At 60.7% G+C, this 115343-nt stretch carries 99 protein-coding genes, 3 tRNA genes and 1 riboswitch (2 of these 103 cut by a window edge); of the genes, 55 read left to right on the top strand and 47 right to left on the bottom strand.

Annotation, left to right across the window (positions count from 1 at the left end):
- The 4 genes from G6K99_RS01725 to G6K99_RS01740 all read left to right on the top strand — a co-directional run.
- A protein-coding gene (locus G6K99_RS01725) for a HAMP domain-containing sensor histidine kinase (protein WP_113109678.1) crosses the window boundary here: on the top strand, positions 1–521 show its end. It extends 988 nt beyond the left edge of the window; the window shows 521 of its 1509 coding nt (coding positions 989–1509); its start codon lies beyond the left edge, outside the window; its stop codon occupies positions 519–521.
- 136 nt (positions 522–657) lie between these two features.
- Positions 658–734: transfer RNA gene (locus G6K99_RS01730), tRNA-Arg, on the top strand.
- A gap of 113 nt (positions 735–847) precedes the next feature.
- On the top strand, positions 848–2377 hold the full coding sequence (locus G6K99_RS01735) for a glycosyltransferase family 39 protein (RefSeq protein ID WP_244631338.1): 1530 nt from the start codon (positions 848–850) through the stop codon (positions 2375–2377).
- 66 nt (positions 2378–2443) lie between these two features.
- On the top strand, positions 2444–3481 hold the full coding sequence (locus G6K99_RS01740; protein ID WP_113109420.1) for a 4-hydroxyproline epimerase: 1038 nt from the start codon (positions 2444–2446) through the stop codon (positions 3479–3481).
- 39 nt (positions 3482–3520) lie between these two features.
- Here G6K99_RS01740 and G6K99_RS01745 read toward each other — a convergent pair whose 3' ends face one another.
- Positions 3521–4447 (bottom strand): tetratricopeptide repeat protein, encoded by a 927-nt coding sequence (locus G6K99_RS01745; RefSeq protein ID WP_082471820.1) that lies wholly within the window; start codon positions 4445–4447, stop codon positions 3521–3523.
- Between the two features lie 253 nt (positions 4448–4700).
- Here G6K99_RS01745 and pyrC point away from each other — a divergent pair, with 253 nt between their 5' ends.
- From pyrC to G6K99_RS01765, 4 genes are all read left to right on the top strand, one after another.
- Positions 4701–5744, top strand: a complete 1044-nt coding sequence (gene pyrC, locus G6K99_RS01750) for a dihydroorotase (protein WP_174195537.1) — start codon at positions 4701–4703, stop codon at positions 5742–5744.
- A 113-nt stretch (positions 5745–5857) separates the two neighbouring features.
- Positions 5858–7033: a diguanylate cyclase gene (locus G6K99_RS01755; RefSeq protein WP_174195538.1), complete on the top strand. Its 1176-nt coding sequence runs from the start codon at positions 5858–5860 to the stop codon at positions 7031–7033.
- Positions 7034–7193: 160 nt separating this feature from the next.
- Positions 7194–7889, top strand: coding sequence for an orotate phosphoribosyltransferase (locus G6K99_RS01760; protein ID WP_062453965.1), 696 nt, complete (start codon positions 7194–7196; stop codon positions 7887–7889).
- A 91-nt stretch (positions 7890–7980) separates the two neighbouring features.
- Positions 7981–8907, top strand: a complete 927-nt coding sequence (locus G6K99_RS01765; protein WP_174195539.1) for a carbohydrate kinase — start codon at positions 7981–7983, stop codon at positions 8905–8907.
- Positions 8908–8970: 63 nt separating this feature from the next.
- Here the strand turns inward: G6K99_RS01765 and G6K99_RS01770 are convergent, their stop codons facing one another.
- From G6K99_RS01770 to G6K99_RS01785, 4 genes are all read right to left on the bottom strand, one after another.
- Complete coding sequence (locus G6K99_RS01770) at positions 8971–9135, bottom strand: DUF3096 domain-containing protein (protein ID WP_082471821.1); 165 nt, start codon at positions 9133–9135, stop codon at positions 8971–8973.
- Positions 9136–9311: 176 nt separating this feature from the next.
- Positions 9312–10928, bottom strand: coding sequence for a glucose-6-phosphate isomerase (gene pgi, locus G6K99_RS01775; protein WP_174195540.1), 1617 nt, complete (start codon positions 10926–10928; stop codon positions 9312–9314).
- A 101-nt stretch (positions 10929–11029) separates the two neighbouring features.
- The gene (locus tag G6K99_RS01780) at positions 11030–12283 is read right to left on the bottom strand and encodes an alpha/beta hydrolase (RefSeq protein ID WP_062578927.1); all 1254 of its coding nucleotides are present in this window, start codon (positions 12281–12283) and stop codon (positions 11030–11032) included.
- Positions 12284–12418: 135 nt separating this feature from the next.
- Entirely contained in the window at positions 12419–14116 is a 1698-nt protein-coding gene (locus G6K99_RS01785; RefSeq protein WP_174195541.1) for a long-chain-fatty-acid--CoA ligase, read from the bottom strand.
- Positions 14117–14378: 262 nt separating this feature from the next.
- Here G6K99_RS01785 and G6K99_RS01790 point away from each other — a divergent pair, with 262 nt between their 5' ends.
- Entirely contained in the window at positions 14379–14771 is a 393-nt protein-coding gene (locus tag G6K99_RS01790; protein WP_062453961.1) for a PRC-barrel domain-containing protein, read from the top strand.
- 63 nt (positions 14772–14834) lie between these two features.
- Here G6K99_RS01790 and G6K99_RS01795 read toward each other — a convergent pair whose 3' ends face one another.
- On the bottom strand, positions 14835–15632 hold the full coding sequence (locus G6K99_RS01795; protein ID WP_174195542.1) for a GNAT family N-acetyltransferase: 798 nt from the start codon (positions 15630–15632) through the stop codon (positions 14835–14837).
- A gap of 77 nt (positions 15633–15709) precedes the next feature.
- Positions 15710–16660 carry a D-2-hydroxyacid dehydrogenase gene (locus G6K99_RS01800; protein WP_062454905.1) on the bottom strand — a complete coding sequence of 317 codons (951 nt, stop codon included), beginning with the start codon at positions 16658–16660 and terminating at the stop codon, positions 15710–15712.
- 85 nt (positions 16661–16745) lie between these two features.
- Here G6K99_RS01800 and G6K99_RS01805 point away from each other — a divergent pair, with 85 nt between their 5' ends.
- Together G6K99_RS01805 and G6K99_RS01810 are read left to right on the top strand one after the other, a co-directional pair.
- The gene (locus G6K99_RS01805; RefSeq protein ID WP_180215414.1) at positions 16746–17858 is read left to right on the top strand and encodes an NAD(P)/FAD-dependent oxidoreductase; all 1113 of its coding nucleotides are present in this window, start codon (positions 16746–16748) and stop codon (positions 17856–17858) included.
- Between the two features lie 115 nt (positions 17859–17973).
- Positions 17974–18228: a DUF6074 family protein gene (locus G6K99_RS01810; RefSeq protein ID WP_062453958.1), complete on the top strand. Its 255-nt coding sequence runs from the start codon at positions 17974–17976 to the stop codon at positions 18226–18228.
- A 172-nt stretch (positions 18229–18400) separates the two neighbouring features.
- On the opposite strand, the gene G6K99_RS01815 is transcribed toward G6K99_RS01810, so the two are convergent.
- From G6K99_RS01815 to G6K99_RS01835, 5 genes are all read right to left on the bottom strand, one after another.
- On the bottom strand, positions 18401–19318 hold the full coding sequence (locus tag G6K99_RS01815; RefSeq protein ID WP_174195544.1) for an SMP-30/gluconolactonase/LRE family protein: 918 nt from the start codon (positions 19316–19318) through the stop codon (positions 18401–18403).
- A 40-nt stretch (positions 19319–19358) separates the two neighbouring features.
- Entirely contained in the window at positions 19359–20306 is a 948-nt protein-coding gene (locus tag G6K99_RS01820; protein WP_174195545.1) for an ABC transporter permease, read from the bottom strand.
- Positions 20303–21244 carry an ABC transporter permease gene (locus tag G6K99_RS01825; RefSeq protein ID WP_174195546.1) on the bottom strand — a complete coding sequence of 314 codons (942 nt, stop codon included), beginning with the start codon at positions 21242–21244 and terminating at the stop codon, positions 20303–20305. The genes G6K99_RS01820 and G6K99_RS01825 overlap by 4 nt, the downstream gene beginning before the upstream one ends.
- Positions 21241–22719 (bottom strand): ATP-binding cassette domain-containing protein, encoded by a 1479-nt coding sequence (locus G6K99_RS01830; RefSeq protein ID WP_174195547.1) that lies wholly within the window; start codon positions 22717–22719, stop codon positions 21241–21243. The genes G6K99_RS01825 and G6K99_RS01830 overlap by 4 nt, the downstream gene beginning before the upstream one ends.
- Positions 22720–22806: 87 nt before the next feature.
- On the bottom strand, positions 22807–23814 hold the full coding sequence (locus tag G6K99_RS01835; RefSeq protein ID WP_174195548.1) for a substrate-binding domain-containing protein: 1008 nt from the start codon (positions 23812–23814) through the stop codon (positions 22807–22809).
- Between the two features lie 239 nt (positions 23815–24053).
- On the opposite strand from G6K99_RS01835, the gene G6K99_RS01840 reads away from it, so the two are divergent.
- Together G6K99_RS01840 and G6K99_RS01845 are read left to right on the top strand one after the other, a co-directional pair.
- On the top strand, positions 24054–25286 hold the full coding sequence (locus tag G6K99_RS01840) for a sensor histidine kinase (protein WP_174195549.1): 1233 nt from the start codon (positions 24054–24056) through the stop codon (positions 25284–25286).
- Between the two features lie 2 nt (positions 25287–25288).
- Entirely contained in the window at positions 25289–26014 is a 726-nt protein-coding gene (locus tag G6K99_RS01845) for a response regulator transcription factor (protein ID WP_174196020.1), read from the top strand.
- 30 nt (positions 26015–26044) lie between these two features.
- Here the strand turns inward: G6K99_RS01845 and G6K99_RS01850 are convergent.
- Together G6K99_RS01850 and G6K99_RS01855 are read right to left on the bottom strand one after the other, a co-directional pair.
- Positions 26045–26120, bottom strand: a tRNA-Thr gene (locus G6K99_RS01850).
- Positions 26121–26236: 116 nt separating this feature from the next.
- A complete protein-coding gene (locus G6K99_RS01855) occupies positions 26237–27193 on the bottom strand; it encodes a nitronate monooxygenase family protein (RefSeq protein ID WP_174195550.1) in 957 nt (318 codons plus the stop codon).
- 295 nt (positions 27194–27488) lie between these two features.
- On the opposite strand from G6K99_RS01855, the gene G6K99_RS01860 reads away from it, so the two are divergent.
- Positions 27489–28760, top strand: coding sequence for a hypothetical protein (locus G6K99_RS01860; RefSeq protein ID WP_139283895.1), 1272 nt, complete (start codon positions 27489–27491; stop codon positions 28758–28760).
- A gap of 50 nt (positions 28761–28810) precedes the next feature.
- Here the strand turns inward: G6K99_RS01860 and ppk2 are convergent, their stop codons facing one another.
- On the bottom strand, positions 28811–29689 hold the full coding sequence (gene ppk2 / locus G6K99_RS01865; RefSeq protein ID WP_062453936.1) for a polyphosphate kinase 2: 879 nt from the start codon (positions 29687–29689) through the stop codon (positions 28811–28813).
- A gap of 97 nt (positions 29690–29786) precedes the next feature.
- Between ppk2 and phoR the strand changes: the two genes are divergently transcribed.
- From phoR to phoB, 7 genes are all read left to right on the top strand, one after another.
- Entirely contained in the window at positions 29787–31103 is a 1317-nt protein-coding gene (gene phoR / locus G6K99_RS01870; RefSeq protein WP_174195551.1) for a phosphate regulon sensor histidine kinase PhoR, read from the top strand.
- A 195-nt stretch (positions 31104–31298) separates the two neighbouring features.
- The gene (locus G6K99_RS01875; RefSeq protein ID WP_062453935.1) at positions 31299–32333 is read left to right on the top strand and encodes a substrate-binding domain-containing protein; all 1035 of its coding nucleotides are present in this window, start codon (positions 31299–31301) and stop codon (positions 32331–32333) included.
- A gap of 187 nt (positions 32334–32520) precedes the next feature.
- Positions 32521–34005 carry a phosphate ABC transporter permease subunit PstC gene (gene pstC / locus G6K99_RS01880; protein WP_062453934.1) on the top strand — a complete coding sequence of 495 codons (1485 nt, stop codon included), beginning with the start codon at positions 32521–32523 and terminating at the stop codon, positions 34003–34005.
- Positions 34002–35318 carry a phosphate ABC transporter permease PstA gene (gene pstA, locus G6K99_RS01885; RefSeq protein ID WP_113109437.1) on the top strand — a complete coding sequence of 439 codons (1317 nt, stop codon included), beginning with the start codon at positions 34002–34004 and terminating at the stop codon, positions 35316–35318. The genes pstC and pstA overlap by 4 nt, the downstream gene beginning before the upstream one ends.
- 17 nt (positions 35319–35335) lie before the next feature.
- Entirely contained in the window at positions 35336–36151 is an 816-nt protein-coding gene (pstB, locus tag G6K99_RS01890; protein ID WP_174195552.1) for a phosphate ABC transporter ATP-binding protein PstB, read from the top strand.
- Positions 36152–36201: 50 nt separating this feature from the next.
- Complete coding sequence (gene phoU / locus G6K99_RS01895) at positions 36202–36915, top strand: phosphate signaling complex protein PhoU (RefSeq protein ID WP_062453931.1); 714 nt, start codon at positions 36202–36204, stop codon at positions 36913–36915.
- A gap of 125 nt (positions 36916–37040) precedes the next feature.
- Positions 37041–37724, top strand: coding sequence for a phosphate regulon transcriptional regulator PhoB (phoB, locus tag G6K99_RS01900; protein WP_062453930.1), 684 nt, complete (start codon positions 37041–37043; stop codon positions 37722–37724).
- Here phoB and G6K99_RS01905 read toward each other — a convergent pair.
- The gene (locus G6K99_RS01905) at positions 37706–38620 is read right to left on the bottom strand and encodes a DMT family transporter (RefSeq protein ID WP_174195553.1); all 915 of its coding nucleotides are present in this window, start codon (positions 38618–38620) and stop codon (positions 37706–37708) included. The genes phoB and G6K99_RS01905 overlap by 19 nt on opposite strands.
- Before the next feature lie 124 nt (positions 38621–38744).
- Here G6K99_RS01905 and G6K99_RS01910 point away from each other — a divergent pair, with 124 nt between their 5' ends.
- Positions 38745–39533 carry a helix-turn-helix transcriptional regulator gene (locus G6K99_RS01910; RefSeq protein WP_174195554.1) on the top strand — a complete coding sequence of 263 codons (789 nt, stop codon included), beginning with the start codon at positions 38745–38747 and terminating at the stop codon, positions 39531–39533.
- On the opposite strand, the gene G6K99_RS01915 is transcribed toward G6K99_RS01910, so the two are convergent.
- On the bottom strand, positions 39472–39906 hold the full coding sequence (locus G6K99_RS01915; protein WP_062453928.1) for a PACE efflux transporter: 435 nt from the start codon (positions 39904–39906) through the stop codon (positions 39472–39474). The genes G6K99_RS01910 and G6K99_RS01915 overlap by 62 nt on opposite strands.
- A gap of 196 nt (positions 39907–40102) precedes the next feature.
- Positions 40103–40642: a GcrA family cell cycle regulator gene (locus tag G6K99_RS01920; protein ID WP_062453927.1), complete on the bottom strand. Its 540-nt coding sequence runs from the start codon at positions 40640–40642 to the stop codon at positions 40103–40105.
- Positions 40643–41093: 451 nt separating this feature from the next.
- Here G6K99_RS01920 and G6K99_RS01925 point away from each other — a divergent pair, with 451 nt between their 5' ends.
- The 3 genes from G6K99_RS01925 to G6K99_RS01935 all read left to right on the top strand — a co-directional run bounded on the left by G6K99_RS01925 (position 41094) and on the right by G6K99_RS01935 (position 44446).
- On the top strand, positions 41094–42290 hold the full coding sequence (locus G6K99_RS01925; protein ID WP_062578952.1) for an aspartate aminotransferase family protein: 1197 nt from the start codon (positions 41094–41096) through the stop codon (positions 42288–42290).
- A 49-nt stretch (positions 42291–42339) separates the two neighbouring features.
- A complete protein-coding gene (argF, locus tag G6K99_RS01930; RefSeq protein ID WP_174195555.1) occupies positions 42340–43257 on the top strand; it encodes an ornithine carbamoyltransferase in 918 nt (305 codons plus the stop codon).
- A gap of 199 nt (positions 43258–43456) precedes the next feature.
- Positions 43457–44446 carry an Hsp33 family molecular chaperone gene (locus G6K99_RS01935; RefSeq protein WP_092663650.1) on the top strand — a complete coding sequence of 330 codons (990 nt, stop codon included), beginning with the start codon at positions 43457–43459 and terminating at the stop codon, positions 44444–44446.
- A 13-nt stretch (positions 44447–44459) separates the two neighbouring features.
- Here G6K99_RS01935 and apaG read toward each other — a convergent pair whose 3' ends face one another.
- Together apaG and G6K99_RS01945 are read right to left on the bottom strand one after the other, a co-directional pair.
- Positions 44460–44852 (bottom strand): Co2+/Mg2+ efflux protein ApaG, encoded by a 393-nt coding sequence (gene apaG / locus G6K99_RS01940; RefSeq protein ID WP_062453923.1) that lies wholly within the window; start codon positions 44850–44852, stop codon positions 44460–44462.
- A 166-nt stretch (positions 44853–45018) separates the two neighbouring features.
- Positions 45019–46209 (bottom strand): O-succinylhomoserine sulfhydrylase, encoded by a 1191-nt coding sequence (locus G6K99_RS01945; protein WP_174195556.1) that lies wholly within the window; start codon positions 46207–46209, stop codon positions 45019–45021.
- Between the two features lie 46 nt (positions 46210–46255).
- Positions 46256–46334, bottom strand: a riboswitch (SAM riboswitch).
- A gap of 73 nt (positions 46335–46407) precedes the next feature.
- On the opposite strand from G6K99_RS01945, the gene G6K99_RS01950 reads away from it, so the two are divergent.
- Positions 46408–47502: a 2'-deoxycytidine 5'-triphosphate deaminase gene (locus tag G6K99_RS01950; protein ID WP_062453921.1), complete on the top strand. Its 1095-nt coding sequence runs from the start codon at positions 46408–46410 to the stop codon at positions 47500–47502.
- A 71-nt stretch (positions 47503–47573) separates the two neighbouring features.
- Positions 47574–47647 (top strand) — tRNA-Gly (locus G6K99_RS01955).
- 14 nt (positions 47648–47661) lie between these two features.
- On the opposite strand, the gene G6K99_RS01960 is transcribed toward G6K99_RS01955, so the two are convergent.
- Positions 47662–49584 (bottom strand): glycosyltransferase family 2 protein, encoded by a 1923-nt coding sequence (locus G6K99_RS01960; protein WP_174195557.1) that lies wholly within the window; start codon positions 49582–49584, stop codon positions 47662–47664.
- Between the two features lie 103 nt (positions 49585–49687).
- Between G6K99_RS01960 and G6K99_RS01965 the strand changes: the two genes are divergently transcribed.
- Entirely contained in the window at positions 49688–50542 is an 855-nt protein-coding gene (locus G6K99_RS01965; RefSeq protein ID WP_174195558.1) for a transporter substrate-binding domain-containing protein, read from the top strand.
- A gap of 43 nt (positions 50543–50585) precedes the next feature.
- On the opposite strand, the gene G6K99_RS01970 is transcribed toward G6K99_RS01965, so the two are convergent.
- The 3 genes from G6K99_RS01970 to G6K99_RS01980 form a co-directional block, all read right to left on the bottom strand.
- Entirely contained in the window at positions 50586–51251 is a 666-nt protein-coding gene (locus G6K99_RS01970) for a helix-turn-helix transcriptional regulator (protein WP_062453904.1), read from the bottom strand.
- Positions 51252–51462: 211 nt separating this feature from the next.
- The gene (locus G6K99_RS01975) at positions 51463–52110 is read right to left on the bottom strand and encodes a response regulator transcription factor (RefSeq protein WP_062453903.1); all 648 of its coding nucleotides are present in this window, start codon (positions 52108–52110) and stop codon (positions 51463–51465) included.
- 98 nt (positions 52111–52208) lie between these two features.
- The gene (locus G6K99_RS01980) at positions 52209–52613 is read right to left on the bottom strand and encodes a hypothetical protein (RefSeq protein WP_092663642.1); all 405 of its coding nucleotides are present in this window, start codon (positions 52611–52613) and stop codon (positions 52209–52211) included.
- 92 nt (positions 52614–52705) lie between these two features.
- Between G6K99_RS01980 and G6K99_RS01985 the strand changes: the two genes are divergently transcribed.
- Both G6K99_RS01985 and G6K99_RS01990 read left to right on the top strand, forming a co-directional pair.
- On the top strand, positions 52706–53053 hold the full coding sequence (locus tag G6K99_RS01985; RefSeq protein ID WP_174195559.1) for a DUF952 domain-containing protein: 348 nt from the start codon (positions 52706–52708) through the stop codon (positions 53051–53053).
- Positions 53054–53064: 11 nt separating this feature from the next.
- On the top strand, positions 53065–54153 hold the full coding sequence (locus G6K99_RS01990; RefSeq protein WP_174196021.1) for a quinone-dependent dihydroorotate dehydrogenase: 1089 nt from the start codon (positions 53065–53067) through the stop codon (positions 54151–54153).
- Between the two features lie 13 nt (positions 54154–54166).
- Here G6K99_RS01990 and G6K99_RS01995 read toward each other — a convergent pair whose 3' ends face one another.
- Complete coding sequence (locus G6K99_RS01995; RefSeq protein ID WP_174195560.1) at positions 54167–54652, bottom strand: CAP domain-containing protein; 486 nt, start codon at positions 54650–54652, stop codon at positions 54167–54169.
- Entirely contained in the window at positions 54653–54919 is a 267-nt protein-coding gene (locus G6K99_RS02000) for a DUF6460 domain-containing protein (RefSeq protein WP_062453898.1), read from the bottom strand.
- 219 nt (positions 54920–55138) lie between these two features.
- Here G6K99_RS02000 and G6K99_RS02005 point away from each other — a divergent pair, with 219 nt between their 5' ends.
- The 5 genes from G6K99_RS02005 (at position 55139) to pdeM (ending at position 60861) form a co-directional block, all read left to right on the top strand.
- Positions 55139–56065, top strand: a complete 927-nt coding sequence (locus tag G6K99_RS02005) for a class I SAM-dependent methyltransferase (RefSeq protein ID WP_174196022.1) — start codon at positions 55139–55141, stop codon at positions 56063–56065.
- 138 nt (positions 56066–56203) lie between these two features.
- On the top strand, positions 56204–56821 hold the full coding sequence (locus G6K99_RS02010) for a YitT family protein (protein WP_062453896.1): 618 nt from the start codon (positions 56204–56206) through the stop codon (positions 56819–56821).
- Complete coding sequence (locus tag G6K99_RS02015) at positions 56821–57465, top strand: YitT family protein (protein ID WP_113165332.1); 645 nt, start codon at positions 56821–56823, stop codon at positions 57463–57465. The genes G6K99_RS02010 and G6K99_RS02015 overlap by 1 nt, the downstream gene beginning before the upstream one ends.
- A 39-nt stretch (positions 57466–57504) precedes the next feature.
- Complete coding sequence (locus G6K99_RS02020) at positions 57505–60027, top strand: ligase-associated DNA damage response DEXH box helicase (protein WP_174195561.1); 2523 nt, start codon at positions 57505–57507, stop codon at positions 60025–60027.
- 87 nt (positions 60028–60114) lie between these two features.
- Positions 60115–60861, top strand: coding sequence for a ligase-associated DNA damage response endonuclease PdeM (gene pdeM / locus G6K99_RS02025; protein ID WP_371816112.1), 747 nt, complete (start codon positions 60115–60117; stop codon positions 60859–60861).
- On the opposite strand, the gene G6K99_RS02030 is transcribed toward pdeM, so the two are convergent.
- The 3 genes from G6K99_RS02030 to G6K99_RS02040 all read right to left on the bottom strand — a co-directional run bounded on the left by G6K99_RS02030 (position 60840) and on the right by G6K99_RS02040 (position 63089).
- Positions 60840–61760, bottom strand: a complete 921-nt coding sequence (locus G6K99_RS02030) for an alpha/beta fold hydrolase (protein WP_174195562.1) — start codon at positions 61758–61760, stop codon at positions 60840–60842. The two genes, pdeM and G6K99_RS02030, sit on opposite strands and share 22 nt — an antisense overlap.
- 82 nt (positions 61761–61842) lie before the next feature.
- Positions 61843–62568, bottom strand: a complete 726-nt coding sequence (locus G6K99_RS02035) for an anti-sigma factor domain-containing protein (protein WP_174195563.1) — start codon at positions 62566–62568, stop codon at positions 61843–61845.
- Positions 62565–63089: a sigma-70 family RNA polymerase sigma factor gene (locus tag G6K99_RS02040; RefSeq protein ID WP_174196023.1), complete on the bottom strand. Its 525-nt coding sequence runs from the start codon at positions 63087–63089 to the stop codon at positions 62565–62567. Before G6K99_RS02040 ends, G6K99_RS02035 begins: the two co-directional genes overlap by 4 nt.
- A 311-nt stretch (positions 63090–63400) precedes the next feature.
- Between G6K99_RS02040 and G6K99_RS02045 the strand changes: the two genes are divergently transcribed.
- Positions 63401–64201, top strand: coding sequence for a DUF4394 domain-containing protein (locus tag G6K99_RS02045; protein WP_174195564.1), 801 nt, complete (start codon positions 63401–63403; stop codon positions 64199–64201).
- Positions 64202–64261: 60 nt separating this feature from the next.
- Here the strand turns inward: G6K99_RS02045 and G6K99_RS02050 are convergent, their stop codons facing one another.
- The 4 genes from G6K99_RS02050 to G6K99_RS02065 form a co-directional block, all read right to left on the bottom strand.
- Positions 64262–66064, bottom strand: coding sequence for a chloride channel protein (locus G6K99_RS02050; protein WP_174196024.1), 1803 nt, complete (start codon positions 66062–66064; stop codon positions 64262–64264).
- A gap of 89 nt (positions 66065–66153) precedes the next feature.
- Positions 66154–66966 carry a TIGR02186 family protein gene (locus G6K99_RS02055; RefSeq protein ID WP_062453889.1) on the bottom strand — a complete coding sequence of 271 codons (813 nt, stop codon included), beginning with the start codon at positions 66964–66966 and terminating at the stop codon, positions 66154–66156.
- On the bottom strand, positions 66966–67892 hold the full coding sequence (locus G6K99_RS02060) for a TSUP family transporter (protein WP_174195565.1): 927 nt from the start codon (positions 67890–67892) through the stop codon (positions 66966–66968). Before G6K99_RS02060 ends, G6K99_RS02055 begins: the two co-directional genes overlap by 1 nt.
- A gap of 252 nt (positions 67893–68144) precedes the next feature.
- On the bottom strand, positions 68145–72059 hold the full coding sequence (locus tag G6K99_RS02065; RefSeq protein ID WP_174195566.1) for a peptidoglycan-binding protein: 3915 nt from the start codon (positions 72057–72059) through the stop codon (positions 68145–68147).
- Between the two features lie 485 nt (positions 72060–72544).
- Between G6K99_RS02065 and G6K99_RS02070 the strand changes: the two genes are divergently transcribed.
- The 3 genes from G6K99_RS02070 (at position 72545) to G6K99_RS02080 (ending at position 78067) form a co-directional block, all read left to right on the top strand.
- On the top strand, positions 72545–74338 hold the full coding sequence (locus G6K99_RS02070; protein WP_174195567.1) for an acyl-CoA dehydrogenase C-terminal domain-containing protein: 1794 nt from the start codon (positions 72545–72547) through the stop codon (positions 74336–74338).
- Between the two features lie 197 nt (positions 74339–74535).
- Positions 74536–75744 carry an acetyl-CoA C-acetyltransferase gene (locus G6K99_RS02075; protein ID WP_174195568.1) on the top strand — a complete coding sequence of 403 codons (1209 nt, stop codon included), beginning with the start codon at positions 74536–74538 and terminating at the stop codon, positions 75742–75744.
- A gap of 106 nt (positions 75745–75850) precedes the next feature.
- The gene (locus G6K99_RS02080) at positions 75851–78067 is read left to right on the top strand and encodes a 3-hydroxyacyl-CoA dehydrogenase NAD-binding domain-containing protein (protein WP_174195569.1); all 2217 of its coding nucleotides are present in this window, start codon (positions 75851–75853) and stop codon (positions 78065–78067) included.
- 72 nt (positions 78068–78139) lie between these two features.
- Here G6K99_RS02080 and G6K99_RS02085 read toward each other — a convergent pair whose 3' ends face one another.
- Together G6K99_RS02085 and G6K99_RS02090 are read right to left on the bottom strand one after the other, a co-directional pair.
- Positions 78140–79384, bottom strand: coding sequence for an OpgC family protein (locus tag G6K99_RS02085; protein ID WP_174195570.1), 1245 nt, complete (start codon positions 79382–79384; stop codon positions 78140–78142).
- A 206-nt stretch (positions 79385–79590) separates the two neighbouring features.
- Positions 79591–83112, bottom strand: a complete 3522-nt coding sequence (locus G6K99_RS02090; protein WP_174195571.1) for a PAS domain-containing hybrid sensor histidine kinase/response regulator — start codon at positions 83110–83112, stop codon at positions 79591–79593.
- Between the two features lie 187 nt (positions 83113–83299).
- Between G6K99_RS02090 and mscL the strand changes: the two genes are divergently transcribed.
- The 7 genes from mscL to G6K99_RS02125 all read left to right on the top strand — a co-directional run bounded on the left by mscL (position 83300) and on the right by G6K99_RS02125 (position 89950).
- Positions 83300–83743, top strand: a complete 444-nt coding sequence (mscL, locus tag G6K99_RS02095) for a large conductance mechanosensitive channel protein MscL (protein WP_062578996.1) — start codon at positions 83300–83302, stop codon at positions 83741–83743.
- 124 nt (positions 83744–83867) lie between these two features.
- Positions 83868–85043, top strand: a complete 1176-nt coding sequence (locus G6K99_RS02100) for a pyridoxal phosphate-dependent aminotransferase (RefSeq protein WP_174195572.1) — start codon at positions 83868–83870, stop codon at positions 85041–85043.
- A gap of 165 nt (positions 85044–85208) precedes the next feature.
- Positions 85209–86243, top strand: a complete 1035-nt coding sequence (gene galE / locus G6K99_RS02105; protein ID WP_062453878.1) for a UDP-glucose 4-epimerase GalE — start codon at positions 85209–85211, stop codon at positions 86241–86243.
- A gap of 120 nt (positions 86244–86363) precedes the next feature.
- Positions 86364–87131, top strand: a complete 768-nt coding sequence (locus G6K99_RS02110) for a polysaccharide deacetylase family protein (RefSeq protein ID WP_113109457.1) — start codon at positions 86364–86366, stop codon at positions 87129–87131.
- Between the two features lie 170 nt (positions 87132–87301).
- Positions 87302–87505 (top strand): KTSC domain-containing protein, encoded by a 204-nt coding sequence (locus tag G6K99_RS02115; RefSeq protein WP_062579001.1) that lies wholly within the window; start codon positions 87302–87304, stop codon positions 87503–87505.
- Positions 87506–87676: 171 nt separating this feature from the next.
- Positions 87677–89437, top strand: coding sequence for a bifunctional diguanylate cyclase/phosphodiesterase (locus G6K99_RS02120; RefSeq protein ID WP_162237961.1), 1761 nt, complete (start codon positions 87677–87679; stop codon positions 89435–89437).
- Between the two features lie 117 nt (positions 89438–89554).
- Positions 89555–89950 carry a Rid family hydrolase gene (locus G6K99_RS02125; protein WP_174195573.1) on the top strand — a complete coding sequence of 132 codons (396 nt, stop codon included), beginning with the start codon at positions 89555–89557 and terminating at the stop codon, positions 89948–89950.
- Positions 89951–89968: 18 nt separating this feature from the next.
- On the opposite strand, the gene G6K99_RS02130 is transcribed toward G6K99_RS02125, so the two are convergent.
- The gene (locus tag G6K99_RS02130) at positions 89969–90832 is read right to left on the bottom strand and encodes a MurR/RpiR family transcriptional regulator (RefSeq protein ID WP_174195574.1); all 864 of its coding nucleotides are present in this window, start codon (positions 90830–90832) and stop codon (positions 89969–89971) included.
- Between the two features lie 136 nt (positions 90833–90968).
- Here G6K99_RS02130 and G6K99_RS02135 point away from each other — a divergent pair, with 136 nt between their 5' ends.
- The 6 genes from G6K99_RS02135 to G6K99_RS02160 all read left to right on the top strand — a co-directional run bounded on the left by G6K99_RS02135 (position 90969) and on the right by G6K99_RS02160 (position 99137).
- On the top strand, positions 90969–92057 hold the full coding sequence (locus G6K99_RS02135; protein WP_174196025.1) for a D-TA family PLP-dependent enzyme: 1089 nt from the start codon (positions 90969–90971) through the stop codon (positions 92055–92057).
- Between the two features lie 365 nt (positions 92058–92422).
- Positions 92423–93904: a M81 family metallopeptidase gene (locus G6K99_RS02140; RefSeq protein WP_174195575.1), complete on the top strand. Its 1482-nt coding sequence runs from the start codon at positions 92423–92425 to the stop codon at positions 93902–93904.
- Positions 93905–93966: 62 nt separating this feature from the next.
- On the top strand, positions 93967–95496 hold the full coding sequence (locus G6K99_RS02145; protein ID WP_174195576.1) for an ABC transporter substrate-binding protein: 1530 nt from the start codon (positions 93967–93969) through the stop codon (positions 95494–95496).
- A gap of 31 nt (positions 95497–95527) precedes the next feature.
- Positions 95528–96469 carry an ABC transporter permease gene (locus G6K99_RS02150; protein ID WP_162759435.1) on the top strand — a complete coding sequence of 314 codons (942 nt, stop codon included), beginning with the start codon at positions 95528–95530 and terminating at the stop codon, positions 96467–96469.
- A 5-nt stretch (positions 96470–96474) separates the two neighbouring features.
- Positions 96475–97329, top strand: coding sequence for an ABC transporter permease (locus G6K99_RS02155; protein WP_371816133.1), 855 nt, complete (start codon positions 96475–96477; stop codon positions 97327–97329).
- Between the two features lie 2 nt (positions 97330–97331).
- Entirely contained in the window at positions 97332–99137 is a 1806-nt protein-coding gene (locus tag G6K99_RS02160; protein ID WP_174195577.1) for an ABC transporter ATP-binding protein, read from the top strand.
- A gap of 22 nt (positions 99138–99159) precedes the next feature.
- Here the strand turns inward: G6K99_RS02160 and G6K99_RS02165 are convergent, their stop codons facing one another.
- On the bottom strand, positions 99160–100248 hold the full coding sequence (locus G6K99_RS02165; RefSeq protein ID WP_174195578.1) for a calcium-binding protein: 1089 nt from the start codon (positions 100246–100248) through the stop codon (positions 99160–99162).
- A 197-nt stretch (positions 100249–100445) separates the two neighbouring features.
- Here G6K99_RS02165 and G6K99_RS02170 point away from each other — a divergent pair, with 197 nt between their 5' ends.
- Positions 100446–100880 (top strand): BA14K family protein, encoded by a 435-nt coding sequence (locus G6K99_RS02170; protein WP_062453869.1) that lies wholly within the window; start codon positions 100446–100448, stop codon positions 100878–100880.
- 370 nt (positions 100881–101250) lie between these two features.
- On the top strand, positions 101251–101871 hold the full coding sequence (locus G6K99_RS02175; RefSeq protein WP_244631340.1) for a transglutaminase-like cysteine peptidase: 621 nt from the start codon (positions 101251–101253) through the stop codon (positions 101869–101871).
- Positions 101872–102018: 147 nt separating this feature from the next.
- Here the strand turns inward: G6K99_RS02175 and G6K99_RS02180 are convergent, their stop codons facing one another.
- The 5 genes from G6K99_RS02180 to G6K99_RS02200 are packed head-to-tail and all read right to left on the bottom strand — an operon-like array spanning position 102019 to position 107400.
- A complete protein-coding gene (locus G6K99_RS02180; protein ID WP_174195579.1) occupies positions 102019–103476 on the bottom strand; it encodes an oligosaccharide flippase family protein in 1458 nt (485 codons plus the stop codon).
- Between the two features lie 43 nt (positions 103477–103519).
- Positions 103520–104443 (bottom strand): glycosyltransferase, encoded by a 924-nt coding sequence (locus G6K99_RS02185; protein WP_174195580.1) that lies wholly within the window; start codon positions 104441–104443, stop codon positions 103520–103522.
- A gap of 8 nt (positions 104444–104451) precedes the next feature.
- Positions 104452–105231: a WecB/TagA/CpsF family glycosyltransferase gene (locus tag G6K99_RS02190; protein ID WP_174195581.1), complete on the bottom strand. Its 780-nt coding sequence runs from the start codon at positions 105229–105231 to the stop codon at positions 104452–104454.
- Between the two features lie 5 nt (positions 105232–105236).
- Entirely contained in the window at positions 105237–106340 is a 1104-nt protein-coding gene (locus tag G6K99_RS02195) for a glycosyltransferase family 4 protein (RefSeq protein ID WP_174195582.1), read from the bottom strand.
- The gene (locus tag G6K99_RS02200) at positions 106333–107400 is read right to left on the bottom strand and encodes a glycosyltransferase (RefSeq protein ID WP_174195583.1); all 1068 of its coding nucleotides are present in this window, start codon (positions 107398–107400) and stop codon (positions 106333–106335) included. The genes G6K99_RS02195 and G6K99_RS02200 overlap by 8 nt, the downstream gene beginning before the upstream one ends.
- Before the next feature lie 303 nt (positions 107401–107703).
- Here G6K99_RS02200 and G6K99_RS02205 point away from each other — a divergent pair, with 303 nt between their 5' ends.
- Positions 107704–108702 carry a glycoside hydrolase family 5 protein gene (locus tag G6K99_RS02205; protein ID WP_174195584.1) on the top strand — a complete coding sequence of 333 codons (999 nt, stop codon included), beginning with the start codon at positions 107704–107706 and terminating at the stop codon, positions 108700–108702.
- A gap of 326 nt (positions 108703–109028) precedes the next feature.
- Here G6K99_RS02205 and G6K99_RS02210 read toward each other — a convergent pair whose 3' ends face one another.
- The 5 genes in view from G6K99_RS02210 to G6K99_RS02230 are tightly spaced (at most 58 nt apart) and all read right to left on the bottom strand, a layout consistent with a single transcriptional unit that may run on beyond the window.
- The gene (locus tag G6K99_RS02210; RefSeq protein ID WP_174195585.1) at positions 109029–110873 is read right to left on the bottom strand and encodes a TniQ family protein; all 1845 of its coding nucleotides are present in this window, start codon (positions 110871–110873) and stop codon (positions 109029–109031) included.
- Positions 110870–111844, bottom strand: a complete 975-nt coding sequence (locus G6K99_RS02215) for an ATP-binding protein (RefSeq protein ID WP_174195586.1) — start codon at positions 111842–111844, stop codon at positions 110870–110872. Before G6K99_RS02215 ends, G6K99_RS02210 begins: the two co-directional genes overlap by 4 nt.
- A gap of 1 nt (position 111845) precedes the next feature.
- Positions 111846–114032 (bottom strand): DDE-type integrase/transposase/recombinase, encoded by a 2187-nt coding sequence (locus G6K99_RS02220; protein WP_174195587.1) that lies wholly within the window; start codon positions 114030–114032, stop codon positions 111846–111848.
- 5 nt (positions 114033–114037) lie between these two features.
- Positions 114038–114901, bottom strand: coding sequence for a hypothetical protein (locus G6K99_RS02225; protein WP_174195588.1), 864 nt, complete (start codon positions 114899–114901; stop codon positions 114038–114040).
- Positions 114902–114959: 58 nt separating this feature from the next.
- A protein-coding gene (locus tag G6K99_RS02230; protein ID WP_174195589.1) for a hypothetical protein crosses the window boundary here: on the bottom strand, positions 114960–115343 show its 3' portion. It continues 54 nt past the right edge of the window; only the last 384 of its 438 coding nucleotides appear in the window; its start codon lies off the right edge, out of view; it ends in the stop codon at positions 114960–114962.

Consider the following 115343-nt stretch of genomic DNA (forward strand, 5'->3'; position numbering starts at 1 on the left):
GGCAGGCCTCGGAAGCCGCGCCGAAGCGACGCAGGATTCTTCTCGCCGAACTTTTCCAGGAAGTCCGCGACATCCTGGCCATCGATCCTGATGCCGGCATCGAATTTCACGATCAGATCGCCGTCGATCTCGAGGTCGATTGCGACAGCGAACAGATCTTCCGGGTGATCCACAACCTCTGCCGCAACGCGCTGCAGGCGCTGGTGACGTTCGAGCCGGACGACAAGTCGATTGCGCGCCGCATCACGGTGTCAGCCCACAGGGTCGGCAGCGTCGTCAGCATCATGATTGACGACACCGGACCCGGCATGCCCCGTAAGGCCCGCGAGAACCTGTTCTCGGCCTTCCGCGGTTCGGCCCGGTCCGGCGGCACCGGTCTTGGCTTGGTGATCGCACGCGAGCTTGTCCTTGCCCATGGCGGCACGATTGCGCTGGTGGAAAAGCCGACCGAGGGTACTCAGTTCCGCATCGAAATTCCCGACCGTCCCGTATCGCTGGACGACTACCGCGCCCGCGCCTGATCGCAAAATCACGCAAATTCAGGGGCTTGCGAACTATTTGACATGAAAATGACAGTCGCTGACCGAAAATCGCTTGCAATCCTTTGCCGCAGCATTTAGAGGATCGCCACGCAAGCAAAACACACTGCTTGCAGACGCACCCGTAGCTCAGCTGGATAGAGCACCAGACTACGAATCTGGGGGTCAGGAGTTCGAATCTCTTCGGGTGCGCCATTCTCTTCTTCCCAAAAATGTTCTCTCAACTCTCGGTCCGCCGGCAATCATTTTTGTTGATTTGTCGATAGGGGATATGCGACCTGCTGTTCCGTCAATTCGGAGCGAGAACCATGCAGAAGGCAAACATGCTGTCATCGAGAGACGGTGGCTCCGGCGCTAGTGGGGGCATCTCCGGCTTTCTTTCCGGTGGTGTGAAGCCGGTCGCGGTGTTGTTCGGCATCTACTTCATACTCAGCATCGCCATTCGCGTGTCGCTTCCCAATTCGTTGACGCTCGACGAGGCTGAGCAGTCGCTCAACTCGCAGTTCTGGCTGCTCGGCTACGGACCGCAGCCGCCTTTCTACAACTGGGTACAGAACCTGTTCGTTGGCGCGCTCGACATCTCGCTGCTGTCGCTGGCGCTGCCCCGGTTTGGAATGCTGTTCCTGGTCTATCTGTTCATGGGCCTTGCCGCGCGGGAACTGCAGGTCAGCCGCAGCTTTGCCGGCCTTGCCATGCTCAGCCTGACGCTGCTGCCGCAGGTTTCCTTCATGCCGCAGCAGGATCTTACCCACACGATCGCGCTCCTGATGGCGACCTCCCTGTTTTTCTACGGTCTTTGCCGCACGCTGGTGCGTCCTGACTGGCAGGGATATGCGATCATCGGCATTGCGATCGGGATCGGTACGATCTCGAAGTACAATTTCGTCATCCTTCCGGCCGCGACCATTGTGGCGGTTGCGCTCGATCGGGACTGGCGCGCGCGTCTTCTTGATCCGCGCATGCTGCTCGCCGCCGTCATCTGCATTGCCATCGTCCTGCCGCACGCGGTCTGGCTTCTCGGCAATCTCGATCTCGCAACGCGTGGCACGCTCGGCAAAATGGTTGAGTCGGATGCGCCGCAGGGTATTTTCCGCGTCACCAAGGCGCTCGGATCGCTCCTCGTCGCCTGCCTCGCCTTCGGCGCACTGGCTGTCGTCGTGCTGGCACTTGCATTCAAGTCGTCGGTCAAACGGGCGGTCAGGGCAGGGGATCGCTGGACCACGCTGTTTGGCCGCATCATGCTGTTCTCGCTGGTCGGCGTGGTTGCGGTCGTCCTCGTGGCTGGAACGACACGGATCACCGAGCGCTGGCTCGACCCTTATCTGCTGGCGTTGCCGTTGTATCTGCTGCTGAAATTCGATCGCGCCGGGGCCGACCTTGGTTTGGGTTTCAAACGGCTGGTCCCCGTGTTTCTGGTGATCATGGTGGTCGTGCTGGTACCGGGGCCGGCAAAGGTTCTGACGGCAGGCCTGCTTGGACCTCCGGGCCGTATCAATATGCCGTTTGCTGACCTGGCAAAGCAGATCCGCACCGAGGATCGCCCGGCAACCATTCTGGCGCTCGGGATGCATCTTTCCGGCAATATCCGCATGCAGTTTCCCGATGTACCGGTGTTCGACATCGACAGCGCATCAGTCAAGCGCGCGATGCGGGATCTCGCGCCGCCGGTCCTGGTGATCGAGGCGGATGGAGACGGTGCCGTTGTCGAGCCGAAACTCGATGCGGCAATGCTGGAAAGCGCGACTGGTCTTTCCGCCACCGATTTCCGGACAAGGCTCGTTCCGTATCATCGCGCGCCGGACCGAAACATGGGCTTCCGGTACCTCTGGCTTCGCTGAGGCCGGTTTCAAAGAGATCAGGCCGGTGAGATCCGGCAACAGGTTCAAGCGCGTCAGGGGCGAAACATGAGATGGAAACGTACGATCCAGTTGCTGGATGTCCATGCCGAAGGTGAGATCGGACGGGTCGCAATCGGTGGCGTCCCGAAGATCCCGGGCGATACGGTCGCAGCCCAGCTTGCCTGGTTGAATTCCGATCCCAAGGGCCACGAACTGCGCCGCTTCCTCTGCCTGGAACCGCGTGGCGCCCCGATCGGTTCCGTCAACCTGCTGCTGCCGGCGAAGCATCCGGATGCGGATGCAGCCTTTGTGATTCTCCAGCCGGATCAGGCGCATGCCAGTTCCGGGTCCAACTCTATCTGCGCCACCACCGCGCTTCTGGAAGCTGGTATCGTCGAGATGAAGGAGCCCGAGACGGTTGTGACGCTGGAAACGGCTGCAGGCCTCGTCAGGGCCATTGCTACCTGTCGGGACGGACGGTGCGAGAAGGTGAAGCTCACCATGGTGCCGTCCTTCGTCCATCAGCTTGATGTGACGATCAGCACACCGCAATGGGGAGATATCACGCTCGACCTGTCCTACGGCGGCATCTTCTATGCATTGGTTGACGTCCATCAGATCGGCTTGAAGATCGAGAAGGGCAATGCCGCGGAACTGGTCAAGGCCGGCATGATCCTGAAGGATCTGGTCAACCGGCAGGTCGAGGTCGTGCACCCTGAAATTCCCGAAATTTCCGGGGTTGCTTATGTGATGTTTCGCGATACGGAGGCGGATGGCACGGTCAGAACCTGCACGACCATGTGGCCGGGCCGGGCAGATAGGTCGCCCTGCGGCACCGGCAACTCGGCCAATCTCGCAACGCTTCACGCGCGCGGCAGGGCAAAGGTCGGAGACAGCTTCATCTCGCGCTCCATCATCGGCACTCAGTTCGAAGTGGGATTGGCTGCCGAAACGACGGTTGCCGGTAAACCTGCGATCATTCCGACGATAGCGGGACGCGGGTTCACATTTGGTCTGCACCAGATCGCGCTTGATCCGTTCGACCCACTGGCCGATGGTTTCGCGATGACGGATGTCTGGGGTCCGTCAGCCGGAGAGATCTAAGCGGAGGCCGTTGGCGAGCCTTGCGTCGTCTCGACGGTCTTAGATATCTCTGCCGTTCTTGGCAGGAGTCTCAATGTCGCCCTGCTTCAGAACCAGCGTGTTCATACCCTCGTTCATGTCCTGCTTCGGCTGAGCGGGGATCATGCCGAGTTCCTGGAATTCCATGACCTTCTGTGCGCCGAACAGGTCGCCCTTCTCGGCAGCCTTGCGATAGAGGTCGACCGCCTTCTGCGCGTCGGCCGTAATGCCCTCGCCGCTTTCGTACATCAGGCCGAGGTTGATCATCGCATCGGTATTGCCGCGCTGTGCAGCCAGATCGTACCAGGCGATCGCCGTCTGATCGTCGGCCGGCAACATCGTGCCTTCGTCATAAATCGCGCCGATGTTGAACGCAGCGGTATCGTCGCCTTCAGCAGCTGCCTTTTCAAACCAGGTGAGCGCCTTGGTGACGTCGACCTGAGTTCCCAGGCCATCGCGATAGGCGACGCCAAGATTGTAGGCTGCGAGCCGGTTACCGCCGTTTGCGGCTTCGGTATAGAGACGGAACTCCTGCTGCTCGTCACCCAAGCGGCCCATCAGCATGCCGAAGTTAACCTTGGCTGCAGGGTAGTTCGCTTCGGCAGCTACATTATAAGCCGTCATCGCCTGATCGGCCTGTTCGGAATTGTTGAGCGCGCGGCCCAGCTGATAGGCGAAACGCGGGTTGCCGGTCGCCTCGTAAGCGGTGCGGCACGCATCAACGGCCTTCACGTCGATGTTTGCGATATCGACCGGAGCAAATGAACCATTGCGCTGCTCGTCGAACGGGCTGCCGGCAAGCTGGTCGCACTCGGTCTGAAGAGCTACAGTCACGAGGAGGTTGGAACGCTCCTGGGCACTCAGGGAAACCGTCAATGCACAGAAAGCTGCGGCAGCGCCTGCTGCAATTGCCAATCCCCTGTTGACTTTCGAATTAAGGGATTTCATCTTCTCGCTCCGGCTGGTAGAACTGTTCGATTGGTGGACGAACGCCGGAAATGCGGACTGGTTCCTGCCGATCTTAAGCTTTCATTGATAAATGGTATCCAGCCTGTGCACATTTGCGTGTAATCGGGGCGTGTAGTGATGGGGTTCCACACTATCGTCCGCGTCAGTTTGTTGTCGCGGTGATTGTTTTGAGCGGAATGTTGATGCTAAGGGGGATGAACTCTTCCAGCGCCAACAACCGCCCAGAGGCCCCATGAATACCATCAGTATCCGCCGCCCCGACGACTGGCATCTGCATTTGCGCGACGGCGCGGTTCTCGAAGGGGTGATCGGCGATACCAGCCGGCATTTCGCGCGCGCGATCATTATGCCCAATCTGGTCCCGCCGGTCGTAACGACCGCAGACGCAAGAGCGTACCGCGAACGGATCATGGCGGCATTGCCCAAGGGCGACCGGTTCGAACCGCTGATGACGCTGTACCTGACGGAACAGACCGATCCCAATGATCTCGAAGACGGCAAGAACAGCGGCCTGATCACCGCAGTCAAACTCTACCCCGCCGGTGCCACCACCAACTCGCATGGTGGCGTGCGCGATTTCGACAAGGCGATGCCGGCGCTGGAGCGCATGGCAAAGATCGGCCTGCCGCTTTGCGTACACGGCGAAGTCACGACGCCGGACGTCGATATCTTCGACCGCGAAGCCGTCTTCATCGAGACCGTTCTCGATCCGCTGCGCAAGCGCCTGCCGGAACTGAAGGTGACGATGGAGCATGTGACCACGGCCGACGGCATCGACTATATCAAGTCGGCCGATTCCAATCTGGCTGGAACGATCACCACGCATCACCTGATCATCAACCGCAACGCGCTTCTGGTGGGCGGTATCCGCCCGCATTATTACTGCCTGCCGGTCGCCAAGCGCGAAAACCATCGGCTGGCGCTGAGAGCCGCTGCGACTTCCGGCGATGCCCGCTTCTTCCTCGGCACCGATTCGGCGCCGCATGTGGATCCGCTGAAGGAATGCGGTTGCGGTTGCGCCGGCATCTATACCTCGCTCAACACCATGAGCTGCCTTGCCCATGTGTTCGAACAGGATAACGCGCTCGACAAGCTCGAAGCCTTCACCTCGCTGAACGGCCCTGCTTGGTATGGTCTGGCGCCCAACGAAGAAAGCATCTCGATGGTTCGCCAGGCTGATCCGGTTGCTTTCCCCGACAAGCGGGACACGGGGGCTGGCCTCATCACCGTGTTTGATCCGATGTTTCCGCTGCACTGGGAAGTCGTTGAAACCTAAGCGGCATTTGGCAGGAAATTTAAGCTTGACGGTTGCTTGGTAATAATTTGGAGACAAACGGGAGATAGTTTTCCGCCCGTTACCTGACTTCGATCACCGAAGAGTTTGCCGGCATGACGCTAGACTATAAATCTCTTCTGCTTGCGCTCGGCGTTTCTGCCGCGTGCCTGATGGTGACCTTGTTCGGCACCTGGTTTTCAAGGCGGACCGATTCTTTCCTGCTGACGCTGGTCATCGCATTGAGCATGACGGTAACCGGCATCTTCGCCTATGGCTTCTACACGGCCGAAGCCGGTACCCTGACCGCATCCGTCGCATACGTGTTCATGATCTCCGGCCTCAGCGTGATATACGGTGCTTCCGTGCAGTTCCGCACCGGTGCAAGGCCCTGGCGGCTTGCCGCACTTTTGGCGCTTGCGGCGATCGCCCCGGGTCTGCCGCTGATGATCGGCGGTCTCGACGGGCTGGGCTTCATCCTGATGAACATTGCAGCAGCGCTGCTTCTTGGCGGTACGGCATGGCAATACTGGCTGGCGCGCAGCGAAGCGCCCGGTCCGCTGACCGGCATGGCCATCCTTTATGCGATGAGCGGATTTTCCTTCGTTCTGTGTGCATCCGTCCTCATTGCCAACCAGCAGTGGGTGCTGGGTCACGCCCCGAACAACTGGGCCGAGACGCTCAATATCGGCATCTGCATCGCCGGCATGACAGGCATCGGCGCGCTCTCGCTGGCGCTTCACCAGTGGCGCATGGCAGCGCTGCATCGGCGCGAGGCAATGACCGATGCGCTGACCGGACTGATGAACCGCCGCGCCATGTTCGAGCGCAACGGCGGTCGGATGCTGGGCACCTCCAGCGCAGTCATCGTGTTCGACATCGACCGTTTCAAGACAATCAACGACCAGTACGGTCATGCGGTCGGCGATGAAGTGCTGAAGATCTTTGCCGAGGATCTGCTGGTGGAAACGCCGGGCCCCAACACCGCGCGACTGGGCGGCGAGGAATTCGCCGTCCTTCTCGACAATGTTCTGCCGGGGCGCGCCGAGCGGATCGCCAACGATATCCGCAATCGTTTCGGTGCCCGTGACATCACGGTCGGGGTTGACCGCGTGCGCTGCACGGTCAGCGCCGGAATCGCGGTGGGTTCCCAATCGGGCGTGCTTTTCGAAACTGTGCTCAGTCTCGCCGATGCGGCACTTTACGAAGCAAAGCGGGCCGGGCGTGACCGCGTCCAGGTCTCAGGCTACCTGCGGTCAGTGTCGTCGGGCGAAAATCGCACCAGCGCCTGAAAACGCCTGAATTCAGTAAATCGTACCCGCCTTGCGCTGGCGCGGTCTCCCGCTTGCTGATATTGCGGCGCGTGGTTTCTAGATGCAGTTCCGACGAGAATGTCATGCGGCCTTTCCGCAGGGACTTGCGACACGATGAATCGAGCAAAGGAGCGGGCGCATGATTCAGACCACATTTCCGGACCGTAGCGTTATGGCCGAACTCATGGCCAAGATGCTGTGGGAAATCGGTGCGGTGCATTTCAATGCCGAAAAGCACTACAAGTTTGCCTCAGGCATGATGAGCCCGGTCTATATCGATTGCCGCAAGCTGCTGTCCTACCCGCGCATCCGCTCCACCATCATGGATTTCGCCGTGTCGACGCTTCTGCGTGACGCCGGCTTTGAAAAGTTCGATTGCATCGCAGGCGGCGAGACAGCCGGTATTCCATTCGCAGCCCTCCTGGCAGATCGCCTGGCGCTGCCGATGATCTATGTGCGCAAGCAGCCCAAGGGCCATGGCCGCAACGCCCAGATCGAGGGTAACCTGCCCGAAGGTTCACGCGTCCTCGTGATCGAGGATCTGACCACGGCCGGCGGTTCGATGTTCAAGTTCATCGATGCCATCCGGGCTGCAGGCGGCGTCGTCGATCATGGCATGGCCCTGTTCTACTACGGTATCTTCGACGAGGGCGCGCTGCGTTTTGCCGATGGCAAGGTGCAGTTCCACCACATTGCCACATGGCGCAACGTGCTTTCGGTCGCCCGCGACCAGAAGCTGTTCGACGAGAACACGCTGTCGGAAGTCGAGGCATTTCTGGATGCCCCGCTGGCATGGTCGGCCCGCAACGGCGGCATCAGCGAACTGCCCCGCTAAGCATTCGCGGAACGCGAGCTTTTGCTCTGGTCAACGGACAAAAGCTCGCTTATTCCTGTCGAAAACAGGCAAATTCCTTGGGAGGAAATCCATGATCCTGTGCTGCGGCGAAGCTCTTATCGACATGCTTCCGCGTGAAACCACGCTTGGCGAAAAGGGCTTTGCGCCCTATGCCGGTGGCGCCATTTTCAATACGGCCATCGCGCTCGGGCGCCTCGGCGTGGACACGGGCTTCTTCACAGGCCTTGCCGACGACATGATGGGCGATGTGCTGCGCGAGACGCTGCGCGGCAGCAATGTCGATTTCAGCTACTGTGCCATCACCGCCCGCCCGTCCACCATTGCCTTCGTCAAGCTGGTGGATGGCCATGCCACCTACGCCTTCTATGACGAGGGCACGGCCGGCCGCATGATCACCGAGGCCGACCTGCCAGCGATCGGCGACGATTGCGAAGCCCTGCATTTCGGCGCGATCAGCCTCATCCCGGAACCCTGTGGCTCGACCTACGAAGCGCTGATGGCCCGCGAGCAGGGCAAGCGCGTCATCTCTCTCGATCCGAACATCCGTCCCGGCTTTATCAAGGACAAGGCCTCGCATCTCGCCCGCATCAACCGCATGGCGGCGATGTCTGATATCGTCAAGTTCTCCGACGAGGACCTCGCTTGGTTCGGCCTTGAAGGCGATGAGGACACGCTTGCCCGCCACTGGCTGCATCACGGCGCAAAGCTCGTCGTCGTGACCCGCGGCGCCGATGGTGCAGTCGGCTACACCGCCAATCACAAGGTGACCGTGCCGAGCGAGAAGGTGACGGTGGTCGATACGGTCGGTGCCGGTGATACGTTCGACGCCGGTGTGCTGGCATCCCTGAAAATGCAGAACCTCCTTACCAAGCCGCAGATCGCAAGCCTGTCGGAGGATCAGATCGCGGCCCTTCTGGCACTCGGCGCCAAGGCTGCGGCAGTCACCGTCTCGCGGGCAGGGGCAAACCCGCCGTTCGCGAAAGAGATCGGGCTCTGAGAAGGACCTTGTCGCCTGCCGACTGTCCTCGTTGATGAACGAAGCAGCGGCAGGACTTCAGGCTTAATTTGGCATCGGGATGTTTTGCATCACATTGGGCCAAAGGCCAGTAACGCCGATGAAGATCAGATAGAGCGCCACCACGTAATTCAGAATGCGCGGCATCAGAAGGATGACAATCCCCGCGATGAGCGCGACGAGCGGCTGTATGAAGACGATCGATTGCATTGTCTTGGCTCCTGGTCAGACTTTGGGCGTTTCGCCTGCAACGGCAAAAATGTCCGCGCCTTCACAAACTCGGTGAGGAGCTATTGGTTGCTCGGATCGCCAATCACGACGAGTCCGGCATGCGCTTCCGTGGTATCAAGGATGAGCCGGGCGAACCCGGCTCATCCTAAGGCGTCTCAGCCAATCAATGCCTTCACGAGACCTTGCGTCGAGCCGTCCTGATCGTCAGCGGCGGCCTTGCCCTGCACGACGGGCAAAAGACCTGTCGCCAGTTCCTTACCTAGCTCCACGCCCCACTGGTCGAAGGAATTGATGCGGAACAGCACGCCTTCGACAAAGACCCGGTGCTCGTAGAGCGCAATCAGCCGGCCGAGCGCAAACGGCGTCAGCTTCTCGTACACGAAGGTGATCGACGGGCGGTTGCCGGTGAACACCCGATGCGGCGCAATGTGGCTGGCCTTCGCCTCGTCCATGCCGGCCTTTGCCAGCTGCGCCTTGGCCTCATCCAGTGTCCGGCCTTTCATCAGGGCCGCCGACTGCGCCAGGCAATTGGCGATCAATAGATCGTGCTGATGGCGAAGCTCCGGCTCGAAGCCTGTCTTTGCGATCATGAACTCGGTCGGGATGACGCTCGTGCCCTGGTGGATCAGCTGGTAGAAGGCATGCTGGCCGTTGGTGCCGGGCTCGCCCCAGACGACCGGGCCGGAATTGCCCTCAACCGGCGTGCCGTCGATCGTCACGCCCTTGCCGTTTGATTCCATGTCGAGCTGCTGCAGATAGGCCGGAAAGCGCATGAGCCGCTGGTCATAAGGCAGGATCGCGCGGGTCGGGTAATCCAGCACGTTGCGGTGATAAAAGCCGATCAGGCCAAGCAGCATCGGCAGGTTCTGCGCAGTCGGCGCCGTGCGGAAATGGGTATCCATCGCATGGGCGCCATCGAGAAAGTTGCCGAAGTTTTCAGGACCGACGGCAAGCATCAGCGGCAGGCCGATCGCCGACCAGATCGAATAGCGACCGCCGACCCAGTCCCAGAAGCCGAACACCCGGTCCTGGTCGATGCCGAAGGCCGCGACCTTGTCGAGCGCCGTCGACACCGCGCAGAAGTGGTGCTTCACCGCATCGTCGCCCAGCTTGTCGGCGATAAACTTGCGGGCCGTGGCGGCATTGGTCATCGTCTCGATCGTCGTGAAGGTTTTCGACGCGACGATAAACAGTGTCGTTTCGGCCTCGAGATGCTTCAGCGTGTCGGCGATATGGGCGCCATCGACATTGGAAACGAAATGCGCGCGCGGGCCGTCGTGGAAAGGCGCAAGTGCCAGCGTTGCCATGACCGGGCCGAGATCGGAGCCACCGATACCGATATTGACGACGTCGGTGATCGCCTTGCCCGTTGCACCCTTCAGGCTGCCGGAGCGGATGCCGTCGGCGAATTTGCCCATCGCCGCAAGCACGGCGTTGACATCAGGCATCACGTCCTTGCCATCGACCATCACCGGAGCGTTGGAACGGTTGCGCAAGGCAGTGTGAAGAACGGCACGGTCTTCCGTGAAGTTGATGGCGACGCCCGAAAACATCTCGTCGCGCTTTTTCGCAACACCGGCAGCTTCGGCCAGCGTCTCGAACAAAGCCAGGATGTCGTCGTTCACCGCGGTCTTGGAATAATCCATGGTGAGGTCGTCGAAGCTGACGCTGAATTTCCCGAACCGGCCGGGATCAGCAGCAAAAGCCGCGCGGATATCCGTGGCATTTGTCTTCTCGGCAGTGGATTTCAGCTCGTTGACGATGGTCTGCATGGACGTTCCTCGCATTCGGATGGATGCGTGGGAACCTATTCGCTTTCGCGTTCAAATCAAGCGCTGCGCGCGATGTTCGCTGCGTGCCTGGACTTCTGGCCTTACGGAACGATGGCACTTTCGGCCGTGTTGCCGATGGCGCGGCCGAAGCGATCCACCTGTTCGGCGTAGTTGCGCCGCGTGCGCGGGTCGAAGATCGATATCGGTGTTGAGACGGCAACGCTTGCCGCACTGCCGACCGTCTGCGCCGTGCCGAGTGCTACGGCACCCAGACGCTCGCCAAGTCCGACATCGCTGTCGGTCACTTCCTGGCCGGCGATCAGCCGGTTGCCGATCAGCTTCACGACATCTGGGCTTGAGGCGAACTTGCCGTGGTTGAGCGGATCGTTCCCCTTCAGCGCCGTCAGATCGAGCACGGTAATACCGGCCTTCTCGAATTCGGTACGATAGGGTTCGACGGTCGGATCCACCTGCCCGAGCCGATCGATATTGCCCGAAATCCGTCGCGACAGATTGAGCGCACGGTCATCGCGCGAAACGAACAACGTGAATTTCGGATGCTTGGGACCAAGCGCCGAGAACTGGTTGGTGAACACGTCGACATCGAGATCCGGCGAGGCAAGGATGACGTTGGTGATCTTCGGTGCCACGCGACCGTCGCGGATCGCCATCTGGCGCAGCGCCTCGACTGTCAGCCATGAACCCATCGAATGCGCCATGATCGTCACTTCGCTGACTTGGGAATCCTTGGAAAGCCGGCTCAGCATGTCTTCCAGCGCGTCGCGGGAATAGTTGGTGCTTTCCTTGTCGTAGTTATAGGCAAAGATGCTGCCGCGCGAAGGCCATGTGAAGAGGACCGGTGCCACATCGGTTCCGCTGTCGTGGACGATCTGGGCGAACCGGTAGACGGCGTCGTCGTAGCGGTTGTTGAACCCGTGCACGAACACCATTACCCGTCGGCTTTTCGGCAGGTTGCCGCGCAGCCACTCACTGGCGCGCTGCGGCGAGAGCGGCGTGACCGAAAGCGTCGCAAATTCCTTGGTCGGATCCGCCACGATCTTTTTCGGCCACTGGACCTCGCCGATCTTGCGGACGGAATCGGGGGGTATCGAGACGCTGATTTCGGTCACGCTCGGGGTCTTGTCGCGCTCTCCGGAAAACAGCACGCCCGGCGTCTCGGAGGGTCGGCGGGTGGTGGCGACGAGAACGTCTACCTTGGATATGCCCTTGGTTTCCGCAGCCCCTGCCGCGGCTGGAACGAGCACGCCTTCAGGCCGCCCGGCGCAGCCCGAAAGAGCGGCTGCCAAGAGCGCAGCAATGACGATGCAACGAAAGGGTCCAGCGCTTTTATCCAAGCGAACTCCACATGCCAAAAAGTTAATTATCCTTAACGGCTAACGGAGCAGGCGTCCAAGGTCCACCTCAAACGGGTGATCTCTCGTCGGACGGGGGCAGTTGGGCAGCGCTTGTCGCAGCAGCGCAACGAATGGCTATTGCCGAAGCTCGCGCCGCAGAATTTTTCCGACATTCGTTTTCGGCAGCGCGTCGCGGAACTCGATAAAGCGAGGGCGCTTGTAGTTTGTCAGGTTGGCAATGCAGTGCGCCTTGATATTGGCCTCGGTCAGTTCCGGATCCCGGCGCACGACGAACACCTTGACCGCCTCGCCGGAATGCTCGTCCTTGACACCGACTGCCGCGCATTCCAGCACGCCCGGATGGCTCGCCACGACTTCCTCAACCTCGTTCGGATAGACGTTGAAGCCGGAGACAAGGATCATGTCCTTCTTGCGATCGACGATCTTGATATAGCCGGCAGCGTCCATGTAGCCCATGTCGCCGGTTCGGAAAAAGCCGTCCGGGGTCATCGCCTTCTCCGTCTCGTCCGGCCGGTTCCAGTATCCGGCCATCACCTGCGGGCCGTGGATGCAGATTTCGCCGACGCCGCCGAGTTCGACCTCCAGCCCGTCATCGTCGCGGATCGAGATGTCGGTAGACGAGATCGGCAAGCCGATCATGCCGGTGAATCCCTGGACATCCATCCGGTTGGCGGTGGCGACCGGCGACGTCTCGGACAGGCCGTAGCCTTCGGTGATCGGGCAACCGGTCATCTCAAGCCAGCGCTCGGCGACCGGCCGCTGCACCGACATTCCGCCGCCGAAGACGAGAAGCAGCGCCGAAAAGTCCAGCTTCTGGAAATCGGCATTGTTCATCAGCGCATTAAACAGCGTGTTGAGCCCGGGGAAGACGTGGATCTTGTATTTCTGCAAATCCTTGACGAAGGCCGGGATATCGCGCGGATTGGCAATCAGGATATTGTGGCTGCCGGTCGCAACCCCCATCAGCGAATTCACCGTCAGCGCGAAAATGTGGTAGAGGGGTAGCGCGCACAGGAACTGCAATTGCGGCGGACGCGGCTTTGTCAGGAAGGCGGTGTCCAGCCACAAGCCCATCTGCGATGCGTTGGACAGAAGATTGGCGTGAGTCAGGATCGCGCCCTTGGAAACACCCGTCGTGCCGCCGGTATATTGCAGAAACGCGATGTCCTGAGGTCCCACATCCTGCGGCGTCAGGGTTTGGCCCGATCCTTCGGAGAGCACCTGCTTGAAGCTTGTGGCCGAGGGTAACGACCAGTTTGGAACGAGCTTCTTGACCTTTCGCACGACGAGATTGACGATATGGCCCTTGAGGCCCAGCATGTCGCCCATCGTTGCTACGACCACATGCTTCACATCGGTGCCAGCAAGCGACTGTTCTACCGTATGGGCGAAGTTTTCCAGTACGAAGAGCGCCTTGGCACCCGAATCCTCCAGCTGGTATTGCAGCTCGCGCGGTGTGTAGAGCGGGTTGACGTTGACGACCGTATAGCCTGCCCGAAGGATGCCGTAGACAACGACAGGGTTCTGCAGGATGTTCGGCAGCATCACCGCCACCCGGTCTCCCTTTTGCAAGCCCGTCGATTGCAGCCAAGCGCCGATCTTGCGGCTCTCGGCTTCAAGCTCGCGAAAGGTGATGGCCTTACCCATGCTCGAAAAGGCCGGGCGATCGGCATAACGGGCGCAGCTATTTTCGAAGAGAGCGCCGAGCGAAGCATGTGCCAGGGGTGGGATTTCGGGGGGAACGCCGGGCGGGTAGCTGGCAAGCCAGATCTTTTCCCTCGCTGTGGCGGGCTGCTTGGACAATTCGCTCATCTGCGTCTCCTCCCATATCGATCTGCGCGCATCAGGCGCAGCTGGCTGGCGGCTTCCTCCTCCGCCGGCCATTGTCGATGATTATGCCATGCGTCAGCCCCAACAGACCAGCGCAACCTATCGTGAATTGCTATCTAACTTTGACGTAAGCGTCAACGTGCCGAGACTTGATACTCGACAAGCTTTTGGCCGCAAAGTGCGGAACCTCCGCGGCCGCAAGCCGTTTTTCAACCATAGCGACACGACAAAAAGGAGTTGCGTTATGATGCATCATGAACCGCGTGCGGGGCAGGACCCCTATGTCAAGGATACCGTTTCGCTGATTGCCAGCGACAAGGTCGAAGGCACCGCAGTTTACGGCGCCGATGGCAAGCGGATCGGCTCGATTGCGCGAATTCTGCTGGAGAAAAAGGGTGGCCGCGTTGCCTACGCCGTCCTGAGCTTCGGTGGCTTCCTTGGCATTGGTGACGATTACTATCCGCTGCCGTGGGAAAAGCTTCACTACGACGAGGAGCTGGACGGTTACCGGATCGATCTCACCAAGGATCAGATCTCCGGCGCGCCGCGCTACAAGGATATTGACGACGACAGCTTCTACAGCGCCAAGGACAAGTCGGTCTACGACTACTACGGCGTCCCGCCCTACTGGATGTAGTCGCTTCAACATTGATTTTGATCGGAAGGCCTCGCCGTGTGCGGGGCCTTTTTGCGTTTCCGATCAATCCAGTTTCAAGACCATCTCGGACTGCGTCAGCCGGCTGCGTCGCCATCCGATGCGGCGCATGAAGGGATCAAGCAACCCGGCTGCAATATTTTCCGCCGTATATAGCCTGCGAGCGAGATAGCGCGCCGCGAGGCCGTCGGCCAACGCGCGGCCGAGACCCTTGCGCCGTTCCGCCGGATCGACCGCGAAACCATAGATCCGCACGTCATCCTTCGTATCATCAAGCAAAGCGACAGCCTTCGTCCCGATCGAAAAACTTCTCAGCGGTGACCCGGGATGGCGAAAACAGTTCGGATCGGTCTGCCACGTCGGGTTTGCATCCGCAAACCGGGACAGCATCGCGGCCGCTTCCATATATTCGCATTCGGCCGCGGGCGGAACCTCCGGCACCGGTCGTGTCCGGCTGCGGCTGAAGCCGACCTGCTTGCGGGACATCTCGAAGCCGAGAGACCGATAGAGATCGCGAGCACGGATATTGGAATCGATGACTTCGAGGATAAGCTCCGCATCGCCCCGTGCCCTTGCAGCGGCAATCGCATCCGTCATGACGCGGGTCCCGAGGCCCTGACCGCGGATCGTCGGGCCGATGCCGAGCGCACTGACGCGCGACCGTTTCCCCCGTCGCGCAATCAGCAGGGTCCCGGCGGGCTTGTCACCGTCGAAAAACACTTCGCTTGCTTCAGGGTCGACATCTTCACGCGCCATGCGCAAAGAGAACGCCTCAGGCGAAATCGTGAATTTCACCACATAGCCGCGAAATCCTTCGGTGAAGGCGGCGGCTGCATCCTCCATCGTTGTTTCCGCAAGGCTCCGACGCGTGACGGCTTCCGTTCGCTGCATTGATCAAGACCTCCACCCACCGACACTGTCTACAGAACGTTGGAGGGTGCGCCTTTCTCGAAATTCTCCACATGGTCGATGACCTGTGCCCAGAGCGATTGCATCGCCTCGTCGCTTGCCCAGGCGACATGCGGCGTGACGATCACGTTCGGCCGGTCGAGAACGGCAAGCAGCGGATTGTCCGGTGCCGGAGGCTCCTTCGTCAGCACGTCGAAGCCCGCCCCGCCGATCAAGCCCTCGTTCAGTGCCGTCACCAGGTCGGCCTCGTTCACCAGCCCGCCGCGCGCCGTGTTGATGACCAGCGGCTTGCGCTTCATCCGCCGGAATTCCGCGATGCCGATCATATCGCGGGTCTCGGGCGTCAGCGGCATATGAAACGTGATGATATCGGCGCGCTCGAGCACCTCGTTGAACGCCGTATAGCCCGGCGCAACCTCCGTCGATCCCTTGCGAGCGGCAAAGAGCGGGGTCATGCCCAGCGCTTCGCCGATCCGTGCCACGGATTTGCCCAGCGTCCCGCCGCCGAAAATGCCGAGCGTCGAGCCGGCAAGATCCTTGATCGGATGGTTGAAGAAACAGAACTGGTTCGCCCTCTGCCATTCGCCATCGATCACGTCCTGCCGGAAGCCGATGATCGAGCGGCGCAGCGCAAAGATCAGCGCGAATGTATGCTCCGGAACCGTGTTGACCGCATAACCGCGCACGTTCGAAACGACGATGTCGCGCTCCTTTGCCGCTGCCAGATCGATCACGTCATAACCTGTGGCGGCGACCGCAATCATCTTCAGCCGCGATGCCTGCGCGATCGAGGCGGCACGCACCGGCGCCTTGTTGGTGATGACGATATCGGCATCGGCGATGCGCGCTGCGACCTGATCTTCCGGCGTCTTACCGTATTCGATCCACTCATGCGCAAACCCCGGCCTTGTGATCGTTACCGAAGGGCCGATCGTGTCGCGATCCAGGAATACGATCTTCAGCACTGGCTTTCCTCCTCTGGCCTCACCGGATTTCTCGTATAACATCCGTCATGCCGCGTGGAAGGCGGAAACTGCGAGAGTGGGCATGGCGGAAATACTGGAGCTCGATTGCGTCGTCATCGGCGGCGGTGTGGTGGGGCTGGCAATCGCGCGGCGCCTCGCAATGTCTGGCCGCGAGGTGATCGTGCTGGAGGCCGAATCACTGACCGGCAGCATTACCTCCGCCCGCAACAGCGAAGTCATCCATGCCGGACTCTATTACGCGACAGGCAGTCTCAAGGCATCACTTTCAGTCGCCGGCAAACACAGTCTCTACCAATACTGCGAGGAGCGCGGCATTCTCCACCGTCGCTGCGGCAAGCTCGTCGTTGCTTCCAACGAGACAGAGGTCGCCTATCTCGACAAGCTGCTGAAGCAGGCGTGGGCGAATGGCGTCGAGGATTGCCGGCTGATCGACGGTGCGGAACTGGCCGCCATGGAGCCTGATATCCGCGGCTTCAAGGCGCTGCTTTCTCCCTCGACCGGCATCATCGACAGCCACCGGCTGATGGAAGCCTATATCGCCGATATCGAGAACAACGGCGGCAGCATCGTCCTCAGCTCTCCGGTTCTGAGCGGCGCGCTGCTCGACGGCGCAATACGCCTGTCGGTCGGTGGAGCCGATCCGGTTGATGTCGAAGCAAAGCTGGTCGTCAATGCTGCAGGCCTCGGCGCGTGGGGCATTTCCGCCGGTCTCGAAGGTCTCGACCCCGCGACCATTCCCGAACGCCATTATGCCAAGGGATCCTATTTCTCGCTGTCCGCACGCGCGCCGGCGCAACGGCTGATCTATCCGGTGCCGGAACCCGGCGGGCTCGGCGTGCATCTGACGCTGGACATGGCCGGTCAGGCACGGTTCGGCCCTGACGTCGAATGGGTGGAGAGGGTCGACTATGACGTCGATCCCGATCGATCGCAGAAGTTCTATTCTGCCATCCGCCGTTACTGGCCGGGCCTTGCCGATGGCACGCTTGTTCCCGCCTATTCCGGCATCCGCCCCAAGGTCGTCGGTCCCAAGGGAGGCGGCGGGGGAGATTTCTTCATTCAGGGACCGAAGCAGACGGGTCACCCGGGGTATGCGGCGCTCTACGGAATAGAGTCGCCAGGGCTGACATCGTCGATGGCAATCGCCGAATATCTAGAAAAACTAATATATTAACGATTTCGCGAGGTTTGGGAACGCATCTCTGCGAGCCTCGTTCAGCTTTTGTGAAGGAGTAAAGCTCATTGTTTCGCTCAGTACGGGCGATTCGCCCGGTATTTACGGAGTTGAAATGACGCTCTTACAGTTCCCGGCCGATCGACGCACTGGTGATGTCAGACGATGTGCTGAAACCCTGAGTGATCTTCATGGCCACGCCGCCAACCAGTTCTGGAGAACGGAAATGGCGGAATTTGCACGGTCCATGCGCCAGCGCGGCGCTGACGACCAGGAAATCTCAAGGCAGGCCGCACTGTTCATGCATGCCGTCCAGATGGAACTGCAGATGATGTTTGCAGAACAGGATGCGGACGTATCGGCTGGCTGATTTTTCGCGGAGCGCGTGACTGGTATCGCGTGACGCGTGAATGACGGGAGGACCGCCTACGGCGGGTAGCCAATCCTCCCGAATGACGCTCCTTGGCGGTGAGCGACGGGTTGTTGAATAATAACCGAAGCTTGCCTCACCATGGATTGCGTTTTGCTAATTTTACACTTGCTCAGCTAACGCCGGCGCCCGTTGTTGCAAGGAAGATCGCATAGAGCGATTTCGTTGCCGTGATGAATAACTGGTTGCGCCGCGGGCCGCCGAAGGTGAGGTTCGCCGCCGTCTGCGGCAGCAGGATTTTTCCCAAAAGCTTGCCGTCCGAACCGAAGCAATGCACCCCGTCTCCGGCGCTCGTCCAGACATTTCCGTCGACATCGACGCGGAACCCGTCCGCCAGACCGTTGTCGATATCGCAAAATACCCGGCTGTTTTTGAGCTGCCTGCCGTCCACGACATCGAAGGCGCGGATATGACGCGGCGCGGACGGGTCATGGCTCGACGATGAGTCGGCCACATAGAGGATCTTTTCGTCCGGCGAGAAGGCGAGCCCGTTGGGCTGGCCGAAATCGGTCACCACGGCATCGATCTCGCCGGTTTGCGGATCCAGCCGATAGACGTTGCGGGTCGCCTGTTCAGGCTCGGCGCGAAAACCCTCGTAATCCGATTTGATGCCATAGGTCGGGTCGGTGAACCAGACGCTGCCATCCGAGCGTACCACCACGTCGTTGGGCGAATTCAGCCGCTTGCCCTCGTAGCTGTCGGCAAGCACGGTGATCGAGCCGTCGATCTCGGTGCGGGTGACGCGTCGACCACCATGCTCGCAGGAGACAAGCCGCCCCTGCCGGTCGCGTGTATTGCCGTTGGCGAAATTGGAGGGCGTGCGAAACACCGAAACGCCGCCGTCCTTCACCCAGCGCAGCATCCGCTGGTTGGGAATGTCGCTCCAGATCAGGCATTGCAGATCGGAAAACCACACAGGCCCCTCCGCCCAGCGGCAGTCCGAATAGAGTTCCTCCAGGCCTGAACTCGGGACGATCAGGTGCCGGAAGCGGTCGTCGTGGATTTCGTAAGGTGAAGATGTCTGCGACATGGCATTGCGTCCGGTTGAAACTGTCTGAAGTGTTTGAAGATTATCGGCCGGATTGCCGACCGCCGGCGAGAAGAATGACGGCGATGATGATCGTACCGGTGAGGATCAGGCGCACACCGGCGCCGAAGCCGTAGGTGTTGAGCATCGACACGACCAGGAACATGAACAGCGAGGCGCCCCAGATGCCCGGTATGTTCGAATTTCCTCCCGCCACCGCCGTGCCGCCGATGACCACGACGGCAATCGACATCAGCAGGTATTCCGAGCCCATGTTGAGCGCAGCACCGCCGGAAAAGCTCGCCAGCAGATAACCGCAGACGGAGGCGAGAACCGCGCACAGCATATAGGTGACAAGCCGCGTGCCATCGACGGGAATACCGGTCATCCGGGCCGCAAACGTGCTCTGGCCGATCGCCGAGATCCAGCGCCCGTAGATCGACTTTTCGAGAAGCACCCATGCGACTGCTGAGAGGACCAACGCCACGAGCGCCACGTTGGGAATGCCGAACAGACCGGATGTGGCAAATTCCGCCAGCGTTTCCGGCGGCTTGATGCGCAGGCCGCGATTGCTCCAGATCGCCACCGACTGCACGATGAAACTCATCGACAGCGTCGCGATGATCGGCGGAATGCGCAAGAGCTTGATCAGGATGTAATTGCCCAGCCCGACGACGAGACCGATGCCAACAGAGGCGAGCAGTCCAACGACGATCATGCCGTCCTGTACGTCCATCAGCTTCAGGGCAAGCGTGCCTGATAGCGTCATCGTCGCCGGCACGGACAGATCGATATTGCCCGGCCCAAGCGTAATCACGAACATCTGGCCGATGCCGACGATGACGGAAAAGGCGGCAAAGGTCAGCGCTGCCTGCGACAGGCCGAACGAGCTTGCCCCGCCGGTAAAGAGAACGGTGATGATCCAGACGACGGCAGTCGCTGCAAACGACCAGATCCACGGCTTGGCGACGAGAAGACGTTGCATGGTCATTGGCTCTTCTCCCGCTTTTCGAGACGGTTGAGGGCAAGGCGAAGGGCAAGCACGACGATCAGGATCGCCCCTTGCGCGCCGATCTGCCAGTCCGGCGAAATCCGCATGAAGGACAGGAAAGACCCGGCAAGCGTCAGCGTCAGCGCCCCGATGACGGCCCCGATCGGCGACACCTTGCCGCCGACGAACTCGCCGCCACCAAGGATGACGCCCGCGATCGACAACAGCGTGTAGCGCAGCGCGATATTGGCATCGGCAGAGGTGGTAAGCCCCACCAGCGCAATGCCGGCAAGCACGGCAAACAGCCCGGCCAGCGCGTAGGTTCCGGCACGGATGCCGATCACGGACCAGCCGGCCCGTTCGACCGAACGGTCGTTGCCGCCGACGCCGCGCATCAGAACCCCGAACGACGAGCGCATCACGAAATAATGGGTGACGGCGGCGATGAGGATGCTGGCAACGATCGCCATCGGCACGAGCGGCGGCTTGGCGGTCATGATCCATCGCGCAAAACCCGGTGCCGTACCGCCAGGCGAGGGGAGGATCAGCACCGCAAGCCCGCCCCAGACAAAACTCATCCCGAGCGTAACGACGATCGACGGCAGTTCGCGCAGATGGATGACGACGCCGATGACGGCATAGGTCGCGATCGCTCCGAGCAGGATCAGGATGCCGAGTGCCGGCGAGGTCTGCAAAAGCGTTGCGGCGACACAGGCGCAGAAGCTCACAAACGTGCCCATCGACAGGTCGAGGTCGTTGACGGACATGATCAGCATCTGGGCGATGGTCGCAAGCGCGATCGGCACCGCCAGATTGAACAGCAGGTTGAGGCCGTTATAGCTCATGGCGCGCGGCTGCATGTAGAAGACGGCCGCCAGCAGCAGCACCAGCGATGCGGCGGGAATGATCAGGCGAATGGTCCCGGATGAGATCTTCATGCCGCTTCTCCCTGCGCAAACGAGGCAGACAGCACGCTCTTCTCGCTGATCTCCTCTCCGACAAGTTCGGCGACTATCGCGCCCTCGCGAAACACATAGACCCGGTCGCAGAGGCGGATTTCGTCCATCTCGGTCGAGTACCAGATGAATGTCCGGCCGTTGGCGGCCTCCGATCTCAGGATCTCGTAGACTTCCTGCTTGGTGCCGATATCGACGCCGCGCATCGGATCGTCCATCAGTACGATGTCGGCGGTGGTGGCGAGAGCCCGCGCAAACAGAACCTTCTGCTGGTTGCCGCCGGAAAGCGACAGGATGCGATTGCCCATGTCAGGGGTGCGGATCTCGATCCGCTTCTTCCAGCCTTCGCCGAGCGCAGTCTCGCGGTCGCCATCGATCATCCGCTTCGATGACAGCTGGTCGAGCGAGGCGATCGAGAGGTTCTTGAGAATGCTCCAGAGCGGGAAAGTGCCGTTCAGGCTGCGGTCGCCGGCGACAAAGGCAATGTCGCGCTTTTTCGTCGGAAACCAGTTGCTGTTGCGCGCAAGGTAAAGATCGAGCAGCGCCTGCGTCTGGCCATGGCCGCCGAGCCCCGCAAGCCCGATCATCTCGCCGCGATAGGCTTCGAACGGCAGGGCTTTTCCCTGTCCATGCCCGCGCCCACGTCGCGCCGGCATCGAAAGCACCGGTGCGCCCGACTTCGCAACTGCTTTGCGCGACAGCTCCTGTTCACGCACCACATTGCCCATCGCCTCGACAAGGCTGCGGTTATTGAATTTTGAAGCGGCGCGGTCTGCCACCACGCGTCCATCCTTCATCACGACGATGCGGTTGGACGTGGTGAGGATTTCGCCGAGAATATGCGAGATCAACAGCACCGACCCGCCGCCGGACACGAACTTGCGGATATAGGCCATCAGCTGTGCGGCAAGTCCGGCATCGAGCGATGACGTCGGCTCATCCAGAATGACCAGTTTCGGCGGGGCCGAGATACCGGCAAAGCTGATGGCAATTTCCACCATCTGCCGTTCGGCGATCGAGAGGTCGTCGACCGTGCTGTCGCAATCGATCGCATGGCCGGGAAAGATGTCCTTCAGCTGGGCTTCGACCAGCGCAAGCGCCCGGCCGCGCCAGTTCCAGCCCTTCAGCTCTGCATGCATGATGCGGGCATTTTCGCCGACTGTCAGGTTCGGGCAGAGCGACAGTTCCTGAAACACGCAGCGCACGCCGTTGGCACGCGCAGCCGATATGCCGCGCACATCGTTGCCACTGTAGCTCAGTGTGCCTTCATGGGGAGACAAGCCGCCATTGATGACGTTGACGATGGTGGATTTGCCGGCACCGTTATGGCCGACCAGCCCGACGCATTCGCCCGCGTGGATCACGAGGTCGGCGCCATCAAGCGCCTTCACGGCTCCGAAGGTCACACGGATGCCGCGCGCGGCCACAACCTCTTGTCGGTTCAAGGTTTCGCTCATGCAGATCGCAGTCTGTTTGTCTGATGGGAAATCATGCCGGGTCGCGAGAGGTCGAAGCCCTCGCGGCCCGGCACGCGGGAGGCGACGCTACTTGGCGTCGATCACCTTTTGGGCGTCTGCCAGCGAATATTCGACATTCGCCACGCCACCCTTCTGGGTGGTCTTCAGGCTCTCTTCCAGACCGGCCTGGTCGATGCTGAGGAACGGCACGACGAGGTCTTTCTTGACCTCCTTGCCGTCGAGGATCTGCTGGGCGACCCAGAAGGCGAGCGTCGAAACGCCAGGCGCGATCGAGACCGACATGGTCTCGTAACCGTCCTTGTCCTTCTGCTGCTTCCACCAGACGAGTTCGTCTTCGCGGTTGCCCATCACGATCGTCGGCGTCGGGCGCTTGGCGGCGGCAAATGCCTGTGCCGCACCATACCCGTCGCCGCCCTGCGTCACCACGCCCACCACGTCCGGAAGGCTCGGCAGGATGCCGGCAACCGCACGCTGGGCCACGTCCTGTGCCCAGTCGCCGTTGACGGAGCCGACCACCTTGAACTGGCTGTGCTTGGCAACGCCTGCCTGGATGCCGGCATGGATCTGGTCATCGACGGAAACGCCGGCAAGGCCGCGGATTTCGAGAAGATTGCCGCCCTTCGGCAGCTTCTTCGCGAGAAAGTCGACCTGGCTCTCGCCCATCTTCTTGAAGTCAACCGCGATGCGCCATGCGCAGGGTTCGGTCACGATACCGTCGAAGGACACGACGGTGATGCCGGCGTCGCAGGCTTCCTTGACGGCGCCGTTGAGTGCGGTCGGCGACGCGGCATTGATGACGATCGCATCATAACCCTGCAGGATCATGTTCTGGATCTGGGCGGCCTGTTCGGTCGCCTGGTTTTCGGCCGTGGTAAACGGATCAGCAGCTGCGACCACGCCATTGGAAACGGCTTCCTTGGTGATTTTGTCCCAGCTCGTCAGCATCGCCTGTCGCCAGGAATTGCCGGCATAATTGTTGGAAAGCGCGATCTTCTTGGATGAGGTATCGGCAAGCGCCGGACCACACAGGCACGCGACGGCAACGGATGCCGCAAGCATCGTTCTGATATTCATGATTTCCTCCCAAAAGCTCCCTCTATATCCCCGGGCCGCTCCTCAACGGGTGTCCGGAGATAATGATTGCCCTGAGCCCCTTTTGCTCAGTAAATCGAGAATGGAGGAGTTTTCTAATGTTGTACAGGCGCATCCAAGCACGCTTTCTGCGGGCTTTCGCGCAAAGTCTGCGGGTTCCCGCAGGACGCAACCGAAAAGCTGGCGCTTAATGTCGCCAAGGACTGGGAGGAGGCCTGATCATGCTCAATCCGGCGCGCAACTCGCTGTTCGACCGCTATCTCGGCATTTCGAGATTGCTGGCCGGCCAGCTCGATTTCGATGCGATCATCAAGGCCGTGGGCGAGGAGATCAGCCATATCATCCCGCATGACCATCTCGATGTCTGCATCAAGATGCTGGATGGCAAATACCATATTGCCTATGAGAGCGGCCTTGATACCGCCTGGAGCAAGGAGCCGCCGGCACTTCTGACCGGCAGCCCCATCCGCACGCTGCTCGCCGGCGAGGTGGACTATCTTCTCTCGGGCAATGCCCTGACCGATCCGCGCTTTCATTTCGAGGGCGCCTTCGCGAGCCCCATCATCGAGCTGTCGCTCAAAAGCCGTCTCCATGTTCCGCTGAAAGCCCAGGGCGACGTGATCGGCGCGCTCAGCTGTTCAAGCCGGCAATACGACTGCTACACGATGGAGGATGTCGAGAACGCCCGCGCGGTGGCAGACCTGCTCGCCCCCTATTTCTTCGCGCTGCGGGCGGCCGAACAGGCCAAGCGCTCGGCCGTGATCCAGACCGAAGCCAGCGCCCGCGAGGAGGGCTTGCGGCTGGGCGCCCTGAAACTCACCGAGGCCCTGGAGGCGGAACGCCAGCGGATCGGCATGGATCTGCACGACCAGACGCTCGCCGATCTGACCCGGCTGACCCGCCGCATGGAGAAGCTGACCGGGGTTGCGAGCGTGCCGGGCGATGCGCTGGAACCGCTCTGCCGCGCCATGCAGCAATGCATGCATGATCTTCGCGAGATCATCGAGGAAGCCAAGCCAACCGTGCTGCAACTGTTCGGCGTCGCCGAGGCGATCGAGAACCATCTGGAGCGGTCGGTGCGCGAAAGCGGCCAGACGATCGCCTGGGAGATGACCGACGAGACCTGCGGCACGCTTCGCGATCTCGATCCGACGGTGGCGATCGCCCTGTTCCGGATCGTCCAGGAAGCGGTCAACAATGCCATCCGCCATGGCCAGGCGGAGCGGATCGACGTGGCACTGACCCAGTCGGGCAGGGCGCTTTCGATCGAGGTCAAGGACGACGGCTCCGGCATCGGCGCGCCTGAAAACCGCGCCGGCCACGGCATCGACAATATGAAAACCCGCGCGCGGCTGATCTCCGCAAGGTTCGAGATCACCAGCGCCAAAGATCGCGGCACGCTTGTGCGGCTGACCCTTCCGATACAGCCGAAGACGGGGGTGGAGATAGGATGATGATGGATGTCCTGATCATCGAGGACGACGCGCTTCACCGCTCCTATCTCCATGAGGCGGTGCGCGCAGCCCTTCCCGAGTGCCGCAGCGTTCTGGAGGCGGAAAACGGCCTCATCGGCGAAGCACAGGCGCGCTCCTCGCGCATCGAGCATGTGGTGATGGACCTGCAGATGAGCGAGCGCAACGGCATCGAAGCGGCGCGCACCATCTGGCGCGAACGTCCCGATACGAAAATCCTGTTCTGGTCGAACTATTCCGACGAGGCCTATGTGCGGGGCGTCTCGCGCATCGTGCCCGAGGGCGCGACCTACGGCTATGTCCTCAAATCCGCATCCGAAGACCGGTTGAAGCTGGCGCTGCGCAGCGTCTTCATGGAATCCCAATGCGTGATTGACCGCGAAGTGCGCGGCATCCAGCAGAAAAGCCTCGGCAATTCGCTCGGCCTCAGCGATGTCGAATACGAAATCCTCATCGACGTCGCGCTCGGCCTCACCGACAAGGCGATCGCCCACCGCAAGCACCTGTCGCTCCGCAGCGTCCAGAACCGTCTGCAGCAGCTCTACGAAAAACTCGATGTCTACGAATCATGCGGCCGCAACCACGAAGGCAGCGAAGGCTGGTTCAACCTCCGCATGCGCGCCGTCGCGGTCGCTCTCCAGCGCAAGGTCCTCAACACGAGCGCACTGGAACGCGCCGAACGGGATTTGCAGGCGATGGGGCGGATGTGATTGGGGGTATTCGAGGGGAGTTGGGAAAAATGGTGCCGCTTAGAGGACTCGAACCTCTGACCCCATCATTACGAATGATGTGCTCTACCACCTGAGCTAAAGCGGCCTACGCAGCGCAAGGTGTTGCCTGCTGCGAGTGAAGGCGCTGATACAGGCAATGGGGCGTGATTTCAAGCCGGTTTTCGATTGGCGTGAAATTTTCTCCATGCGGTCCATGGGCTGTCAGAGCGCTAGCCTTGTGCGGGCGTCTGCATATTCACGCTCCAGCCGTCCGACCAGATCTGCGACTGAGGTCACCGATTTGACGGCGCCGACGCCCTGGCCGGCGCCCCAGATGTCCTTCCAGGCCTTGGGGCCGCTCACAGCCGCGTCGAAATCCATCTTGGTCGGATCGGCGCTCGGAAGCGCATCCGGGTCGAGCCCCATCGCCGTCACCGAGCCCTTCAGGTAGTTGCCGTGGATGCCGGTGAAATAGTTGGAATAGACGATATCGGAAGCGGAGGATTCGACGATCATCTGCTTGTAGCCGTCGACCGCGCGTGCCTCGTGCGTGGCGATGAAGGGTGAGCCGATATAGGCCATGTCGGCCCCCATCGCCTGTGCCGCCAGAATGCCGCCGCCGGTGGCGATCGAGCCGGCGAGCAGGAGCGGGCCGTCGAACCACTCGCGGATCTCCTGAATAAGCGCGAAGGGAGAAAGCGTCCCCGCATGACCGCCGGCACCGGTTGCGACAGCAATCAGCCCATCGGCACCCTTGCGGATCGCGGACTTCGCATGCCGGTTGTTGATGACGTCATGCAGCACGATGCCGCCATAGGAATGCACTGCGGCATTCGCTTCCGGCACTGCGCCGAGCGAGGAGATGACGATCGGCACCTTGTATTTCACGCACATCGTCAGGTCGTGTTCCAGCCGCCTGTTGGACGTATGGACGATCTGGTTGACGGCGAACGGTGCGGCCGGCCTGTCGGGATTGGCCGTATTATAGGTGGCAAGATCCTCGGTCATCATGGCAAGCCATTCGTCCAGCTGGCTTTCCGGGCGAGCATTGAGGGCAGGGAAGGCGCCGATCACGCCGGCCTTGCACTGCGCCAAGGTCAGTGCCGGATGCGAGATGATGAACAGCGGCGACGCCACGACGGGAATTCGCAGTCCTTGTCTCAGCACGTCCGGAAGCATCGGCAATCTCCTTTTGGTTTACGTTTACGCACACGTAATATCGGTTTTAGCAGATGCACTCGGCTCGGGAAAGATGGCTCCGTCTGGCGAAGGTATGCGTGCCATGCGCACTGGCGGCTCGATAAGCGTCTGTTTCCGCGGCATTCTCACGCCTAACCATATCTTCTCCCCAATCTTGGCGAAGGAAGGCCATTGACCACCGGCTTGCAGTTCGGCGACGGAGAGGTTACCGAAAATTAACGCCGTCTTTTCAGCAAGGCCGGCAGTCGGGTATGCACAACCGGAAGGATCCGCAGTGAGCGGTTTGGAAACAGCCATCAGGAATGCCCTTGATCGTTCCGATCGGACCGATGGCGACACGCGGGCACGGATTTATCAGTCGGCGCGACAGGCGCTGGAAGCAGGTCTGCAGCGCCAGGGCGTGACCGACAAGCTGATTGTCATGCAGCAGCAAAAGCGGCTGGAAGAAAAGATCCGCGAGATCGAGACGGAGGAAGTGGACCGGCTGGCCGGTCCCGCTATCGAGCCTGACGAGATCACTCACCCTGTCATCGACCCGGTTGTCGCACCTGCCGCCACGGCCAGAGCCGCAGCTCCAGATGTCGCAGCCCCGATCGTTGCGGATGAAAGGGTAGCCGCCCCCGATCCGGATACCGGTCTCGGCGGCGCAACACGCGCACCATCCCCGGCAAATGACCAGAGGCAGCCCAACGATGTCCAGTCGGCCGGGGATCTCGGAAGTCTCGGCGCCGCGCGACCGGATTTCCGTCCGGCCTCATCCGAAGTGCCGCAGATGGACGGACTGACCTCGGTCGAGCCGGACCGCGTGCAACGTGGCCAACCGCCTGTTGCCAAGCCCGAGCGCGGCAGGAAGCGGCGCGGATCTCTCGACGCCGAGACGAACCCTGCAGCCAAGCCGCGCAAGAGCCGTCGTCAGCGGCTGATCTCCTGGCTGCTGAAATGGGTCATCTCGCTTGCAGTCGTCGGCGTCGCTTGCTGGTATTTCTATAATTCGGGCCTGGTCCAGTCGGTGATGGACGAGGCCCTGCAGGCCGCCAACCGGGCGTCGCAATCGCAGGCGGGTCCCAATGCGCGCTTTGATCCTCGCGGCGGCTTTTCCGATGAATGGGCGCAGGTCTTCGAACCGAAGCAGATCGATACGTTGCAGGTCGGTCGCGAGGCAAAGGCAGAGGCTGCAACCGGTTCGGAAGGTCCAGCCGTTCGGCTCCTGTCGGCAACCCCGCAAACCGGCGGTGATATCGCCGTCACGGTTCCGGCGGATGTATTGCAGCGTCTGGCAGGCGGGCCGGCCACCATCGCGGTCACCGTCCAGGCTGGCGGCAACCAAGGTGTCCAGATGTCGATACGCTGCGATTTCGGCAGCCTTGGGGGCTGCGCAAGACACCGGTTCACGGCAACCCAGGAGCGACTGGAAGCCCTGTTCAAGGTCAGCTTCGACCGGGCGATCGCGCCAAACGCGCCGGGCCGCATCCTGATCAATACCGGCCTCGACGGTTCCGACAGACCGGTCCTGCTCTACTCCGTCCGCATTTTGCCCGCAGGCTGAACCCTGAACGCCGGACGACAACGTCGTCCGGCTCGCTCACCTGTCTGTCTCTATTTCAGGAACTTGCTGCCAAATCCGAGGATCTTGTCGTCGATCTCACCGATCGCGTCCCTGTCTTTCCCTTCGTAATCGAGGGATCCAAGGATGTGGCGGATGACGTTCAGATGCGCACGCCGCTTGTCGTTTGCCAGCACCACCGTCCATGGCGCAAGCTTGCTGTGTGTTCGCTCCAGCATCTGGTCGCGCTTTGCGGTGTAGTCAGGCCATTTGTTCAGTGCCGCGATGTCCATCGGCGAAAGCTTCCAGATCTTCAACGGATCGTGGCGCCGGTCGTGAAACCGCTTCAGCTGCATTTCCTGGCCGATATCCAGCCAGAACTTGAACAGATGGATATCGTCGTCGACGATCATCTCCTCGAATTGCGGAACGTCCTTCATGAAGGCTTCGTATTGGCCCGGCTTGCAGAAGCCCATGACAGGCTCGACCACCGCGCGATTGTACCAGGAGCGGTCGAACAGCACGATCTCGCCCGACGTCGGGAAGTGCGACACGTAACGCTGGAAATACCACTGGCCCGCTTCGGTGGGCGAAGGTTTGCTCAACGCCACCACGCGTGCAGATCGCGGATTGATATAGGAGCGGATGGACATGATCGTACCGCCCTTGCCGGCAGCATCCCGGCCTTCGAACAGCGCAATCATCCGCTTGCCGGTATCCTGCAGCCAGTACTGCACCTTCACGAGCTCGATCTGCAGCTTCTCCAGCTGCTTGGCGTATTTCTCCTTGTCCAACTTGTGGTCATAGGGAAAGCCGCCGGATTCCAGCGCGTGATCATGCACCCAGCCGGGCAGTTTCGGATCGTCAATGTCGAAATGCCTCAGCTTGCCATCGATTTCTAGTTCCGCTGACCGGCTGCTTGTCTCTGCCATGATTGCTGTCCTTTTTCCTTCGGCGGCCGAAACGGCTGCGAATGCTTCAACGGTTTGCAGGGCTTGAGGTTTCCCTCAGGACCGATGCATATCTGTCATGCAAGCGTTATATGACCGCAAGTTCGACCAAACAAAAAGGGGTTCGCGCGTGGAAGCGTTGCCGAAGGAAGAGCGCGGGTTTGCGCAAGAGCTGGCACTTCGCTTCCGGCGCGAGTGGCTGCTGCTTCTGCTGCTCTCGACGATCGCGGTGATCGCTTTTGTTGCCGGCGCGAACGATCTTCTGGTCTTCGTGCTCTGGCTTCCCCTCGTCGTCGCCGTGCTGTCCCGGCCCTTGCCGGAGATACCTGTCGTACCGGTTGAAATGCCTGTTCCGGAGCCACCCGTCTTCGACCCGCTGCCGCTGATCTCGGCAACTCTCGGCACGCTGGACATGCCGGTCGTGGTGCTGGGTGGAGACATCTCCGTTCTCTACCGCAACAAGGCGGCGGAGCGGGCCTTCGGCGATCTGCCGATCGGCACCCATCTGACAGCGCGGCTGCGGTCGCCCGGCATTCTCGACATGCTGCGCGAAACTATCGCAACCGGCCAGCCGAACCAGATCGAACATTCTGAGCGCCTTCCGTCCGAACGGGTCTTCATCCTGCGCGTGGCGCCGATCGATATCGGCGGCCTGGCGCCGGGCATGGGAAACTATTACCTCCTGTCGTTCCGCGATGTCTCCGAACTGCGCAGCATCGACCGGATGCGATCCGATTTCGTCGCCAATGCAAGCCATGAGCTGAGAACGCCGCTTGCCTCGCTCAGAGGCTTCATCGAGACAATTCAGGGCCCGGCTCGCGGCGATCCGAAGGCGCAGGAACGCTTTCTCGGCATCATGCTCGACCAGGCGACCAGGATGAGCCGACTGGTGGACGACCTTCTCTCCCTGTCGCGGCTGGAACTGAAGTCGCATATCGCTCCGGACCAGACCGTGGACCTGAAGCCGCTGATCATCCATGTCAGCGACGCGCTCTTGCCTTTGGCTGAGGAACTGGGCGTCGAAATCCGCCTGCATCTTCCCGAAGGCAGGGTCGATGTGCTGGGCGATCGAGACGAACTGATCGAAGTGATCGAGAACCTCATCGAGAATGCCTGCAAGTATGGTCAGGAGGGCAAGTTCGTCGATGTCTTCCTGAAAGGCGGCGGCAGGCTGCCGGTCGAAGTCAATGTCATCGACAAGGGGCCGGGCATACCGGCGGAGCACGTTCCGCGCCTGACCGAGCGTTTCTACCGCGTCAGCGTCGCCGACAGCCGCTCAAAGAAGGGTACCGGATTGGGGCTTGCCATCGTCAAGCATATCCTCACCAGGCACCGCGCCCGCCTGCTTGTGAAGTCGGAACTCGGCAAGGGGACGGAGTTTACCGTCCGTTTCTGACATAAAACCAACCCAGTTTTCCCGGTCTCTTCCAGAACGTCAATATTTTCAACAGCTTGAATTGTCACAAATGTTTCACCGAAGTGACATAAAACCTAAGGCCAAGGGCGGCTATGACCAGCGGGCCGAGAGCCGGCAAATGTCTAAGAGGCCGGCATGACAAGATTTCTGGAAACCCATACCGGGAGAACTTCGATGAACATGTTCAAACTTTCCGCAGCAGCCCTCGTGGCCTCTGTTGCCTTTGCCGGCGTTGCATCCGCACGCGACCAGGTTCAGGTTGCCGGCTCCTCCACCGTTCTTCCCTATGCGAAGATCGTTGCCGAGACCTTTGCCGAGACCAACCCGAACTTCAAGGCACCGGTTGTTGAGTCCGGCGGCACGGGCGGCGGTCTGAAGGCATTCTGCTCCGGCGTCGGCGAGGGCACGATCGACGTTGCCAATGCTTCGCGCAAGATCAACAAGAGCGAAGCCGAAGCCTGCAAGGCTGCCGGCGTCACGGACGTTCAGGAAATCCGCATCGGTTACGACGGTATCGTATTCGCCGCCGACTCGTCGAACGGCGACATGAAGATCACCCCGAAGGATCTCTACAAGGCATTGGCCGCTGAAGTCGTCGTCGACGGCAAGCTCGTTGCCAACCCTTACAAGAACTGGTCGGAAGTCAATGCGACCCTGCCGAAGGGCCCGATCGCAGCTTACATCCCAGGCTCCAAGCACGGCACCCGCGAAGTCTTCGAAGAGAAGATCATGGCTGAAGGCTGCAAGGAAGCCGGCGCGACGGACGTCATCAAGGCTGCCATCACCGATGCCAAGCAGGCTGCTGCCAAGTGCGTTGCAGTTCGCAAGGACGGCGCAGCTGTCGACATCGACGGCGATTACACCGAAACGCTGGCCCGCATCTCGGCCAACAAGACCGGCCTCGGCGTTTTCGGCCTGGCCTTCTATGAAAACAACATGGACAAGCTGAAGGTCGCGACCGTTTCGGATGTCGTTGCTTCCACCGAAACCATTGCTTCGGGCAAGTACCCGGTGTCGCGCCCTCTGTTCTTCTACGTCAAGAAGGCTCACCTCGGCGTTATTCCAGGCCTCAAGGAATATGTTGAGTTCTTCATCTCCGACGAAATGATCGGCCCTGACAGCCCGCTCGCCGAATACGGCCTGGTTGCTGCTCCGGACGATCAGCGCGAACAGGTCCGCAAGGACTTCGAAGCCGGCAAGACCATGTAATCAAAATTCCGGCGCCGCTTCTTGCGGCGCCGGTCTTCTTTCGTGCCAGGCGGCGACTTGTCCGTCGCCCGACAGAAGCAAAGCCTGGCGTCAGTCGCTGCGTTTTGGATGGCGAAACATATTGATTCCGATGGTGGGATTTGTGCGGTAATGGGTGCCGTCGATGGCGGTAGGCCGGGGGATTTTAATGAGCACACCATTGATTTTATTGATTCTGGCGATAATTGCGATCGCTTGTTACGTTGTCGGAACCAGGCACGCCCTGGCAATCGCCGGCGGCCGTTCCTCAAAGCTTCATTCACGTCCGGGCTACTACGGCACCTTCGTCGCACTCTGCGCCGTTCTGCCGTCGGTTCTCATCCTGGCCGCGTGGCTGGTCGTCAGCCCCCTCTATATCAACTCCACTGTCCTCGATGGCTTTCCTGAAGACGTAAAGGCGCGTTCGCCGGCCGAACAGGGTCTCTCCTTCGGCATGGTAAGCTCGCTTGCGCGCGGCATGAACGTACTGAGCCTGGACGAGATCGAGCGCATCGGCGGAAATCCCGTCGAACTGCGCGCAGCGCTTGGCGCTAAGGGCGTCCCGCTTGCCGGCGACCCCGAACCATACATGGTCGAGTCCGCTGGCGATCTCAACGTAATGACCAAGATCAGCAACTGGGTTATGACCGCGGTAGTCCTTCTGGCAGCCCTGATCGGCGCCGGCTTTTCCTACACGCGCATCGCGCCGCGGTTTCGGGCTCGCAACCGTGTCGAGAAGGTGATCCTCGCCAGCCTCGTCGTCGCATCCTCGATCGCGATCCTGACCACGGTCGGCATCGTTGCCTCGATGCTGACGGAAGCAACGCACTTCTTCACCAGCATCCCGCCGTGGGAGTTCTTCTTCGGCACCGTCTGGGATCCGCGCTTTGCGGCCGCCGGCGCCACGGACTCGGCTGGTCAGTTCGGCCTTATCCCGCTGCTTCTCGGCACACTCTATATCGGCTTCGTCGCCATGCTCGTCGCCGTCCCGAGCGGTCTGTTTTCCGCGATCTACATGTCGGAATACGCCTCCCGGGGTGTCCGCTCCGTGGCAAAGCCTCTGCTCGAAGTTCTCGCCGGCATTCCCACCATCGTCTACGGCTTCTTTGCCCTGACGACGGTCGGCCCGTTCCTGCGCGACCTGTCTTCGCAGCTGAACGGCCTTGTCACAGGCGATTACGCCAACTTCATCCAGGCACAGAGCGTTCTCACCGCCGGCTTCGTCATGGGTATCATGCTGATCCCTTACGTCTCGTCGCTGTCGGACGACATCATCACCGCCGTGCCGGGAACGCTTCGTGACGGCTCGCTCGGTCTCGGCGCCACCCAGTCCGAAACCATCAAGAAGGTCGTCCTGCCGGCAGCACTGCCGGGCATCGTCGGCGCACTTCTGATGACCGCCTCGCGCGCCATCGGCGAAACCATGATCGTGGTGCTCGCCGCCGGCGTCGCCGCCCGCATGCAGCTCAACCCGTTCGAGCCGATGACGACGGTGACCGTCAAGATCGTCAGCCAGCTGACGGGCGACCTTGAATTCACCTCGCCGCAGACGCTCGTCGCCTTCGCACTCGGCATCACGCTGTTTGCGATCACGCTTTGCCTCAACATCTACGCGCTCTACATCGTGCGCAAATACCGGGAGCAGTACGAATGACCGACGTGGTTTCCTCCACCGCCGGCGTCTTGGCCAAGCCTGCCCGTCGCGATATCGGTATCAAACGCCGCTACGCCGCCGAGCGCCGCTTTCGTGCCTATGGCATCGCTGCTCTCTCGTTCGGCATCCTGTTCCTGATGCTCCTTCTGTGGTCGGTCGTCTCGAAGGGCTATACCGCCTTTCAGCAGACGATGATCACCATCCCTGTGGAGTTCTCGCAGCAGATCATCGACAAGGATAATGTGCGGGCTACGGATCCGGCCAAGCTGATGACGGCCAACTACCCGATCGTCGCCCGCAATGCGCTGGCGAAGGTTCTGGGCGTCGCCGAAAACGATCGCCAGGGTCTGCGTGCCGTCAACCAGATGATTTCGGACGGCGTTCGTGGCCAGCTGCGCGATATGGTCGTTTCCGATCCTGAGATCATCGGCACGACCCAGACGGTTTCGCTCCTGGCGGCCGGCGATATCGACAGCGCCGTGAAAGGCCAGATCAATCTCGACGTGGCGGAAACCAGCCGCAAGGTGTCCGACCAGCAGGTCGGATGGATGAAGCAGCTGACCGACAGCGGTGCGCTCGCCAAGGAATTCAACACCGGCATTTTCTTCAACGGCGCGTCCAGCCGTCCGGAAGCAGCCGGCGTCGGCGTCGCCCTGATCGGCTCCTTCTATATGATGCTGATCGTGCTCGTCCTGTCCCTGCCGATCGGCGTCGCAGCCTCGATCTATCTTGAAGAGTTTGCCCCGAAGAACCGGTTCACGGACCTGATCGAGGTCAACATCAACAATCTCGCAGCGGTCCCGTCGATCGTCTACGGTCTGTTGGGTCTCGCGGTCTTCATCAACTTCATGGGCCTGCCGCGCTCGGCCTCGCTGGTCGGCGGCCTGGTTCTGACGCTGATGACGCTTCCGACCATCATCATCGCCACCCGCGCGGCGCTGAAAGCAGTGCCACCGTCGATCCGCGCCGCAGCGCTTGGGCTCGGTGCCTCGAAGATGCAGACCATCTTCCACCACGTCCTGCCGCTTGCCATGCCCGGTATCCTGACCGGTACGATCATTGGCCTGGCGCACGCGCTCGGCGAAACCGCGCCGCTTCTCTTGATCGGCATGGTCGCCTTCGTGGCAAACTATCCAACCACGCCGATGGATCCGTCGACGGCACTGCCGGTACAGATCTACATGTGGGCCAACGAGGCGGAACGCGCCTTCGTTGAACGGACCTCGGGAGCGATCATGATCCTGCTCCTGTTCCTGATCTTGATGAATGTTGGCGCAATTCTCTTGCGACGCCGCTTCGAACGGCGTTGGTAGAGAGAGGGGGAAAAGCAATGAACATGATGTCAGAAGCAGCAGTTGAGAAGGCTCTGGACAAGAAAATGAACGACGTTGCACATAAGATGATCGGCAAGGATGTCTCCGTTTATTATGGTGACAAGCGCGCCCTTTATGACGTGAACCTGAATGTCCGCGAGCATACCGTCACCGCGTTGATCGGCCCGTCCGGCTGCGGCAAGTCCACCTTCCTGCGCACGATGAACCGCATGAACGACACGATCGAGGGCTGCCGCGTTACCGGCAAGATCACGCTCGACGGCGACGATATCTACGACAAGGAAATCGACGTCGTTGAACTGCGTGCCCGCGTCGGCATGGTGTTCCAGAAGCCGAACCCGTTCCCGAAGTCGATCTACGAGAACATCGCCTACGGTCCCCGCATCCACGGTCTTGCCCGCGGCAAGACGGAGATGGACGCGATCGTCGAGGCAAGCCTGCAGCGCGCGGGCCTCTGGGCCGAAGTCAAGGATCGCCTGCATGAAGGTGGCACCGGCCTCTCCGGCGGCCAGCAGCAGCGCCTTTGCATCGCCCGTGCGATCGCGGTTTCGCCTGAAGTCATTCTGATGGACGAGCCATGCTCGGCACTCGATCCGATTGCCACGGCCAAGGTCGAGGAACTGATCCACGAACTGCGCGCCAACTACACGATCGTCATCGTCACCCACTCGATGCAGCAGGCGGCCCGCGTTTCGCAGCGCACGGCAATGTTCCATCTCGGCAATCTGGTCGAGGAAAACGATACCGACAAGATGTTCACCAATCCGGATGACCAGCGCACCCAGGATTACATCATGGGCCGCTTCGGCTGATGCGGGCTTAAAGCCCTCAGCCGCAACTGCAGACATCAAGGATCAGACACATGGTTTCGACCCATATTCTCTCGGCCTATGACGAGGAACTGAAATACCTGAACCGCCGGATCTCCGAAATGGGCGGTCTCGCTGAACAGATGTGCGGAGATGCCGTGCGTGCGCTCGTGAACTCCGACTCCGCACTGGCCCAGAAGGTCATCTCGGACGACGTCATTCTCGACCACGCCGAGCGCGATATCCAGGACAAGGCGATCGTCACCATCGCCAAGCGCCAGCCGATGGCGGCTGACCTTCGCGAGATCATCGGCACGCTGCGCATTGCAGCTGACCTGGAACGCGTCGGCGACCTTGGCAAGAACACCGCCAAGCGCGTGCTCGCCGTGCAGGGAACAGGCGTCCCGCGCAAGCTTGCCCGTGGTTTGGAGCATCTTTCCGAACTGGCGCTGGTGCAGCTCAAGGACGTTCTTGATGTTTTCGCCAACCGCTCTGCGGAAAAAGCGGAGATCATCCGCCAGCGCGATGAAGAGATCGACGCGATGTACACCTCGCTATTCCGCGAACTCCTCACCTACATGATGGAGGATCCGCGCAACATCACCACCTGCACCCATCTCCTGTTCTGCGCCAAGAACATCGAGCGCATCGGCGACCACGCGACGAATATCGCCGAGACCATCTACTACATCGCGACCGGCGCACAGCCGGAGGGCGAACGTCCTAAGGACGATACGTCCAACATGCTCGGCTCCGCCGGGACATGATGCAGCTCTCCCGAAATCGCCTGCCGGTTTCGGGACGATAACTGCCAAAACCAATGACCTGAAGCAGCGCGAGCGGATCTGGCGGATCCCAGTGCAGTTCGGGACGAGTGACGGAGCAAGTCGGAATGCAGCCGAAGATCGCAGTCGTGGAAGACGAAGAGGCCCTCAGCGTCCTCCTTCGGTATAACCTGGAGGCCGAGGGTTACGAGGTCGATACCGTGCTTCGCGGTGACGAAGCGGAAATCAGGCTTCAGGAGCGCGTTCCGGATCTTCTCATTCTCGACTGGATGCTGCCAGGCGTTTCGGGCATCGAACTGTGCCGTCGCCTGCGCATGCGGCCGGAGACGGAACGCCTGCCGATCATCATGCTGACGGCGCGCGGCGAAGAAAGCGAGCGCGTTCGTGGGCTTGCCACGGGCGCCGACGACTATGTGGTCAAGCCGTTTTCGACACCGGAACTGATGGCCCGCGTCAAGGCGATGCTGCGCCGTGCCCGACCAGAGGTCCTTTCGAGCGTCCTCAAATGCGGCGACATCGAACTCGATCGCGAAACCCATCGCGTTCACCGCAAGAGCCGCGAAGTTCGCCTCGGGCCGACAGAGTTTAGACTTCTGGAATTCCTGATGGCCTCACCCAGCCGCGTCTTTTCGCGCTCGCAGCTGCTCGACGGCGTCTGGGGTCATGACATCTATGTCGACGAACGCACCGTCGACGTGCATGTGGGGCGCCTGCGGAAGGCACTCAACTTCTCCAACATGCAGGATGTCATCCGCACGGTCCGCGGTGCCGGTTACTCAATGGAAGCCTGAGCACCGCGTCTCCTAGCCGGCAGCGTCATGGCAATCACGCCGGTCACGACGCAGGCGAGACCGAGCCAGGCTGTCGAGGCAAGCGTTTCGCCGAGAAACACGACGCCGATGCCAACGCCGATCGGCACCCGCAGATAGGCCTGCGCCGTCGTGCCGACGGAGCCCAGCGTCTGCACCAGCCGGAAATAGATGACGAAGGCGAGCGCCGTCGAAAATACCGCGAGCGCCAACAGGGCGAGCATCGAATCGGTGCTGGGCGTCAGCGTCCAGGGTCTGTCGACCACGAGGCTCACGGGAATGAGGATGGCCGCCCCTGCGATCAGCGATCCCGCGGCGGGCATCATCGGGTCCAATCCCTTAAAATTCTTCCCGAAGATGGCAGCCGCCGCATAGCAGATCGTCGCGGTCACGATGGCGAGTTGAGCCCAGAGGTTCTCGCCCGACCCGGCAAGCGCCTCCATGCCGACGATCAGGCATATTCCGACAATGCCTGCCGCAACTCCGAACAGCTTGGCCGCAGAGACGCTTTCATGGCGCGTGATCAGCGCCGTCAGCAGAAACGCGAAGATCGGCGTCGTTGAACTCAAAATGGTGGCAAGGCCCGCATCGGTCGTCTGTTCGGCCCAGGCAATCAGGGTGAAGGGGACAGCGCTGTTCAGGCAGGCCTGAACCGTGAAGAGCGTCCAGGTCTGCCGGTCCCTCGGCAGTTTCAAGCCGCGCAGGCGCAGTGCCGCAACGAGAATGAGACCGGCGACCAGCGTCCTGACGGCGATAAAGGTGATGGGCGAGATCGTCTCCACACCGACCTTGATCAGCGTGTAGGACGCGCCCCAAAGCGTCGCGAGCGTGAGGAGCAGCAACAGATCCGTTGCCATGCTTGTTTTGGTGTCCGCCATTCCAGTTCCTATCCCCATCCATGCAATCTCCGCCCCTCTTAGCGGAGAGAGGAAAAGAAATGCTTCGGCGACGGCCGAACCGTTGACCGCTGACGGCAAAGTTTTCCGGTGCTAGAACTGGATCATGTCCAATATGGTTTCAGGAAATACGATCGCGGAAGTTGCAAGCCTGATCGGCGATGCTGCACGCGCCAACATGCTGTCCGCGCTGATGGGCGGCCAGGCCCTGACGGCGGGCGAACTGGCAAGCCACGCAGGTGTCACCGCGCAGACCACCAGCGGCCATCTCGGCAAACTGGCGCAGGCTCGCCTGATCGAGGTCGAGAAGCAGGGCAGGCACCGCTATTACCGACTTGCCTCTCCGGAAGTCGCGCACGCGATCCACGCGTTGATGGCCGTCGCCGCGGATGGGCCGAAGCGCCATCATCCTGTCGGCCCGAAAGACGAGGCGTTACGGCTTGCCCGCACCTGTTACGATCACATGGCAGGCCGCCTCGCCATCGCGCTCGCCGACTCCCTGACCGGCAACGGCTATCTGCTGCTCGGCGATGGAGCAGGCCTGATCACCGACGAGGGCAGACGGTTCTTTTGTGATTTCGGGATCGATCTCGACCAGCTGACCCGTTCGAAACGCCCGCTCTGCCGGACATGCCTGGATTGGAGCGAGCGACGGCCGCATCTGGCGGGACAAATGGGTGCGACGCTGCTGGACCGCGCACTCGCCGTCGGCTGGATCGGTCGCCGGGAGGAAACCCGGGCCCTGCGGATCACGCGCGCCGGAGAGATCGGGTTTGCCGAGACATTCAGGCTTCCATCGGACTGGCGTATCGCACCGTCCGAAACTCTGATGGTCAGGCGGCTTCCTGGGTCTTCCATTCCGGCAGCGGGAACAGCTTGTCGTAGCCAAGATTGAAGAGATAGGCATAGACCACGTAGAACAGCGCGATCGCGATATCCATTGTCAGCGCATGGAGAAGAGTAATCTGCAGATACCACGCGATAAACGGCATCAGCACGACCAGCAGACCGATTTCGAACAGCACCGCATGAGCAATGCGCAAGGCAGGCGTCTTTAGCGTCGTACCCCGTCGCGCCTGCAGAAAGCGGTCGAAACCCAGATTGTAGAGGTAGTTCCAGCCGGTCGCGACCGTCGCAGACACGACGCCGACAATGCCCATATGTTCGGCCGGCATGTCGAAGACGAAAGCGCCGAGCGGCACCATCATCAGAAGCCCGATGATTTCAAAGCTGATGGCGTGGCGAATACGGTCTCTTATCGAGCGCATGATCTTCCCCTTTAGGTGAGGTTCATGCCGGGTCGTCCCGGCGTTATGCCCATTCAGGGGGAGGTCGTCCTCTCTCGAGGCCGAAATAGGAGCCCAGGGAGTGCGAGGCAAGTTTTTTCAGCGCAAGTCAGCCATGCCGAAAACGCAAAAGGCGGGCCAGAGCCCGCCTTCGATCTTGTTTCCGCAGCCGCCTGGCTTAGGACGCGCGGGCAGCCGGACGACGGCGCTCGTGTACCGGCTGGTAGGCAAGCTTCGCGTGATATTTGCAATAGGGCGACGCATCCTGCGCATCGCAACCGCAGAAATGAAAGTCGTCCGTCAGCGGATCGCCAACCGGCCACTTGCATGTGCGCTCGGTGAGATCCGTCAGCGACAGACGGCGCGAGATCGGCACGACGACGCTGCCGGAAGCGGTGTATTTCACCGGTTCGGCGACGTTGACGTCCTGATCTTCCTTGAGTGCGTTTGCACCCACCGTCCGTGCTGCGGGACGGGCTGTGTCGCGTCCGGCAAAGCTCGGCGCGCGCGGAGCTGCGGGCGCTGGGCGCTTAGATGCCGGGCGATTGGCCGACGCCGAACCGCCTGCTTTGGCGCGACCCGGAAGGTTGAGACGGTGCACTTTGCCGATCACGGCATTGCGGCTTACGCCTCCAAGTTGGGCTGCAATCTGGCTGGCGCTGAGACCTTCCGACCATAGTTTTTTAAGTCGCTCGACGCGCTCATCAGTCCAGTTCATGCCGTTCTCCGCCTTTGAACGTTGCTGGCAGACAGAATCCGTTCACCTCTGCGGCGAAATAAATCCGCCGCACCCACGCAATCTATGCTTCGAGGTGACTAGTTCCGCCGCATGCGTTCTAGTAATTGAGGATTAACCTAGTGTGTGGCTGACTCCGTGGCAAGAGTCGCTCGAATCGCCGCGAATCGATTTCGCGGTTTTCCCCAACTTGCTGCCCTCAAGAGTCATTTTTGTCACAGACCGAAATGCCGCAATACAGCATCAGGTTGCATCGCGGCATATGCCCCGAAAGCCCTATAAAACACCAAGTTTTGTTGACATGGAGGCACTTAGCCATGATAGTGCCCGCGCCGCCCGGTGGGCGGCATTTTTGATTTTTCAGGCCGCATTCCCGGTCTCCGGAGAGGTCTGGAGAGGGGGGTCGGAACCTACCCAGAGGAGTGATGTCGCCATGGCTGAAGCCGCACTTTACGACACGTTTGCCCGGGCACCTTTGCGCTTTGATCGAGGCGAGGGCGTATGGCTTGTGACGGAAGGTGGCGAGCGATATCTGGATTTCGGGGCAGGCGTTGCCGTCACCTCCTGCGGTCATTCCAATCCGCATCTGGTAAACGCGCTGAAGTCGCAGGCCGAGAAGGTCTGGCACCTTTCCAACCTCTACGAGATCCCGGAGCAGGAGCGTCTGGCCCGCCGTCTGGTGGATGCCACGTTCGCCGACAAGGTGTTCTTTACCAATTCCGGCGCCGAAGCGCTTGAGACCGCCATCAAGACGGCGCGTCGCTATCATTTCTCCAAGGGCCATCCGGAGAAATTCCACATCATCACCTTCGAGGGTGCTTTCCACGGCCGGACCATCGCGACGATCGCCGCCGGTGGTCAGGAAAAATACATGGAAGGCTTCGGCCCGAAGGCGCCAGGGTTCGATCAGGTCCCATTCGGTGATCTCGATGCCCTCAACGCTGCGATAAACGAAAACACCGGCGCGCTGCTGATCGAGCCGATCCAGGGCGAGGGCGGCGTGCGCGTCGTGGACAAGGAATTCCTGCGCGAGCTGCGTCGCATCTGCGACGACCGGGGTCTGCTGCTGATCCTCGACGAAGTGCAGAGCGGGGTTGGCCGCACCGGCCGGTTCTTCGCCCACGAACTGACAGGCATCACGCCTGATATCATGGCTGTTGCCAAGGGCATCGGCGGCGGCTTCCCGTTCGGCGCCTGCCTTGCGACCGCAGAGGCTGCTTCCGGCATGAAGCCCGGCATTCACGGCACGACCTATGGCGGCAATCCGCTCGGCATGGCCTGCGGCAACGCGGTGCTCGACGTCGTGCTGGCCGATGGCTTCCTTGAAAATGTCCGCGATGTCGCGCTCGTGTTCCGCCAGGGACTCGCAAGCCTGAAGGACCGTTTCCCTGACGTGATCGAAGATATCAGAGGCGAAGGCCTGATGCTCGGCATCAAGGCAAGGGTGCCTGCTGGCGATCTGGTCGTTGCAATGCGCGATGAGAAAATGCTGTCAGTACCTGCTGGCGATAACGTCGTGCGCCTTCTGCCGCCGTTGACGATCACGGCCGAGGAAGCCCGCGAGGGGCTCGCACGGATCGAACGGGCAGCCGAAAAGCTGACCAAGGCAGAACTTAAGAAAACAGCCTGAGCGCGATGAGGGGTGCCGGTGACGGTTCCCCTCGATAGGGGACGATAGCATGGCATCACCAAAGCATTTCCTGGATCTTTCGGCGGTTTCGCCGGAGGACCTCCGCACCATTCTTGACGACGCGAAGAGCCGCAAGCGGGCCTTCAAGGCCGGCAAGGGCGATCAGCCACTCGCCGGCAAGATGCTGGCGATGATCTTCGAAAAGCCGTCCACCCGCACCCGCGTCTCTTTCGATGTCGGCATGCGCCAGCTCGGCGGCGAGACGCTCTTCCTGTCCGGCACGGAAATGCAGCTCGGCCGCGCCGAGACGATCGGCGATACGGCACGTGTCCTGTCGCGCTATGTCGATGCGATCATGATCCGCACCACCGATCACAACCGCATGCGGGAAATGGCCGAGCACGCCACCGTGCCTGTTATCAACGCGCTGACCGACGATACCCATCCCTGCCAGATCATGGCCGACCTGATGACCTTCGAGGAGCATCGCGGTCCTGTCAAAGGCAAGACCATCGCCTGGACGGGTGACGGCAACAACGTGCTGCACTCGCTCGTCGAAGGCTCGGCGCGGTTCGGCTACAAGATGAACATGGCCGTGCCAATGGGCTCCGAGCCGCATGACAAGTTCCTGAACTGGGCGCGCAACAACGGCGGCGAGATCATGCTCTGCCACGACGCCGAACGGGCGGTCACCGGCGCCGATGTCGTCGTCACCGATACGTGGATCTCGATGAACCAGGAGCACAAGGCGCGCGGCCACAACATCTTCCAGCCCTATCAGGTCAACAAGGCGCTGATGGATAAGGCAAACAAGGACGCGCTCTTCATGCACTGCCTGCCGGCGCATCGCGGCGAGGAAGTCACCGACGAGGTCATCGACGGACCACAGTCGGTGGTGTTCGACGAGGCGGAAAACCGTCTTCACGCGCAGAAGTCGATCCTTGCCTGGTGCTTCGGCATCGTCTGAGGATCAAAAGCGCTTCCGACTTGAATTCGATGAGAGCCGCCACCATCTGACGGCTTTCAAAGCGCGCCGCCGAACGAGTGCGGCGCTTCAACACGATATCGTCAACGTTCTCAAATCCCCGGCCGGCGGTTCCGCTGCGGCTGGCGCTTGTGTAAAAGCGTTCGAGGAACTGAGAGCGCCGGCGCGAAGGAGTTAACTCATGGCGGAAGCGACTGTTGAACTGAACGAACTCGATTTTGCCGGCGACGACCGCGTCGTGCCCTTCCAGGTGGATGGCCTTGATGTGCGTGGCCGTGCAGTCCAGCTCGGGCCACTCCTCAACGCGATCCTCGGACGGCACGATTATCCGGCACCGGTCGCGCGGCTGCTGGCGGAAGCCGTCGTGCTCACTGCACTGCTGGGCACTTCGCTGAAATTCGAAGGCAAGTTCACCATGCAGACCAAGGGTGACGGCCCGGTCGACCTGCTTGTTGCCGATTTCTCCACGCCGGATGCACTGCGCGCCTATGCCCGCTACGACGAGGATGCACTGGCCGAAGCCGTCGAGAACGGCAAGATCTCGCCTGCCGAACTGCTCGGCCATGGCTTTCTTGCGCTGACGATTGATCAGGGCCGCGGCATGCAGCCCTATCAGGGCATCGTTCCGATGGACGGCTCGTCGCTTGAAGAAATGGCCGGCGTCTACTTCCGCCAGTCCGAACAGATCCCGACCCGGGTTCGCCTCGCCGTCGCCGAACTCATCGACCGCGACGAGGACGGCAACCCGCGCCACAACTGGCGCGCCGGCGGACTTGTCGCCCAGTTCCTTCCGCAAGCGCCTGAGCGCATGCGCCAGCCCGACCTGCATGGCGGCGACGGTGACGAACGCGATGCCGTCGAAGTCGAGGACGATGCCTGGTTAGAGGCGAGCACGCTGGTAGGTACCATCGATACGGACGAGCTGACCGATCCGCAGGTGGCGATCGAACGGCTGCTGTTCCGGCTGTTCCACGAGCGCGGCGTGCGGGTCTATGATCCGCAGACGGTGTTCGACCGCTGCAGCTGCTCGCGCGACAAGATCAAGGGCGTGCTGGACGGGTTCTCTGCGGAAGAAATCCACGCGAGTGTGGAAGATGGAGAAATCGCGGTAACCTGCGAGTTCTGCTCGACCACCTACAAGTTCGTGACGGAAGAATTCGAAAGCGCCTGATCCGCCTTGCGGGTCAGTTCAGAACGCGCACGACGCCTGGTGAATCCAGCGAGAAGGCGGGAATGTCGACTTTGAAAGTCTCGCCTTCGTCCGTCTTCATATCGTAGGTGCCGAACATGACGCCGGATGGCGTGTCGAGCGGGCACCCGGACGAATACTCGTAGCTGTCGCCCGGCTCCAGTCGCGGCTGGTCGCCAACGACGCCTGGTCCGTCGACCTCGTCGACGATCCCGTTTTCGTCCGTGATGTTCCAGTAGCGATGCACGAGCGTGACGCTGATCGAGGACTTGTTCTCGATCACGATCCGGTATCCCCAGACATAACGACTGTCCTCGGGGCTCGACTGCTCCTCGAGATAATAGGGCTCGACGGCGACGTCTATGTCTCTGGTGCGGGCGCGGTACATTGGCACCTCAAGATTGCTCATCGTGCCGATATCGTACAGTGGGGGAGAAAGGTCAAGAATTCTCGCGGCTTGCATCTGAGGCAATGTCGCGTTCTTGATGATAGGGATAACTGATATGGTAAACCCGGAGCGTTCCGGGTCTACCCATCGTTCGGCGTAAAGTCGATCAGATCTGCTTCAGCGCCTGCGCGAAATCTTCCAGCAGGTCGTCCGCATCCTCGATGCCGGCCGAAAAGCGCACGGTGCCGGGCGAAATTCCCAGTTCCGTACGGGCTTCGTCGGTGAGGTTCTTGTGCGTCGTCGTTGCCGGATGTGTGATGATCGAGCGGGTATCGCCGAGATTGTTGGAGATGGTGACCACCTCCATGGCGTTCTGCAGCTTGAAGGCCGCTTCCTTGCCACCCTTCAGCTCGAAACAGACCAGCGTCGATCCGCCCGTCATCTGCTTGGCGATGATATCGGCCTGCGGATGATCCTTGCGACCCGGATAGATCACTTTCGCGACCTTGCTATGCTCGGCCAGGAAATCGGCGATCTTTGCCGCATTCGACGTCTGCTGGGCAACACGGATCGGCAGCGTTTCCAGCCCCTTGATCAGTGTCCATGCCGTGAACGGCGACATTGCCGGACCGGTATGGCGATAATAGTCCTGCAGGTGCTCCAGAACCCATTCGCGGTCCGAAAGGATGACGCCGGCAAGGCTGCGGCCCTGGCCGTCGATATGCTTGGTGGCGGAATAGACGACCACATGGGCGCCGAGTTCCAACGGCCGCTGGAAGAGCGGCGTTGCAAACACATTGTCGACCACCAGACGGGCGCCGACCTGATTGGCAAGCTTGGCAACGCCGGCAATGTCGATCACTTCCAGCGTCGGGTTTGTCGGGCTTTCCAGGAAAAACACCTTGGTGTTGGGCTTGATCGCCGCTTCCCAGTTGGCAAGGTCGCGACCGTCCACCAGCGTGCATTCGATGCCGTAGCGCGGGGCGAGCGTTTCGACAACCCAGCGGCAGGAACCGAACAGGGCCCGGGCGGCCACGATATGGTCGCCGGCGCGAAGCTGGCACATGAGCGCTGCCGTGATGGCGGCCATGCCGGAGGCGGTGGCGCGGGCTTCTTCTGCACCCTCCAGCGCACACATGCGCTTTTCGAACATGTCGTTGGTGGGGCTGCCGTAGCGGGCATAGATATAGCCGTCGGCCTCGCCCTTGAAACGGGCCTCGGCGGCTTCTGAACTGTCGTAGGCGAAGCCCTGCGTCAGGTAGATGGCTTCCGACATCTCGCCATATTGCGAGCGCAGCGTGCCGCCATGGACGAGCGTGGTGGCCGGGCGCCAGTTCTTGTTCGGGGATTTGCTCATGTGTTCATCACCTTCGTGATACAAAAAAACCGGCCGCAATCGCAGACCGGTTTTCAACCCGGTCTTTTTAGCCACTTGTTTAACGTGGCTGCAAGCCGACCGGCCAAATCACCACGGGATAAAGCTGCCTTACGCCTCGCTTCCGCTTGCGTCAATGGTCCGCATTTGGTTTTGTCGCCCCCAAAATCTGAAAGAGACATGATGGCTCGCGAAACGGGAATTCTGGCGGACCGCGCAATTGCGGCGCTCTTCGAACAAGGACGGCTGAAGTCCGAGAGGGCGCTTGATCAGGACCAGATCCAGCCGGCGAGCCTTGATCTGCGCTTGGGGCAGAAGGCGTTTCGCGTGCGCGCCTCGTTCATGCCGGGGCCGATGAGCCTCGTGTCCGACAAGCTCGAGCGCCTCAGCCTGCACGTCATCGATCTCTCCGAAAGCGCCGTCCTCGAAACCGGCTGCGTCTATATCGTGCCGCTGATGGAAAGCCTCGATCTGCCGGCCGAGATGTCGGCTTCGGCCAATCCGAAAAGCTCCACCGGCCGCCTCGATATCTTTACCCGCGTCATCACCGATCGCGCCCAGGAGTTCGACAAGATCCCTTCAGGCTATCGCGGTCCGCTCTATCTCGAAATTTCCCCGCGCACATTTCCGATCGTCGTGCGCCAAGGCTCGCGCCTGTCGCAGATCCGCTTCCGCGTCGGCAACGCCCTTCTGCAGGAGCCGGAGCTGTTGGCGCTGCATGGAGCCGAAACGCTGGTCGCCGCCGCGCAGCCGAACATTTCCGGCGGCGGCATAGCGCTATCGATCGACCTTGCCGGCGACAACGATGGCCTGATCGGCTACCGCGGCAAGCACCACACGGCCGTCGTCGATGTCGACAAAAAGGCTCAGCACGATCTGTTCGATTTCTGGGAGCCGATCCACAGCCGCGGCCGCAACGAACTGATCCTCGATCCGGATGAATTCTATATCCTCGTCTCGCGCGAGGCCGTCCATGTGCCACCGCTCTACGCGGCCGAAATGACACCGTTTGACCCGCTGGTCGGCGAATTCCGCGTCCATTACGCCGGCTTCTTCGACCCCGGCTTCGGCCACGAGGCCGCCGGCGGCCGCGGCAGCCGCGCCGTCCTCGAGGTGCGCAGCCACGAGGTCCCGTTCATCCTCGAAGACGGCCAGATCGTCGGTCGCCTCGTCTACGAACACATGCTGGAAGAACCCCAGGGCCTCTACGGCTCCGGCCTCGGCTCGAACTATCAGGCGCAGGGCCTCAAACTCTCCAAGCATTTCCGCAGCTAAAAGCGCCCCCGGACGCTTCCACCCCGGCGACCTTGACAGACACGGCCCATTGTTGGAAACCTTCCCTCGACGCGGGTGTAGCTCAATGGTAGAGCAGCAGCTTCCCAAGCTGAATACGAGGGTTCGATTCCCTTCACCCGCTCCAATCCCCTCTCCCGATCAGCTCTCCTTCCGGCGCGGCATGTGGGGTGTCTTGCTCCAGTGGAAGGGCTTTGTCCTGAGTTCCCGTAGCGCCTTCCAGGCGGCGAAGGATGTCATCATCCAGTAGAGCGGCACGGCAACCCAGCGGCGTCCGACGAGGCGCTTCTCGTGGTCGGTCATCGATCCGATGCCGAGGCCGAGGAAGATGAGATAGCTGCCGAGAATGTTGGTGAAGTCGATCGCGAACAGGCCGACGACCTCAAGCGGCAGCGTGTCGATCGGCGCCCGCAGCATTGCTGAGAAGCCGACGCCGAGAAAGACGAGGATCAGCGGATGCAGCAGCGATGACAAAAGCATGCCGCCCACCAGCAATTGGATCACGCAGAAAGGCTTGATGCCGATTTCGCCGATCAGCCGCGCCGGGTCGCGCATCAGCACCAGCCAGGTTTGCAGCCAGCCCTTGAACCAGCGGCTTCTCTGCGACGTCCACACCTTGATCGATAAAGGCGCGTCCTCCAGCGTCTGGTGCCGCATCACGTCGGCGGTAAAGCCGAGCCGGTAGAGCCGCATGCCAAGATCGGCGTCTTCCGTCACGTTGTACGGATCCCATCCGCCGGCTGCGATCAGCGCGCTGGTGCGGAAATGGTTGGACGTGCCGCCGAGTGGAAGCGGCATGTTCATTCTCCCGAGCATCGGCAAAAGGCCGCGAAACAGCGCTGCATATTCGAGCGAAAACAACGCGCTCAACCAGCTTTCCCGGGCGTTGGTGATGATCAGTGGTGCCTGCAGGCAGGCAAGTTCGGATGGTGCCGCGCGAAACCGCCGGTACGCCTCGCGGAGTTGTAGCGGGTGCGGCCTGTCCTCGGCGTCGTAGATTGCCGTGAATTCGCCGCGCGCACCTTTCAGCGCATAGGTGAGAGCCTTTGGCTTCGTCCGCGGACCATAGGCCGGCACTTCGACGATCTCGAATTGGGGGCCAGGCTCAAGCACCTTCAAGGCTTCGATCGTTTGCCGGTCGTCGATTTCGCATACGAACTTGATGTCGAGCAGAGATGCGGGCCAGTCCAGCCGCTTGAGGCTTGCGACCAACTGCTCGGCCATGTCCTCTTCGCGGTAGAGTGCGACCAGAATAGTGTAACGCGGCAGCGGCCCGAACGGTGGAGCGACTGGCACGCGTTCAGGTGCCACCAACGTTTGCCGGATCATCGCCGAAAGTCGCAGACAGAGCGTCGAAAAATAGGTGAGTGACAGGACGATATGCAGCGCAAGCAGCGTATCGATCGGTGCAATCAGCAGGAGACAGGCAAGGGTCGTCAGAAACGACCCACCGTAAAAGCCCTGGTGGCCTGCGAGTACAACGCGGGCCGACAGCAGGGGTCTCTGCTCGAACAGAGTATTCGTGGTCTCGCGGATGCGGCGCGCTGCGTCGGCTTTCCAGACGGATTCGCGAATGGCGCTCGGCGTGGTGATGACGAGATCGCGGCCCACAAGCGGCAGGGTCGCAAGCGTTGCCGCAATCTGCGAAAGTCGCGCCGCCTCCGGCACGATGGCGATTTCCTGCGCCTTGTTGCGATGGGCGATCCTCACAATGGTCGGGCGTGTCAGCTGGGCGTCGGTCGAGGGCAGGATAACGACAAGCGCGGGATCGAGCGACGAGACGAAGGGAAGTCGCAGCAGACGGGCGATGGCACCGTAATAGGCGTCTTCCCTCACGTCGCCGCATGCCAGAAGCTCGGCCTCGACCGTCGTCCCGTTTTGCCTGGAGAGGCCAGCCAGCTTGGCGATCAACGGTTTCGAGAAACCGAGGGCCGCAAGCGCTGTCAGCTCGACCTGGATGCCGGGACGAAAGTCGAGCAATTGCCCGGACTCGATCTCGTCGGTCGGCGGCGCCCCCGTTTCGTCGTGATAGGTCGGCTGCGAAGCATGTTCCTCTGAGCGCATGTTGCTGCTACACCGTCCGCAGACGAACCCCTATTGCCCCACACGGATCATAAAGATGCGATACCTGATTACATCCCTAAAAAGCAGTGGTGTTTTCAAGTTTATGCAGCTCTTGGTGGTGGTGATATACGGACTTCTGTCCGCAACGCAGGCACTTGCGGCCTCCACCGCTCCGCCTTCTACCCCGGCGACCCAGCTTCCGCTGATGTTTGACGCACGAGAACGCGTGGAGCGCCAGGATCTGTCGACAATCCTGCGCGTGCGCATCCTGACGACTGTCGATTTCCCCCCTTTCAATTTCGCAGATCAATCTGGCCGGCTGTCAGGCTTCAACATCGATCTCGCCCGCGAGATTTGCACGGTCCTGAAGATCGAGGCAAAGTGCCAGATTCAGGCCATGCCCTTCGCGGATCTCGAAAAGACCCTGGAAGACGGGGGCGGGGAGGCCGTGATGGCAGCGGTCGCCGCAACTCCGTCGCTGCGGCAGCGCTTTCTGTTTTCCAGGCCCTATCTCGGTATCCCGGCAAGGTTTGCCCGCAACAACGCGGCGACACTGGCTGCGACCACGGTATCGGACCTCAGCGATCGTCCGGTCGGTGTCGTCAAGGGAACGGCGCATGAGGCGATGCTAAGAGCGTTCTTCCCGAAGCTCACGCAAAAGCCGTTCGACAGTTACGAGGACATGCTGGAAGCTCTGAAGGAGAGACAAGTGGATGCCGTCTTTGCCGATGGCCTTCGCCTGCCGTTCTGGGTCGCAAGCGAGGCATCGGAGACCTGTTGCAGCCTGTTCGACGGCCCCTACCTGTCGCAGAAATTTCTAGGCGAGGGCCTGACCATCATGGTCCGCAGAAACGATCCGACCCTTGCCGCCGCCTTTGATCAGGCGCTGGCCGAATTGTCGCGCAACGGCCGCCTGCAGGAACTCTACCTGCGCTATTTCCCGAACGGCCTCTATTGAGACAGAGGAATTTTTTCTCAAGAGACGCTGAATGCAACGCGGCTTACTGGCTCGCCCAGATGATCCGTGCCATCCATTCCACATCGGCCGTGTCGAAGGAACGGTTCGCGTGTTCGGGGTTGAGCGACAGAAGCTCGATCAGGCGCGCGCTCTGGCGCGCCAGAACTTTCGCCATCACCTCGCCCTCGCGGGTTTTCAACACCACGCGGTCGCCACGCCGAACCTGTGCGCCGGGCTCGACGATCAGCACGTCGCCGTCCCGATAGAGCGGCATCATGGAATCGCCCTGGACCTCGAGCGCGTAGACACCGGCTTTTCGGGCGGGATCGACGGGAAATTCCACCACATCCCAGCCCTGTCCGGCAGGAAAACCGCCATCGTCGAAAAAGCCGCCGGAGCCGGCCTGGGCAAAGCCGAGCAGCGGGATCGTGCCGTTCTGGGAGGGAAAATTGCCGTCGGGAAGTTGCGACCTGCCCATCGCATGCGGCAGATAGCTCATGAACTGATCGACCGTTGCGCCGGTCGCTTCCAGAACTTTGGCAATCGATTCCGTCGAGGGCCATCGCAGTCGTCCGTCGGGGCCAAGCCGTTTCGACTTGTTGAACGAGGTCGGATCCAGTCCTGCGCGTCGGGCAAGCCCAGACGGCGACAGCTGATGACGCTCAGCCAGCGTGTCGATCGCGATCCATATCGTCTCATGTGACAGCATCGTCGTCCCTGCCCCCGGCGCAAGAGGAAACAGCCGTTGCCGCCTTCCGCCTGCCATTGCCGATCAGTCCCGTTGGATGCAAGCGTCAAGGATACCGGCCCTCAAGGCGCCGCCGCCCGGAGATGGGCGATCTCCGCTTGCTCGTCGCAGAATTTAGCCCAGCAGGGGGATTTCGTAAAGCAGAAAAGGAATAAAATCCTTTGCTGCTATCCTACGCCACCATGGCCATGTTGAGCCGGCCGAGCTTGATGACGGCTTGGGTGCGACTATCGACGTTCAGCTTCAAAAGAATAGCCGAGACATGCGCCTTGATGGTCGCCTCAGAGACGCCCAGCTCGTAGGCGATCTGCTTGTTGAGCAGGCCTTCGCCAAGCATCGACAGAACCCGGTGCTGCTGGGGCGTCAGCGTCCGCAGACGGTCGAGAATGTCTGATCTTGCGGCGTCTTCCTCGCTCTGCGATGTCTCGCCTTTCGGCACCCAGATATCGCCTTCCAGCACGGCCTGTATTCCGGCCCTGATATCGTCAAGCCCGCAGGATTTGGAAATGAAGCCGGAAGCGCCCAGATCGAGCGCCCGCCTGATCGTGCTGCGATCGTCCGTGGCTGAAACGATGATCACCGGTAGCGCCGGAAAGGCCGACCTGAGCGACGTCAGACCCGCAAATCCGCTCACGCCCGGCATGGCAAGGTCGAGCAGCATGAGATCGGTTTCGGGATTGTCTTGCGCCGCTGTTCTCGCCGCATCGAAGTCGCCCGCTTCGATGATGACAATTTCGTCGGCAACGCCTTGTATCGCCTGTTTCAGCGCACCGCGGAAAAGCGGATGGTCGTCGGCGATGATGATGTTGAGTGTCTGCATGTCCACGCCCCCTCCCAAAGGCATAGTCGTGCTTTCCCTGTAATACCTAATGTGTAGCGCTGAGTGTGGCGCGACACAAGTCTGCAAAATAGCATGACTCAGGTCCTGTCCGGTTGCGGCTCACCGCCAAATTCCCGCACCATCGACATGACGCCGCGCATGAACCGCTCGATGATCGAGAGCGACCGGTCGACAGCATCGTCATCAGGAAAGGTCTTGGGGCGATCGGCAAGACGCTGTTCCAGCGCGGTCACCCGTTTTTCGAGCAGATCCAGTTCCTTTTCATAGGCGGCCCGCTCGTCCGGTGCCATGCGGCAGACCAGTTCTCCGTCGGTGTCGTTGCACAGCGACATCGCGCCGGTTTGCGTATCCAGCCGAACGATCCCCTGTTCGGTCCGCTCCAGCTGGAACCGCCGGTCGTCTTGCGCTTGAGCCGGCAGCGAAAGCACCTGCGTCGAGAGCGCAACGGTTACAAAGACTCGTGTCGCAGTGATCCTTTTCATGATCCTTCCTCCTCATTGCACCATGGACAATCAACGCCCTTTGCGGCAAACGGTGCCGATCATAGATCAGAGCCGGACTATGGGAGTTCGTGATGCCCGATATCGTCTACAAGATCGTACCCGATGTGCTTTGGCGCAAGGCCAAGGAGACCGGCCGCTTCGAAGGTGCGGAAATCGACCTGCGCGACGGCTACATCCATTTCTCCACCGGGTCCCAGGCGCGCGAAACGGCCAAGCGGCATTTCGCCGGTCTGACGGGCCTGATGCTGGTCGCCGTCAACACGCTGGTTCTGGGCGATGCCCTCAAATTCGAACCCTCTCGCGGTGGCGATCTTTTCCCCCACCTTTACGGCTTCCTGCCGTTTTCGGCCGTGCTGTGGGAAATGCCGCTGCTGATCGGCGTTGACGGCCAGCATGCCTTTCCGGAGAAAATGCCATGATCGGTACAGTGATGCGGCCCTTTTCGGCGTTCGCGTCGCGCAGTCTGTTCGTCTTCGATCCGGAAAAGGCCCACGGCCTGTCGGTCGCAGCGCTGAAAAGCGGTGTCGTGCCCGCCTGCAGCCTGAAAGCCGATCCGCGGCTTGCCCAGACGATCGCCGGCATCCGCTTCGGAAACCCCGTCGGGCTTGCCGCCGGCTATGACAAGAATGCCGAAGTGCCGGATGCGGTCCTGAAGCTCGGCTTCGGATTTACCGAGGTCGGTACCGTGACGCCGAAGCCGCAGGCCGGCAACGACAAGCCGCGCATCTTCAGGCTGGTCGAGGATCGCGGCATCATCAACCGGCTCGGCTTCAACAACGAGGGGCACAAGGCGGCGTTCCAGCGCCTGTCGGCCCGCCGCGGCGCAAGCGGCATCGTCGGTGTCAATATCGGCGCCAACAAGGACGCACAGGACCGTGTCGCCGATTACACCGCTGGTATCCGCAAATTCTACGGCCTTGCCACCTATTTCACAGCCAATATCTCGTCTCCCAACACGCCCGGCCTGCGCGACCTGCAGGCACGCGACAGCCTGAAGGCGCTGCTTGAGGCAATCCTGTCCGTGCGTGACGAAGAGGCGACCCGCCATGGCCGTTCCGTGCCGATCTTCCTGAAGATCGCGCCGGATCTGACCGAAGAAGGAATGGATGACGTCGCGGCAGAAGCCACCTCGCACGCTCTGGATGGCCTGATCGTCTCCAACACGACACTGGCGCGCGACGGCCTGCGCAACCAGACCCAGGCGAAAGAAGCGGGCGGCCTTTCGGGCGCACCGCTGTTTTCACGCTCGACGACCGTGCTTGCCAAGATGCGCCAGCGGGTGGGCAAGGACCTGCCGATCATCGGCGTCGGCGGTGTGGGAAATGCGGCGCAAGCGCTCGAAAAGATCCGCGCCGGAGCCGATCTCGTTCAGGTTTATTCCTGCATGGTCTATGAAGGGCCGGGCCTGCCATCCGCAATCGTTCGCGGCATGTCGTCTCTGCTTGACCAGGAAAAGGTCGCATCGATCCGCGATCTCCGCGACACGCATCTCGACCAATGGGCGGCCAAAAGCCTCTAGCCGCCGGCTTCGATCAGTTGGAAAGCACCATCGCCCAGTACAGCCGTCCGTCGCTTGCGCGGGCGGCGGCAACGCCGAGGCCCTTGTAGCTGCCCAGCATGTTGCGCAAGTGTTTCGGCGAGTCGATCCAGGCCTGGACCGCGTCGCCGACATCATGCTGGCCAGCCGCAATGTTTTCCGCCGCTGGCAGCGCCACCTCGCTCTTTCGCATCCGGTCGCCGAAATCGTCCCCGAAGCCGATCAGGTGCTTCATTTCCTTGGCCTTCGCCATTCGGACGGCCTGCCGCCCTGCTGCCAGTCGTGCCTGCTTGTCGAGGCCAAGAGACGAAAGGCCCGTTGCCTGGCGCAGCTTGTTGACGAGCGGAAGCGCCGCTTCCGTCTCGTCGACAGAACCCGGCGTCGGTGTCAGGACTGCTGTGGTGGAGCAGCCGGCAAGGAGAAGGCCGGTGCCGGCGAGCGCCAGAAACGTGCGGCGGGAGGGGAGAGACACCATCGACATTCAGCGGCGAATGCTCAGAAGCCGCAGCACGATGAAGACAGGCACCACGATGATCGCGCCGAGAAGGAGATAGTCTCCGACGCGTCCCAGTGCCTGGAAACCGTTGTACCAGAGGTCGAGGAAATAATAGCGGATGGTGTCGACGATATTGTCCGGCGTGAAGCCGAAGAACGCCAGCACGAAGCCTACGATCAGGCAGACGACGATCAGCTTGATGATCGTGCGGCCGATCGAATCGCCGAGGAACCTGTTCACGCCATCCGCCATCGTCGATCGTCTCCACCGTTGAAAAATTGGTTTGGGATTGCCATAGCCTTGCGGGAACAGTCCCGCAACCTGTCACATAGGCACTCTTCACTAGCCTCTCAAATACAACTTGAGTTTTTTTGTGGCCCGGGTGACAGGAGGGGCGAGGGGAATGGCGAGATGACGCAACTCCACCGTCGCCGCAACTCCCGCCGTAACTCCAGTGAAAGCCGTCACGCCATGAGCGCGATCCAGTTCTCTTCCGGTGACGTCATTGCCGACCGCCGTGCGGATTATGCGCGCATGCTGGCCGAGGGACAGGATTTCTCCGCCGCCGCGGAACTGATGGAGCAGGCACTTGAGCTCGTCCCCGCATGGGCCGCCGGATGGTTCAGGCTCGGCGAATACCGCGACAAGGCAGCGCTCGCGAATGCCGCCGACGCCTATCGCCGCGCGCTCGAACTGCAGCCCGACGATATCTTCGGTGCAAGCCTGCGCCTCGCCCTGATCGGCGCCGGCGATGTCCCGGACCAGCCGCCGAGCCGTTATGTGGAAGGCCTGTTCGACGATTATGCCGACAGGTTCGATACGTCACTGGTGGAAAAGCTCAACTACTCGGTCCCGGAAAAGCTTGGCACGCTGGTTGCGCCGCATGGGCCGTTTGCGACCGTGGTCGATCTCGGCTGCGGCACCGGCCTGTTCGGGGCCGAGATCCGCGACCGGGCAGGGCGCCTCGAAGGGTTCGACCTGTCTGCCAACATGCTGGCCAAGGCTGCGGAAAAACACATCTACGATCACCTAGGGCAATCGGACCTCAGCCTTGAGGCAGCACAGTCCGGCCTGTTCGACACGCTTCCACCCCATCGCGCCGACCTCGTTTCGGCAGCCGATGTGCTGATGTATCTCGGCTCGCTCGAAACCGTGTTTCCGCTCGTGACCGAGCTTCTGGCACCGGCCGGTCTGTTCGCCTTCTCGGTGGAAGATGCGGGCGACGATGAGACGTTTGTGCTTAAGGATTCGCTCCGTTACGCCCATTCTGAAGTCTATATCGGTGGCCTGCTCGCGCATTACAGCTTCGATCTCATCGCCGTCGAGCGCACGACCATTCGCATGGACGCCGGCAAACCCATCCATGGCATACTGTTTCTGTCGCAAAAGACGGGCTGATCCTTCACTTTCTTGTTATTTTGAAACGTTGTCGTCCGGCGCAGCGATGCCGCTTGATGAAGCTGCTATCGCGGTGCACAATCGCCCAAAATCAAGGGGAATAGCGTGGCCGACGAACAGGTTGCAGCAAGGCGCCGTATGGGTTTCTACAGCCTTGATCCGGCACGCCACACGATGCTGGAAGATGCGCAGGGCCTGTTCATCAGCGCCATGGTTGCAGCCCTCGGGCTTTATCTTCTGAACCAGGTCGGGCTCCTCACCAGCGGCACGGCCGGCGTCGCCTTCCTGCTGCATTATGCGTTCGACATTCCCTTCGGCGTCCTGTTCTTCGTCGTCAATCTGCCATTCTACTACCTGTCCTTCAAGCGCCTCGGCCTCGGCTTTTCGGTCAAGACCTTTATCGCCATTGCCGGCGTTTCCGTCATTGCCGAGCTGGAGAAACGCTTTCTGGTGATCCAGTATCTCGATCCGTTCTGGGCAGCGCTGCTCGGCGGCATCCTGATCGGCTTCGGCCTTCTGGGCCTTTACCGGCACCGCGCCTCGCTTGGCGGCATCGGCATTCTCGCGATCTACATCCAGGACCGGTTCAAGATCCCGGCAGGCCTCGTCCAGCTGGGTTTCGATCTCTGCGTCATGGCCGCTGCCTTTTTCGTCGTCAGCCCGATGACCGTGGTCTGGTCGCTTCTGAGCGCCGTCGTGCTCAATCTTCTCCTGACCGTCAACCATCGCTCCGACCGCTACATCGCGGTGCGCTGATGGCAAACGTGACCGACAAAAAGAGCCCCGTCGGCCTTTGGGCTTCAAGCTCGGAAAAACACTCGCTCATTGAAGATGTGCAGGCGATCCTTGCCGGTTCCATGCTGGCAGCGCTGGGCGTCGTGCTGCTGCAGGCCGCAAACCTTCTGATCGGCGGCACGGCAGGTATCGGCTTCCTGCTGCGCTACTCCGTCGATATCAGTTTCGGTGCCGCATTCTTCCTGCTCAACCTGCCCTTCTACTGGCTTGCCTACAGACGGCTCGGTCCGGTCTTCACGGTCAAGACCTTCTCCGCCGTCGCGGTCACGTCGGTGCTCACGGGCGTCCTGCCGAAGGTGATCACCATCAGCGCCATCGATCCAGTCATTGCCGCCCTGTTCGGCGGTCTCCTGATCGGTTGCGGCATGCTAATCCTGTTTCGCCATCGCGCCTCGCTCGGTGGCTTCGGCATTCTGGCGCTCTACCTGCAGGACCGTCTCGGCTGGCGCGCCGGCTTCGTCCAGCTCGGGCTTGATTGCGTCGTGCTGGTCCTGTCCTTCCTCGTTGCCAGCCCCTTCGTCATCCTCTGCTCGGTCATCGCCGCCGTGACGCTGAACCTGACGCTTGCGATCAACCACCGCACCGACAGATATATCGTTCGGTAATGCTCTTCATTTTCGCCAGGTTCGTCTTACCTTAACGACGTGGATCTCGTCGAAAACCCAACGCCCGGCTCTGATGCTGTCGCTCTGCCCCGCCCGTTCCTCAAATGGTTCGCGGAAAAGGGCTGGTCTCCGCGCGCCCACCAGCTGGAGCTTCTCGCCCGCGCGCAGGCCGGCGAAAACATGCTGCTGATCGCGCCCACCGGTGCCGGCAAGACGCTTGCGGGCTTCATGCCGTCGCTGACCGATCTGGTCATGCGTGGCAAGATCCCGCCGGGCTCGGCGTTTACCGGTATCCACACGCTCTACATCTCGCCGCTGAAGGCGTTGACGGTCGATATCGAACGAAACCTGATGAAGCCGGTCACCGAGATGGGGCTTGCCGTCACCGTCGAGAACCGCACCGGCGACACGCCGCAGTCGAAACGCCAGCGCCAGAAGCTCAACCCGCCCGATATCCTGCTGACCACGCCCGAACAGGTGTCGCTGCTGCTCGCCAACAAGGAGGCGGAGCGGTTCTTCAAGGACCTGAAATACGTCGTCCTTGATGAACTGCATTCGCTGGTCACCTCCAAGCGCGGCCATCTCCTGTCGCTCGCACTCGGGCGCCTGCGCCGCCTCGCACCCGGCATGCAGACGATCGGGCTGTCGGCCACCGTGGCCGATCCGATGGATCTCCAGCGCTGGCTGGTGCCGCAGGGCGAAAACCCGGCCCCACCCGCCGGCCTCGTCCATGTGACGGGCGGTGCTGCACCCGATATCACCATTCTCGACACGGAAAACCGCATCCCCTGGGGCGGCCATGTTTCTGCCTATGCCATCCCGGACGTCTACCGCGAGATCAAGCGCCATGCGACGACGCTGATCTTCGTCAACACCCGCTTCCAGGCGGAATTCCTGTTTCAGGCGCTCTGGACCATCAACGACGACAATCTTCCGATTGCCCTTCACCACGGCTCGCTCGATGCCGGCCAGCGTCGCAAGGTGGAAGCGGCGATGTCCGAAAACAAGCTGCGCGCCGTCGTCGCCACCTCGACGCTCGACATGGGGATCGACTGGGGCGATATCGATCTCGTCCTCCATATCGGGGCGCCCAAGGGGGCCTCGCGTCTCGCCCAGCGGATCGGCCGCGCCAATCACCGCATGGACGAACCCTCGAAGGCGATCCTCGTGCCTGGCAACCGGTTCGAGGTGATGGAATGCCAGGCGGCGCTCGATGCGAATTACCTGGGCGCCCAGGATACGCCGCCGGTCGGCGAAGGTGCGCTTGATGTTCTCGCCCAGCACGTCCTCGGCATGGCCTGCGCCGAGCCGTTCGATCCGCTCGAGCTCTATGACGAGATCATCTCGGCCTCGCCCTATGCCGGCCTTTCCTGGGAAATGTTCGAACGGATCGTCGATTTCGTCGCGACCGGTGGCTATGCCCTGCGCGCCTACGAGCGTTACGCCAAGATCCGCAAGACGGAGGAGGGCCGCTGGCGGGTGTCGAACGCGCAGGTGGCGCAGCAATACCGCCTCAACCTCGGCACCATCGTCGAGGCGACCGAACTCAGTGTCCGCCTCGTCAAGCGCAATGCCAAGGGCGCAGTCGGCCGCGGCGGCATGACGCTCGGCAAGGTGGAGGAGCAGTTCCTGGAACAGCTCGTGCCCGGCGATACGTTTCTGTTTGCCGGCAAGGTGCTGCGGTTTGAAACCATCCGCGAAAACGAATGTCTGGTGTCGAACACCTATTCCACCGATCCGATGATCCCGACCTATGCCGGCGCAAAATTTCCGCTCACCACCTATCTCGCCGATCAGGTGCGCGCCATGCTGGCGGATCCGGAACGCTGGAAGGTTCTGCCGGATCAGGTGCGCGACTGGCTGGCGATCCAGAAGGAACGCTCCATCCTGCCGCGCCGCGACGAGTTGCTGATCGAGACGTTTCCGCGCGGCAAACGCTTCTTCATGATCGCCTACTGCTTCGAAGGTCGGCTCGCCCACCAGACGCTCGGCATGCTTCTCACACGCCGGCTGGAACGCGCAGGCGGCAGGCCGCTCGGCTTCGTCGCCACCGACTATTCGCTCGCCGTCTATGGTCTCAACGACATGGGGGGCATGATCGCCGATCAAAGCCTCAGCCTTTCCGACCTGTTCGACGAAGACATGCTGGGCGACGATCTCGAAACCTGGCTCGCCGAAAGCTATCTGCTGAAGCGGACTTTCCGCAATTGCGCCGTGATTTCCGGGTTGATCGAGCGGCGTCATCCGGGCAAGGAAAAGACCGGCCGGCAGGTCACGGTCTCGACCGATCTGATCTACGACGTGCTGCGCAGCCACGAGCCTGATCACGTTCTTTTGGAGGCGACACGCCGCGATGCGGCAACGGGGCTTTTGGATATTGGGCGGCTAGGAGATATGCTGGCCCGAATCAAAGGGCATATCACCCACCGTGCGCTGGATCGCGTTTCGCCGCTGGCGGTGCCGATCATGCTGGAAATCGGCCGTGAAACGGTACCGGGCGAAGCGCAGGACGTGGTGTTGGCCGAGGCCGCAGACGAATTGATCGCCGAGGCGATGGGGTAAGGCTTTATTCGCGACGCTAGCCCGGACAAGGGCCCGGCACGGCGGATAAAAGGCTTTGCACCGCAAGACAGGAAAGACGGAAAGACATTGCTGCACCGCCTGCGCCTCGCCGCCCACTCCAGCACGATGACCCCGGCCGCAACCGGCGCCGAAGAGATCGTCGTCCACGGCGTCGCGGCTGTCTGCGATCCGCTCGGCGGCCTCTATCTGCCGGCAACCGGCATGCTCGTCGTGTCCGACCTGCATCTGGAAAAAGGCGCTGCCTTTGCAAGGCGCGGCATGATGCTGCCGCCCTACGATACGATCGCCACTCTCAACATCCTCGCCGCCGTCATTGCCCGCTACGATCCGAAAGTGGTCGTGTCGCTCGGCGACAATTTCCATGATCGCCGCGGCTCGGAATACCTGCCGGCAAACCTGCGCACGATGATCGCAGACATGGCGCGCGGCCGCGACTGGATCTGGATCAACGGCAACCACGATCCTGATGGAACGATCGACCTGCCGGGCACCTGCTCCGACGAACTCGTCTATGGCGACCTCGTCTTCCGTCATGAACCGAGCCTCGCTGCCGGCCCGAACGGCGTCAAGGGTGAGGTCGCAGGCCATCTCCACCCGTCCGCCACGGTCCGCCGCCGCGAAAAGTCCGTCCGCCGTCCGTGCTTTGCCAGCGACGGCCACCGCCTCCTCATGCCCGCCTTCGGCGTTCTCGCCGGCGGCCTCGACCTCAATCACAAGGCGATGCACGGCATATTCGACCGCGAAACCCTGGTCGCCCACCTCCTCGGCCGCGACCGCATCTATTCGGTGCGCTACGGCAATTTGCTGGGCTGATCGCCCCAGGGATTAACCCCCTCCTTCAGCCAACGTAGTGTGTCGGTCCAGAACTCCTCCCTGTGGCGCGCGTGGAACAGGCCGAAATGCCCGATCCGTGAGTGCCCGTAGACCGCGGGCTCCAGCAGAACCTCCGTCCGTTCGGCGCCGGTATAATAGCCAAGGCTGCGGCGAATAGCTGCCACGCTGCCGATGTCGTCGTCCGCAACGGCAATGGCCAGGATGGGTGCCGTGACCGCCGCAAACCGGCGCAGAATCTCGTCGCGCTCGCCGACCGGATGGGTCATCTCCATCCGGGCCCCGCGAAAGCTCCACTCGTTGGCAACGCCCGCCGGCAGGTCTTCGAGCCAGCCGAGCCGCTTGCCCGGGAAATAGCCGAATGCGGCGGTGAGCACCGGCATCACGACATGCCACTTGAAAAACAGCCGGGCGCGGTGCCCCGGCGCATAATCTCGCCAGTAGGCGTATTGCGCGCCCACCGTCAGCATCCGGTCGATCCGTGCCCCGTTCGGAGATAGGCCGGGCAGATAGCCGCCGATACTGTGGCCAACCACCTGCAGCGGTTGATCCGGCCGCCTGTCGTGCATGAACCGAAGCGCTGCGTCGAAATCCTGCTCGCCCCAGTCCCGCCAGCGAGAGCCGCAGCCCTTAAGGCTCGCCGGTCGCGACAGTCCGATGCCGCGATAATCGTAGGTCAGTACATCGAAGCCGTGCCTCGTTAGAAACTCTGCATAATAGTGATAGTAGCGGGCAAGGACGCCGGTCGCCGGGTTGATGATGACGCTGGCAAGCGGCGGCCCCGATGCTGGCCAGATGTGACCGCCGAGCACCACCCCGTCCTGGCAGGTGATCGTCATCGGTTCACCTGTCGGACGTGGTGTGTCCTGCGTCAGCGTCATCCCATTCTCCCTTCGCCGAAGGGAGAATACAGCCCGGTTTTTGGTGCGCAATTGGCCGAAAGGCCAAGGCGGTTGCGCGCCTCTACCGCGCCAGTTTTGCGAACCCCTTGGCGAGGATCGGGCCGGTCGGCCGGCCGGTCGGGGAGCCGCCGGCTTGTTCGAGGGTGATCTCGTAGAGCTGGGTATCCTGGGGTCTCGGCAGCGCAGGGCCGTGCAGCGTGGCGGAATGCGCGCCTTCCAAAAGGCCGAGCGACATCGGCCCCATGTCACGCGAGGGCAGCGTCCAGACCTGCATCGTCTTGTCTTGCGGCACCGCAAAGTCGCTGAGCAGTCTGACACTTGCCGTGTCGTTGCCGAAGTCCTCGACCACGGCCTGGATTTCGCCGGCCTCGTTGAGGAGCACGGCCACCACCAGCGGCTCGTTCACCCGGGTGACGCTCCAGACCAGACCACCGGCAAGGATCAGCGACGCCGCGATTGCGGAGATCGCGGTTGCCCGCCAGCCGGAGCGGCTGTTGTCGTTGCCCGCGAGAGGCAGTCTCGGCGAAACCGAAGCGAGAGACGGGGCAGCGGCGCCCGGTTGCTCCGGCAGACGGGAAGAGATCGCGTCCCACAGCGCCGAGGATACCGGAGCCGGCTCGACGCTGGTGTCGAGCGGCAGGAACCGCTCGCGTGCCCTGGCGACTGCTTCGGCAAGGCCGCCGTCGCGCTCGATGGCGGCTTCGACCTCGGCAGCCTCAGCCGCATCGAGAAGACCCAGAACATAGTCGTCGGCGATGGCCGGAAAGTCTCGTTCCTCGATCCTCATGCCATGCACTCCCGCAGCGAGGAAAGTCCGCGCCGGATCCACGATTTTGCCGTTCCAAGCGGAAGCTTGAGGCGTCCGGCGATCTCGCCATGCGTGTAGCCGCCGACATAGGCCATCAGGATGCCGCGTCGCTTGATCTCGTCGAGGGAACCGAGGCACTCGTGCAGGCGGCTGTTGCGGTCGAGCCTGTGGAAAGAGGCCATGATCTGGTCCAGCTGCTCGCCGTCCTGCAGCGTCTCCAGCCGGTCTTCGCCAACCAGATCCTCGCGCTTGCCGTCGCGCAGCAGATTGAGCGCGCGGTTGCGCACGATCGCGTAGATCCAGCCGCGCGCCGATCCGCGCTCGGGCGAATATTGATGCGCATGCGTCCAGATGCGGATGAAGGCTTCCTGCACCACTTCTTCCGCCAGTTCCCGCCGGCGCACGATCCGCTGCGCGACGGCGACCAGCCGGCCGGCCTCGTGGTCGAAGATGCGGCGCAAGCCCTGACGGTCGCCCGCAGCGCAGGCGGCAAGCGCCATCTCGAGATCGTGTGTTTGGTCGGTCACCAGGGCCAAGCCGCTCTCTCCCCATGCGCGTTCGCAGGAACGCGAATATTGTCTCTGTGCTGTTGCCACGGCGGGCATGGGCTCGTCCAGTCTCGAAAGGTTTACCGGCTGCAAAGTCGCCTTCGAACTTAAGGACACGCCAAACCGGAAAATGGATGCAGCGAAAAAATATTTTCGTCTGCTGCATCCAAACGTATCCTCCCGTGTGTCTCCCTTCTGAGAGCATCGGAAAGGCCATGCGCCGACATGCTCTCGTCAAAGGTTTCAACGGGAGAACAGACACCATGAAGACCCTTCGCCACGCTCTGATCGCATCCTCGATCCTCGCAGCTTCAGCCGTCACGGGCGCAGTTGCCGCCTCCGCCGCCCCGGTCCTCGGTCTCACCGGCGACAAGACGCTTGTCATGTTCGACACGGCAAAGCCTGAAGTCACCAAGACGATGGAAGTCACCGGCGTCACCAAGCTGGTCGGTATCGATTACCGTCCTGGCAACAAGACCGTAATCGGCGTCACGCCGGAACACGCGATCGTCTCGATCAATCTCGAAACCGGTGCCGCCACCGAAGTCGCCAAGATGGACAAGATGCTGACCATGTCGGACGCTCCGGTCGTGGTCGATTTCAACCCGATGGCGGACCGCCTGCGCTTCATGACCGGCACCACCAACCACCGCGTCCATCCGGATACGGGCGCCGTCACGGTCGATGGGACGCTCGCCTTCGAAGAGGGCGACATGCACAAGGGCGAAGCCCCGAACATCGTCGCCGCGGCCTATACCAATTCGATCGGCAAGCCCGAGAAGACCGCGATGTACAACATCGATGCCACGATCGGCGCACTGATCCAGCAGACCAAGCCGAACGACGGTACCCTGAAGGCAATCGGCAAGCTCGGTCTCAAGGACAAGCCTGCGACCTACGCCTTCGATATCCAGGGTGAGGACGGCGGCAAGAACACCGCCTATCTCGCAGCCGGAAAGATGCTCTACACGGTCAACCTGGAAACGGGCGCTGCGACCGAAGTCGGTACAATCTCCGGCGTCGAGACCGATGTACGTGACATCGCGGTTCTACCTGCTATGTAATGCCACCGGCGGGGCGGGCCACAGCGGTTCCGCCCCGTCGACTCAAACGATGCGTGCCGCCTAGATCTCGCCCGAGATCTCCCGACGCCGTCGGTCCAGCTCTTCCGTATAGCGCCGCAGCGTATGACTTTCCGAAAGCTGGCCGATCACCTTGCGCTCGATCTGGTTGTTGACCACGGCCAGCGCTTCCGTCTCCGTCTTGTCGAACATCGCCGCTGCCTGCTTGGCATTCATGCTGCGCAGGAGAACGTCGTTCTTGAAGCGGATGAAATCGGCTAGCTGCGGCTTTTCCTCGCCGCCTTCGGTCGCCGCCGAATAGATTTCCGGCGTCAGCACCATGCCGATATATTTTTCGTCCTCACCGACCATGATCACGCGCTGGGTTGATCCGAGCGGAAACTCCTTGCGAAAGTCCTCGAGTGTCATGGATGCCGGTGCCGTCTTCACGTCGGCGCGCATCAGCTTGTCGACGGTAAGGTTGCGGATCCACCCGACGTCATGGGCGCTGCGGATGCTTTCACCACGCAGGTGAAAACGCCATGTCGCAAACGAGTAGCCGAATGTGGTGCGCACCACGACGGACGAGGTGATGACCGCGGCAAGCGCCAGCGCCGTGATCGGAAAGTCACCGGTCACTTCGAGCGCCAGGAAGGTCATGGTCAGCGGTCCGCCGATCACGGCAACGGCCATCGCGCTCATTCCGACCACGGCATAGATGACTGGGGTCAGCGTCGCATTGGCGAAAATGTAGGGTGTCGAATAGGCAAACAGCTTGCCGATCAGCGCACCGAGAAACAGCGAGGCAAAGAACAAGCCGCCACGGAAACCGGCGCCGATGGTGATGGCCGAAGCGACGGATTTCAGCAGAAGCAGGCCCAGCACCGCGCCAATCGCCATATTCTGGTTGAGGCTCGCATGCAGCGCGCCGTGACCGGCCGAAAGCACCTGCGTATCGATCAGCGCCAGCAGGCCCACCGCAAGTCCGCCGATCGCCGGCCGGAAGGCGGACGAGATGGAACTGGCGCGCGCCAGTTCCTCGACCTTGGTCACACCCTGCATGAGCAGGATGCCGCCGCCCGCACAGACGATGCCCAGCACCACCGCCGGCAGGTAATCGGCGGGCACGACGGTGCCGATCTTGCCGATATCGATCATGAAGGCATCGCCGACGAAAAGCCGGGTGACGAAGGTTGCCGCAAGCGCCGCAACGACGACGGGCGCGAGGCTCACGATCGTGTAGGTGCCGATGATCAGCTCGAACGCGTAGAAGGCGCCGGTCAGCGGCGCGTTGAAGGCGGATGCGATGGCACCGGCAGCACCACAGCCGACCAGCACACGCAGATCCGTTCGGCGCAGCTGCACCAATGAGCCGATCTTCGACGCAATGCCGGAGGACAGCTGCGTATAGCCGGCCTCAAGCCCGATCGAGGTGCCGAAGCCGTTGGAGATCAGGTTCTGCACCGCGACGATGATGCTGTCGGTCAGTGACAGGCGACCGCCATGCAGCGCATTGGCCTCAATCGGGTCGACCATCGGCTTTTTACGCCACTTGCGCAGGATCAGGTGCAGCAGGCCCATAACGACACCGCCGGCAACCGGCGCCAAAAGCACCGTCGTCGGCTCGAGAAACGCTGCCGAGCTTAAGCGCTCGGTGCTGCCTATCTTGAAGATCAGGACATGCAGCGCGTGCGAGATAAAACTCATCGCGGCGACCGCGAGGCCGGCGAGAACCCCGACAACGCCTGCGATCAGGATCAGGCCGAATTCGCTGCGCCTGATGACTGCGCGCAGTTCGGATGGCCGAAGCAGCGGACGGAGGAGGGACAGGGAAGCCAAAAGGCGTGCGGCGATCCGGCGGAACATGCTGACGCTTTGCATTGGAACTGTATGTTGCGCCCTAACTAGGGCGTGAGGAGAGGATTGGAAACCGTTCCGGCGAATTTGTTAGACGATCAGTCCTTGCGGAAGATGATGCTGGCGCCCCATCCGGTTACGACAGCGATCAGCACGCAGAACAGACCGTAGGCGATCGGACGCTCGTGGGCTGCATCGGTGATCGCCTGCTCCAGGCCGGTCTTGACCACGCGCAACGGCATTTCCCGCTGAAAGATCAGGTCGCCGCTCTTGAACAGATAGGCGTGGACCATGTGCACGCCATCGGGCACGTTGGCTGGAAGCCGCAACGAGGCTCGGAACAGGCTGGACGAGACGAAGCGCACGCCGCTCGTGTCGCGCTGGTAAAGCCCGCTGTTGAGCTTCTGCCGGCGATAGGCCTCGCGGAAATCGCTGATCAGACCGGAATTCGGAATGTAGCCGGTGGGGTTGAGAGGCAGGTGTTCGATGCCGACCCCGATATTGTTGAAGGACGGCGCCTGGTGATCGAGGTCGTTCAGCTGGCGTGTGCTGGCGATCGAATAGCTCTCCGGCACCTGTTCGAACGTCATCGCCTGGGTGTTCATCCAGATCCCGAGCACGCGTTCCTTGCGCCGCACGGTGGCATAGTCGCGCGGACCTTCAAGCGTCACGACGATATCGTACTGACCGATCGCGAGCAGCAGCTCGTCCGGATTGGTAATGGCCCCGAAGATGGTGAGGTCGGCGCCGCGGAAATCCGAGGTGATGGCAATCTCGCTCGACGATGCTCCGATCTCCAGCCCTTCCTTGATCGGCGAGGCCGTGTCGAACGGCGTCTGGGCCGCGACCTGCGTTGCCAGCGACAATCCGAATGAGAGAAGAAGAAGGAGGGAGAGGATCAGCCTGCGCATCAGTAGGACAGTCCTCCGACGGCGACCGAATAGACGTCGCTCGGCGTTGCGATCAGGCCGATCGCAAGACGGATGCCGACGGCGAGAACCAGCAGCGCCAACAGCGCGCGCAGCTGTTCGCCGCGCAGCTTCTGGCCGACGCGCACGCCGTATTGCGCGCCGATCACGCCGGCGACCATCAGGATCGTCGCAAGGACGATATCGACTGAGTAGTTGGTCGCCGCCTGAACCATGGTCGTATAGGCGGTGGTGAAGATGATCTGGAACAGCGAGGTGCCGACCACGACATTGGTCGGAATGCGCAGGAGATAGATCATCGCCGGCACCATGATGAAGCCGCCGCCGACACCCATGATAGAGGTGAGCACGCCGATGACGAAACCGAGCACGAGGATCGGGATGGCGGAGAGATAGATCTTCGACTTCTTGAACCGCATCTTGAAGGGCAGGCGGTGCACCCAGTTGTGCTGGCCCGGGCGTTTCAGCGGAAGCTGCTGGTTGTTCTTTGCCCGCCGCATGGCTCTCAGGCTCTCCTGCAGCATCAGCGCGCCGATCGTCGACAAAAGCACGACATAGAGAAGCGAGATGAACAGGTCGAGCTGGCCGATGCGCCGTAGCCAGGAAAAGATCCACACACCGACCGTCGCGCCGACAAGGCCCCCGGCAAGCAGCACCGTGCCCAGTTTCATATCCAGCGACCCGCGCCGGAAATGGGTGATCGCGCCCGAGATCGAGGAGGCAACGACCTGGTTGGCGCCGGTTGCCACGGCAACGACGGGTGGAATGTTGTAGAAAATGAGAAGCGGCGTGATCAGGAAGCCACCGCCGACGCCGAACATGCCGGACAGAAACCCGACAGCTGCACCCATGCCAAGGATGATGAAGATGTTCACCGAAAGCTCTGCAATCGGCAGGTAGACAGTCACGGCTGAACCTCGACACGTCGAAAAAGACAACGCCGTTGCAGGCGGCACGCATTCAAGATGGCCGTCGCTCTGGCTTTGGGGAACCCTTTCACAGACGCGATGAACCGCGCATGAAGGACACCCCGTCATGCGCTTGGCCTGCCGGGGTGTCAATTCGTGAATCCGCGGGGAAAACAGCAGCTTCAGCGTTTTCCAATGGGCGTGGCCGATAGTCCCCAGCCCGACCGGATTGGTCGTCTTACGGGTTGCTGGCTACTTGTTGCGTGCCAGCAATTCCCGAACCAGTGCGTCGTTGATGCGGCCGGAAGGCTCCTGGCCGATCGAGGACTGGAACGACTTGATTGCGCTTACCGTCTTGGCCCCAAGCTTGCCGTCCGGCCGTCCGGCTTCAAAGCCGTTCTTGTTGAGGATCGCCTGGATGTTGCGGACGGCCTTTTCCATGTCAACAGATGCGGTGGTAAGACGCTTGCCGGCAGCCCATTCATCCGGAACAACAACGGCATTTGCCCGCGGCTCGGGTGTCATCACCTTCCAGAGGTCGACCTTGGCGCGGGCGCTTTCCAGCTGTTCCTTGCGCATGGCATTCGCCACTTCGTCGCGCTTCTGGGCGGCGTCGTTGTCGCCTGCCTTTGCCGCAACGGCAAACCACTTGTAGCTCTCTTCCAGATCCTGCTTCACGCCGTTGCCGCGGGCAAACAGGATGGCAAGGTTGAACTGGCTGTCGGCGACGCCGTGGTCGGCGGCCTGGGTGAACCACTTGACGGCCTGGGTGTAGTCAGGCTGGCCCGTGGCACCGGACGCGTAGAGAACGGCGAGGTTGTGCATGGCGCTGGCATTGCCGGCTTCGGCGGCCAGCTGATAGTAGCGAACGGCTTCACCGAGGTTGCGCTCGACGCCCGTTCCCTTTTCGAACATGTTCGCCATGCGGTACTGGGCAGGCGCAAGACCACGGTCGGCGGCAAGCTTGTACCAGGTTGCCGCCTCTGCGAGATCGGTCTTGACGCCACGTCCCTCGGTAAAGCGGGTGGCAATCTCGAACAGCGCGTTGGCATCGCCCGACGATGCGGCGTCGGCAAGCGATTTCGGCTCCAGGCCGACAGGCACGACGATCGGAGCCGGTGCCTCGATTTCAGCGGCAGCCGGCGCTTGTGCCGTGAAGCCGGCGTCTTCTGAAGGTGCCGGAGCAGCTTCGGCGGCCGGACGCATTGAAGCGAGGTCTCCGGCTGCGGGAACCGGATCGATCAGGTGGTTTGTCGCGGCGTCGGGCGCGACCGGAGGCGGCGTCGCTGCCACATCCTGTCCGTCACCATCGCTGGCTGCAGGGCTTTCGGCCGGGGCCTGAGCGGTGTCGACAGGAGCGGGAGCTTCGACTGGTGCGCTCGGAGCCTGCGCAGTCTCTTCCGGCACGGAGACCGGAGCCGGGGCTTCGAGGGCAGCCTGTTCGGGCGCGCTGTCGCTGCTTCCGGTCACGTTCTTGACCACCTGCATCGACATCATCACCAGCAGCACGGCGCCGACGGCCATCAGGATGGGGCGGCGATGCTGCGAGAACTTGGCAAACATGCCGGTCTTTTCGGACGGCGTGCCGGCAACCGACGTGGTCTGCGACTTGGTGGCTGAGCGAACGCTCTTGACTGCGTTGACCTGAGAGGGATCCGTCTCCTGTGCTGCGGCCTTGGCTGCACGACGGGCAGCGGCGATATAGTCAGCGCGGTCCGATTTGTCGGCCGTTCCGGGTTTCTCGCCACTGAAATCGCCGGCGGCCTGGCTGGCACGCACGCGCTCGAGGATCTTTTTGACGTCGGGAGCGCCCGAGCCCGGCTCCAGCAGGTCGTTTTCACGGCCGGCTGGGAGAATGTCGGCTGGATCGATCGAAGGCGTTGGCTCTATGACGGTGCGGGCCGGCTTTTCGCCTGCATCGCGGGTGCCCGACTTGAAACGCTTCGAGAGACCGGCCAGCAGACCGGGCTTGGCCGGCTCTTCCCGCGCGGCTGCAGGGGGCACGACGACCTCGTCGGTTTCGACGGGCGCATCTGCCAAAGCAACATTGCGGTCCTCGGCGCCGGCAAATTCCATCGCTGGAACGGACAGTTGCGCTGCGGCCGGCATCTTGGGATGGCGAAGCGGCTGGTCGGTCTGGGCTTCGCGACCGGCCGGCGCATCGCGATAGGCGGGCTCGAAACGGGCCGTGGAAATGCTGTCTTCCAGCGTGTCCAGACGATTGGCGATCTGCACCAGCGTTCCGTGCAAGGCTTCGAACGTCTGATGGCTGCGCGTTTCCGTGCCGCGGGTCAGTTCTTCAAGGTGGCGAAGATCGTCGGCGAGGGCCGAAAGGGCTGCCATGTCGCCGGACGCGACGGGCATGCCGCCGGCCCCGGTATTGCGCGAATAGGCCTCGACGACGGCTTCTGCGGCCTGCCGTGCGGCTTCCAGAATGTACTCGTCGTTGGTCGACATGTAGCTTTCGATTGCCGAGAACCGATGCTCGAAACCATCAGGTAGCGCAGTGGCCGAAGATGTCTGCGGCTCGCTGATCAGGCTCGAAAGATGCGCGATCTGGTCTTCCAGGCTACGCAGGGCGTTTTCGTCGCCGCGCGGTGCGCTGGCTGCTTCGTCCAGTCGCATGGCGATGTCGGTCAGCCGGGTTTCCAACCGGTCGAAGGCCCGCTCGTCGGTGGCAGGCGCCGGGCGATATTCGATCTCGTCGATACGACGGGCGAGATCATCCAGCCGCTCGCCCAGCATGTCGTTGATCGAGTTGTGATCAAGACCATCGATCTTGCGCGAGATATCGGCGAGGTGGTCGGAAAGCTCGGTCTGATACGCGGGCTTCTGCGCCTGCGTCAGCATGACCGAAAGCTGGTCGAGCCGCTCTTCCAGCCGCATGGCGGCCTGCTCGTCGGAGAGTTCCTCGATCCGCGCGGTCAGCGCTTCGATCCGTCCGGACAGCATCTCGCTCGGATCGGCAGCAGCCTGGCTGATCTGATCGACCTGCTCTGCGATAGCGACGATCCGGCCGTCGAGCTTCTGCATGAAAGCCTGGTCGAGCGTGGCTGCAGCCGAAGCACGGCTGCCGGCGGCAACGGCGCGAGTGATTTCGTCGAGACGCTCGTCGAGAATGGTGAACTGCTCGGCAAGCAGTTCGTCGGATGGCTGCATGCGGCTGCCGAGTTGCTCCATCGCGGTCGCGATCGCAATCAGCTTCTGCTCCAGCGCGCGCAGCGCGGGGCTGTCGTTCATGCCGCCAAGCTGGGTCTTGATGTCGTCGATCCGGTAGGCGAGCTGCGAAACCTCGTCGCGCAGAAGCTCTGGCTCAAGCCCGTGGATTCGCTCTTCCAGCCCCTGCCAGCGGCTTTCCATGCGCTGCACGGAATCTTCGCGTGCCACGCCATCCATGACCTGGGCCATGACATTGCGCAGTTCCTCGAACTCGGCGCGCAGGGCCTCCGCATCGGGAGAATTGCTGTAGCCCAGCTGACTAATGCTGTCGGCAAGACGGGAGAAATCGCCGCGCAGGTCTTCGGTGCCGCGATGATCTTCGGCAATCGAGCGGATCGAGCGGATTTCGGTTTGCAGTGCGCCCATCTCGCGGGCGACGCCTTCGGCGATGTCCTGCTTCAGTTCGTGACGCAAGCCGACCAGCGCTTCGGCGATTTCGCGCATGGAGGCGCCATCGGTCGCCTGCTGGCGGGTTTCCCGCATTTGCATATCGCGGCTGGCGACGGCCCGCTCGAAGCGGCTCGCAGAAACTTCGGTGGCAGTTGCCGCAACCGCTGCAGCCGGACGGCGCTCCTGGCTGGGACGATAGGCTTCCGGCGGCGTGATCTTTTCGCGGAGTGGTGATTGGACGGGTTGGCGGACCGGTTCGGCCGCATGCGACTGCTGTGCGCTTGCCATGCGCTCGCGGGCCGATCCCAGCATGCGCTGTCGCTCGCGGATTTCCGCCAGCGGGTCGGCAAAGCGAGGCGCCGCTGGCCTCTGCATCTGCGGGGGCTGCACGGACGCCGGTTTTTCGAGGCGCGGGTCGGAAGCGGGCTGGCGGCGTTCGCGCCCGGCGCCCGACATCAGATCCTCGATTCGGGCCTCCAGGCCCTCGATCGTACGGTTCAGGGCGTCAAGAGAGGAGCGTTCGCCCGGGCGGTTGGGATTCGATCGTGATCCGTTCATGTGCTCGCTCGCTTCCGCGTTTTACCTGCCGACGCTCGGTTTCAGCCTCATCCGCCGCCTATTGGCACCGGTGAATCACATCCATATTAGACATTTCTTACGCAAGGCTTGCCTTATGAAAGAACGACTCATTCGTTGGATGGATTTGACTGACCTCCCGTAGCCCCCACTATTTCCAGAAACGTAGTAAACAAATCGTTAATGTTCGTTAAGATCTTAACCTTTTTGCCACGATTCCGCATGTTTGCCCGGATGACACGGGTTTCGACGATGCTATCACTGTGATGCAGCGCGGCGGGCGCGACTTCCTCGGCAGTGCAGGCGAAAGCACCTATTAGGTGATGCTAACGCCGGGTCAAAATTGGCTCGCGATATGAGCCTCCAACTGTTTGACGTTTACGCGAACGTCAATTAAGTAAGTGCAGGAGACGACGGGCTGCAATGCCCGGGAGGAAGCGTCAGGCTAATCTGGAGGATGGATAACGATGCCCGTCTATAAGGCACCGGTAAACGATACACTTTTCGTTCTGAATGATGTGCTCGGCTTGGAGCGTTACGGCAACCTGCAGGGTTTTGCCGATGCGACGCCCGACATGATCGAGGCGATCATCGGCGAGGCGGCGAAAGTGGCCGAAGAGGCCCTGTTCCCGATCAACCTTTCCGGCGACCGGGAAGGCTGCACCCGCAACGACGACGGCACTGTTTTGGTGCCCAACGGCTTCAAGCAGGCCTATGACCAGTATGTCCAGGGCGGCTGGATCGGCCTGGCCGTACCGGAAGAGTTCGGCGGCCAGGGCCTGCCCTACACACTGCATGCCGCCGTCGGCGAATACATGTCGTCGGCCAACATGTCGCTGATGATGTATCCCGGCCTGACGCAAGGCGCGATCGCCGCCATCCTCGTCCACGGCACGGACGAGCAGAAGGCCACCTATCTGCCCAACATGGTCGGCGGTAGTTGGTCGGGCACCATGAACCTCACCGAACCCCATTGCGGCACGGATCTCGGTCTGCTGCGCACCAAGGCGGTGCCGCAGGATGATGGCTCCTACAAAATCTCCGGTCAGAAGATCTTCATCTCCGCCGGTGAACACTCGATGACCGACAATATCGTGCATCTGGTTCTCGCGCGGATCGAGGGCGCGCCTGAAGGCACCAAGGGCATCTCGCTGTTCATCGTGCCGAAGTTCATGGTGGGCGATGACGGTTCGCTCGGAGCCCGCAACGGCGTCAGCTGCGGTGCGCTCGAAGAGAAGATGGGCATCCACGGCAATTCGACCTGCGTGATGAACTACGACGATGCCACGGGCTATCTGATCGGCGCCGAGAACAAGGGTCTCTCGGCCATGTTCGTGATGATGAACGAAGCCCGCCTCGGTGTCGGCCTGCAGGGCCTGTCGATCGCCGAGACCGCCTACCAGAACGCCGTCGCCTATGCCAACGAACGCATCCAGGGCCGTTCGCTCTCGGGCGCGAAAGCGCCGGACAGGAAGGCGGACCCGATCATCGTCCATCCGGATATCCGCCGCTCGCTGATGACCATCAAGGCCTTCAACGAAGCCGGCCGTGCCTTCGTTTTGTGGACGGCGCTGAAATCCGATATCGCCCATCGCTCGCAGGACGAAGCGGAACGCCAGAACGCCGACGATCTCCTCGGGCTTGCCACGCCGATCCTCAAGGGCGTGCTGACCGACAAGGGCTTTGATCACGCGGTCATGGCCCAGCAGGTCTTCGGCGGCCACGGCTATATCGAAGAATGGGGCATGAGCCAGTATGTCCGCGATGCCCGCATCGCGATGATCTACGAAGGTGCCAACGGAATCCAGGCGCTCGATCTGGTCGGTCGCAAGCTTGCCCTCAACGGCGGCCGCGCCGTCATGGCCATGTTCAAGGAAATCGGTGATTTCTGCGAGGAAAACCGCGGCGACGAGGCGATGGTTCTCTACACCAAGGGCCTCAAGAAGGGTCTGAACGACCTGCAGGCCTCGACCATGTGGTTCATGCAGAACGCCATGGCCAAGCCCGACAATGCCGGTGCCGGGTCGACCGACTACATGCATCTGTTCGGCCTCGTCACGCTCGGCTACATGTGGGCGAAGATGGCGAAAGCCGCCCAGACTGCACTGGCTGCCGGGGATCCCCGCGAGGAGTATCTGAAGACGAAGCTCGTCACGGCGAAGTTCTATATGGAGCGTATCATGCCGGAAACCGCGCTGCGCAAGGTGCGAATCGAGGCCGGCGCAGACACCATGATGGAACTGGCCGCCGAGGCGTTCTAAGCGTTGGCTACCCCCTCTGGCCTGCCGGCCATCTCCCCCTAGAAGGGGGGAGAAAATGTGTGGCGACTGCTCGTCCCGATTGAACATCGGCGGTGCGGCGGGATAAACCCTCCCTCTTGTGGGGAGGGTTTGGGAGGGGTCTTCTCTCCCGCAGTGAAACAAAGGCAATGTAATTTGCCACCAAGGGAGATGACACCATGACCGAAGTCTTCATTTACGATCACGTGCGCACGCCGCGCGGTCGCGGCAAGAAGGACGGCTCACTGCACGAAGTGCCGGCTGTCCGTCTCGCGGCAAAGACCCTCGAAGCCATCCGTGATCGCAACGGGCTCGACACGGACACCGTCGACGACATCATCATGGGTTGCGTCGATCCTGTCATGGACAGCGGCGCCGTCATCCCCAAGGCCGCAGCCTTCGAGGCGGGGTATTCGACCAAAGCGCCCGGCATGCAGATTTCCCGTTTCTGTGCGTCTGGCCTCGATGCCGTCAATTTCGGCGCCGGCAAGATCGCAGCCGGATCCGACGACATCGTCATTGCCGGCGGCGTCGAATCGATGTCGCGTGTCGGCATGGGCATGTCGGGCGGCGCCTGGTACATGGATCCCTCGGTCAACTTCCCATCCTACTTCATGCCGCAGGGCGTCTCGGCCGATCTGATCGCGACAAAATACGGTTTCTCCCGTGATGACGTCGATGCCTATGCCGTCGAAAGCCAGAAGCGCGCCGGAAAAGCCTGGGATGCCGGCTACTTCAAGAACTCGGTGATCCCGGTCAAGGATCAGAACGGCCTGACCATTCTCGACCGCGACGAGCATATGCGGCCGTCCACCGACATGCAGGCGCTTGCCTCGCTCAATGCCTCGTTCCAGATGCCCGGCGAAATGGGCGGCTTCGAAGCTGTTGGCATTCAGGCGCATCCGGAAATCGAAAAGATCAATTACGTCCACCACGCCGGCAATTCGTCTGGCATCGTCGATGGCGCTGCAGCCGTCCTGATCGGCTCCAAGGCCGGCGGCGAAAGCATGGGCATCAAGCCGCGTGCCCGTATCCGTGCCTTTGCAAACATCGGCTCCGACCCGGCGCTGATGCTGACCGGCCCAGTCGACGTCACCGAAAAGCTGCTGGCCCGCACCGGCATGACGATTGCCGATATCGACCTGTTCGAACTCAACGAGGCCTTTGCCGCCGTCGTGTTGCGCTACATGCAGGCTTTCAACATTTCCCACGACATCATCAACGTCAATGGCGGCGCGATTGCCATGGGTCACCCGCTCGGTGCCACCGGCGCGATGATCCTCGGCACAGTGCTCGACGAGCTGGAACGCCGTGATCTCAACACCGCACTGGTCACGCTTTGCATCGGTGCCGGCATGGGCACGGCAACGGTTATCGAGCGGGTTTGAGGGAACCTAACCCTCCCCACAGGGGGGAGGGGCTTAACCCAGCCGGATCGCACCCATTCGGAGCGGCGGCGTTCACACGGAATTTCAGGGAAGAGGAAATCCCATCATGACGACTTACACCAACTTCACCATCGAAACCGACGCAGACGGCATTGCTGTCGTCACCTGGGACATGCCGGGCAAGTCGATGAACGTCTTTACCGCCGAAGTGTTGGAAGAACTCGACGCGATCCTGAAGGCAACGGTCGCGGATGCCGCGATCAAGGGCGTCGTCTTTACCAGCGGCAAATCCTCGTTTTCCGGCGGTGCGGACCTCACCATGATCCGTGGCATGTTCTCCATGCTGCAGGAAGCAACCGCCAAGGACCCGGCCACCGCCAAGCAGAAGCTGTTCGAGGTTGCAGGGCAAATGACCTGGCTGTTCCGCGCCATCGAAACCAACGGCAAGCCCTGGGTATCGGCCATCAACGGCACCTGCATGGGCGGCGCTTTGGAGCTGTCGCTGGCCTGCCATGGCCGCGTCGTCGCCAATTCCAAGTCGGTCAAGCTTGCGCTGCCTGAAGTCAAGGTCGGCATCTTTCCAGGCGCCGGCGGCACGCAGCGCGTCTCGCGCCTGACAGATGCCCAGTCCGCGCTGCAGATGATGACAACAGGTCAGACGCTGACGCCGCAGCGCGCCAAGGCGATGGGTCTCGTGCATCAGGTCGTCGAGCCCGATCAGCTCGTCACTGCTGCAAAGCAGATGATCAAGGATGGTCTGAAGCCCGTCGCTCCCTGGGACGAAAAGGGCTTCAAGGCCCCCGGCGGCGGTGTCTGGACGCCACAGGCTGCCCAGCTCTTCCCGGCGGCCCCCGCCATCCTGCGCCGCGAGACGGCAGGCAATTATCCGGGCGCGCTCGCCATCCTCAAATGCGTCTATGAGGGGCTTCAACTGCCCTTCGATACGGCGCTCAAGGTCGAGCAGCGCTATTTCACGCAGATCCTCGGCACCACCGAAGCCTACTCGATGATCCGCTCGCTGTTCATCTCGATGCAGGAACTGGGCAAGGGCGCCCGTCGTCCGGCCGGCGTTCCAAAGAGCGAGTTCAAGAAGGTCGGCGTCGTCGGTGCGGGCTTCATGGGTGCCTCGATCGCCTATGTGACGGCTGCCGCCGGCATCCCCGTCGTGCTGATCGACCAGAGCCAGGAAGCCGCCGACAAGGGCAAGGCCGTCTCCGAAAAGCTGGTGGCCGACAGCGTCGCCAAGGGTCGCCTGACGAAGGAGGAGGGCGAAAAGCTGCTCTCGCTTGTAACGCCTTCGTCGGACTACTCGACGCTTTCCGATGCCGATCTCGTCATCGAGGCGGTGTTCGAAGACCGCAACGTCAAGAAGGCCGTGATCGAGGCGGTCGAAGCCGTCATTCCGGAAACCACGATCTTCGCCTCGAACACCTCAACCCTGCCGATTTCGGGCCTTGCCGAAAACTCGAAACGTCCGGACCAGTTCGTCGGCGTGCATTTCTTCTCGCCTGTCGAAAAGATGATGCTGACCGAAGTTATCCTCGGCGAAAAGACCGGCGACAGGGCGCTTGCCGTGGCGCTGGATTTCGTCGGCAAAATCAAGAAGACGCCGATCGTCGTCAACGACACGAGAGGCTTTTTCGTCAACCGCTGCGTCTTCCGCTATATCAACGAAGCCTACAATATGCTGGCCGAAGGCGTGCCGGCAGCCATGATCGAGAATGCCGCCAAGATGGCCGGCATGCCGGTCGGCCCGCTGTCTCTTAACGATGAAGTGGCCGTCGATCTCAGCCAGAAGATCATGAAGGCCTCGATCGCCGATCTCGGCCCCAACTCGGTCAAGCCGGAACACATGGCGCTGATCGACAACATGGTCGATGTGCTCGATCGCCGCGGCCGCAAGAACGGCAAGGGCTTCTACGACTACCCCGCCAAGCCCGCGAAGAAATCGCTCTGGCCCGGCCTCAAGGATCTCTATCCGCAAAAGCCGGCCCGAGATATCGACGTTACCGTGCTGAAGCAGCGCTTCCTCGTGACGATCGCACTGGAAGCCGCCCGCACCGTCGAGGAAGGCATCGTCACCGACCCGCGCGAAGCCGATGTTGGCTCCATCCTCGGCTTCGGCTTTGCCCCCTATACGGGCGGCACGCTGTCCTACATCGACGGCATGGGCGTGAAGACCTTCGTCGAACTCGCCGAAAAGCTGGCCGCACAATACGGCGACCACTTCAAGCCCACCCCGCTGCTGCTGGACATGGCTGCGAAGGGCGAGACCTTCTACGGCCGGTTCGACCCCTATGCGAAAATCGGCCAGGCGGCCTGACGTCGCCAGCATGCGATCATGAAAAAGGGCGCCTCGTGGGCGCCCTTCTTTGTATGGAAACGATATTCGCGTTTACCGGATGATCATCTGCTGCGGAACGCTCTGCGCTGCCGGCTTCGGCGACTTGAGGTTCTTTGCAGGTGCAGGTTCAGCGGTGCCGAGCAGCTTGTCGCGCTCGCGCCATAGGGCAGGGATCGAGAGAAGGCCGACGGCGGTCAGTGCAATCGCAGTCTTCGTCCACTCGCCGAGTTCCGGCGTACGACCATCGAAGTAGTAGACGAAGTAGACGATCGCGACGTGCCACACGTAGACATAGAGCGAGTGGCGGCCGAGCAGGCGCAGGTACCGCAGGGTGAACACCCAGGTCACGGCAGACGCGATGTTGCGCACCCAGTTTGCCTTGTGCTGCGGACCGGCAACCAGCAGCCAGGTGACCAGAAGGCCCATGGCAGCGAAGTTCAGGAGATAGACCGGACCGAAATCGGCACGGATTTCCATCGAGGCGAACTTGCCGATCATGTAGGCCGGCATCAGTTCGTTGGCGGTAATCAGGCGCAGCGGGAGGAAGAACATCACCAGGACAAGCGCCACCTTGGGGATGAACGTGTTGTCGGGCGAAAGGATCTTGCCCCAGTTGATCTTGCCGGACGAGGTCAGCGCACCGAGCACGAGGCCCGAGAAGAACACGATCTGCCAGCCGAACAGGTTGAACGAGACGCGGATGCCCTGATCGTCCGAACCCATGATCAGATCGTTGATCGGGATCGTTGCGATCTGATGCAGACCCAGCTGTCCGGCCATCCACATCATGATCGAAGCGGCGACCACGTAGTGCCACTTGTCATCCAGCACCAGCTTGATCAGCATCGGCGCAAACAGCATGTAGACGATATACTGCGGCAGGATGTCCATGAAGGTCGGCTGGTATAGGAAGGTGGCGATCGCAGCGAGACGCAGCGGATCGTCGAAATTGGTATAGCCCAGCCAGTTGAACCAGACCGAATAGGCCCCCGGCAGCAGCATCTGCGCCACCAGCACGGCGATCACGATGCCCATGGCATATCGATAGAGCTCGAAGGCACGGCTGTAGATCGCAGTGCGACCGGCGGCATATCCGCCTTTCATCATCTTGCGGGCATAGACCATGCCGATCATCAGGCCGGACAGGAACACGAAGCCCTGCGCATCCTCGACAAAAGCAAGCTGGTTGTGGTTGATTTTGACCAGGAAGTAGCCACCGGCAAATATCAGGTGGTTGAGAACCATAAATACAAGGAAATATCCCCGCATCCCGTCAATGATCTCGAATCGTTTCATCGGTCGCGGTCTCCGTCTCTACCGGTTCCGATGGCCTCGTGCCTTTCGGTCCGTAAGGCCTCTTCGGGCCGGGAAGTCACGCGCCTAAACGTCGCGACGCGCCGGAGAGTTCCGAGCGACACTCGCTTTGTATCTGACGTTCAGACATTTCAACCGTAAACAGTCTGTGATGACTATTCGATGAACAGCTTTTTAAGCAGTTTGCGTCATTCCGCCGCGAGACGCCGCAGACCGGCGATCTGGGTGAGGTAAGCGCGCAGCGCCGCCGGTCGCACCGGCTTGTGCTGCAGTGAAATGCCGTGTTTCTCAGCCTCGTTGCGCACATCCGCGGACCGATCGGCAGTGATGAGCAGGGCCGGTACATCGGCCTCGTAAACGACGCGCAGCGACTGGATCGCCGCGATCCCGTCGCCGTCATCGAGATGATAATCGGCGATAATGATATCCGGCGCCGGCTCACCCGAACGGGTGATTTCGTCCAGCGCCGTGATGGACTGCGCTTCCCTGACCGTGCAACCCCAACCCGTAATCAACAGCGCCATCCCCTCCAGAATCTTCGGCTCGTTGTCGATGCACAGAACCCTCAGCCCGGTCAGCGGCTGCGAGCGTTTGCGCCGTTCAGGCCGCTCGGAGGCTTTCGCCGGTCGCGCGACCGATGCGTCGAGCGGCAGATCCACCCTGAAGATGGTTCCGCGACCGGGCCGCGATGCAAGCTGCACGGGGTGGTCGAGCACGCGCGAAATACGGTCGACGATGGAAAGACCAAGGCCGAGACCGGTTGCGGTTTTCGCCCCTTCGTCGAGCCTTGCGAATTCCTTGAACACGGTCTCGAACTGGGCTGCCGGAATGCCGATGCCGGAGTCGTGCACTTCGATCGATACTCGCCCGCCATGCCGCCGCGCGCCGACCAGAACCTTGCCGCTGATTGTGTATTTGATCGCATTGGACACCAGATTCTGCACCAGCCGGCGCAGGAGATTGGCGTCGGAGCGAACCCTGAGTGAGGTCGGCATGACCACGAAGGTCAGGTTCTTCTCGCGCGCCATCGGCTCATAGTCGGTCGCGATTCGGCGCAACAGGTCGTCGAGGGCGATGGTTTCAAGCTGCGGCTTCATTGCGCCGGTGTCGAGCCGCGAAATATCCAGTACCGCCCCAAGGATCGCCTCAACCGATTCGAGCGCGGAATCGATGTTGCGCACCAGCGGACCGTTGCGGTCGGCAGGCGTCATGCGCTCGACCAGTGCGGATGAGTACAGCCGCGCGGCATTGAGCGGTTGCAGGATATCGTGGCCGGCAGCGGCAAAGAAACGTGTCTTGCCGATATTGGCTTCCTCGGCCTCGGCACGCGCCTGGCCCAGTGCATGGTTGACGCGGGTCAGCTCTGAGGTGCGCTGTGTCACCCGCTGTTCGAGCGTTTCATTCGCCTGTTTCAGCGCCTTTGCCGCCGCAACACGGTCGGAAATATCGGTGAAGGTTGCAACGATGCCGCTATCCGGCATCGGGTTGGTGCGCACTTCGATGATCCGCTCGCCGCTTGCAACGACAAGCGAGAACGACGCATCCAGCGTCTTGAACCGGTTGACCACATCCGCCTGTTCGTCTGCAGGTATGTCGCCCCGGTCCGAAAGCATCGCCACGATTTCTGAGAGCGGAAATCCGACCTGTCCGACCTGGTCGGGAAGGTCGAGAAGATGGCGAAAACGCCGGTTCCAGATCGTCAGCCGGTCGGCACTGTCGAACACGGCAATTCCCTGGTCCATCTGCGAAAGCGCCGTCTGCAGCATGTCCTGGTTATACTGCAGGGCTTCGCTCGCCTGGTCGAGCAGGAAAGCGGTATCGGCACTGGCATCCTCGGCCTTCTGCAGGATCAGCGACAGAACCAGCCGTGCGGAGGAAGAGCCGATCGCGCTGCCCAGCAGCTGTTCGGAGAAATGCACCAGCGCCATGTCGGCCGGCTGGTCGTCCTCGAAACGGCGTCCTGCGGTGCGCTCATAGTGGGAAAACGAACGCTGCATGCGCTCCTCGCCGAGATAGCGCGCAATCGTCGCCTTGAGGTCTCCCACGCTGACACGGGTCTTCCAGCCGCGGGTCGCAAACTCCGAGCGCAGATGCCGCTTGACGAAAATCCCGGCCTGCAAACGCTCCACGGGCCGTGGATTGCGTGACAGAGAGCCGAGCACGAAGGCAAGCATGTTGAGCGCCAGACTGAAGATCGTCGCGTTGACGAGAGGATCGGTTTCGGGACCCGAAAATATGCCGGTGCCGGGGATCAGGAAATTCAGCACGGCCGCGGCGATGTGGGAATTGTCCGGTCCGCCGAGGCTCGGCACGAACAGTAGATAGGCCCAGGCCGCAAACCCGAGGCACATGCCAAGGATTGCGCCTCGGGCATTCGCCCTCCGCCAGATCAGCCCGCCGAACAGCGCGGGTGCCACCTGCGCGATCGCCGCAAACGCCAGAAGGCCGATCGAGGCAAGACCCGACTGGGTGTCCGCCATCCGGTAATAGCCGTAGCCGAGAAGCAGCACGGCGAAGATCGCGAGCCGTCGGATATTGAGAAGTGCACGGGTGAAATCGGCACGACCCCCATGCGCCGAGCGTGCCGCCATCAGTTTGCGGCGCAGGAAGACAGGAATGATGATGTCGTTCGACACCATGATCGACAGTGCGACGGATTCGACGATCACCATCGCGGTTGCGGCGGAAAAGCCGCCGATGAAGGTGATCAGCGTCACGACCGGCAGATTGCCGTGGAGCGGAAGCGTGAGAATGTAGAGGTCGGCATTGCCGGTTCCACCGAACGTGACCAGTCCGGCAATCGCCACCGGTAGGACGAACAGGTTGATCGCGACGAGATAGATCGGCAGCAGAAACGAAGCGACCTTGCGTTCCCGGTCCGTGCGGTTTTCCACGACCGTCACATGGAACTGCCGAGGCAGAAGCAGGATGGCGAAGGCCGAGAGAAGTATCAAAATCAGCCAGCGGCTGAGGGGCGTTTCGTAGGACAGTGCCGAGGTGATCAGGAGGTTGTCGGCAGCCTTGGCCATCAGGTCTGCAGGACCGTCGAACAGCACGAACAGCACCGTCAGCCCAACGGTTGCAAAAGCAAAGACCTTGACGACGGATTCCATCGCCACTGCCAGGATCAGACCGTCCTGATGCTCCGTCGCATCCGTATGGCGTGTGCCGAACATGACGGCGAAACCGGCCATCAGCAGTGTCACGATCAGGGCCAGATCGATGAAATGCAGGTTGCCGCTGCCAATCCCGTAGTCGGAGGGATTGACCATCACGGCGACCGAACTCGACACGGCTTTGAGTTGCAACGCGATATAGGGCACGGAGGCCACCAGCGCGATGATGGCGACGATCATCGCCACGGTCGAGTTCTTGCCATAGCGGGCAGCGACGAAGTCGGCGACGGAGGTCAGTTTCTCGGCTTTCGCGAGTTCGACGATGCGTCGGATCAGCGGCATGCCCAATGTCAGCATCAGGATCGGGCCGATATAGATGCCGAGGAATTCAATCCCGCGACGGGAAGCCAGACCCACGCCACCGAAATAGGTCCACGAGGTGCAGTAGATCGCCAGGCTGAGCGCATAGACCACGGGCCGGCCGATCTTCGGCACGCCCACGACGCGACTTCTCCGGTCGCCATAACTTGCGACCGCAAACAGCAGCAGGATATAGGCGAAAGCGGCGACGATGATCACCCAGCCCGAAAGCATGTCTCCTCCCCGCAATGCCGCGACGCGGATGAGATTAGGTCAAAAGCAAGGGTTTGCAAATCGTCGCGGCATTGGCAAAAAGTCCAATGCCTGGTCATCTTTAAGTCTCTGTCTTTTTCACCTTTTCAGCAAGTGGTGATGCACTATGTTGGGGCGGATCAACAACCCGAGCAGCAGGGGTAATGCTATGTCCGTTGTTTCCGAATTCCGTTCCTTTATCGCCAAGGGCAATGTCGTCGATCTCGCCGTCGGCATCATCATCGGCGGCGCCTTTACCGGCATCGTCACATCACTGGTCAACGATCTCGTCATGCCGGTCGTAGGTGCCGTGACAGGCGGTGGCTTCGACTTTTCCAACTACTTCGTGGCGCTGTCGAGCGCGGTCACAGCGCCCTCGCTGGAAGAAGCCCGCAAGCAGGGCGCGGTCTTCGCCTATGGCAGCTTCATCACGGTCGCGATCAACTTTCTCATCCTCGCCTTCATCATCTTCCTCATGGTCAAGGGCGTGAACAAGCTCCGCGCCATGGAAGAAAAGAAGCCTGCGGATGCCACACCGGCCCCGCCGCCGGCCGATATCCAGTTGCTTTCGGAAATCCGCGATCTTCTGAAGACGGGTAACCCGATCCGGTAATCCAACCGCGTCAACAGATCGGCGATCCATCAAGAAAAACGATCGCCGATCCACGGATTGTCATGGGATTTTCCGAGTTCTCTGCGCTAAACAGAATCAAAGCATAGGGAAATGTTCAGGAACCATGTCGATCATTGCAAGTCTCAGCCCGCGCGCCGTCTCCACTCCCGAAAGCGGTATTGTCGAGATCATCAATCACGCCCGCGCCGGTGGCCGCCGCGACCTGATCCCGCTGTGGGCAGGCGAGGGCGACCTGCCGAGCCCGGATTTCATCAATCAGGCGGCCTCGAGCGCGCTTCTGGGCGGTGAGACCTTCTATACTTGGCAGCGCGGAATTCCCGAACTGCGCCAGGCACTGTCAGACTATTACACGCGTCATTTTTCAAAGACGCTGTCGTCAGAGCATTTCTATGTCACCGGCTCCGGCATGCATGCGATCATGATGGCCGTGCAGGCGATCGCCTCGCCGGGCGATGAACTGATCTACCTCTCGCCGACCTGGCCGAACATCATCTCCGCGATCGAGCTTTCCGGCGCTTCCGCCATCGGCCTGCCGCTTGCCTTTACCGGCGGCGGCTGGTCTCTCGATCTCGACACGCTGGACGCTGCGATCACACCAAAGACACGTGGCCTTTTCATCAATACGCCCGCCAACCCGACCGGCTGGACGGCAACGCTTGATGATCTCCGAGACATTCTGACGCTCGCCCGCAAACATGGGATCTGGATCATCGCCGACGAGATCTATGCCCGTTACTACTACGGTGGTGCGGCAAGGGCTCCGTCCTTCCTCGACATCATGGAAGAGGGCGATCGGATCATTTTCGCAAACTCCTTCTCCAAGAATTGGTCGATGACCGGCTGGCGCATGGGCTGGCTGGTGGCCCCGCCGGAAATGGGACAGGTGATCGAAAACCTCATCCAGTATTCCAACTCGGGCGTCGCCCAGTTCATGCAGCGCGGCGCGGTGGTGGCGCTCAACGAAGGCGATGCCTTCGTCAACGAGAACGTGGCCCGCGCCGTCGCCGGACGCGATATCCTCTGCGATGCGCTGATCGCCACCAACCGCGTGCAGACGCTGAAACCCGATGGTGCGATCTACGCCTTCCTCAAGGTGGATGGCGTAACCGACAGCCGCCTGACGGCAATGGACATCGTCGACAAGATCGGCGTGGCGCTGGCGCCCGGTTCTGCCTTCGGAGAGGGTGGCGAACTGTTTCTGCGGGCCTGTTTTCTGCGCAATTCGGCCCATGTCGAAGAAGCCGCCGGTCGGTTGGCGGACTATATCAAGCGCCTCTAACCCCGCTCCATCACCGCAAAGAGGGCGGTCTGTAAAATTTTATCGATCGCCTGAACGCCGTGTTTTCCGTGTTCCGCGTTAAACCCGGCGGCCCCGCCCGGTGGTAAGGTTTGCTGAAGAACGGCCGTGTTTCTCTCTGCGAAAGAAAAAAGCAGGGGCGAGAAAATGGCTGTTCTGGTCACGGGTGGTGCAGGGTATATCGGAAGTCACATGGTCTGGGCGCTGCTCGACGCTGGCGAGGATGTCGTCGTGCTCGACCGGCTGTCGACAGGCTTTCGCTGGGCGGTTCCGGACGAGGCGCGCTTCTATCTGGGTGATGTCGGCGATTCCATCATCCTGAAGCAGATCTTTGCTGAAAATGACATCGACGCCATCCTGCATTTCGCAGGCTCGATCGTCGTGCCGCAATCGGTCGCGCATCCGCTGGATTATTACGAGAACAATACCGGCAAGACCCGCTTCCTGGCGGCAGCCGCCGTCGAAGCGGGCATCAAGCATTTTGTCTTCTCTTCCACCGCCGCCGTCTACGGCGATCAGAAGGATGACACGCCGGTTCTGGAAAGCGCGCCGACGCTGCCGAAAAACCCCTACGGTCAGTCCAAGCTGATGTCCGAACTGATGCTGCGCGATGCGGCTGCAGCCCATGATTTCCGCTTCGTCGCGCTGCGCTACTTCAACGTCGCCGGTGCTGATCCGCTTGGGCGCACCGGTCTTTCCACGGAAGGTGCGACGCATCTCATCAAGATTGCCTGCGAGGCGGCTCTCGGCAAGCGCCGCGGCGTCGATGTCTATGGCACCGATTATCCGACAGCCGATGGTACCGGTGTGCGCGACTACATACATGTGACCGATCTGGTCGAAGCGCACTTGAAGGCACTGAGCTATCTGCGTCGTGGCGGCGAACCGCTGATTGCCAATTGCGGTTATGGCCGCGGCTATTCGGTGCTGGAAGTGCTCGAAGCGGTCAAGAAAGCCGGAGCCCGCGGGTTCGACATCAACTACGGCCCGCGTCGCCCGGGCGATGCAGCAAGCGTCGTCGCCAATGCGACGCTCGCCCGGCGCCTTCTTGAATGGACCCCGCGCCACGACGATCTCGATCTGATCGTCGAGACCGCAATCCGCTGGGAACGAGAACTGGGCGATCGCCGTCCGGAAAGCATCCGTGCGATCCGCACCCGGCTCGCGTCGGCGAGCTTCTGAGCGCAAGCATGATGCAGTGATGCGGCCGCATTGCTGATACGTGAGAATGCGCATGGTCGAATGGCGTGCAGGGGATTAAAAGCGGGATCCTGGAACAACCCGATCCTGCGGAAACTGACCATGCGCCTCTTGTCCACCGCCGCTATCCTCCTTTGCTGTCTTGCGCCTTTGGCGAAAGCAGACACTCTGGCGGTTCAGAAACTGGTCGAGCCGCGTCTGACGGTGGCGCCTGCGGGAAATGCGAAACACATCCGTGTTGCCCTTACCTTCGATGCCTGCATGGGCAAGGCCGACGAGCGTATTCTGACCACGCTGGTTCGTGAAAGAATTCCCGCAACGATCTTCGTCACGTCACGTTGGCTGAAGCACAATCCGGAAACCGTCGCTGTTCTGCGTGAAAACAGCGATCTCTTCGAGCTGGAAAATCACGGCGAGAATCACATTCCCGCAGTCGATATTCCGATCGCGATCTATGGCATACCGGCCGCAGGCTCGCCTGAAGCTGTCGGCCGCGAGGTGGGGAGAGGAGCCGACGCCATGCTTGCAGCCGGTCTTCCGAGACCGCACTGGTTTCGCGGCGCGACGGCAAAATATGATCTCTCGGCCATCCGGGAGATCCGGGCCATGGGTTTCAAGATCGCCGGCTATTCGCTGAACGGCGATGATGGCTCGCTCCTCGGCGCCGCGGCTGCCGAAAAACGGATTGCTGCTGCCAAGGATGGCGATGTGGTGATTTCACACATCAACCAGCCGACTCATGCCGCCGGCGAGGGGGTCGCTCGTGCACTGGTTGATCTGAAAAACAGAGGCGCAGAATTCGTTCGCCTCTCTGATTTCGAGGCCTCAGGCGACCATGAGACGACCGCCAAGCTGCCTGGATTGTTTTGAGGTGGATCGGGATCAGCCTCAAAAGGAGGGCTCGGAAATTGCTAGTTCCTCCGAATTTCATGTGAAAGCAACGAAGAGAGCGTGAGCATCTCGATTACTTAATTAAGCTTAAATTTTCTTGCAATTTTTATGCTGCACTGCATTATTGTCTCCGTTCAAGGAGTGCGATTATGCAAGCAGAGCTAAACTCATCTCTCTTCGATGCTGCTGCTTATGATGAAGGTGCAGAGCGTCTCCGGCTGTTCATGAAAAACGGGCAAATTCGCGAATTCGAGACGGTACCCGTGCAGGTGTTCCAGCAATTGGCAGGGTCCCGGTCGCCAGGACAGTATTACATCGAAAACATACGGTCCAAGTTCCCGATGTTCGGTTGATCGCCGAAACGGCGTCGCGCGGCGGTCGCGAACGGCCTGAGCTATCTCGCTGACGCGGATCGCCGGTGTTTAAAGGGTAGAGCTCCCTCATAATAACACGTGCACATTGTTTTAGTATTCGCTAAGTAATGGCTGTTATTGTCGTCGCCACTGATGTCGGCAGAGCAAGCCATGGAAAACAAACGCATCTGGACGAACAACGAACTGGACGACCTCCTGCGCCAGTTGAATGTTGCTTTGGAGGCTTCCGGCATCGGCATCTGGCAGCACAATCTGCGCAAGAACCAGACCCGCTGGGATGAGCAGCTGCAGGAGCTCTACGGTGTCCCGAAGGGACCGACGGATGTGGTGTGGCTCGAATGCGTCCACCCAGACGACCGAGATGCCGCCAATGCGCACTTCGAAAAGGCAATCGAAAACCGCGAAGACTATGCGTCACAGTTCAGGATCATCCGCCAGGATGGCTCCATTCGCCACCTTCGCTCACGCGCAAAGTTCTTCATCGACGGGAATGGCGAGCCATGCTTCGTCGGCGCGGAATGGGATGTCACCGACGATGTGATGCGAAGCCATCAACTGGCGGAAGAGCGGGAAGCCGCAGACCAGAGCCGCGCCGAAGCGCGCTATGCTGCTGACCACGACCACCTGACCGGACTTCTCAACCGCCGCAGCTTCGACGCGATATGTGCCAGCCTTGCAAAACGGGGTGAGCTGGACTTCGTGTCGCTGTGCCATCTCGACGTCGATAACTTTAAGGAAATCAACGACCGATATGGCCACGCCTGTGGAGATGTGGTCATCGCCCATGTCGCGTCGATCCTGAAGCAGGCAAGCCGCCCGGGAGATATCGTGGCGCGGCTGGGGGGTGACGAATTCGCCATCGTTTCGATGGACCGCGGCCTCAACGCGATGGAGAAGATCGTCGCCGAAATCCGCGCCGAGCTACAATCACCCGTTCTTCTCAACGGCAAGAATGTCGTTGTCACCTGTTCGATGGGCGTGGCGCAAACCTCGGCGTCGGATGTCACCGGACTGCTCGCCTGTTCCGATCTCGCGCTCTATGAGGCCAAGAGAAACGGACGCAACCGCGCCGAATGGTTCTCGCCCGCCATGGCAGCCGCATCGATTGCCGAAAAACACATCCTCTACGAGCTGCGCAGCGCCATCACCAACGGCAATTTCGTGCCGTTCTACCAGGTACAGGTCGATGCCCGGACCCGCGCGATCAAGGGCCTCGAAGCGCTGGTGCGGTGGAAACATGGAGAAGAGTTGAAGCCGCCCGGCGCATTTTTGCCGACTGCGGTGACGAACGGGTTGATCGACGAAATCGACGAAATCATGCTGCGCCTCGTCCTTGCCGACTTGAGGCGATGGCAAGCCGAGGGATTTGCTCTGCCGCGCGTGTCCGTCAACATGTCGGCCTCCCGCCTCTCCGATCCTGATTTGGAGGAAAAGCTCAAGCGTCTCGATATCCCGGCAGGCCAGGTGAGTTTCGAACTGGTCGAGACGATCTTCCTCGATGAGCTCACACCGGAGATCAGAGCCAATATCGATGCCATCCGGTCGCTTGGGATTGAAATCGAGATCGACGATCTCGGTTCGGGCCATGCCTCACTGCTCGGGTTGATCAAGCTTCGCCCGGACCGCGTCAAGATCGATCGGCAGCTCATCCTGCCCATGCTGGATGGCCTGCCCCAGCAGCGCCTGGTAGCCGCACTGGTCGATATCGCCCGGACGCTGGACATGGAAGTCGTCGCCGAGGGAGTCGAAACGCTCGGCCATGCGGACGTGCTGGCAAGTCTTGGCGTTGACCTGCTGCAAGGTTTTGCCTTTGGCCGGCCGGAGCCGGCACATGTCGTCGAGAAGCGCTTGGAGAAGCGCCATACGACGGCGCCGACCGGTTCGCGCGCGTCGTCGGCAAGGCGTCGCTGATATCCGAGCCGTTTTAACTACCGTAAATAATTTTCTCGTATTCCCCCGAGGTGCTGGAAATTCGCATCCAGGCAGTGCTAGATTCACGGTCGGTGAAAATAAATTACGGAGAGCATCGTGGGTCACAAGAAAATCGAACGTCTCGCTGTGGCCGACGCACAGGCGGGCGGCCAGCGACGTCCATTCGCCAAGGCCGTGCGCGCCGGCGATTTCGTCTATGTGTCCGGCCAGGTGCCGACGGTGGATGGCGAAGTGGTGACCGGTGGCATCGTGGCCCAGACCGAACAGGTCGTTGCGAACATCAAGGAAGTGCTTGCGCTTGCGGGCTGCACGCTGGCCGATGTCGTGAAGGTCAATGTCTGGCTCGACGATGCCCGTGACTTCTCCAGCTTCAATGCGGTGTTCCAGAAGCATTTCATCGATCATCCGCCGGCCCGCTCGACGGTACAGTCGCCGCTGATGGTCGATGCCAAGGTCGAGATGGACGTGATCGCCTACAAGCCGATCGACTGATTGTCGATATGCTGACCGTCAGTCTCCGAGAAGCTGGCGGTCGTCGCCGTCGCGGTTGCGCACCAGTTCTTCCTTGATGCTGCGCAGCGCCTTGAGGGCAATGTTGCGGTCGGCATAGGCGACCATGTTGGCGAGGATGTCGATCGCGGCAAGATAGGCAAAGCGGGTCGAGGTGGGGCGGAAGATGTTCTTGCCCTCCTGCATGTCGATGGCGATCGTCAGGTCAGCCGCATCGGAAACAGGCGAGCCCCGCTGCGTCATCACGATGGTGGGAATGCCATGTTGACGCAGCAGCTTGAGGCACTGGACGAGGCCCATGTCGCGGCCGGTATAGGACGACCCGAACACGACCGTGCCCGGCTGCGCTGCCGCCGAGATCATCAGGTTCATGTTGTGGTCGTTCGAGGCATTGATGCGGCAGCCGAGACGAAAGAGGCGATTGTGCAGCTCGTTGACGACCATCGCGGAATTGCCGCTGGCACCGAATGCCTGGATGAATTCGGCGCCGCGCAGCATCTGCGCCGCCTTTTCGATCGCGCCAAGGTCGAGCTGTCGATGCAAATCGAAAAGCGCGTTCTGGGCTTTCGAGATGATGTCTTGGGCAACCTCTTCCACCGTCGCGGTCGGTGCTTCCGGCTTCAGGTAGCGCAGGCCCACATAGGCCATCTTGGCCAGCTGAACCTTGAAGTCGGAATAGCCCTGGCAGCCCAGTCGGCGGCAGAACCTTGTCACGGTCGGCGGCGAAACCCCGGCACGCTCGGCCAGATCGCTGATCGAGGAATTGACCACGAAATCGACATTGGCGAGCGCAAACTGCGCCAGTTTCGTCTCCAGGCTCGAGAGCCTGCCGTCTTCGTCGGAAAGCGCGTGAAACAGGTCCATCAAGTATCTTCCTCGAAACTGGTCGCACAAACGAAGCACGTCACGATCGTGAAAATGAATTTCACCAGTTCTTGCCCTGATAGCACAAAGCGGGCAAGCATCAACGAAACCAGCCATGCCCACAGAGGTTTACATCATGAACTATCCCTGGCCTGAACCCGGCACACCGCTCGATCAGATCGCAACGCCGATGCCCGTGATCGACGAGGATCGGCTTGCCGCCAATATTGCAAGGGTGCAGGCTTACTGCGAAGCGCAGGGCAAGGCGTTCCGGCCGCATATCAAGACCCACAAGATCGCAGCCGTCGCCCGCCAGCAGATCGAAGCCGGCGCCGTCGGCCTCAACTGCCAGAAGGTCACCGAAGCCGAAGTGTTCGCCGATGCCGGTTTCGACGACATCCTGATCACCTACAATATCCTCGGACCCGTGAAACTCGCGCGGCTGAAGGCGCTGAATGCGCGCGTGTCAAAGCTTGCCGTCGTCGCAGATAGTGAAACGACCGTGTCGGGCCTGTCTGCAACGTTCGATGCCGATCGCCCGATGACGGTCCTGATCGAATGCGATACGGGCGCAAAACGCTGCGGCGTGCAGACGCCGGAACAGGCGGTGGCTCTTGCTGAGAAGATTGCGGCGGCGCCCGGCCTGCGCTTCGGTGGCATCATGACCTACCCGGCCATCGGTGGCGCAGAGGCCGTCGAGGAGTTCATGGCGACCACCATGTCGCTTCTGTCGGAAAAGGGCATCGAATGCCCGGTGCGGTCCAGCGGCGGTTCACCGGATCTGTTTTCGGCGCATCTGGTGCCCTCCGCCACCGAACATCGGGCCGGCACCTATGTCTATAACGACCGCAGCATGGTGCGCGCCGGTCACTGCACGCCAGACGATCTGGCCATGAATATCCTCGCAACGGTCGTTTCGAAGCCGGCGCCTGACCGGGCGGTGCTCGACTGCGGCTCGAAGGCGCTGACCTCCGATCTGCTCGGCTTTTCGGATTACGGTTCACTCGTCGGCTTCGAGGGCGCGCGGATCGTCTCGCTGTCGGAAGAACATGCGGTGGTCGATCTCTCGGGCTGTGCAGTGCCGTTTGCGGAGATCGGTCAGATCGTGAAGGTCGTGCCGAACCACACCTGCGTCGTCACTAACCTGTTCGACCGGATGGTGTTTCATCGGGACGGCATCGTCACGCGGGTCGAAAACGTCGATGCCCGCGGCACCGTCTGGTAGCTGACGGATCGATTTCCTCCGAGCGAATGAAAATCGGGCGCCTGTTTCGGGCGCCCTTTTTCATGTTCGCAGCGCGAAATGCCATGAAGGTGAAAATTTCCCCGAATTCAGATCTGTAGAAAATAAATTACACAAATTGGTGCGAGTTCTGGAAATTCGTTGACTTCAGCCGGGTTTGACGCATTATGAAGAAAATAAATTACACCAAAATGGTGAATGGGCGAACTGAACGAGAAACGGGACTGAGGTTTTCCGGAGCGTGGCATGCCTGCTCCGGCGATCGACAAAATTCATGCAATAGGGGTGCTGGCGCTCGGTGACCATGACGGGAGCCTGATGCCGTTGGACCTATCCGGATAAGACATATGCGCATCTTCACCGCCTCGCTGGCGACCGAGACCAACACATTCTCTCCCGTCCCGACGGATATGAACGCCTTTAAGGCGGCGTTCTTCGCCGGTCCGGGCGAGCATCCGGATACGCCGACGCTGTGCTCGTCCGTCGTGCCAATTCTGCGCCGCCGCGGCCGGGCCGAAGGTTTTACCGTGATCGAGGGCACGTCCTGCTGGGCAGAGCCCGCCGGCCTGATCCAGCGCCAGACCTATGAGGCGCTGCGCGACCTGATCCTCGCCGAACTGACGGCAGCACTTCCCGTCGATGGCGTCGTGCTCGGTCTCCACGGTGCAATGGCAGCGCAGGGCTATGACGATCCGGAAGGTGATTTTCTGGCCCGTGTCCGGCAGATCGTCGGCCCGGATGTTCTGGTTGCCGCCGAATTCGATCCGCACAGTCACCTGACGCCCCTGCGCGTCGCCAATCTCGATATCATGGCTGCCTTCCTCGAATTCCCCCATACGGATTTCGAACAGCGCGGTGAACACGTGGTCGAGCTGGCGCTGCAGGCCTTGAAGGGCAAGATCAAGCCGGTCATCTCCACATTCGACTGCCGGATGATCACGATCTTCCCGACCAGCCGCGAGCCGATGCGCTCCTTCGTCGATCGCATGCAAGCGATGGAAGGCAAGGACGGCATTCTATCTGCCTCGGTCATTCACGGCTTCATGGCCGGCGACCTGCCCGACATGGGCACCCGCATCGTCGTCGTGACCGACAACGACAAGGCCAAGGGCGATGCGCTTGCGGCCTCTCTCGGTCGCGAGCTCTACAGCCTGCGCCGGCAGACTGCGATGCCCATGCTCGATACCGAAGCGGGCCTCGACAAGGCCGTGTTGATCCGCGCCTCGCATCCCGGATTGCCGGTGACGATCGCCGATGTCTGGGACAATCCCGGCGGCGGCGTGGCGGGTGATGCGACCTTCATCCTGCGCCGGATGATGGAGCGCGGCATGGATGATTTCGCCGTTGCGACCATCTGGGATCCGATTGCCGTCACCTTCTGCCAGGCGGCAGGAGAGGGCGCGGAACTCAGCCTGCGCATTGGTGGAAAATCCGGTCCGGAAGGCGGTGAACCGCTCGATCTGCGCGTCACGGTGCAAAGCGTGTTCGATGCGGGCTGGCAGAGCTTTCGCAACAGCCGCGTTACGCTGGGCAGCACCGCCGTCGTGCGCCCGGTCGGTACCCATATCGATATCGTGCTGATCACCAGCCGCACCCAGACCTACGAGCCCGACATCTTTGCCAATCAGGGCATCGCATTTGCGGCCAAATCCTATCTGCTCGTCAAGTCGACCAACCATTTTCACGCGGGCTTCCAGCCGGTCTCGTCCGAGATCGTCTATATCGCCGCGCCGACCTGTTACCCGACCAATCCCGCAACGACGCCCTATCGCAAGGCGAGCCTCGAAATATGGCCGCGCGTCGCCGATCCGCTGGGACTGGATGCCTGAATTTTCGACCGGACAGGAAAGCCGGCCGGGATTTGATCACTGAAGACAACAAGGGGATGATAATGAAAAAGAGTGCACTTGTTCTCATGACGCTGGCGGCTTTGGCCGGCACCAGCAGCCTCGCGCTGACAAAGGCGAATGCCCAGGCAGGCGACGGCGTGCTGACGGTTGCAACGATCGGCGAGCCGCCGTCGCTCGACGTGATGCAGACGCCGACCGATATCGTGCTGACGATCGACCAGCACATTTTCGAAACGCTCTACACCTACGACGCCGAGTGGAAGTCCGTGCCGCTTCTGGCCGCTGCCATGCCGACGCTTTCGGAAGATGGTCTTACCTACAAGATCCCGCTGCGCGAAGGCGTGAAGTTTCACGATGGCAGCGACTTCGATGCCAAGGACGTCACCGCCTCGCTGAAGCGCTGGATGACGATCAATTCCAAGGGCAAGCAGGTTGCCGGCGTCGTCGAAAGCGTCGCGGAAGATGGCGACCATGCCATCGTCATCAAGCTGAAGTCGCGCTATGCGCCGCTGCTCGCGACCCTGTCGCAGGCGTCGGTCATCCTGCCATCCGAAAAGATCGCAGATACGTTGACCGAATTCGTCGGCACGGGTCCTTACTCGCTGAAGGAACGCAAGCCCGACCAGTACACCCAGCTCGTCCGTTTCGACGGCTACAAGTCGCCTGAGGGTGAGCCGAGCAACTATGCCGGCAAGCGCGAGGCGATCGCCAAGGAAATCCGTTTCGTGCCGGTTCCAGACGCCAATACCCGCGTCGAAGGCCTCATCTCCGGCCAGTTCGATTTCGCCGACTCGCTGCCGGTCAGCGCCTATGAGCGCGTCGAAAAGAGCAGCAATGCCAAGCCAGTCATCTTCAAGAATGCCGGCTGGGCATCGATGAACATGAACATGAAGGAAGGCCTTCTGGTTAAGAAGGAACTCCGTCAGGCCGTTCAGGCAGCGCTCAATGCTTCCGACATGATGCTCGCCGCTTTCTCCGACGACCGCTTCTTCAGCGTCGATGCCTCGATCTTCCCGGAAGGCTCCGTCTGGCACACCGAAGCGGGCGTTGCCCGTTATGGCGAAGGCGATCCGGAAGCGGCGGCCAAGCTGCTCAAGGCTGCCGGTTACGATGGCCAGCCGCTGCGCCTGATGACCAGCCGCCAGTACGAATTCCACTACAAGATCGGCGAAGTCGCGAAGGCCTATCTGGAAGCTGCAGGCTTCAAGGTCGATCTGCAGGTGGTCGACTGGGCGACGCTGACGACCCGTCGCGCCGACGCCAAGCAGTGGGACATCTTCATCACCCACTCCAACTTCCCGGGCGATCCGACGACGATCAACACGATCACCGACACCTATCCGGGCTGGTACGTCTCCGACCAAAAGACCAAGGCCGTTGCGACCTACATGGACGCCACGACCGACGACGCCAAGAAGACCGCATGGGACGCAATCCAGACGGTCATCTACGACGATGCGCCGCTCTACAAGGTCGGCAACTTCAATGGTGTTTCGGGTCTCGCCAACGGCGTTTCCGGTTATGAGCCGACCTACTGGCCGCATTTCTGGAACGTGAGCCCGAAGAAGTAAGCTGGATAACTAGGGACTGGCTATGGCAAGGATCGCACAGGCACTTTTGAAACGGCTGGGGGGCATGGCCATCGTGCTCGCCCTCGTCGTGACGGTGGTCTTCATCATCGTTCGCGTGACGCCTGGCGATCCTGCCGCTGTCATGCTGGGGTCGGATGCGACCCCGGAAGACATCGCGCAGCTGCGCACCCGCATGGGCCTCGATGCGCCCATGCTCGTCCAGTACGGCCAGTTCGTGCTGGGCATTCTGAAAGGCGATCTCGGTCAGTCCATCTTCTTGAACCAGCCGGTCACGACTGCACTTGCCGCGCGTGCGGAGCCAACCTTTTTCCTCACGCTGTTCTCGATCCTGATCGCGGTTGCCATCGCGCTTCCTGTCGGCATTCTCTCGGCCGTCAAGCGCGGCACGATCTTCGACCAGATCGTGGTGACGCTGACCATGGTTGCGGCAAGCGTGCCGAGCTTCTGGCTCGGGCTGATGCTGATCCAGATCTTCGCGGTCGGGCAGGGCTGGTTCCCGGCTTCCGGCTATGGCGGTCCGGGTACGCCGTTCTTCGAGCGGCTGCATCACCTCGTCCTGCCGGCCGTGGCACTCGGCGTCGTCAACTCGGCGCTCATCACACGCTTCACGCGCGCCGCAATGCTGGACGTTCTCGGCGACGATTACGTCCGCACGGCACGCGCCAAGGGAGCGGGCGAGGGCCGCGTTATCCTCAAGCACGCCTTGAAGAACGCGCTGATCCCCATCATCACCGTCATCGGCCTGTCGGTCGCCATGCTGGTCGCGGGTGCTGTCGTGACGGAAACCGTGTTCGGCCTTCCCGGCGTCGGCAACCTCGTCGTCTCGGCCGTGTTGCGGCGTGATTATCCGGTCATCCAGGGCGCGTTGCTCGTCGTTGCCGCCATCTACGTTCTCATCAACTTCATCGTCGACATGCTCTACATCATCGTTGATCCGCGGGTGCGCCTATGAACACCATGGCCTCCGTTTCCATGCCCTTCGCGTCAAGCCTTCGCCGCCTGTTCGGAAACCGCGCGATGCTGGCCGGCGCCATCATTCTGGTGGTCGTCGTTGCAGCTGCACTGCTTGCGCCCTGGGTCGCCCCTTACGCGCCAAACAAGCTGTCGATCGTCAACAAGCTGAAGCCGCCGTCGATGGCGAATTTCTTCGGCACGGACGAATTCGGCCGCGACATCTTTTCGCGCGCCATCTTCGCAGGCCGCATCTCGCTGATGGTCAGCCTCGGCGTGGTCGCCATTTCCACGGTTCTCGGGGTCATTCTGGGTGTCGCTGCCGGCTTCTTCCGCAAGCTCGACGCGCCGATTTCGCGCCTCCTCGATGCGATGATGTCGTTTCCCGATATCCTGCTCGCGATCGCGCTCGTCGCGGCACTCGGTCCGTCGCTCACGACCGTCATCCTGGCGCTCGGCATCACCTACGCGCCGCGTCTTGCCCGCATCATCCGCGGCTCGACGCTGGTGTTGCGCGAACTGCCCTATATCGAGGCAGCTGTGGCCATGGGTCTGCCCACATGGCAGATCCTGCTCCGCCACGTTCTCCTCAACCTCGCATCGCCCATCCTCGTGCAGGCAACCTTCGTCTTCGCCTCTGCCATGCTTGCGGAAGCGAGCCTCTCTTTCCTCGGCGTCGGTGTTTCCACCGATATGCCGACCTGGGGCACGATGCTGGCTTCGGGCCGCGAATACATGAACAACGCTCCGTGGCTGATGGTCTTTCCGGGCCTTGCCATCGTGTTTTCGGTTCTCTCCCTGCAGTTGCTGGGCGATGGCCTGCGCGATCTCGTCGATCCACGGCTGGCGAAGGAAAGCTGATCATGACCGACACAGTAAAAACGACCCCGCCTGTTCTGTCGGTCGAAAACCTGACGACCTCCTTCAAGACGCCGGAAGGATGGAAGGCCGTCATCCGCAACATCAGCCTGTCCGTCGATGCCGGTGAGACGGTGGCGATCGTCGGCGAGAGCGGTTCTGGCAAAAGCGTCACAGCGCTCTCCACCATGCGGCTCCTGCCGCCGGGACGCTCGCGCACCGAGGGCCGAATCCTGCTCGACGGCAAGGACCTGCTTGCCGCAAGCGAATCCGATATGCGCAAGGTCCGCGGCGGCTCGATCGGCATGATCTTCCAGGAGCCGATGACCTCGCTCAACCCGGTCTTCACCATCGGCAACCAGATTGCCGAAGCGCTGGTCCTGCATCGCGGCCTGTCGTGGGGCCAAGCCGAGGCCGAGACCGTGCGGCTGATGGAGCGGGTGCGCATCCCCGCCGCCAAGGCGCGGCTGCACGAATATCCGCACAAGTTCTCCGGCGGCATGCGCCAGCGCGTGATGATTGCCATGGCGCTTGCCTGCCGTCCGAAACTGCTGATCGCCGACGAACCGACGACGGCGCTGGATGTGACCATCCAGGCCGAAATCCTCCACCTGCTGCGCGAGTTGCAGCGCGAGGAAAACATGGGCGTGCTGTTCATCACCCACGACATGGGCGTGGTGGCCGAAATCGCCGACCGCACGGTGGTGATGTTCCGCGGCGACATGATCGAGACCGGTCCGACCACCGAGATCTTCGCAAGTCCGAAGGCGATCTACACGAAGTCGCTGCTCGCCTCGATCCCGCGCCTCGGCGCGATGGGCGCGTGCGTGGCGCCCAAGCGCTTCCCCGAGGTCGATCCCGCGACGGGAGTAGCGACCGAAGGCCGCGAGATGAAACCGGTTTCCCAGACCGTCGCACCGATCCTCAGGGTGGAAAATCTCGCCGTCCGCTTCGACCTGCCGAATGGTCGAGTCCATGCGGTGGAAGACGTATCCTTCGATCTGCGCCCCGGTGAAACACTGTCGCTGGTCGGTGAATCCGGTTGCGGCAAGTCGACGACCGGACGCGCGATCATCCGTCTGCTCAATCCCTCCGCCGGCTCGATCGTGATCGACGGCCAGGATGTGACCAAGGCGGGCACGCGCGATCTGCGAACCATGCGTCGCAATTCGCAGATGATCTTCCAGGATCCGTTTGCCTCGCTCAATCCGCGCATCACCGTCGGTTCGGCCATTGCCGAGCCGGTCCTTGCGCATAAAATGATGGGCAAGCGCGAGGCCAAGGCGCGGGTTTCAGAACTGCTGGAACAGGTGGGGCTTTCAGCCGCGATGGCCGATCGCCATCCCCATGAATTCTCGGGCGGGCAGCGCCAGCGCATCTCGATCGCGCGCGCGCTCGCGCTGGAGCCGAAATTCATCGTTGCCGACGAAGCGGTCTCGGCACTCGACGTCACGGTCAAGGCGCAGGTCTCAAACCTGCTGCTCGAGCTTCAGGAAAAACACGGTCTGGCCTACCTGTTCATCTCCCACGACATGGCCGTCGTGGAGCGCATGAGCCATCGGGTCGCTGTCATGTTCCTTGGAGAAATCGTGGAGATCGGGCCGCGGTCGGCGATTTTCGACAATCCGCAGCATGCCTATACCCGCCGGCTGATTTCCGCCGTGCCGGTTCCCGACCCGTCACGCCGCGGTGAGACGCCGCCACCATTGTCCGAAGAGATAAAAAGCCCCGTTAGGCCGCTCGATTACGTGGCGCCGAAGCGCACCTATCTCGAGGTCTCGCCGGGTCATTTCGTCCAGCAGGCAGCGTAGCGCAAAAGCCTGCCGACTACGATCAGGCGATGATGTCGAAGTCGGCTGCGGTGATGTTGAGGCCCTTGTCGACGGTGGCAAACAGCATCTGCCCGTATTTGCCGGTTCCATCGGCGTCGTAGTAGAGACGGCCGGTCGCCTTGTCGTAGATGATCCGGTCGGATGCGTCGCTGGCCGCGGTGCCGCTATGGAATGCATCCGATGCGAGATCCCCAACCGTGCCGGCCTTTGTGAATATATCCGTGTCGAGCCAGATCGTGTCATCCGCGACGGAGAAATCCGTGATCGTATCCACATTGCCCTTCTTGTTCAGTCGCGTGTCGAACACGAAACTGTCCGCGCCTTCGCCGCCTGTCAGGCGATCGTTCGAAAGGCCGCCGGAAAGGACGTTCGAGCCCTGGTCGCCCGTCAGCACGTCGCGGTATTGCGACCCGATGAGGTTCTCGATCGAGGTATAGGTGTCGCCCTTGGCATTGTTTGTATTGCCCTGCGGCGAGGCGAGGCTCGCAACAATTGCCATGGTGGCATTGGCGTAGGAGACGGTATCGGTTCCGGCACCACCGTCCATCTTGTCGGCGCCGGCGCTGCTCATCAGCTTGTCGTCGCCCTTGCCGCCGGACATGATGTCTGCGTAACGCGATCCGTTAAGCACGTCGTTGCCGTCACCCCCAAGCTTGGGTTCATTGAAGGTCACGGTCACTGTGATGTACGACGTCGGACCCGCCTTGATGCCTGTAAAGTCGATCGCGATCTTGTTGTAGTCGAACGAAACGTCCCGGCTGTCGAGGCCGGCAATATTGCTCTTGATCGAGACGCCGACGATCGGCGAAAGGTTGTTGTTGATATCGGTAAACACCGGCCCGTTGAAGTGCACAGCGCTGGCGGTATCGCTTGAAGTCGGCTTGTAACCAGAGGTCCACAAGGCATACTGGGTAAACTCGAAGCGGATCGAGTTGTCCTGCAGTTTCAGCTGGAACAGCGACTTTGTATTGACGGTAAGCGCGGCAACCGCGGTGGTGTCAACCACGCTGACGACGTCCTTGTCGAGGGACGGCGTAAGCCTGTTTGGGAACTGATACTCGTAGCCGAAGGGGTTGCCGTAAAAGCCCATGGGATGCTCCGCACGCTCTGAACAATCAGAAATAGCGGAGAATGCTTATTTAAGATTTAAACGATGTATTGGCCGCTGTTCCCGTTGTCGCGATCGCTCAAGGTTGGAAACACCTGTAACGCGGGCCTCACTCTCGCGTGATGAGGGAACTCCCTGTTGCGTCAATGTGTTGTCTCTCCATAACACGGAGAACTAATATGCATATTGTTACGAAGTTTCTGACCGCGTCGTCGCTTGCGGTGGCACTGGGCCTCACCTCGCTTGTCCCGGCGACTGCCGCACCCCTGCCGATGGTGAAGTCGCCTCAGGTATCCGATGTCGAACATGTCCAGTATCGTCGTGACATGCGCGAACGCCGGGAAATGCGTGATCGTCGGGGCTGGCACCAGGGCCACCGTGGATACCGTGACCGCCGTCCGGGCTATCGCCGTCATTCCGATGGTTTCTGGTATCCCCTCGCAGCATTCGGCGCTGGCGCAATCATCGGCGGTGCCGTGACAAGTCGCCCGGCCCGCGCAGGTACCCGTGCTCACGTCCAGTGGTGTGCCGACCGCTACCGCAGCTACCGTGCATCGGATAACAGCTACGTGCCACGTGCGGGCGTTCGCGCGCAGTGCAACTCGCCCTACTGAGGGCGTCTAGCCTTTTGAGGTGATGAGGGGCAGCGCATTGAGCCGCTGCCCCCATTTTTGATCCAGGTTCCCTGTTGAATATCTGGATCGAGCTACCATATCTTGGCTACAACATTGTTTTCGTCGGCGACCACGGATGTACTGGCGCAGTGGCTGAGAGCAATGCAGGGAGGTCGGCGCGTGTATTCGCTCCGGCCTTTTTTATTGCCCTGATGGCAGCAGTTCCTTGAACCATCAGCAAATCGATATCTGCAGTAGTTCTTAAAAAGAAAAATTCAATCTGCACGACGATTAAAATCTTACACTTTCTCAAAACGTGATATACAACGAATGCAGGTAAATTTCTCTCCATTCCACATGGAGACGTGCCATGAAACTGCATTCGATAGTCATGACTCTGGCGTTTTTCGCAGTTCCATCGGTAACGATGGCGGCTGGCCCTGTCGGCATTCTGCGGGATGTGAGAGGCTCAATGCAGCGCATCCAGGAAAGTGGTTTTGCGCTTGCACCTTACGCTTTTGCGAAATTCTGCCGTAGCAATCAGGAGCAGTGCGCCGATACCGGCGGCGACGGCATCGTCGAACTGACTGATGATCGCAAGGCGCAACTGCTTTCGGTGAATTCAGGCATCAATCGCACCGTCCGTCCCGTCAATGATGCCGACGGCTCCGACGAGTGGAGCATTGACGTGGCGTCAGGCGATTGCGAAGATTACGCGCTCACGAAGCGCAAACACCTCATCTCCCTAGGCTGGCCTTCCGGATCGCTGAGAATGGCTGTGGCAAGAACGCGGTCCGGAGAGGGACATGCGGTGCTGGTTGCAAAGACATCCGCCGGCGACCTGGTGCTGGACAACCGGTTCTCTGAAATCAAGCCGTGGAAGAAGACCGACCTGACCTGGATCATGATGCAGTCGCAGAACAGCCCTAGGATCTGGGTCAAGATCGGGCCATCCAACGACCGCCCGACCTTTGTTGCCAACCAATGGTAAACTAGGGTCGCACTCGTCAGGCACCGGCGCGCTGTCCTGATCGATCAGGTCGGACGCCCCGACGGTTACGATGATACCGTATCAGACCACCAACCTTCCCCAGGACCTCGAGACGAAGGCCAGCCTGCGAGACAGCCGGGCTTTAGATCAGGCAGCAGTCGGCGCACGAACGCGCCGCGCCTTCCAGATCTCAAGAACTGGCCGGATACGATCGTGAAATACGAACGCGCATATCAATGCGTATGCCAGAGAGGCCGTAACGCTAAATGATACAGCGACTGATAAGTGTTTGAGATCGAGCTGCCATAGCCATAGAAACCCGGTCAGGGTTGATACGATCGCAATCGCGACAAGCGCCGGAAATGTTGTTTTGATCCCATCAAACGCGTTGATCTCACTGAATCGTTTCTGCACGGCCAGGAGAATAAACAACGCTGTCAGAGAGAATCTCAGGCTGAACATCGCTGCTGCCCAAAAAATCCCGAAATATGCTCCGACTGCAATCATCGCGACATCAGCAAGTGCCTGGTAAACATTGTTCAGGAATGCCAAGCTTGGGTGTCCTGTTGCAACCAGGAAGGTTTGCACTGGCACGACAACCGCAATGAACGGTAGCGCCACCAGCATCAGTGTTATCGTTTCGGGCAGTTGTGGCCACCTGTCTCCAAAAAACATAAATGCGACATAGGGCGCTGAAAAAGCGGAAGCGACAAAAGGTATCGCGGCAACAAGGCCTGTTACCGCGCATGACCTCCACATCGTGCTTATCATCCGGTCACGATCCTCACCCATCCTCGAAAAGATTGGGAGCAGGATGTTGTTGATCGGATTGAGAAACAGGCTTGATGCGAGATCAAGCACCGTGCGTGATAGCCGAAAAACACCCGTCGCTGTCGGTGTCGCGACCAAACCGACCACCACATCGGCAGAGCGCACGTTGATCTGCGTGACTGCCGACATTCCGATTACGGCGAACGAGAAATTCAGCGTCGACCGCATCGAGATCAGCGTCGGCATGGCCGTTGGCTTCCAGCGCGCCGCCACAACACTGACCATCGCCGCAACGATCGGCGTTATCACGACGACTGCAACGATGCTCCAGGCGCCGAACCCCGAAAACGCAAGCGCGCAGCAGACAATCCCACCCACAAGCAACCCGGCCGACTTTCGGACCGCCAGTACCTTGTAGGCGAAATCTCGCGCGAGCAGTCCTTCCGGCACGACCGCGAGCGCTGAGACAAGGGGAGCGATCGACGTCACGGCAACCATCCCACTGAGGCCGGAGAAGGTTTCCAGGTGGCGGAGAAGGGCGCTCGCTATCAACAGTAGCGCCGAGCCGCAAAGGCCAAGCAGAAGGAAGAGACCGAAGACCGAATTGACGAAGTCATCGTCGAGCAATCGCCGCTGTATCACCACCTGGCTTCCGGACTGCAGGGTGGACGCGATGATCACGGCCGGCGCGGTTGAAAGCGCTGCGACACCAAACTCATGCGGCCCGAGCAAGGCTGCCGCAATCAGAAACACCACGGTCTGCGTCAGCCGCTCGACGAGCACCTGCGCAAGCGACCAGCTCGTACCCTTGATTGCCAGTTTCAAATAGGACATGTGAACCCGATCGGTGATATTTCGGTCGCGTCATGCGAATGGTCTAGGCTGTGGCCCGGTCGATCCGAGGTTCCACCTTAGGGAACGGGTCGATTTCACCGTCGATCAGGTCCTTCGCCAACTGGTTTGGAATGATCTTCGGAACGCCGCGCGGGATCGCCGGCCCGATCAGCAGGCAGGCAAGCCGCAGCAGGGCAAGCTTCGCCTCGCTCCACCTGTTGAGACATGGATAGAGCACCGTCTTTGCGACCTGCTTGAAGAGTTGCTTTGCATAGGCCTTGTGGAACCCTCTGGCGACCAGGGAGCTGCCGTTGCCAAGCGAGTAGTAGAACGTGCGCTGGACATCGAATTCGGAGTTCAACGGCAAAGGCGGATGGTCGATTTCCAGGCCGGCCAACCGCTTGCCCTTCAGGCCGGCATCGACCAAACGTGCCCCGAGATCGAAGCCCTCTCCCGATCCATGAATGGCGCCGATACCCAGCGTGGCATCGAACTGGAATTTTAAGAACGTCTTGCGGCGAAGCGTCAGCCCCGGTTCCCACATGTTGCCGATGATGGTTTGCCTGTTGATTTGGACATCGCTTTCGATCCGGCTTGCAGCCAGCCGCTTGCCGTTCGAGACGATGTTGCAGGTGACGAAATCGACCGCGCCGACATCGAGAATGGTTTTCACCCTGCGGTAGAAATCGCTCGCGGCCGGATATGTGTCGTCATCCAGAAACGAGATGAGATCGGCCGTCGCGTGACAGGCGCCGACATTTCGGGAATGCGACGAGCTGAACACGCGCGAGAATACGGTTTTAACACCATCAATGCCGATCGTTTCGGTCTCGTCGAACCCCTGCATCACGATGATGATTTCAAGCGCGATCGCCCTCTGCTCCTGCAATCGCCGCACCACTTCGCGGGTGCGCGGCAGACGACTGCTTTTCGATACGACTGGAATGATCACGGAGACATCATACATCGGGCCACCTACGAGCTTATTCTGGATTGGTTCAGATCGGCGACAACGGCTGAGAAAAAGCCCCAGGAACTGATGAAGTACCGTTTGAACAAGCGACGGGGCTCGGTGGCCACTCGCCAGAACCATTCCATTCCAACCAGACGGAAAACCTTTGGCGCTCGAGTCTTGGTGCCGGCTGTGAATTCGAGAGCCGCGCCGAAGCAGAAGGCGTAAAGGTGCCCAAGCGCGGATCTGTTCTGGTTCACCCAAATCTCGGATTTGGGCGCGCCGATACCCATGAACAGATGCGTTGTGCGGTTGTCGCGGATCGCGCTCAGCAGGTCGCGCGTATGAGAGGGTTGTTTTTCAAAACCAAACGGCGGTATCGCGTAGCCGAAGCCGGCCTCCGGGAAGCCACGTGCCGTCATCTGGACTGCCAGCCCGTCCGCCGTCGCCTGGCTCGAGCAGACGAAGAACGGCCGATGGTTCTTGTCTGTCAGGGCATCGAGCAGCTTGGGAAAGAGATCGGCGCCTGGTATCCGCTGCTTGACGGCCGCGCCGCACAGTTTCGCATAGAGAAAGACGGGCATGCCATCGATCGTGACTGACCACGCACTGTCGTAAGCACGTCTGAATTCAGGATTCTTGTACAGGTTGGAGACGTGATCCGTATTCGCAGTGACGACCAGTTTTACCCCGTCCGTCTCGGAAAGGGGAGAAACAGCCTGTTCTACGAGAGCGTCGTCGGAATATTCGTAAAAGGATAAACCGAATATTTTATCTCTGGACCCAAGTCGGTCTTCGGTCATTGCATTTATCTCTTTAAGTGTGTGACGGCTAAAACTTGCTCTGCAATCGCTTTCCAGGAAAAACTCTGATCGACATGGGCGGTCTGCCACCGCAGGATTTCCGCCCGCTCCGCCTCGTCTGAAAGTTTGGTCAGCAGTGCCTTGGCCTGCTCGATATTGCCTGCCCCGAAGGTCTGGCTGGCGCCGATCACCATCGGAATGCCGCCCACATACGAACCGACAGCCGGCGTCCCGCAATAGATCGCCTCGATGCAGACACGGCCGAACTGTTCCCGCCAGTTCTTCGTCGAGAGGCTCGGCAGAATGAAGAGATCGAGCGCGCTGTAAAATGTCCGCAGATCATCTTTTTGAAGGCTGGGAAGAACCGTTACCCCCGCCGCAACGAGTGTATCGACCAGATAATCATCTGCGACCGGCCCGCAGGCGAGGATCGTGACCGGGAGTTCCTGTGCAAGCTGCGCCAGGATCTCTATCCCTTTCGGCTGCCAGATCCGCCCGGCATAGCCGAGAACGAGACCGCCCTTCTTGAATGCATCGGAGACCTGCGGATACTTTTGCGCAAGCCCAGAACGTGCCGCCGACTTATCGACGATCGAAAACGACGACTTTGAAACGCCGTTACCGATGGGGCTTGAGATCTTGCTCCGGGGAGCCCCCCGTCTGTGAAGGACATCGGCGACCTCATGGTTCTTGGGAATGATCTTGGTTGCTGTTTTATAGACGAACCGCTCGAGGACATTCCATCCGGAGAGGTTTCCCTTGAGATTGATGGCCGAGCTTTCGATGTACATCGGCCGCCCGAGACGCAGGGTGGCGCTTAGGAACGCGACAAGCGAGTGCGGTTCCTCATGAACGTAGAGAATGTCCGCCCGTCGCGCTTCCCGGTAGAAAGCGATGGTGCTCGGAATGAATGTCAGCCAGTGCGACGACAAGACGGAATTAAACAGCTTCACCGGGAAGCGGAATTTTTCAGGGTCGAATGTTGTGCCTTGAAAGGTTTTTGGGCCCATGACCGTGAGATTGGCGACCTTCGAAAGCTCGACAAATCGGTCATGGTAGTGCGAGTTTCCGGCTTCATGCCAGAGCATGGTCAACTGGTGCTCAGGCATGGGACCGTGCTCCGGTGCGTCTTTGGGCCTGGATTTTCGAAAGCAGGTTGGCCGCGATAAAATCCCAGGAATACCGGGCTCTGTAGGCAAGATACGCGCTCTCAGTCGCTCGCGGAGCCGTCATGATCTCAGTCGCGATCTCGTCAGCGGGGGTGCCCGGCGAGACCAGCCGTCCCCATGGCGGAGAAACAGTCCGGTGGATGGCGATGTCGGACGCGACAATGCTGCAGCCCAGCGACCCTGCCTCGACGAGCGGCATATTGAACCCCTCGTCATGCGACAAAGACAGGAACGACCGGCAGTTTGCGTAAAGCCACCGCAACTGGCTGTCGGATATGTCCTTCATCCATCGGATGTTGCTCGTTGGGTCGTTGCTCGCCCGGTCGAGATCGGTGGCGATATTTCCCCAACCGCTGCGACCAACAACGACCGACAGGACATTGTGCGGTTGAAGCGCTGCCGCGACGTCGATGATCTTTTCGTAGTTCTTTCGGGGCTCCACCGTCCCCACGCTCAGGACGAAGTCTTTGCCCCGCAGTTCCGCGATCTCGGACAATTCGCCGTTGAACGGCAGCGCGGGGGCGTTGCCGATCTCGCTCACATCATGGGAGGGAAAGATCGGACGAAGCTTTGCCGCCGAGTAGCCGGTTGGCGCAAAGATGGCGCGGTATCGGGATGAAACGGCGCGCTCCACATCCCGAAACAGAAGGCGCCCCTTGATCGGCATCTCCTGTCCCCTTGTCCAGGGGAAGTCGTCGTGAATGATGCGATAGAGGGGCAGTCTGGATGATATGGAGAGCGGACTTGCCGGCATGCTCGGAAAGACGGCCGCATCGTAACTGGAAGATGCCAGTCTGAACGGCAAAGTGAGCCAGGCCATCAAAGGATGCTGGCAGAGGACCAGGTTGTCGTCGCTCGAAAAAAACGACGTCGACATGACATAGGCCGTGCTGCCAGGGCAAATTTTCCGGAATGCCTCGAATAGATTGATCCCGTAACGTTCGACACCGGTAATCTCCGGCTTGCGCGTGGCAAGCGTCAGATCGAATATCACTCGCATTCCCACTCCTGCCGTCGCCGGACACCCGCGCATGCCGTCCATCACCGCTGCTGATCAGTGAAATGTCGAGTAGCACGACATCGAATCGTGGTTACAGCATGGATATGCTCTTGCAGATTCCTCAATAAACAAAACCAATCGCTAGGTTAATCGTATAATGGAGTTAAATATGGGTATTGTAGTGTGAATTCGCTGAGGTGTTGCACAAAAATCCGTAAGTTGTTGATTGTTTAGTACATCAATATTATAATAAAATCTTTATTACAGGCGTCTTACATGAATGAATGCTCAAGAAGATCTTTGTTGTTCGGCGCTGGCGCTTTGGCGGCGTCGGTTGTGTCGTCAGGTCCTTCCGTAGGCGCCCGAACGGCAACGTGCCCGCTGATCGGGGTTAACCTGGCCGGTGCTGAGTTCGAGATGATTGGCGGCCGTTGGAAGTGGCCTCACCTGGAGAACCTGAATTATTACCTCTCTCTGGGCGTGAAAGTGTTTCGGATCCCCTTCAAGTGGAACCGCCTGCAGCCCGACATTGCAAAACCGCTTGAGCCGGCGGCACTTGAGGGCCTCGATCGTCTGGTCGGCCGGGCAGTGGGCGAGGGTGCGGTTGTCCTCCTGGATATGCATGACTACGGAAGGCGCGATAAGATCGTCATCGGAGACGGCACGTCAGCTGCAACGCTCGAAAGCTACGCGGCGTTCTGGGGCGAGCTGGCACAGCGTTACGGGAAAAACAGCCTTGTCTGGTACGGGCTGATGAACGAGCCGCATGACCAGGATCCCATTCTCAACCTCAACACCCAGAACGCCGCATGCGCCGAAATCAGGCGGCGTGGCGCAACGGGAACCGTGCTGTTTTCCGGCATCGCCTGGACGGGCGCCCATTCCTGGACGAAGACCTCGAACGGCACCGTGATGTTGCAAGCTTTCGATCCTGCAGACAATTACGGCTTCGACATGCACCAGTATCTCGACAAGGGATTTGGCGGCTCCAACCCGATCGCGACCGAAGGCATTGGAAAACGGATCCTGAGGAGCGCCACGGACTGGGCGACCCAACATCGAAAACGCATCTTCATCGGCGAATTCGCCACCGGCCGAACCAAAGCCTCACTGCGGGAACTGCGAGACCTGCTCGATGTCATAGTGGCCCGCCCCGACATCTTCCTCGGCGCCACCTACTGGGCCGGCGGCGGCGTCTGGGGAAACACCAACCAGCAAACCGTCGATCCCCCACGCGACAGTCCGGGCGTCATGAGTGAGCAGATGAACCTGCTGCTGCCGTATGTTGGGTGTCGTGGCTAGGCGGGGAGGGGGAGGTGGCCTTCTACGACTTCAGGTTCTCCGGCGAACCAAAGTGGTCGCACGCGAAATCGACAATGAAACGGCTGGTAGTTTGCGCACGCGACGAAGCGAAACTTCGCGTCGCGCTAGGTCGTACGACTGTCCGAAATGTCATGATCTCCCAGGATTGTCTCTAGATCCCTCTTAACTAATTGAATTAATGGGATTTATACATATTAGGCGTCCTTGTTTAGTCTTTCCTGGCTCCTAAGGTATGACTTTGTCAGATAGATGGGCACAAAAAAGCCCGCGGAACGCGGGCTCGAATGCTGAAGGCTAGAACAGACTTAAGCGTTAGGAGGCAACAATGATACCCGCACGAGATCCCCTTTCAGATAGTACCTAGCTACTTTACCGGATGTTTCGAAAATTGGTTTCAGCCCGTGCTGCTCTAGCTCGTCTCTCATCAAGGCAATGTTGCGCCGCCATCCTCTGGCTATTCGGTGCAGCGACCGGTGGCTGTCGAGGAACAGGTCGACGTCGTCCCGATGAACGAACGGCTGTGACTTTCTCGACCGCGGATTTGACTTAATCTCGACAGGCAGAACGCGGTGCTTCACTAGCGCGGTTACTGTAGGATCGGTGGTCGAAAGCGCATCCCTAACCTCGGTCATGTTTAGGTGGATGCCTTCAACAGCAAAATCGCCTCTCTCCGGATACGTTTGAGCTAAAGAAGACAGCTCTCTGAAATCTACGAGAAGGCTGCCGAGAGTCATCGAGTCGTCTAGACGGGCGACGCGAGTGAGGCGTTTCTCCATTATCATTTTTATTATGCTCGACTGGGTAAAACACTTCCGAAGGGAGACCGAGGCCAGAGTGACGAGGCCTTCCTCCTGCTGCAAGGGGCAATCGAAAAGTCGGTCACGAAATCGGTCGAGGTTGGCACCTGTGATCCGATAGTACGGACGCGTGCCCTTTACACCGTCTTCGGAGTAGGGGAGCAGACCCATTTCGATCAGATCTCGGACCCGATGGTCGTAAGTACCGAGCGCCCCTGCTACTTCTGTAGTAGTCATTGAGCGAGCGGCGGCTCCAAGGAAAGTTTTGGCATCCTCAACAGAAAAGCACACTCTACGGTCAGATAGATCAGAACGTTCGACGAGCCCTCCTTCGTCAACGAGCATTCTGACCCGACAGGTATCCATACAATAGTCGCGGGCCGCAGAATGCACGGAGTGCACCTGTCGTCGCTCGACGATACGGACGAACCTATCACCAGGCCCGACGGGAACGTAGCGTTCTACCAAATTCTGAAATAGCCCGATGATTTCGTCATAGGCGGCAACGTCGGCATTGCGGCGAAAACGGCGAACAAGTGGGCCGAAGAACTCCGTGATCTCGTGCGCGGCGGGTCGATGTGAAACAATCGCCTCTTTCACTACCGTTTCAATCGCTTCACGCCCTTCACTGGCAATTTTAAAGCCAAGAGCCCTCATGCTCAACGTAGTGGACATCGCTCCGCCGATGCAAAATGATTGAAGACGATTGTGAGCAAACCATCCCAGGGAACGGAAGAGTATGAGCAGCACGTGGACCTCCTGACAGTCTATGAACGACGCCGTGCGAATTCCTGCGATACGGCCTTCAACGTATGCATCGACCTGAAGTTCGGCGTCGTCCGCCGCAGCGCCAGGATCGCACTTGTAGTGCCAGCCGTCGGCTACAAAAACGGCGACATCTGATGTAGGAGCATCATCAGGCGCATCGACAAGCAGTCTACGGTGACGGGTGCACGCGGTGACCGCACGGGTTAACCAGGACGCTCGTTCGTATGGCCGTGCCTGAGGCCGTTCGCTACCGCTCGTGAGATCATCATCAAGACAATGGGGGCAGAAGCGAAACCTTCCCGCTACCCTCATCTCTTTACGGAACACGGCTCCACCGAGCCGCCATTCTCCTGCTTCCTTACTAATGGGCACCGCGAACCGCTGGAGCTTCCCTACTGGAACACCTGACCATGAGGACAACAGCCTGACCGCATGGTCATCGCCCCTAGCGAGGGCCCGAACCGTAGTGTTATTGCCAAGAAGGTCAGATACGGACGAATAACCCATCGCGCTGGCAAGCCGTGACGCGAGGCTGAGGGGCGTTTCAGAGTCGGAATGAAAAGCCACGTTGACTGGAAGCTTCATGCCCGCCTTCCTTTTGCCGGTGGCGCAATGTCATCAAGCGCATTGGCGGAGACGATCTCGCGCCAATTTGGGGCGACGAAGACGTTGTCTCGACGCGTACAACCTGTCATTTCCTCGTAGACCTTCGAGAAGTCCAACAGTCTGACCTCCCCACGGCCCTTGTCGGCGGCCCTAAAGCTAGCTTCCTGCACCATTTCGACCAACAGTCCGAAAGCGCCGCTGGTGGCACGACAAAGCTTCTCCCTAAACACATCGGTTTGTGTGTCTTCGGCGCGCTTCATCCCACAGTCCTTACTGATGACTTCCGACACGATTTTCTCAATCCATTCGGCGTCGTCGGGGAATTCCATCGGTTCGTAGCGCATAACGTAAGACCTGCGCGCGAGCTGTCGGTCGCCCTGGAGGAAGGTCGCCAGAGCGGGAACTCCCGAGTAAATGGTATGGATCGGCCAGCCTTCGATCTGAACGAGCGCTTTAAGCACGTCCTGTACCGCCTGGATGGCCTTAGGCGTATTGTTGCGCAGGACATCCTGCATCTCATCGATCCAGATTGCTTTCACTCCGCGCTCTTTCAATTGTTCTTTGAGAAAGACGTAGAGTTCGGCATCTGTCTTGCGCCCTCTCACCGGTACAGACATCCCGGCTAGAAGCTCGATCGCCAACGTTCTCATGCTGCAGGGCTTCGGCGGCTTTATGCAGAGGAGCGGTGTTACGCGGTCGCCATACTGATCATCGAACGGCTGCCATTCCGTAATCAAAGGTAAGATGCGTTTAATTGAGCGCGTCTTGCCGCTCCCTGTCTCGCCGATGACAAAAAGAGAACGTCGCGGTGAGCCGCTCCCGGTATGTAGAGCCCTGGCATTCTCGCGAAGTTTTTCAATAAAATGAAGCAAACGCTTGTCCCGACCGGTTTCGAAGTAACGGTCACGGCTTCGTCGGCGGATTAAATCCGCATCGATCGTCAAAACCATTCTAGTCGTCCTCCTGCTCGTCAAATTTGGAACTTGACGGCGTGGCCGGCACCGCTGCTGCAGCGTTTTTATCGCTTGGCGCGTGGCCGACCAGATCACGCTCAATCAGCAAGCTACCAACTGCTGTCGCGTCAGAAGCGGGTTCCATGGTTCCTTCCGCTTCACAATTCGCCTCCCACCCACGGACTACTTCGCGATTCAGGTCTTCCATGTCCTTTGGCGTGGGGATGCGAGCACCGAGGTTAGCGCGGATAGTGGCGGCCTCTCCGGTTTGGCGCATACGACGGATCCCGGCATGCATGACGCTGAGGTCTTGCTTGGTCTTCTCGGCAATAGTGTCACGCTCCTCCTTGAGGACTGCTAGCCATTCGTGGAATGACACCGTATCGTCGAGGCCCAGCGAGTTTTCGACCGCAAACCATTCCTGTTCGTCTCTCGCCTTAACGAGGACAAAGCGCGCGTACACGAGATCGTACATCACTTCGATCGGTTTTTGGCCGATCCGGCGGCGAAGTGCGTTGAGCCTCTCGTCACGGTAAGTAACCCCCAGCACGACAATGCCGTCCCTTTGGATCGTCGCTGTAGTCGGGTATCCAAAAGCGGCGATCAGGCGAAGAGGGCTCGGCGGGTATTTGATCTCAATGGAATTGGAGGCTTCAACCCACTCATTATGCGGAGTATTGCCCCCCAGACCGCTGTGTGGCTTACGGTGGTAGATGTCACAGATCGCGAATACGATGATCCTCGCGAACTCGTCTACAAAGACACTGGCATGGGCTTCGGCGTCATAATCACCTTTCTCTTCCACTGAGGCAAACGTGCGCCCGTCAAGGTAGTTAGTGATTGCAGGTCCGATGGTGCCAAAGAGTCGCTCGATAAAGGGACGCCGTGCAGGATCCCCCGCTGGCTGACGTACGACTGTGATTCCGATTGACTGAGCCGCAGTGATGAAGTGGTCGGTGAGGAACGGCGAACCGTTGTCCATCGATGCCAAGTCGGGTTTAACGATGCCCGACCAAACTGTCTCCGCACCAACCAAACGAGAAAGGTTGGACTTGTCTGTCATCGCCATGCGCAGCGCACCTGCTACCGCTTCCGCCGACGGGTTCGGCGTCACCTTAAGGCCGAGGACGTATCTAGTGGCGACATCGATCACGACAGTAACGCTAACGCGAAGGGTCGTGGGTAACCTCTCCGCGAATACCTCCGGCAGATGTGCCCAGCAACCCGTTTTAACGAGCAGCGTGAGCAAGTCACCCCTCCATTCGTCAATTTCTACTTGAGAGCCCGGCCGTTCTACATGGAAACTACCCTTCACGTCACGATAGTGTTTAAGAGCGGCCTGCTCTCCTTCACGACTGGCCATAACCTCGAACGCGTCAAAGCGACGGATAGTGTTTTTTGTTTTTGTAAGTGAGAACTGGAGAAGTTCTGGAAGCCCCTTACCGAGGCGCCTCTTGTTTTCACCGTCAAGCTCGGCGAGATAACCTTGATGAATCTGTGCATACGTCGGGCGCAGACGGCTGAGGTACTCTCGTGACATTTTCTGGTGGAACAGTTCGCTTTCGCGGCAAGCGATTACCGTTCTGCGACCCGGGCCGTGGTGGAGCGGCACCAGAACGACGGGGTTGCGCCCGGACCCGATATACTTATCCCGATTGCGTTTAAACGTCTTCCAGCTTGGGGCATTGGTGATCTCGGCGACAGCCTGTCCTGTGCGGCGTCGGCGGCCGTTCTTCGTCTTTCGATCTGGGCCGAGCAATTCCTCTTCCCACCAACGGTCCAACAGTGGCTGGAGGTTGATTGAAAACGGAAGTCTCTTCTTCGCCTCCCTGCACTCTATCTCGTATCGGATGATCAGCTTCTCTTGCAAACGTGCCGCGCGCTGCACCTCAGGGTTAAAAGAGTTAAGCGTCCTGTCACCGTAGACGGCGAGCGTCCGCTGAACGGGCACGCTGTAGTGGTAGTAGTCGATCTGAGCCTTGCCAGCGCGAAGCCGTTGCCAGATCTCTTGACGTGAGACAACCATGGTCCGACTTGGGTCTCCTTCATGCACGAAGGTGCAGGTCTCACTATCTGAGAAAATCGGAATATAATTCTGCTTACCTTCACGATAGCGGTCCTCACGGCTCATAGAGACGAGGGAATGAGTGTGGGTGCGTGTTGGAAGGGGATGACTGTAAGACACGTTGGTTATCCGTTTCGTGCCGTTGGGAGCTGAGCAGGCTCAGACGGAACGGAGCCGACCGTGTCGCGTACGAGAAAAGTCAGCTCATTGATAAGACCCGTACCTTCGGGAACAAGTTCACCGAGGTCGATGAGCCGCCATACGGCGGCCCGACGCGCGGCTGCATTGCGGGATGATGAGAGGAGGGTCATGAACCGAAAGCGTCCTGTCATCCGACAGACGATTTCTCGAAGTTCACATTCCGCCGCTGGACTGCATGTCTCTCTCGAAGCGAGGATCTCTGAGCAATTGTGAAAGGATGCGACGGACCCGTCACGTTCTGTCATCAGGCGCGTTTCGTCCGCCAGACGGGGGCCGTCCTTTTCGGATATACCTCCTTCCTCGATGCGAGAAAGCATGTCGAGCATCAAGTGCCGCTTGCGATCCATCTTGACAGCAATAGCTAGCCGCGAACCGTTTTCGAATACAACGAAGTAGTCGAAGGTGTGAGACCGTGTTCTTCCATCGTCGTCAATGTAGGTGACTCGAGGATACTGCGAATGGATCTCGCGGACGCCGTGCCATGTCTGGAGCCTGTATGATACTCGAAGCTCGAGAAGGCTCTCGTGAAAGAGGATGTTGCCGCGGAAAATTGAGTGGCCGCGAGATGTTTTTGCCTGCTTGAGGGCGGGTCGCCGGGTTGCTAGACCTGGATGAGGTGCCAAGAATTTGAACGACATAGGATCTTCCGACAGCCGCGTGGCGTCAGGGGCGCAGTAATCGGCATTAACGCCGGCTTCCTTCCGGCTAGCAACGGTCGAGATAATCGATACGATAGCGGCTTCCCGCTTCATATAAAGCTTGCGTGCTAGACGGGTTTTGAAGTGCATGCTGTTGCTCCTTTCTGCCATGGTCGAGCATCCCGAGGCGCTCGCCCAACAACGGCGTCTAATGCAGAAGAACCGGAGTGAACGGTTTCAGAGGCTGTTCCAAAGCGATGCCCTGAAAGAACTTCCTATAGGATGGCATCAACAGCGAGTTGAATGACTCGGAATCGAGTTCGAGGATCTGTGCTGCAACTTCGTCGGTAAAGTGGGAAAACTCGACAAGCCAAAAAGCGATACGCTCCTGCGGCGTAAGCCGCATAAACCGTAACTTGATGCACTGGTGCTTCTCAGGGATCGCCACAGGCTTATCGGCGATCACTTTCGCGATCTCTTTAAAAAGCTGCACGGTAAAATGCTTGTCGGAGGACTTTAGATGGTTAGCCCCCAGCGTTTCGAGTGCGGATGCGACGATTTCATCCCCGGCTTCCAACGAACCAGATGTAAA

Origin of the sequence: Neorhizobium sp. AL 9.2.2, from assembly GCF_013317225.1 — a bacterium.
GTDB lineage: Bacteria > Pseudomonadota > Alphaproteobacteria > Rhizobiales > Rhizobiaceae > Neorhizobium > Neorhizobium soli.

What these genes read in the sequence shown, in the direction of transcription:
- G6K99_RS01735 (WP_244631338.1), top strand. Translation starts at nt 848, where the DNA reads ATGCAGAAGGCAAACATGCTGTCATCGAGAGACGGTGGCTCCGGCGCT.
- G6K99_RS01740 (WP_113109420.1), top strand. Translation starts at nt 2,444, where the DNA reads ATGAGATGGAAACGTACGATCCAGTTGCTGGATGTCCATGCCGAAGGT.
- G6K99_RS01745 (WP_082471820.1), bottom strand. Translation starts at nt 4,447, where the DNA reads ATGAAATCCCTTAATTCGAAAGTCAACAGGGGATTGGCAATTGCAGCA.
- pyrC (WP_174195537.1), top strand. Translation starts at nt 4,701, where the DNA reads ATGAATACCATCAGTATCCGCCGCCCCGACGACTGGCATCTGCATTTG.
- G6K99_RS01755 (WP_174195538.1), top strand. Translation starts at nt 5,858, where the DNA reads ATGACGCTAGACTATAAATCTCTTCTGCTTGCGCTCGGCGTTTCTGCC.
- G6K99_RS01760 (WP_062453965.1), top strand. Translation starts at nt 7,194, where the DNA reads ATGATTCAGACCACATTTCCGGACCGTAGCGTTATGGCCGAACTCATG.
- G6K99_RS01765 (WP_174195539.1), top strand. Translation starts at nt 7,981, where the DNA reads ATGATCCTGTGCTGCGGCGAAGCTCTTATCGACATGCTTCCGCGTGAA.
- G6K99_RS01770 (WP_082471821.1), bottom strand. Translation starts at nt 9,135, where the DNA reads ATGCAATCGATCGTCTTCATACAGCCGCTCGTCGCGCTCATCGCGGGG.
- pgi (WP_174195540.1), bottom strand. Translation starts at nt 10,928, where the DNA reads ATGCAGACCATCGTCAACGAGCTGAAATCCACTGCCGAGAAGACAAAT.
- G6K99_RS01785 (WP_174195541.1), bottom strand. Translation starts at nt 14,116, where the DNA reads ATGAGCGAATTGTCCAAGCAGCCCGCCACAGCGAGGGAAAAGATCTGG.
- G6K99_RS01790 (WP_062453961.1), top strand. Translation starts at nt 14,379, where the DNA reads ATGATGCATCATGAACCGCGTGCGGGGCAGGACCCCTATGTCAAGGAT.
- G6K99_RS01795 (WP_174195542.1), bottom strand. Translation starts at nt 15,632, where the DNA reads ATGGAGGATGCAGCCGCCGCCTTCACCGAAGGATTTCGCGGCTATGTG.
- G6K99_RS01805 (WP_180215414.1), top strand. Translation starts at nt 16,746, where the DNA reads ATGGCGGAAATACTGGAGCTCGATTGCGTCGTCATCGGCGGCGGTGTG.
- G6K99_RS01810 (WP_062453958.1), top strand. Translation starts at nt 17,974, where the DNA reads ATGACGCTCTTACAGTTCCCGGCCGATCGACGCACTGGTGATGTCAGA.
- G6K99_RS01815 (WP_174195544.1), bottom strand. Translation starts at nt 19,318, where the DNA reads ATGTCGCAGACATCTTCACCTTACGAAATCCACGACGACCGCTTCCGG.
- G6K99_RS01820 (WP_174195545.1), bottom strand. Translation starts at nt 20,306, where the DNA reads ATGACCATGCAACGTCTTCTCGTCGCCAAGCCGTGGATCTGGTCGTTT.
- G6K99_RS01825 (WP_174195546.1), bottom strand. Translation starts at nt 21,244, where the DNA reads ATGAAGATCTCATCCGGGACCATTCGCCTGATCATTCCCGCCGCATCG.
- G6K99_RS01830 (WP_174195547.1), bottom strand. Translation starts at nt 22,719, where the DNA reads ATGAGCGAAACCTTGAACCGACAAGAGGTTGTGGCCGCGCGCGGCATC.
- G6K99_RS01835 (WP_174195548.1), bottom strand. Translation starts at nt 23,814, where the DNA reads ATGAATATCAGAACGATGCTTGCGGCATCCGTTGCCGTCGCGTGCCTG.
- G6K99_RS01840 (WP_174195549.1), top strand. Translation starts at nt 24,054, where the DNA reads ATGCTCAATCCGGCGCGCAACTCGCTGTTCGACCGCTATCTCGGCATT.
- G6K99_RS01845 (WP_174196020.1), top strand. Translation starts at nt 25,289, where the DNA reads ATGGATGTCCTGATCATCGAGGACGACGCGCTTCACCGCTCCTATCTC.
- G6K99_RS01855 (WP_174195550.1), bottom strand. Translation starts at nt 27,193, where the DNA reads ATGCTTCCGGACGTGCTGAGACAAGGACTGCGAATTCCCGTCGTGGCG.
- ppk2 (WP_062453936.1), bottom strand. Translation starts at nt 29,689, where the DNA reads ATGGCAGAGACAAGCAGCCGGTCAGCGGAACTAGAAATCGATGGCAAG.
- phoR (WP_174195551.1), top strand. Translation starts at nt 29,787, where the DNA reads ATGCAAGCGTTATATGACCGCAAGTTCGACCAAACAAAAAGGGGTTCG.
- G6K99_RS01875 (WP_062453935.1), top strand. Translation starts at nt 31,299, where the DNA reads ATGAACATGTTCAAACTTTCCGCAGCAGCCCTCGTGGCCTCTGTTGCC.
- pstC (WP_062453934.1), top strand. Translation starts at nt 32,521, where the DNA reads ATGAGCACACCATTGATTTTATTGATTCTGGCGATAATTGCGATCGCT.
- pstA (WP_113109437.1), top strand. Translation starts at nt 34,002, where the DNA reads ATGACCGACGTGGTTTCCTCCACCGCCGGCGTCTTGGCCAAGCCTGCC.
- pstB (WP_174195552.1), top strand. Translation starts at nt 35,336, where the DNA reads ATGAACATGATGTCAGAAGCAGCAGTTGAGAAGGCTCTGGACAAGAAA.
- phoU (WP_062453931.1), top strand. Translation starts at nt 36,202, where the DNA reads ATGGTTTCGACCCATATTCTCTCGGCCTATGACGAGGAACTGAAATAC.
- phoB (WP_062453930.1), top strand. Translation starts at nt 37,041, where the DNA reads ATGCAGCCGAAGATCGCAGTCGTGGAAGACGAAGAGGCCCTCAGCGTC.
- G6K99_RS01905 (WP_174195553.1), bottom strand. Translation starts at nt 38,620, where the DNA reads ATGGCGGACACCAAAACAAGCATGGCAACGGATCTGTTGCTGCTCCTC.
- G6K99_RS01910 (WP_174195554.1), top strand. Translation starts at nt 38,745, where the DNA reads ATGTCCAATATGGTTTCAGGAAATACGATCGCGGAAGTTGCAAGCCTG.
- G6K99_RS01915 (WP_062453928.1), bottom strand. Translation starts at nt 39,906, where the DNA reads ATGCGCTCGATAAGAGACCGTATTCGCCACGCCATCAGCTTTGAAATC.
- G6K99_RS01920 (WP_062453927.1), bottom strand. Translation starts at nt 40,642, where the DNA reads ATGAACTGGACTGATGAGCGCGTCGAGCGACTTAAAAAACTATGGTCG.
- G6K99_RS01925 (WP_062578952.1), top strand. Translation starts at nt 41,094, where the DNA reads ATGGCTGAAGCCGCACTTTACGACACGTTTGCCCGGGCACCTTTGCGC.
- argF (WP_174195555.1), top strand. Translation starts at nt 42,340, where the DNA reads ATGGCATCACCAAAGCATTTCCTGGATCTTTCGGCGGTTTCGCCGGAG.
- G6K99_RS01935 (WP_092663650.1), top strand. Translation starts at nt 43,457, where the DNA reads ATGGCGGAAGCGACTGTTGAACTGAACGAACTCGATTTTGCCGGCGAC.
- apaG (WP_062453923.1), bottom strand. Translation starts at nt 44,852, where the DNA reads ATGTACCGCGCCCGCACCAGAGACATAGACGTCGCCGTCGAGCCCTAT.
- G6K99_RS01945 (WP_174195556.1), bottom strand. Translation starts at nt 46,209, where the DNA reads ATGAGCAAATCCCCGAACAAGAACTGGCGCCCGGCCACCACGCTCGTC.
- G6K99_RS01950 (WP_062453921.1), top strand. Translation starts at nt 46,408, where the DNA reads ATGATGGCTCGCGAAACGGGAATTCTGGCGGACCGCGCAATTGCGGCG.
- G6K99_RS01960 (WP_174195557.1), bottom strand. Translation starts at nt 49,584, where the DNA reads ATGCGCTCAGAGGAACATGCTTCGCAGCCGACCTATCACGACGAAACG.
- G6K99_RS01965 (WP_174195558.1), top strand. Translation starts at nt 49,688, where the DNA reads ATGCAGCTCTTGGTGGTGGTGATATACGGACTTCTGTCCGCAACGCAG.
- G6K99_RS01970 (WP_062453904.1), bottom strand. Translation starts at nt 51,251, where the DNA reads ATGCTGTCACATGAGACGATATGGATCGCGATCGACACGCTGGCTGAG.
- G6K99_RS01975 (WP_062453903.1), bottom strand. Translation starts at nt 52,110, where the DNA reads ATGCAGACACTCAACATCATCATCGCCGACGACCATCCGCTTTTCCGC.
- G6K99_RS01980 (WP_092663642.1), bottom strand. Translation starts at nt 52,613, where the DNA reads ATGAAAAGGATCACTGCGACACGAGTCTTTGTAACCGTTGCGCTCTCG.
- G6K99_RS01985 (WP_174195559.1), top strand. Translation starts at nt 52,706, where the DNA reads ATGCCCGATATCGTCTACAAGATCGTACCCGATGTGCTTTGGCGCAAG.
- G6K99_RS01990 (WP_174196021.1), top strand. Translation starts at nt 53,065, where the DNA reads ATGCGGCCCTTTTCGGCGTTCGCGTCGCGCAGTCTGTTCGTCTTCGAT.
- G6K99_RS01995 (WP_174195560.1), bottom strand. Translation starts at nt 54,652, where the DNA reads ATGTCGATGGTGTCTCTCCCCTCCCGCCGCACGTTTCTGGCGCTCGCC.
- G6K99_RS02000 (WP_062453898.1), bottom strand. Translation starts at nt 54,919, where the DNA reads ATGGCGGATGGCGTGAACAGGTTCCTCGGCGATTCGATCGGCCGCACG.
- G6K99_RS02005 (WP_174196022.1), top strand. Translation starts at nt 55,139, where the DNA reads ATGAGCGCGATCCAGTTCTCTTCCGGTGACGTCATTGCCGACCGCCGT.
- G6K99_RS02010 (WP_062453896.1), top strand. Translation starts at nt 56,204, where the DNA reads ATGGGTTTCTACAGCCTTGATCCGGCACGCCACACGATGCTGGAAGAT.
- G6K99_RS02015 (WP_113165332.1), top strand. Translation starts at nt 56,821, where the DNA reads ATGGCAAACGTGACCGACAAAAAGAGCCCCGTCGGCCTTTGGGCTTCA.
- G6K99_RS02030 (WP_174195562.1), bottom strand. Translation starts at nt 61,760, where the DNA reads ATGACGCTGACGCAGGACACACCACGTCCGACAGGTGAACCGATGACG.
- G6K99_RS02035 (WP_174195563.1), bottom strand. Translation starts at nt 62,568, where the DNA reads ATGAGGATCGAGGAACGAGACTTTCCGGCCATCGCCGACGACTATGTT.
- G6K99_RS02040 (WP_174196023.1), bottom strand. Translation starts at nt 63,089, where the DNA reads ATGGCGCTTGCCGCCTGCGCTGCGGGCGACCGTCAGGGCTTGCGCCGC.
- G6K99_RS02045 (WP_174195564.1), top strand. Translation starts at nt 63,401, where the DNA reads ATGAAGACCCTTCGCCACGCTCTGATCGCATCCTCGATCCTCGCAGCT.
- G6K99_RS02050 (WP_174196024.1), bottom strand. Translation starts at nt 66,064, where the DNA reads ATGTTCCGCCGGATCGCCGCACGCCTTTTGGCTTCCCTGTCCCTCCTC.
- G6K99_RS02055 (WP_062453889.1), bottom strand. Translation starts at nt 66,966, where the DNA reads ATGCGCAGGCTGATCCTCTCCCTCCTTCTTCTTCTCTCATTCGGATTG.
- G6K99_RS02065 (WP_174195566.1), bottom strand. Translation starts at nt 72,059, where the DNA reads ATGAACGGATCACGATCGAATCCCAACCGCCCGGGCGAACGCTCCTCT.
- G6K99_RS02070 (WP_174195567.1), top strand. Translation starts at nt 72,545, where the DNA reads ATGCCCGTCTATAAGGCACCGGTAAACGATACACTTTTCGTTCTGAAT.
- G6K99_RS02075 (WP_174195568.1), top strand. Translation starts at nt 74,536, where the DNA reads ATGACCGAAGTCTTCATTTACGATCACGTGCGCACGCCGCGCGGTCGC.
- G6K99_RS02080 (WP_174195569.1), top strand. Translation starts at nt 75,851, where the DNA reads ATGACGACTTACACCAACTTCACCATCGAAACCGACGCAGACGGCATT.
- G6K99_RS02085 (WP_174195570.1), bottom strand. Translation starts at nt 79,384, where the DNA reads ATGAAACGATTCGAGATCATTGACGGGATGCGGGGATATTTCCTTGTA.
- G6K99_RS02090 (WP_174195571.1), bottom strand. Translation starts at nt 83,112, where the DNA reads ATGCTTTCGGGCTGGGTGATCATCGTCGCCGCTTTCGCCTATATCCTG.
- mscL (WP_062578996.1), top strand. Translation starts at nt 83,300, where the DNA reads ATGTCCGTTGTTTCCGAATTCCGTTCCTTTATCGCCAAGGGCAATGTC.
- G6K99_RS02100 (WP_174195572.1), top strand. Translation starts at nt 83,868, where the DNA reads ATGTCGATCATTGCAAGTCTCAGCCCGCGCGCCGTCTCCACTCCCGAA.
- galE (WP_062453878.1), top strand. Translation starts at nt 85,209, where the DNA reads ATGGCTGTTCTGGTCACGGGTGGTGCAGGGTATATCGGAAGTCACATG.
- G6K99_RS02110 (WP_113109457.1), top strand. Translation starts at nt 86,364, where the DNA reads ATGCGCCTCTTGTCCACCGCCGCTATCCTCCTTTGCTGTCTTGCGCCT.
- G6K99_RS02115 (WP_062579001.1), top strand. Translation starts at nt 87,302, where the DNA reads ATGCAAGCAGAGCTAAACTCATCTCTCTTCGATGCTGCTGCTTATGAT.
- G6K99_RS02120 (WP_162237961.1), top strand. Translation starts at nt 87,677, where the DNA reads ATGGAAAACAAACGCATCTGGACGAACAACGAACTGGACGACCTCCTG.
- G6K99_RS02130 (WP_174195574.1), bottom strand. Translation starts at nt 90,832, where the DNA reads ATGGACCTGTTTCACGCGCTTTCCGACGAAGACGGCAGGCTCTCGAGC.
- G6K99_RS02135 (WP_174196025.1), top strand. Translation starts at nt 90,969, where the DNA reads ATGAACTATCCCTGGCCTGAACCCGGCACACCGCTCGATCAGATCGCA.
- G6K99_RS02140 (WP_174195575.1), top strand. Translation starts at nt 92,423, where the DNA reads ATGCGCATCTTCACCGCCTCGCTGGCGACCGAGACCAACACATTCTCT.
- G6K99_RS02145 (WP_174195576.1), top strand. Translation starts at nt 93,967, where the DNA reads ATGAAAAAGAGTGCACTTGTTCTCATGACGCTGGCGGCTTTGGCCGGC.
- G6K99_RS02155 (WP_371816133.1), top strand. Translation starts at nt 96,475, where the DNA reads ATGGCCTCCGTTTCCATGCCCTTCGCGTCAAGCCTTCGCCGCCTGTTC.
- G6K99_RS02160 (WP_174195577.1), top strand. Translation starts at nt 97,332, where the DNA reads ATGACCGACACAGTAAAAACGACCCCGCCTGTTCTGTCGGTCGAAAAC.
- G6K99_RS02165 (WP_174195578.1), bottom strand. Translation starts at nt 100,248, where the DNA reads ATGGGCTTTTACGGCAACCCCTTCGGCTACGAGTATCAGTTCCCAAAC.
- G6K99_RS02170 (WP_062453869.1), top strand. Translation starts at nt 100,446, where the DNA reads ATGCATATTGTTACGAAGTTTCTGACCGCGTCGTCGCTTGCGGTGGCA.
- G6K99_RS02175 (WP_244631340.1), top strand. Translation starts at nt 101,251, where the DNA reads ATGAAACTGCATTCGATAGTCATGACTCTGGCGTTTTTCGCAGTTCCA.
- G6K99_RS02180 (WP_174195579.1), bottom strand. Translation starts at nt 103,476, where the DNA reads ATGTCCTATTTGAAACTGGCAATCAAGGGTACGAGCTGGTCGCTTGCG.
- G6K99_RS02185 (WP_174195580.1), bottom strand. Translation starts at nt 104,443, where the DNA reads ATGTATGATGTCTCCGTGATCATTCCAGTCGTATCGAAAAGCAGTCGT.
- G6K99_RS02190 (WP_174195581.1), bottom strand. Translation starts at nt 105,231, where the DNA reads ATGACCGAAGACCGACTTGGGTCCAGAGATAAAATATTCGGTTTATCC.
- G6K99_RS02195 (WP_174195582.1), bottom strand. Translation starts at nt 106,340, where the DNA reads ATGCCTGAGCACCAGTTGACCATGCTCTGGCATGAAGCCGGAAACTCG.
- G6K99_RS02200 (WP_174195583.1), bottom strand. Translation starts at nt 107,400, where the DNA reads ATGCGAGTGATATTCGATCTGACGCTTGCCACGCGCAAGCCGGAGATT.
- G6K99_RS02210 (WP_174195585.1), bottom strand. Translation starts at nt 110,873, where the DNA reads ATGAAGCTTCCAGTCAACGTGGCTTTTCATTCCGACTCTGAAACGCCC.
- G6K99_RS02215 (WP_174195586.1), bottom strand. Translation starts at nt 111,844, where the DNA reads ATGGTTTTGACGATCGATGCGGATTTAATCCGCCGACGAAGCCGTGAC.
- G6K99_RS02225 (WP_174195588.1), bottom strand. Translation starts at nt 114,901, where the DNA reads ATGCACTTCAAAACCCGTCTAGCACGCAAGCTTTATATGAAGCGGGAA.